At 70.8% G+C, this 111,720-nt stretch carries 109 protein-coding genes; 62 read left to right on the forward strand and 47 right to left on the reverse strand.

All coding sequences use genetic code 11. The features are described from left to right. Window positions 1–451: 451 nt before the first annotated feature. Complete coding sequence (locus tag AC3EO4_RS07835) at window positions 452–1,036, reverse strand: TetR/AcrR family transcriptional regulator (protein ID WP_431894539.1); 585 nt, start codon at window positions 1,034–1,036, stop codon at window positions 452–454. Between the two features lie 106 nt (window positions 1,037–1,142). Between AC3EO4_RS07835 and AC3EO4_RS07840 the strand changes: the two genes are divergently transcribed. From AC3EO4_RS07840 to AC3EO4_RS07855, 4 genes are all read left to right on the forward strand, one after another. Then, window positions 1,143–1,775, forward strand: a complete 633-nt coding sequence (locus AC3EO4_RS07840) for an NAD(P)-dependent oxidoreductase (RefSeq protein ID WP_379573000.1) — start codon at window positions 1,143–1,145, stop codon at window positions 1,773–1,775. Between the two features lie 2 nt (window positions 1,776–1,777). Continuing rightward, window positions 1,778–2,587, forward strand: a complete 810-nt coding sequence (locus AC3EO4_RS07845) for an SGNH/GDSL hydrolase family protein (RefSeq protein ID WP_431894540.1) — start codon at window positions 1,778–1,780, stop codon at window positions 2,585–2,587. 19 nt (window positions 2,588–2,606) lie between these two features. Beyond that, on the forward strand, window positions 2,607–3,425 hold the full coding sequence (locus tag AC3EO4_RS07850) for an SGNH/GDSL hydrolase family protein (protein ID WP_431894541.1): 819 nt from the start codon (window positions 2,607–2,609) through the stop codon (window positions 3,423–3,425). A gap of 140 nt (window positions 3,426–3,565) precedes the next feature. Beyond that, window positions 3,566–4,522, forward strand: a complete 957-nt coding sequence (locus AC3EO4_RS07855) for an ATP-binding cassette domain-containing protein (protein WP_379572997.1) — start codon at window positions 3,566–3,568, stop codon at window positions 4,520–4,522. Here the strand turns inward: AC3EO4_RS07855 and AC3EO4_RS07860 are convergent. Then, window positions 4,509–4,646 carry a hypothetical protein gene (locus AC3EO4_RS07860; protein WP_431894703.1) on the reverse strand — a complete coding sequence of 46 codons (138 nt, stop codon included), beginning with the start codon at window positions 4,644–4,646 and terminating at the stop codon, window positions 4,509–4,511. The genes AC3EO4_RS07855 and AC3EO4_RS07860 overlap by 14 nt on opposite strands. On the opposite strand from AC3EO4_RS07860, the gene AC3EO4_RS07865 reads away from it, so the two are divergent. Beyond that, window positions 4,585–5,280 (forward strand): ABC transporter permease, encoded by a 696-nt coding sequence (locus AC3EO4_RS07865; protein ID WP_431894698.1) that lies wholly within the window; start codon window positions 4,585–4,587, stop codon window positions 5,278–5,280. The genes AC3EO4_RS07860 and AC3EO4_RS07865 overlap by 62 nt on opposite strands. Here the strand turns inward: AC3EO4_RS07865 and AC3EO4_RS07870 are convergent. Continuing rightward, on the reverse strand, window positions 5,264–8,404 hold the full coding sequence (locus tag AC3EO4_RS07870) for an AfsR/SARP family transcriptional regulator (RefSeq protein ID WP_431894543.1): 3,141 nt from the start codon (window positions 8,402–8,404) through the stop codon (window positions 5,264–5,266). The genes AC3EO4_RS07865 and AC3EO4_RS07870 overlap by 17 nt on opposite strands. Before the next feature lie 72 nt (window positions 8,405–8,476). After that, window positions 8,477–9,460 carry a BtrH N-terminal domain-containing protein gene (locus AC3EO4_RS07875; RefSeq protein WP_379572994.1) on the reverse strand — a complete coding sequence of 328 codons (984 nt, stop codon included), beginning with the start codon at window positions 9,458–9,460 and terminating at the stop codon, window positions 8,477–8,479. Window positions 9,461–10,224: 764 nt separating this feature from the next. Between AC3EO4_RS07875 and AC3EO4_RS07880 the strand changes: the two genes are divergently transcribed. The 3 genes from AC3EO4_RS07880 to AC3EO4_RS07890 all read left to right on the forward strand — a co-directional run bounded on the left by AC3EO4_RS07880 (window position 10,225) and on the right by AC3EO4_RS07890 (window position 11,789). Beyond that, window positions 10,225–10,908, forward strand: a complete 684-nt coding sequence (locus AC3EO4_RS07880) for a hypothetical protein (protein ID WP_431894545.1) — start codon at window positions 10,225–10,227, stop codon at window positions 10,906–10,908. Between the two features lie 95 nt (window positions 10,909–11,003). After that, a complete protein-coding gene (locus AC3EO4_RS07885; protein ID WP_379572992.1) occupies window positions 11,004–11,393 on the forward strand; it encodes a hypothetical protein in 390 nt (129 codons plus the stop codon). A gap of 156 nt (window positions 11,394–11,549) precedes the next feature. Further along, the gene (locus AC3EO4_RS07890; RefSeq protein ID WP_431894547.1) at window positions 11,550–11,789 is read left to right on the forward strand and encodes a hypothetical protein; all 240 of its coding nucleotides are present in this window, start codon (window positions 11,550–11,552) and stop codon (window positions 11,787–11,789) included. 74 nt (window positions 11,790–11,863) lie between these two features. Here the strand turns inward: AC3EO4_RS07890 and AC3EO4_RS07895 are convergent, their stop codons facing one another. The 3 genes from AC3EO4_RS07895 to AC3EO4_RS07905 all read right to left on the reverse strand — a co-directional run bounded on the left by AC3EO4_RS07895 (window position 11,864) and on the right by AC3EO4_RS07905 (window position 13,835). Beyond that, window positions 11,864–12,346 (reverse strand): Pycsar system effector family protein, encoded by a 483-nt coding sequence (locus AC3EO4_RS07895; RefSeq protein WP_431894549.1) that lies wholly within the window; start codon window positions 12,344–12,346, stop codon window positions 11,864–11,866. 288 nt (window positions 12,347–12,634) lie between these two features. Continuing rightward, a complete protein-coding gene (locus AC3EO4_RS07900) occupies window positions 12,635–13,534 on the reverse strand; it encodes a zinc-binding dehydrogenase (protein WP_431894551.1) in 900 nt (299 codons plus the stop codon). Window positions 13,535–13,661: 127 nt separating this feature from the next. After that, window positions 13,662–13,835, reverse strand: a complete 174-nt coding sequence (locus AC3EO4_RS07905; RefSeq protein ID WP_431894553.1) for a hypothetical protein — start codon at window positions 13,833–13,835, stop codon at window positions 13,662–13,664. A 522-nt stretch (window positions 13,836–14,357) separates the two neighbouring features. On the opposite strand from AC3EO4_RS07905, the gene AC3EO4_RS07910 reads away from it, so the two are divergent. The 5 genes from AC3EO4_RS07910 (at window position 14,358) to AC3EO4_RS07930 (ending at window position 18,338) form a co-directional block, all read left to right on the forward strand. Further along, window positions 14,358–14,483, forward strand: a complete 126-nt coding sequence (locus AC3EO4_RS07910) for a hypothetical protein (RefSeq protein WP_379572987.1) — start codon at window positions 14,358–14,360, stop codon at window positions 14,481–14,483. Beyond that, window positions 14,480–15,235: a polysaccharide deacetylase family protein gene (locus AC3EO4_RS07915; protein ID WP_431894554.1), complete on the forward strand. Its 756-nt coding sequence runs from the start codon at window positions 14,480–14,482 to the stop codon at window positions 15,233–15,235. Before AC3EO4_RS07910 ends, AC3EO4_RS07915 begins: the two co-directional genes overlap by 4 nt. 152 nt (window positions 15,236–15,387) lie before the next feature. Further along, complete coding sequence (locus AC3EO4_RS07920) at window positions 15,388–16,767, forward strand: glycosyltransferase family 4 protein (protein WP_431894555.1); 1,380 nt, start codon at window positions 15,388–15,390, stop codon at window positions 16,765–16,767. 90 nt (window positions 16,768–16,857) lie between these two features. Then, complete coding sequence (locus AC3EO4_RS07925) at window positions 16,858–17,829, forward strand: DUF4331 family protein (RefSeq protein WP_431894557.1); 972 nt, start codon at window positions 16,858–16,860, stop codon at window positions 17,827–17,829. Further along, window positions 17,826–18,338 carry a potassium channel family protein gene (locus AC3EO4_RS07930; protein ID WP_379572983.1) on the forward strand — a complete coding sequence of 171 codons (513 nt, stop codon included), beginning with the start codon at window positions 17,826–17,828 and terminating at the stop codon, window positions 18,336–18,338. The genes AC3EO4_RS07925 and AC3EO4_RS07930 overlap by 4 nt, the downstream gene beginning before the upstream one ends. Window positions 18,339–18,356: 18 nt before the next feature. Here AC3EO4_RS07930 and AC3EO4_RS07935 read toward each other — a convergent pair whose 3' ends face one another. Continuing rightward, entirely contained in the window at window positions 18,357–18,647 is a 291-nt protein-coding gene (locus AC3EO4_RS07935) for a hypothetical protein (protein WP_379572982.1), read from the reverse strand. Between the two features lie 60 nt (window positions 18,648–18,707). Between AC3EO4_RS07935 and AC3EO4_RS07940 the strand changes: the two genes are divergently transcribed. Next, the gene (locus AC3EO4_RS07940; protein ID WP_379572981.1) at window positions 18,708–19,340 is read left to right on the forward strand and encodes a TetR/AcrR family transcriptional regulator; all 633 of its coding nucleotides are present in this window, start codon (window positions 18,708–18,710) and stop codon (window positions 19,338–19,340) included. 94 nt (window positions 19,341–19,434) lie between these two features. Here AC3EO4_RS07940 and AC3EO4_RS07945 read toward each other — a convergent pair whose 3' ends face one another. Both AC3EO4_RS07945 and AC3EO4_RS07950 read right to left on the reverse strand, forming a co-directional pair. Further along, the gene (locus tag AC3EO4_RS07945; protein ID WP_431894560.1) at window positions 19,435–21,615 is read right to left on the reverse strand and encodes a polysaccharide lyase 8 family protein; all 2,181 of its coding nucleotides are present in this window, start codon (window positions 21,613–21,615) and stop codon (window positions 19,435–19,437) included. 27 nt (window positions 21,616–21,642) lie between these two features. Continuing rightward, entirely contained in the window at window positions 21,643–22,455 is an 813-nt protein-coding gene (locus AC3EO4_RS07950; protein ID WP_379572979.1) for an alpha/beta fold hydrolase, read from the reverse strand. A 91-nt stretch (window positions 22,456–22,546) separates the two neighbouring features. Between AC3EO4_RS07950 and AC3EO4_RS07955 the strand changes: the two genes are divergently transcribed. Then, entirely contained in the window at window positions 22,547–23,176 is a 630-nt protein-coding gene (locus tag AC3EO4_RS07955; protein ID WP_379572978.1) for a TetR/AcrR family transcriptional regulator, read from the forward strand. Here the strand turns inward: AC3EO4_RS07955 and AC3EO4_RS07960 are convergent. Together AC3EO4_RS07960 and AC3EO4_RS07965 are read right to left on the reverse strand one after the other, a co-directional pair. Then, on the reverse strand, window positions 23,132–24,271 hold the full coding sequence (locus tag AC3EO4_RS07960) for an acyltransferase family protein (RefSeq protein WP_379572977.1): 1,140 nt from the start codon (window positions 24,269–24,271) through the stop codon (window positions 23,132–23,134). The two genes, AC3EO4_RS07955 and AC3EO4_RS07960, sit on opposite strands and share 45 nt — an antisense overlap. 18 nt (window positions 24,272–24,289) lie before the next feature. Continuing rightward, window positions 24,290–26,791: an AAA family ATPase gene (locus AC3EO4_RS07965; RefSeq protein ID WP_379572976.1), complete on the reverse strand. Its 2,502-nt coding sequence runs from the start codon at window positions 26,789–26,791 to the stop codon at window positions 24,290–24,292. A gap of 64 nt (window positions 26,792–26,855) precedes the next feature. Here AC3EO4_RS07965 and AC3EO4_RS07970 point away from each other — a divergent pair, with 64 nt between their 5' ends. From AC3EO4_RS07970 to AC3EO4_RS07980, 3 genes are read left to right on the forward strand one after another with little or no spacing between them, the layout of a single operon-like run. Continuing rightward, window positions 26,856–27,572, forward strand: coding sequence for a hypothetical protein (locus tag AC3EO4_RS07970; RefSeq protein ID WP_379572975.1), 717 nt, complete (start codon window positions 26,856–26,858; stop codon window positions 27,570–27,572). Window positions 27,573–27,599: 27 nt separating this feature from the next. Next, window positions 27,600–28,484, forward strand: coding sequence for an ABC transporter ATP-binding protein (locus AC3EO4_RS07975; protein ID WP_379572974.1), 885 nt, complete (start codon window positions 27,600–27,602; stop codon window positions 28,482–28,484). After that, complete coding sequence (locus AC3EO4_RS07980; protein WP_379572973.1) at window positions 28,481–30,034, forward strand: ABC transporter permease; 1,554 nt, start codon at window positions 28,481–28,483, stop codon at window positions 30,032–30,034. Before AC3EO4_RS07975 ends, AC3EO4_RS07980 begins: the two co-directional genes overlap by 4 nt. 88 nt (window positions 30,035–30,122) lie before the next feature. Here AC3EO4_RS07980 and AC3EO4_RS07985 read toward each other — a convergent pair whose 3' ends face one another. After that, window positions 30,123–31,046: a DUF5996 family protein gene (locus AC3EO4_RS07985; protein WP_379572972.1), complete on the reverse strand. Its 924-nt coding sequence runs from the start codon at window positions 31,044–31,046 to the stop codon at window positions 30,123–30,125. Window positions 31,047–31,232: 186 nt separating this feature from the next. On the opposite strand from AC3EO4_RS07985, the gene AC3EO4_RS07990 reads away from it, so the two are divergent. Continuing rightward, complete coding sequence (locus tag AC3EO4_RS07990; RefSeq protein WP_379572971.1) at window positions 31,233–32,156, forward strand: DoxX family protein; 924 nt, start codon at window positions 31,233–31,235, stop codon at window positions 32,154–32,156. Window positions 32,157–32,181: 25 nt separating this feature from the next. On the opposite strand, the gene AC3EO4_RS07995 is transcribed toward AC3EO4_RS07990, so the two are convergent. Next, window positions 32,182–32,751, reverse strand: coding sequence for a TIGR03086 family metal-binding protein (locus tag AC3EO4_RS07995; RefSeq protein ID WP_379572970.1), 570 nt, complete (start codon window positions 32,749–32,751; stop codon window positions 32,182–32,184). A gap of 81 nt (window positions 32,752–32,832) precedes the next feature. Here AC3EO4_RS07995 and AC3EO4_RS08000 point away from each other — a divergent pair, with 81 nt between their 5' ends. Genes AC3EO4_RS08000 through AC3EO4_RS08010 form a run of 3 tightly spaced genes read left to right on the forward strand, consistent with a single transcriptional unit; the run spans window position 32,833 to window position 37,771 of the window. Next, complete coding sequence (locus AC3EO4_RS08000) at window positions 32,833–35,469, forward strand: ATP-binding protein (protein WP_379572969.1); 2,637 nt, start codon at window positions 32,833–32,835, stop codon at window positions 35,467–35,469. A 2-nt stretch (window positions 35,470–35,471) separates the two neighbouring features. After that, window positions 35,472–36,359: an alpha/beta fold hydrolase gene (locus AC3EO4_RS08005; RefSeq protein WP_431894564.1), complete on the forward strand. Its 888-nt coding sequence runs from the start codon at window positions 35,472–35,474 to the stop codon at window positions 36,357–36,359. Next, a complete protein-coding gene (locus tag AC3EO4_RS08010) occupies window positions 36,356–37,771 on the forward strand; it encodes an MFS transporter (RefSeq protein WP_431894566.1) in 1,416 nt (471 codons plus the stop codon). Before AC3EO4_RS08005 ends, AC3EO4_RS08010 begins: the two co-directional genes overlap by 4 nt. On the opposite strand, the gene AC3EO4_RS08015 is transcribed toward AC3EO4_RS08010, so the two are convergent. Together AC3EO4_RS08015 and AC3EO4_RS08020 are read right to left on the reverse strand one after the other, a co-directional pair. Next, entirely contained in the window at window positions 37,753–38,907 is a 1,155-nt protein-coding gene (locus AC3EO4_RS08015) for an MFS transporter (protein ID WP_379572966.1), read from the reverse strand. The two genes, AC3EO4_RS08010 and AC3EO4_RS08015, sit on opposite strands and share 19 nt — an antisense overlap. A 45-nt stretch (window positions 38,908–38,952) precedes the next feature. Further along, on the reverse strand, window positions 38,953–39,123 hold the full coding sequence (locus AC3EO4_RS08020) for a DUF3073 domain-containing protein (RefSeq protein ID WP_379572965.1): 171 nt from the start codon (window positions 39,121–39,123) through the stop codon (window positions 38,953–38,955). Window positions 39,124–39,199: 76 nt separating this feature from the next. Here AC3EO4_RS08020 and AC3EO4_RS08025 point away from each other — a divergent pair, with 76 nt between their 5' ends. Further along, the gene (locus tag AC3EO4_RS08025) at window positions 39,200–39,541 is read left to right on the forward strand and encodes an ArsR/SmtB family transcription factor (RefSeq protein WP_379572964.1); all 342 of its coding nucleotides are present in this window, start codon (window positions 39,200–39,202) and stop codon (window positions 39,539–39,541) included. Here the strand turns inward: AC3EO4_RS08025 and AC3EO4_RS08030 are convergent. Then, window positions 39,538–39,831 (reverse strand): carotenoid oxygenase family protein, encoded by a 294-nt coding sequence (locus tag AC3EO4_RS08030; protein ID WP_431894569.1) that lies wholly within the window; start codon window positions 39,829–39,831, stop codon window positions 39,538–39,540. The genes AC3EO4_RS08025 and AC3EO4_RS08030 overlap by 4 nt on opposite strands. Here AC3EO4_RS08030 and AC3EO4_RS08035 point away from each other — a divergent pair. Genes AC3EO4_RS08035 through AC3EO4_RS08050 form a run of 4 tightly spaced genes read left to right on the forward strand, consistent with a single transcriptional unit; the run spans window position 39,799 to window position 42,407 of the window. Beyond that, entirely contained in the window at window positions 39,799–40,044 is a 246-nt protein-coding gene (locus tag AC3EO4_RS08035; RefSeq protein ID WP_431894571.1) for a virulence activator alpha C-terminal domain-containing protein, read from the forward strand. The genes AC3EO4_RS08030 and AC3EO4_RS08035 overlap by 33 nt on opposite strands. Window positions 40,045–40,055: 11 nt before the next feature. Then, window positions 40,056–40,934 (forward strand): 1,4-dihydroxy-2-naphthoyl-CoA synthase, encoded by an 879-nt coding sequence (locus AC3EO4_RS08040; protein WP_379572961.1) that lies wholly within the window; start codon window positions 40,056–40,058, stop codon window positions 40,932–40,934. Beyond that, entirely contained in the window at window positions 40,934–41,851 is a 918-nt protein-coding gene (locus tag AC3EO4_RS08045; RefSeq protein WP_431894573.1) for an aminoglycoside phosphotransferase family protein, read from the forward strand. The genes AC3EO4_RS08040 and AC3EO4_RS08045 overlap by 1 nt, the downstream gene beginning before the upstream one ends. A gap of 40 nt (window positions 41,852–41,891) precedes the next feature. Next, complete coding sequence (locus tag AC3EO4_RS08050) at window positions 41,892–42,407, forward strand: CGNR zinc finger domain-containing protein (protein WP_379572959.1); 516 nt, start codon at window positions 41,892–41,894, stop codon at window positions 42,405–42,407. 83 nt (window positions 42,408–42,490) lie between these two features. On the opposite strand, the gene AC3EO4_RS08055 is transcribed toward AC3EO4_RS08050, so the two are convergent. Both AC3EO4_RS08055 and AC3EO4_RS08060 read right to left on the reverse strand, forming a co-directional pair. Continuing rightward, window positions 42,491–42,949, reverse strand: a complete 459-nt coding sequence (locus tag AC3EO4_RS08055) for a rhodanese-like domain-containing protein (protein ID WP_379572958.1) — start codon at window positions 42,947–42,949, stop codon at window positions 42,491–42,493. Window positions 42,950–43,265: 316 nt separating this feature from the next. Then, entirely contained in the window at window positions 43,266–44,180 is a 915-nt protein-coding gene (locus AC3EO4_RS08060) for an NADP-dependent oxidoreductase (RefSeq protein ID WP_431894575.1), read from the reverse strand. Between the two features lie 172 nt (window positions 44,181–44,352). Between AC3EO4_RS08060 and AC3EO4_RS08065 the strand changes: the two genes are divergently transcribed. The 5 genes from AC3EO4_RS08065 (at window position 44,353) to AC3EO4_RS08085 (ending at window position 53,828) form a co-directional block, all read left to right on the forward strand. After that, the gene (locus AC3EO4_RS08065) at window positions 44,353–45,531 is read left to right on the forward strand and encodes a sensor histidine kinase (RefSeq protein WP_379573042.1); all 1,179 of its coding nucleotides are present in this window, start codon (window positions 44,353–44,355) and stop codon (window positions 45,529–45,531) included. Further along, complete coding sequence (locus AC3EO4_RS08070; protein WP_379572956.1) at window positions 45,528–46,178, forward strand: response regulator; 651 nt, start codon at window positions 45,528–45,530, stop codon at window positions 46,176–46,178. Before AC3EO4_RS08065 ends, AC3EO4_RS08070 begins: the two co-directional genes overlap by 4 nt. A gap of 75 nt (window positions 46,179–46,253) precedes the next feature. Next, complete coding sequence (locus tag AC3EO4_RS08075) at window positions 46,254–46,799, forward strand: hypothetical protein (RefSeq protein ID WP_379572955.1); 546 nt, start codon at window positions 46,254–46,256, stop codon at window positions 46,797–46,799. Next, window positions 46,796–48,880 carry an SPFH domain-containing protein gene (locus AC3EO4_RS08080; RefSeq protein ID WP_379572954.1) on the forward strand — a complete coding sequence of 695 codons (2,085 nt, stop codon included), beginning with the start codon at window positions 46,796–46,798 and terminating at the stop codon, window positions 48,878–48,880. The genes AC3EO4_RS08075 and AC3EO4_RS08080 overlap by 4 nt, the downstream gene beginning before the upstream one ends. 154 nt (window positions 48,881–49,034) lie before the next feature. Beyond that, entirely contained in the window at window positions 49,035–53,828 is a 4,794-nt protein-coding gene (locus AC3EO4_RS08085) for a DNA repair ATPase (protein ID WP_431894701.1), read from the forward strand. Window positions 53,829–54,439: 611 nt separating this feature from the next. On the opposite strand, the gene AC3EO4_RS08090 is transcribed toward AC3EO4_RS08085, so the two are convergent. Beyond that, window positions 54,440–54,850 (reverse strand): winged helix-turn-helix transcriptional regulator, encoded by a 411-nt coding sequence (locus tag AC3EO4_RS08090; RefSeq protein ID WP_379572953.1) that lies wholly within the window; start codon window positions 54,848–54,850, stop codon window positions 54,440–54,442. A 77-nt stretch (window positions 54,851–54,927) separates the two neighbouring features. Here AC3EO4_RS08090 and AC3EO4_RS08095 point away from each other — a divergent pair, with 77 nt between their 5' ends. Continuing rightward, a complete protein-coding gene (locus tag AC3EO4_RS08095) occupies window positions 54,928–55,737 on the forward strand; it encodes an NAD(P)H-binding protein (protein ID WP_431894579.1) in 810 nt (269 codons plus the stop codon). Between the two features lie 667 nt (window positions 55,738–56,404). Here the strand turns inward: AC3EO4_RS08095 and AC3EO4_RS08100 are convergent. The 3 genes from AC3EO4_RS08100 to AC3EO4_RS08110 all read right to left on the reverse strand — a co-directional run bounded on the left by AC3EO4_RS08100 (window position 56,405) and on the right by AC3EO4_RS08110 (window position 59,908). Further along, window positions 56,405–58,546: an ABC-F family ATP-binding cassette domain-containing protein gene (locus AC3EO4_RS08100; RefSeq protein WP_431894581.1), complete on the reverse strand. Its 2,142-nt coding sequence runs from the start codon at window positions 58,544–58,546 to the stop codon at window positions 56,405–56,407. A gap of 112 nt (window positions 58,547–58,658) precedes the next feature. Continuing rightward, entirely contained in the window at window positions 58,659–59,102 is a 444-nt protein-coding gene (locus AC3EO4_RS08105; protein WP_379572950.1) for a MarR family winged helix-turn-helix transcriptional regulator, read from the reverse strand. Then, window positions 59,099–59,908: a dihydrodipicolinate synthase family protein gene (locus tag AC3EO4_RS08110; protein ID WP_431894583.1), complete on the reverse strand. Its 810-nt coding sequence runs from the start codon at window positions 59,906–59,908 to the stop codon at window positions 59,099–59,101. The genes AC3EO4_RS08105 and AC3EO4_RS08110 overlap by 4 nt, the downstream gene beginning before the upstream one ends. A gap of 72 nt (window positions 59,909–59,980) precedes the next feature. Here AC3EO4_RS08110 and AC3EO4_RS08115 point away from each other — a divergent pair, with 72 nt between their 5' ends. The 4 genes from AC3EO4_RS08115 (at window position 59,981) to AC3EO4_RS08130 (ending at window position 63,143) form a co-directional block, all read left to right on the forward strand. After that, window positions 59,981–60,865, forward strand: a complete 885-nt coding sequence (locus tag AC3EO4_RS08115; RefSeq protein ID WP_379572948.1) for a LysR family transcriptional regulator — start codon at window positions 59,981–59,983, stop codon at window positions 60,863–60,865. After that, window positions 60,858–61,820, forward strand: a complete 963-nt coding sequence (locus tag AC3EO4_RS08120; protein ID WP_431894586.1) for a polyprenyl synthetase family protein — start codon at window positions 60,858–60,860, stop codon at window positions 61,818–61,820. Before AC3EO4_RS08115 ends, AC3EO4_RS08120 begins: the two co-directional genes overlap by 8 nt. 67 nt (window positions 61,821–61,887) lie before the next feature. Then, window positions 61,888–62,541: a hypothetical protein gene (locus AC3EO4_RS08125; protein WP_379572946.1), complete on the forward strand. Its 654-nt coding sequence runs from the start codon at window positions 61,888–61,890 to the stop codon at window positions 62,539–62,541. Between the two features lie 50 nt (window positions 62,542–62,591). Further along, window positions 62,592–63,143: a thymidylate synthase family protein gene (locus AC3EO4_RS08130; protein ID WP_379572945.1), complete on the forward strand. Its 552-nt coding sequence runs from the start codon at window positions 62,592–62,594 to the stop codon at window positions 63,141–63,143. Here AC3EO4_RS08130 and AC3EO4_RS08135 read toward each other — a convergent pair. Together AC3EO4_RS08135 and AC3EO4_RS08140 are read right to left on the reverse strand one after the other, a co-directional pair. Continuing rightward, window positions 63,112–63,366 carry an MFS transporter gene (locus tag AC3EO4_RS08135; RefSeq protein ID WP_379572944.1) on the reverse strand — a complete coding sequence of 85 codons (255 nt, stop codon included), beginning with the start codon at window positions 63,364–63,366 and terminating at the stop codon, window positions 63,112–63,114. The two genes, AC3EO4_RS08130 and AC3EO4_RS08135, sit on opposite strands and share 32 nt — an antisense overlap. Continuing rightward, window positions 63,342–63,572: a hypothetical protein gene (locus AC3EO4_RS08140; protein ID WP_431894588.1), complete on the reverse strand. Its 231-nt coding sequence runs from the start codon at window positions 63,570–63,572 to the stop codon at window positions 63,342–63,344. Before AC3EO4_RS08140 ends, AC3EO4_RS08135 begins: the two co-directional genes overlap by 25 nt. 24 nt (window positions 63,573–63,596) lie before the next feature. On the opposite strand from AC3EO4_RS08140, the gene AC3EO4_RS08145 reads away from it, so the two are divergent. From AC3EO4_RS08145 to AC3EO4_RS08200, 12 genes are all read left to right on the forward strand, one after another. Continuing rightward, complete coding sequence (locus AC3EO4_RS08145) at window positions 63,597–64,553, forward strand: 3-oxoacyl-ACP synthase III family protein (protein ID WP_379572942.1); 957 nt, start codon at window positions 63,597–63,599, stop codon at window positions 64,551–64,553. Continuing rightward, window positions 64,553–65,284 carry a glycosyltransferase gene (locus AC3EO4_RS08150; RefSeq protein ID WP_379572941.1) on the forward strand — a complete coding sequence of 244 codons (732 nt, stop codon included), beginning with the start codon at window positions 64,553–64,555 and terminating at the stop codon, window positions 65,282–65,284. The genes AC3EO4_RS08145 and AC3EO4_RS08150 overlap by 1 nt, the downstream gene beginning before the upstream one ends. Further along, window positions 65,281–66,423 (forward strand): cytochrome P450, encoded by a 1,143-nt coding sequence (locus AC3EO4_RS08155; protein ID WP_379572940.1) that lies wholly within the window; start codon window positions 65,281–65,283, stop codon window positions 66,421–66,423. The genes AC3EO4_RS08150 and AC3EO4_RS08155 overlap by 4 nt, the downstream gene beginning before the upstream one ends. Further along, complete coding sequence (locus AC3EO4_RS08160; protein ID WP_379572939.1) at window positions 66,420–67,880, forward strand: class I adenylate-forming enzyme family protein; 1,461 nt, start codon at window positions 66,420–66,422, stop codon at window positions 67,878–67,880. The genes AC3EO4_RS08155 and AC3EO4_RS08160 overlap by 4 nt, the downstream gene beginning before the upstream one ends. After that, window positions 67,877–68,776 (forward strand): NAD-dependent epimerase/dehydratase family protein, encoded by a 900-nt coding sequence (locus AC3EO4_RS08165; protein WP_431894591.1) that lies wholly within the window; start codon window positions 67,877–67,879, stop codon window positions 68,774–68,776. The genes AC3EO4_RS08160 and AC3EO4_RS08165 overlap by 4 nt, the downstream gene beginning before the upstream one ends. Before the next feature lie 177 nt (window positions 68,777–68,953). Beyond that, window positions 68,954–70,240, forward strand: a complete 1,287-nt coding sequence (locus AC3EO4_RS08170; RefSeq protein WP_379572937.1) for an LCP family protein — start codon at window positions 68,954–68,956, stop codon at window positions 70,238–70,240. Between the two features lie 322 nt (window positions 70,241–70,562). Further along, window positions 70,563–71,594: an ABC transporter substrate-binding protein gene (locus AC3EO4_RS08175; protein ID WP_431894593.1), complete on the forward strand. Its 1,032-nt coding sequence runs from the start codon at window positions 70,563–70,565 to the stop codon at window positions 71,592–71,594. A 1-nt stretch (window position 71,595) separates the two neighbouring features. Further along, window positions 71,596–72,381, forward strand: coding sequence for an ABC transporter ATP-binding protein (locus tag AC3EO4_RS08180; protein WP_379572935.1), 786 nt, complete (start codon window positions 71,596–71,598; stop codon window positions 72,379–72,381). Further along, the gene (locus AC3EO4_RS08185) at window positions 72,378–73,238 is read left to right on the forward strand and encodes an ABC transporter permease (RefSeq protein WP_431894595.1); all 861 of its coding nucleotides are present in this window, start codon (window positions 72,378–72,380) and stop codon (window positions 73,236–73,238) included. Before AC3EO4_RS08180 ends, AC3EO4_RS08185 begins: the two co-directional genes overlap by 4 nt. Next, window positions 73,222–73,596, forward strand: coding sequence for an RrF2 family transcriptional regulator (locus AC3EO4_RS08190; protein WP_379572933.1), 375 nt, complete (start codon window positions 73,222–73,224; stop codon window positions 73,594–73,596). The genes AC3EO4_RS08185 and AC3EO4_RS08190 overlap by 17 nt, the downstream gene beginning before the upstream one ends. 99 nt (window positions 73,597–73,695) lie before the next feature. Continuing rightward, the gene (locus AC3EO4_RS08195; protein WP_431894597.1) at window positions 73,696–74,646 is read left to right on the forward strand and encodes an ATP-binding protein; all 951 of its coding nucleotides are present in this window, start codon (window positions 73,696–73,698) and stop codon (window positions 74,644–74,646) included. A gap of 54 nt (window positions 74,647–74,700) precedes the next feature. Further along, window positions 74,701–75,087: an SCO5389 family protein gene (locus AC3EO4_RS08200; protein WP_379572931.1), complete on the forward strand. Its 387-nt coding sequence runs from the start codon at window positions 74,701–74,703 to the stop codon at window positions 75,085–75,087. Here AC3EO4_RS08200 and AC3EO4_RS08205 read toward each other — a convergent pair. Genes AC3EO4_RS08205 through AC3EO4_RS08215 form a run of 3 tightly spaced genes read right to left on the reverse strand, consistent with a single transcriptional unit; the run spans window position 75,056 to window position 77,697 of the window. Next, window positions 75,056–76,057 carry an LLM class flavin-dependent oxidoreductase gene (locus AC3EO4_RS08205; protein WP_379572930.1) on the reverse strand — a complete coding sequence of 334 codons (1,002 nt, stop codon included), beginning with the start codon at window positions 76,055–76,057 and terminating at the stop codon, window positions 75,056–75,058. The two genes, AC3EO4_RS08200 and AC3EO4_RS08205, sit on opposite strands and share 32 nt — an antisense overlap. A 24-nt stretch (window positions 76,058–76,081) precedes the next feature. Next, on the reverse strand, window positions 76,082–76,750 hold the full coding sequence (rnhB, locus tag AC3EO4_RS08210) for a ribonuclease HII (protein WP_431894600.1): 669 nt from the start codon (window positions 76,748–76,750) through the stop codon (window positions 76,082–76,084). 11 nt (window positions 76,751–76,761) lie between these two features. Then, window positions 76,762–77,697: a LysR family transcriptional regulator gene (locus AC3EO4_RS08215; RefSeq protein ID WP_379572928.1), complete on the reverse strand. Its 936-nt coding sequence runs from the start codon at window positions 77,695–77,697 to the stop codon at window positions 76,762–76,764. A gap of 79 nt (window positions 77,698–77,776) precedes the next feature. Here AC3EO4_RS08215 and AC3EO4_RS08220 point away from each other — a divergent pair, with 79 nt between their 5' ends. The 3 genes from AC3EO4_RS08220 to AC3EO4_RS08230 all read left to right on the forward strand — a co-directional run bounded on the left by AC3EO4_RS08220 (window position 77,777) and on the right by AC3EO4_RS08230 (window position 83,099). Further along, entirely contained in the window at window positions 77,777–79,063 is a 1,287-nt protein-coding gene (locus AC3EO4_RS08220; RefSeq protein WP_379572927.1) for a pyridoxal phosphate-dependent aminotransferase, read from the forward strand. Between the two features lie 152 nt (window positions 79,064–79,215). Next, complete coding sequence (locus AC3EO4_RS08225; protein WP_379572926.1) at window positions 79,216–79,860, forward strand: GNAT family N-acetyltransferase; 645 nt, start codon at window positions 79,216–79,218, stop codon at window positions 79,858–79,860. Between the two features lie 236 nt (window positions 79,861–80,096). Further along, complete coding sequence (locus tag AC3EO4_RS08230; RefSeq protein ID WP_431894603.1) at window positions 80,097–83,099, forward strand: AfsR/SARP family transcriptional regulator; 3,003 nt, start codon at window positions 80,097–80,099, stop codon at window positions 83,097–83,099. Window positions 83,100–83,580: 481 nt separating this feature from the next. Here the strand turns inward: AC3EO4_RS08230 and AC3EO4_RS08235 are convergent, their stop codons facing one another. Then, window positions 83,581–84,978 (reverse strand): DUF7059 domain-containing protein, encoded by a 1,398-nt coding sequence (locus AC3EO4_RS08235; protein ID WP_379572924.1) that lies wholly within the window; start codon window positions 84,976–84,978, stop codon window positions 83,581–83,583. Window positions 84,979–85,070: 92 nt separating this feature from the next. On the opposite strand from AC3EO4_RS08235, the gene AC3EO4_RS08240 reads away from it, so the two are divergent. Continuing rightward, the gene (locus AC3EO4_RS08240; protein ID WP_379572923.1) at window positions 85,071–85,358 is read left to right on the forward strand and encodes a hypothetical protein; all 288 of its coding nucleotides are present in this window, start codon (window positions 85,071–85,073) and stop codon (window positions 85,356–85,358) included. Here the strand turns inward: AC3EO4_RS08240 and AC3EO4_RS08245 are convergent. Genes AC3EO4_RS08245 through AC3EO4_RS08255 form a run of 3 tightly spaced genes read right to left on the reverse strand, consistent with a single transcriptional unit; the run spans window position 85,348 to window position 87,471 of the window. Then, window positions 85,348–86,313, reverse strand: coding sequence for an NAD(P)-dependent oxidoreductase (locus AC3EO4_RS08245; RefSeq protein WP_431894604.1), 966 nt, complete (start codon window positions 86,311–86,313; stop codon window positions 85,348–85,350). The genes AC3EO4_RS08240 and AC3EO4_RS08245 overlap by 11 nt on opposite strands. Window positions 86,314–86,347: 34 nt before the next feature. After that, window positions 86,348–86,962, reverse strand: a complete 615-nt coding sequence (locus AC3EO4_RS08250) for a TetR/AcrR family transcriptional regulator (protein WP_379572921.1) — start codon at window positions 86,960–86,962, stop codon at window positions 86,348–86,350. Next, the gene (locus AC3EO4_RS08255; protein WP_379572920.1) at window positions 86,959–87,471 is read right to left on the reverse strand and encodes a GNAT family N-acetyltransferase; all 513 of its coding nucleotides are present in this window, start codon (window positions 87,469–87,471) and stop codon (window positions 86,959–86,961) included. The genes AC3EO4_RS08250 and AC3EO4_RS08255 overlap by 4 nt, the downstream gene beginning before the upstream one ends. Window positions 87,472–87,541: 70 nt before the next feature. On the opposite strand from AC3EO4_RS08255, the gene AC3EO4_RS08260 reads away from it, so the two are divergent. Then, complete coding sequence (locus tag AC3EO4_RS08260) at window positions 87,542–88,009, forward strand: winged helix-turn-helix transcriptional regulator (RefSeq protein WP_379572919.1); 468 nt, start codon at window positions 87,542–87,544, stop codon at window positions 88,007–88,009. Here AC3EO4_RS08260 and AC3EO4_RS08265 read toward each other — a convergent pair. Then, a complete protein-coding gene (locus AC3EO4_RS08265; protein WP_379572918.1) occupies window positions 87,983–88,657 on the reverse strand; it encodes a VC0807 family protein in 675 nt (224 codons plus the stop codon). The genes AC3EO4_RS08260 and AC3EO4_RS08265 overlap by 27 nt on opposite strands. A gap of 80 nt (window positions 88,658–88,737) precedes the next feature. On the opposite strand from AC3EO4_RS08265, the gene AC3EO4_RS08270 reads away from it, so the two are divergent. Beyond that, a complete protein-coding gene (locus AC3EO4_RS08270; RefSeq protein WP_431894607.1) occupies window positions 88,738–89,574 on the forward strand; it encodes an SURF1 family cytochrome oxidase biogenesis protein in 837 nt (278 codons plus the stop codon). Here the strand turns inward: AC3EO4_RS08270 and AC3EO4_RS08275 are convergent. Continuing rightward, window positions 89,479–90,123: a hypothetical protein gene (locus tag AC3EO4_RS08275; RefSeq protein ID WP_431894610.1), complete on the reverse strand. Its 645-nt coding sequence runs from the start codon at window positions 90,121–90,123 to the stop codon at window positions 89,479–89,481. The genes AC3EO4_RS08270 and AC3EO4_RS08275 overlap by 96 nt on opposite strands. Window positions 90,124–90,146: 23 nt before the next feature. Between AC3EO4_RS08275 and AC3EO4_RS08280 the strand changes: the two genes are divergently transcribed. From AC3EO4_RS08280 to AC3EO4_RS08290, 3 genes are all read left to right on the forward strand, one after another. Further along, window positions 90,147–90,944, forward strand: coding sequence for a tyrosine-protein phosphatase (locus AC3EO4_RS08280; protein ID WP_431894612.1), 798 nt, complete (start codon window positions 90,147–90,149; stop codon window positions 90,942–90,944). A 77-nt stretch (window positions 90,945–91,021) separates the two neighbouring features. Beyond that, complete coding sequence (locus AC3EO4_RS08285) at window positions 91,022–92,218, forward strand: amidohydrolase family protein (RefSeq protein WP_379572914.1); 1,197 nt, start codon at window positions 91,022–91,024, stop codon at window positions 92,216–92,218. Between the two features lie 188 nt (window positions 92,219–92,406). Next, window positions 92,407–93,486, forward strand: coding sequence for a serine hydrolase domain-containing protein (locus tag AC3EO4_RS08290; RefSeq protein ID WP_431894614.1), 1,080 nt, complete (start codon window positions 92,407–92,409; stop codon window positions 93,484–93,486). 108 nt (window positions 93,487–93,594) lie between these two features. Here the strand turns inward: AC3EO4_RS08290 and AC3EO4_RS08295 are convergent, their stop codons facing one another. From AC3EO4_RS08295 to AC3EO4_RS08310, 4 genes are all read right to left on the reverse strand, one after another. Then, entirely contained in the window at window positions 93,595–95,088 is a 1,494-nt protein-coding gene (locus AC3EO4_RS08295; RefSeq protein ID WP_431894616.1) for a multicopper oxidase family protein, read from the reverse strand. A gap of 198 nt (window positions 95,089–95,286) precedes the next feature. Beyond that, window positions 95,287–95,910 (reverse strand): hypothetical protein, encoded by a 624-nt coding sequence (locus tag AC3EO4_RS08300; protein ID WP_379572911.1) that lies wholly within the window; start codon window positions 95,908–95,910, stop codon window positions 95,287–95,289. Then, window positions 95,907–96,458, reverse strand: coding sequence for an RNA polymerase sigma factor (locus AC3EO4_RS08305; protein WP_431894618.1), 552 nt, complete (start codon window positions 96,456–96,458; stop codon window positions 95,907–95,909). Before AC3EO4_RS08305 ends, AC3EO4_RS08300 begins: the two co-directional genes overlap by 4 nt. A gap of 86 nt (window positions 96,459–96,544) precedes the next feature. After that, complete coding sequence (locus tag AC3EO4_RS08310) at window positions 96,545–97,072, reverse strand: TetR/AcrR family transcriptional regulator (protein WP_379572909.1); 528 nt, start codon at window positions 97,070–97,072, stop codon at window positions 96,545–96,547. Window positions 97,073–97,159: 87 nt separating this feature from the next. Between AC3EO4_RS08310 and AC3EO4_RS08315 the strand changes: the two genes are divergently transcribed. Both AC3EO4_RS08315 and AC3EO4_RS08320 read left to right on the forward strand, forming a co-directional pair. Next, window positions 97,160–98,329 (forward strand): alpha/beta hydrolase family protein, encoded by a 1,170-nt coding sequence (locus AC3EO4_RS08315; protein ID WP_431894620.1) that lies wholly within the window; start codon window positions 97,160–97,162, stop codon window positions 98,327–98,329. Continuing rightward, on the forward strand, window positions 98,329–98,934 hold the full coding sequence (locus AC3EO4_RS08320) for a VC0807 family protein (RefSeq protein WP_431894622.1): 606 nt from the start codon (window positions 98,329–98,331) through the stop codon (window positions 98,932–98,934). The genes AC3EO4_RS08315 and AC3EO4_RS08320 overlap by 1 nt, the downstream gene beginning before the upstream one ends. Here AC3EO4_RS08320 and AC3EO4_RS08325 read toward each other — a convergent pair. The 3 genes from AC3EO4_RS08325 to AC3EO4_RS08335 all read right to left on the reverse strand — a co-directional run bounded on the left by AC3EO4_RS08325 (window position 98,909) and on the right by AC3EO4_RS08335 (window position 102,076). Further along, window positions 98,909–99,253 (reverse strand): YkvA family protein, encoded by a 345-nt coding sequence (locus AC3EO4_RS08325; protein WP_379572906.1) that lies wholly within the window; start codon window positions 99,251–99,253, stop codon window positions 98,909–98,911. The genes AC3EO4_RS08320 and AC3EO4_RS08325 overlap by 26 nt on opposite strands. A gap of 50 nt (window positions 99,254–99,303) precedes the next feature. Then, on the reverse strand, window positions 99,304–100,719 hold the full coding sequence (locus tag AC3EO4_RS08330) for an amidase (RefSeq protein ID WP_431894623.1): 1,416 nt from the start codon (window positions 100,717–100,719) through the stop codon (window positions 99,304–99,306). Between the two features lie 406 nt (window positions 100,720–101,125). After that, window positions 101,126–102,076, reverse strand: a complete 951-nt coding sequence (locus AC3EO4_RS08335) for an LLM class F420-dependent oxidoreductase (RefSeq protein WP_431894625.1) — start codon at window positions 102,074–102,076, stop codon at window positions 101,126–101,128. Between the two features lie 2,129 nt (window positions 102,077–104,205). On the opposite strand from AC3EO4_RS08335, the gene AC3EO4_RS08340 reads away from it, so the two are divergent. After that, on the forward strand, window positions 104,206–104,439 hold the full coding sequence (locus AC3EO4_RS08340; RefSeq protein ID WP_379572903.1) for a hypothetical protein: 234 nt from the start codon (window positions 104,206–104,208) through the stop codon (window positions 104,437–104,439). Between the two features lie 1,174 nt (window positions 104,440–105,613). Here the strand turns inward: AC3EO4_RS08340 and AC3EO4_RS08345 are convergent. Then, entirely contained in the window at window positions 105,614–106,282 is a 669-nt protein-coding gene (locus AC3EO4_RS08345) for a TetR/AcrR family transcriptional regulator (protein ID WP_431894627.1), read from the reverse strand. A 114-nt stretch (window positions 106,283–106,396) separates the two neighbouring features. Between AC3EO4_RS08345 and AC3EO4_RS08350 the strand changes: the two genes are divergently transcribed. Then, window positions 106,397–107,086 carry a hypothetical protein gene (locus tag AC3EO4_RS08350; RefSeq protein WP_431894629.1) on the forward strand — a complete coding sequence of 230 codons (690 nt, stop codon included), beginning with the start codon at window positions 106,397–106,399 and terminating at the stop codon, window positions 107,084–107,086. A gap of 657 nt (window positions 107,087–107,743) precedes the next feature. Here AC3EO4_RS08350 and AC3EO4_RS08355 read toward each other — a convergent pair. The 5 genes from AC3EO4_RS08355 to AC3EO4_RS08375 form a co-directional block, all read right to left on the reverse strand. After that, entirely contained in the window at window positions 107,744–108,802 is a 1,059-nt protein-coding gene (locus tag AC3EO4_RS08355) for an aspartate-semialdehyde dehydrogenase (protein WP_431894631.1), read from the reverse strand. Then, window positions 108,799–110,073 carry an aspartate kinase gene (locus AC3EO4_RS08360; RefSeq protein ID WP_379572900.1) on the reverse strand — a complete coding sequence of 425 codons (1,275 nt, stop codon included), beginning with the start codon at window positions 110,071–110,073 and terminating at the stop codon, window positions 108,799–108,801. Before AC3EO4_RS08360 ends, AC3EO4_RS08355 begins: the two co-directional genes overlap by 4 nt. Window positions 110,074–110,157: 84 nt before the next feature. Further along, entirely contained in the window at window positions 110,158–110,688 is a 531-nt protein-coding gene (locus AC3EO4_RS08365) for a DUF5063 domain-containing protein (RefSeq protein ID WP_358132987.1), read from the reverse strand. Next, entirely contained in the window at window positions 110,681–111,280 is a 600-nt protein-coding gene (recR, locus tag AC3EO4_RS08370) for a recombination mediator RecR (protein WP_379572899.1), read from the reverse strand. The genes AC3EO4_RS08365 and recR overlap by 8 nt, the downstream gene beginning before the upstream one ends. A gap of 3 nt (window positions 111,281–111,283) precedes the next feature. After that, on the reverse strand, window positions 111,284–111,634 hold the full coding sequence (locus AC3EO4_RS08375) for a YbaB/EbfC family nucleoid-associated protein (protein ID WP_379572898.1): 351 nt from the start codon (window positions 111,632–111,634) through the stop codon (window positions 111,284–111,286). Between the last annotated feature and the right edge of the window lie 86 nt (window positions 111,635–111,720).

Below are 111,720 nucleotides of genomic sequence, written 5' to 3' on the forward strand. Positions count from 1 at the left end.
CTCACTACGCCCCTCGGACACAAGATCTACCCCGAGGTCATCGGCTCGGGGTATCTGCATTTCTGCCTCCAGAACGAGCCGCGACACTGCGCTGATACTTGCGGGTTCGGACTATCGGGGTCGCGAACCCAGCTGCCGGGCATGACGTGAGGATTCGTCAGGACGGGCGCACGATCAGGAAGACCACCACCGAAGGGCGGATCCCGGCCGTGCGGATGGGCGTGTCCCGCCGCGTTCCGGTCGCCTGGCTGCGCGACCAGGCCCTGGTCAGCGCTCCAGCAACCGGACAGAGGTCACGATCAGTGCAGCCTGACGGAGGAGGCGCCCCTCGCCGCAAGGGGAGCCCGAAAGCCCAGCAGCCTTCAAAGCCGCCCTGGGACACGACGCAGGCCCAGCGGAACTCGGGGGCCGGGTTTCGACGCCGCCATGGTCCCCCGGAGGGCGGAGCCCGTCAGGGAACCAACGGTGCGAGGAGCGCGTGGGCGAACTCCCTTGCGGCTTCGCCGTCGTCGCGGAGGTCGGGTGTGGACATGTGATCCAGGAGGGCGTGCTGGAAGCAGGCGCCGAGCAGCAGTCCGGCGGCGGCCTGCACGTCAGCGTCCGGCCGTAGCCGGCCGGTTGCCTGTTCGGCGCGCAGGTAGACGGCGAGTGCTTCGTTGGCCTTGTGCGGGCCGGCGTCCTGGCGTCGTAGCTCCTCCTTGTGTGTGGCCAGGGTGGCGGGGTCGGCGAACATCGAGGCGAACATCGGAAAGCCGTCGCGGTAGAAGGCGATCGCGGTCTGGGCGATGGCGGTGAGGTTGTCCGCCAGGTCGCCCGTGCCCGGTCCTATCTGAAGCGCCTGCGCCAGCCGGGTCATGCCGGGCGAGCGCTCCCGCACCACCGCCACGATCAGGTCGGCCTTGTTGGTGAAGTGCTTGTACAGGGCCGCCTCGGTGAACCCGGCGGCCTGCGCGATCTGGCGGGTTGTCATGTTGGCCAGTCCCCGCTCGGCCATCACCTTGGCCGCCGCGTCGAGGATCACGTCCCTGGTGCCCATCTGAGTCCCTTCTTGGTCGGATCACGCTTGACGTGGTTAGTAAACACTCGCTAACCTCTCGCCTCGAAAGCGGCTAACGAGCGTTTACTAACCACTGGGAGTGTAGATGAAACTCACCGTCTTCGGCGCCACCGGCGGCACCGGACAGCACCTCGTCAGCCAGGCTCTGGACGCGGGCCACCACGTCACCGCGGTCGTTCGCGAACCGGCCCGGCTCCACCAGGCACCGCACCCTCGGCTGGAGCCGGTCGTCGCCGATGTGATGGACCCCGACGCGATCCGCGCCAGCCTCACCGGCCGAGACGCCGTCGTCTCCGCCCTGGGACCTCGTGCGAAGGCGGAGGCGACGGTATGCGCCGACGGCGCCCGCTCGATCATCACCGCGATGCGCGCCGCCGGAACCCGCCGCCTGATCGTCGTCACCGCCAGCGGGCACATCGTCGACGGCGGTGACGGGCCACTCAACCGCTTCCTGGTCAAGCCGCTACTGCGGCGACTCCTCCGCACCGGGTTCACCGACTTCGCCCACACCGACCAAGCCGTCCGCACCAGCGGCCTGGACTGGACGATCATGCGGCCTCCACGCCTGACCGACGGCGCGCACCGCCCCTACCGCACCGCCCTGGATGAGAACGTACGCGGCGGCATCACCATCGCCCGCGCCGATCTGGCCCACGCCATCCTCGCCGCGCTGGCCGACCCGGCCACCATCTGCCACAGCCTCGCCCTGGGATACTGACCATGAAGAAAAAGATCATCATCGGCCTGTGCCTGTTACTCGCCGTCGCGCTCGCCGGCACCGGCATGGTCGGCTACCTCACCTTCCTCCGCCCGGCTGAGCAGGCCCCGGCCGAAGTCTGCGCCCACGGACACAGGCCGGACGCCCGCCCCCGCGTGGTCGCCGCCGGCGCCAGCATGACCCAGGGCACACTCGGCACGGACTGGGTCGGCTCGCTGCGCGCCCAGCCCGAACACCAGGAATACGCGTTCATCAACGCGGGAATCAACGGCAACACCAGCGCCGACCTGCGCCGGCGGGTCGAGGCCGACATCGTGGCCTGCCACCCGGCCGCGGTCGCGATCCTGATCGGCACCAACGACGTCCGCAACGGCGTCCCGCTGGATCAGTATCGAGACAATCTCGGCGCGATCATCGACCATCTCAAGTCCCGCACCACGGCCAGGATCGCGCTGATGTCCCTGCCGCCCCTCGGCGAGGACCTGGACACAGCGATCAACCGAAGGCTCGCCGGATACAACGCCGCGATCAAGGAAATCGCGCACCGGACGCAGGTCGACTACCTGCCTGTGCACGAGCGCCTGGCCGACCGCCTACGGCCGCAAGGCGGGCGGCAGCCGTACGCCTTCAGCTTCCCGCTCGCCTTCGCCGTCGCCGCCCAGCACTACCTGCTACGGCGCAGCTGGGACGAGATCGCCCGCGCCGGCGGACGCGAGTTCCTCATCGACCACGTCCACCTCAGCGAGCGCGGCGCAGCAGTCATCACCGGCCTCACCTCTCACTGGCTGTCACCAGCAGCCAACACCCGCTGAAACTCCACCGGAGATCACCATGACCGTCGCCATCACCCTGATCCTGTTCCTCATCGGCGGCCTGGGTGCCCTGATGTACCTGGCCTTCCGCCGCCCGCCCGCCAACCCGCCCAAGAAGTTCCGCACCCGTGGGCCCAGGCCCGGCACCCACACCGTCACGGTCGCCTTCGGTGACAGCCTCACCCACGCCAGCCTCAGCGCGGACTGGGTGGGTGCGCTGCGCGAGCGGCTCGGCCCTGGCGGGCACGAGTTCGTCAACGCGGGGATCAACGGCCACACCACCGCCGACCTGCTGGACCGCATGGAGGAGGTCGTGGCCTGCCGGCCGGACGCCGTCACCATCCTCATCGGCACCAACGACGCCCGCAACGGCATCCCCGTGACCCGCTTCCGAACCAACCTGGAACAGATCGTCAACCAGTTGCAGGCCCGTACCACCGCCCACATCGCCCTGCTGTCGGCGCCCCCGCTCGGCGAGGACCTCGACGGCCCGGCCAACCGGGAACTCGCCCCCTACAACGCCGCCATCGAGCAGGCCGCCACCCGTGCGGACATCACCTACCTGCCGACATATGAGCGCATCTCCGAGCACATCCGCTCGAACAGCACCGCGCCCCGCTTCGCCTTCAGCTTCGGCCTGGCGCTGCGCGTCGCCCTGCAGCACTATCTCCTGCGCCGCTCCTTGGACGACATCGCCACAGGCAATGGCCTGACCATGCTCACCGACCACATCCACCTCAACGATCGAGCCGGCACCCTGATCGCCGACCTCGTCACCGAGTGGCTGTCCCGCACCCTGCACGTTGATCGCCGCCATCGGCGGGCCGCTGCGGTGTGAGATGGATGAGGGCGCGTTCCGCCGGGAGTGGAGAGTTTCGCGCCCGCCTGGCAGAGGTCCCGGCGGCGATCCGGTCTGCCGCGGTGTCGTGTCAGCGGCCGCGTCAGGACGGCGACGGCCCGGTATCAGCGCGGTCGGCGATGGTGGACGCCATGAACGGTTCAGCCATTGCGGCCTCGGGGCTGCGGAAGGCGTACAAAGACAAGGCCGTGCTCGACGGCATCGACCTGAACGTCCGGGCCGGCACGATCTTCGCCCTGCTCGGGCCCAACGGCGCCGGGAAGACCACGACGGTGAACGTGTTGACCACGCTGCTGACCCCCGACGCCGGGAAGGTGGTCGTCGCCGGGCACGACGTGGCCACGGCTGCCAAGGCGGTGCGCGCGGCGATCGGGGTCACCGGGCAGTTCGCCTCGGTGGACAACCTGCTCACCGGCAAGGAGAACCTGCTGATGATGGCGGATCTCCTGCACCTGCCCAAGGCGGAGGGCAAACGAATCGCCGACAGGCTGCTCGACCGGTTCGATCTGGTCGAAGCGGCGGGCAAGCAGGCGGCGTCCTACTCCGGCGGCATGCGCCGCAAGCTGGACCTCGCCATGACGCTGGTCGGCGAGCCGCAGATCATTTTCCTGGACGAGCCCACGACGGGACTCGATCCGCGCAGCCGCCGCACCATGTGGGAGATCATCCGGGGCCTGGTCGCCGACGGTAGGACCATCTTCCTCACCACCCAGTATCTCGAGGAGGCCGACCAACTCGCCGACCGCATCGCCGTACTCGATCAGGGCCGGCTGGTCGCCGAGGGCACCGCCGACGAGCTCAAGCGCCGGGTTCCCGGCAGCCATGTCCGGCTACGGTTCACCAACCAGCACGAGCTCGACGTCGCGGCGCGGGCCCTGCCCGGGTCCACCAGGGACGACGAAGAGCTGGCCTTGCGTGTGCCCGGCGATGGCGGGGTGCGGTCATTGCGCGCGCTGCTCGATCGGCTCGATGCGCAATCCATCGAAGTCGAGGAACTGTCGGTGCACACACCGGACCTGGATGACGTCTTCCTCGCCCTCACCGGTCACGGAAACACGGAGGTCAACGCACGATGAACGCCATCTCAGCTTCCCTCGCGGATTCCGCGACCATGATGCGGCGCAACTTCCGGCACACGATGCGGAATCCGCTGACACTGCTCAACGCCATCATCATGCCGATCTTCCTGTTGTTCCTCATGGTCTACGTGCTCGGCGGCGGATTCAGCGTCGGCAGCGACTACGTCGACTACGCGACGCCAGGGTTGATCATCATGACCGTCGGCTACGGGATCGGCCCCACTGCGACCGGGGTGAACTCCGACATGACGACCGGATTCATCAACCGGCTTCGCGTCATGGACGTGTCACGGGCCGCGGTGTTGAACGCGCACGTGGTCGCGACCATGCTGCGGACCCTGGTGGCCATCACGCTCGTCGTCGGGGTCGCGTTCCTGATGGGATTCAGCCCGTCGGCGAGCTTCCCGGAGTGGCTCGGCGCGATCGGCATCGTCGTGCTGACGGTACTGGCGATCAGCTGGCTGACCATCGCGGCCGGTCTCGCGGCGAAGTCGCCGGAAAGCGCGGGCATCCTCGGCGTCCCGCTGATGCTGCTTCCCTTCTTGAGCAGCGCATTCGTGCCGGCCGACAAGATGGGGCCGGGCGTGCGGGAATTCGCGGAGTACCAGCCGTTCACCCCCATCATCGAAACCCTGCGCGGGTTCCTGACCGGCACGCCGTCGACGGGCACGGCCATCACAGCGATCGCCTGGTGCGTGGGACTCACGCTGATCGGCTACCTGTGGGCGCGCAAGTCGTTCACGAAGCGAGCGTGATCTCGGCCAGCTCCCGCCAATCCCGCTGCTGCCCGACACGGGTCGCCTCGGCGAACACAGTTTCGCCGAGGCGATTCCGCGCGTCCGCGGCGATCCTGGAAGCGTCCGGCTGCGAGCGATCGGGCGTACCGCGCACGGCGTCGCTCGCCGCGAGCAATCGCACGGCCTGCTCGTACTGCCCCTGGCGCAGCGCGAGATCCGCGATCCCGATCAACGCCCCGGCGATCAGCGGCGGGTACGTCGTCTCCACGGCCGCGCGGAACGCCTCGCTCCGATACGCGCGGGCCTTCTCGAGATCCTCCGTGAGGTAGCCGTTCACGTCCTGGGCCATGGCACGGAAGTACCCCCATGCTTCCCCGTCGTCCGTCAATGCCAGCATCGTGGTCAGGTGCTGGTGTGCCTTGTCCGGCTCGCCGCGCAAGCGCGCCAGCTGCGCCTCCGCGATCGCCAGCTCGGCGATCGTGTCCGGCCAGGTGATCCCGTCCGCGCACCGCCGCGCTTCCGCCATGGCGGACGTGCTGGATCGCTCATCGCCGAGCAGCCAGTACAGCTGAGCCTGCCGCGCCCGTATGCCGACCACGTCCTCGGTCGAGCCCATCTCGGTCAGTGCCGCGACCGCCTCTTCGTAGTGCTCACACGCGCGTGCGAACTCGCCGCGCATGGCGAGCCGATCGCCCAGGAAGGTCAGCGCCAACGAGATCCCCAACCGTTCACCCAGCATGCGGAACTCGGCGAGGGCGACTTCCATGTCGTTGTCCACGTCGGTCTCGTCGCCGCCGAGTGTGAGCCGGAATCGGCCACGAGTGAGCCTGGCCTGCGCGCGCACCCACGGATCGTCGTCGGCGATGAGCGGCTCGAACGCGGGGAGGAACCCCGTCGGCTCCTGCAGCATCCGCTCCCAGAGGGCGACGAACCCGAGCAGCGGGTTGCGGTAGTCGCTGCGCTGGGTGAACCGGTGCGCCTGCAGGATCCACTCCCGCGCCTGGTACTGATCGCGCCCGGGCCCGGAGGTCACGAACATCGTCACGATGGCGCACGCCATCGCCCGCACCTCGTCGGTCACCTCACCGGGCAGCGAGGCCGCCGCGATGCTCAACTCGGTGCCCTCGGTCCTGTGCCCGCTGAGGAAGTAGTACCAGCCCACGGCCCCGGCCAGCCGCATCGCCTCCTGCGCCCATCCCTCGGTGATCGCCCCGCGCAGTGCCGCGCTGATGTTGTCGTGCTCGGCCTCGAGCGTGGCCAGCCATTCCAGCTGCTCGGCCCGACGCAGGTACGGCTCGGCCGTCTCGGCCAGCTCGGTGAAGTAGGCGAGGTGCGCCCGGCGCGCCGACTCGGTCTCCCCTGCCTCGGCGAGCCGGTGCGCGGCGTATTCCCTGATGGTGTTGAGCATCCGGTAGCGCGTGCCCTCGCCGTCGGCAAGCAGCAGCGACTTCTCGATCAACGCGGTCAGCAGGTCGAGTACCTGCTCCCCGGCGAACGCCTCATCTCCGCACACCCGTTCGGCCGCTTCCAGGCTCGCCCCGCCGGAGAACACCGAAAGCCGCCGCAGCACGCCACGTTCGGCCTCGCTCAACAGATCCCAGCTCCAGTCCACGACCGCGCGCAGCGTCTTGTGCCGGGAAAGCGCCGTACGGCTGCCGCCGGTCAACAGCCGGAATCGGTCATCGAGCCGGCGGGCCAGCTGATCGATGGACATGGTGCGCAGCCGTGCCGCGGCCAGTTCGATCGCCAGCGGCATCCCGTCGAGCGCCCGGCAGATCCGCGCCATGGCCGACAAGGTGTGCGCGTCGGAGCCGATGTCCTTACGCACCAGATCCGCACGGTCCCGCAGCAGCCGCACCGCGGGCGAGGACCCGACCTCTGCGGGGTCCGCGCCCTTCGCGGGCAGCGCGAGTGGCTCGACCTGCCACAGCACCTCCCCGGTGATACCGAGCGGTTCCCTGCTCGTGGCCAGAATCCGCAGCCTCCGGCACTCCCCCAGCAGCCGATCCGCGAAAGCCGCGGCCTCCTCGATCATGTGCTCGCAGTTGTCCAGGATGAGCAACATCGCGCGCTCCCGGACCGCGGCGATGAGCCGATCCATCGGGTCCCCTGCCCGCGCATCGCCGAGCAGCGCCTGGTCACGCAGGCCGATCGCGGTAAGGGCGGCCTGCGCCAGCTCACCGCCTGCCTGCACCGAGGCCAACTCGACCAGCCACGCCCCGTCCGGCAGCTCGGCGAGCATCGTCCGCGCGGTCTCCGTGGCCAGTCTTGTCTTGCCGGCGCCACCCGCGCCCGTCAAGGTGACCAGCCGGTGCCCTATGGCCACAACGGCGATCGCGGAGATGTCATCGTCCTTGCCGACGAAACTCGTCAGCTCGGCGCGCAGGTTCGTCCTGCGGTTCTCCGCCCGCTCGCCCAGTTCGCCGCGCAGCAACGCGGTGTGCAGCGCGGAGAGCTCAGCCGATGGATCGGCGCCCAACTCCTCAGCGAGCCGTTCGCGCGTCCGCTGGAACACGGTCAACGCCTCATTCGCACGCCCCGCCTCGGCGAGCGCTCGCATCAAGGCCGCCACGAACCCTTCCCGCAGCGGATACCTGGCAACCAGCTCGGTCAGCTCGGAGAGCAACTCCGAGCCACGGCCGAGGCGAATATCCGCATCCACCCGATCCCCGAGCGCGGCGACATAGAGATCGTCCAGACGCGCTACCGCGGCGTCGAACGCGTCGCTCTCTTGCAGCGCGATGTCGGCCATGGCCGTGCCGCGCCACAATGCCAAGGCCGAGCGCAGCAGATCCGCCCGCGCCGCAGGCTCGGCGGCACGGGCCTGGACGACCAGGTGCTCGAACCTGCACACGTCCACGGCATCAGGAGCCACGGCCAGCCGGTACCCGCCGGAATCCGCCTCGACCACACCGTCCGGCAACACCTTGCGCAGCCTGGACACCAACGCCTGCACGGCATTCACTTCGTCCGCGGGCGGCCGTTCCCCCCAGATCCAGTCCACCAGCCTCGCACGCGTGACGATCCGGCCAGGTTCGAGGGCGAGCACTGCCAGCAGTGCGCGCAGCCGAACCCCAGGGACCTCCACCACGGCCCCGTCACGGTTCCTGACCTCGAACGGTCCCAGCAATCCGACTCTCACATCGGCAATTGTGCCGAATTGTGACGACGACCGGCTACGCCGCCACCTGATCGGCCGAGGTATGACCTTGAGCTACACCTGACGCAGCATCTGCATGGCATTCCTCTCGATGCACGAAAGATCGCGGAGAATGACGCGGGCCTGCTCGAGATGCTCCACGTCGCCGCTCTCGCCGGCCTTCGTGATCAAGCCGGCCACGTCCGTCCACAGGGTGGCGGCCTCGGCGTACAACCTATGACCTGCGCGGAGGTTGCCGTCGTCGATCAGCTGGATGCACTCGCCGAGGAAGTCACGATAGAGGGCGCGAAACAAGGCACCGCCGGTGCCGCCCTTCTCCATGAGGAGGGCGGCCTGCGGTAGGTCCTGCTGCGGGTTGCCGGTGCGCAGCAGCCATGTGGGCACCTTTTCGGCGGCTTTCTCGATGCCGCGGTGGCCCAGGTTCGCGATGGGAGCGGCGAGGAAGGCGTCGGCGCAGTCCCTGATGGCGGGGATGATCTGGTCCTGCCAGCAAGGCGAGTGCTCCGGCAGGGTGATGGTGAATGATCGGTTCCTGGCGGTCATCGGGCCGCGTTCGGTCCGCGCCATGGCCAGGCTGCCCCTGCTGGTGCGCACCGCTCCTCCTTGCTGGTCGGTGTCCACGAGGTGGACGTCGTGCTCGTCGTAGCCGTACATGGCGACGACATGGCCGCCGAAGTGCACCTTGGACCGGAAGTACTCCAGGTGATAGCAGTCGAGCTGGAGGCCGACCGGCTGACCTGCGTCGATGGGGGCGGCCACGTTCTCCCACGCCTTGCGCGGCGAGGTGGTCTCCTCGACCAGCAAGGTCAGCCCGAGCCTGGCGGTCAGGTTCCTGGTGAGCTCGAAGGGCTTGACGCGGCCTCCGAGAAAGGGGAACGCCATGCCCTTGCTGTCCCAATAGACGAAGGACAGGCCCGAGCCCAGTCCGAACAGCATGGGCTCGGACAGATCGAGTCCTTCATGCCGCAGCAGCACCCCCAGCGCCGTCGTCTCGCAGTGGTGCATGCCGCGGGCCTCGATGTCCTTCACGATGGTCATACGTCGCTCTCCTCAACAACTGGGCGATCAGCGTGCACGTGGCCACTGTCCGTGCCGACGCGCGCCGGCTCGCCGAGTTCCGGCTCCGGTCGCCCCGCTACTTCCTTGACCGGCTACCAGGATCGTCAGGAGTAGCATGCGGCCTCCCACGGGGGGAGAGTCCAGCCGAGATCAACGCACGTGGGATCACAGTCGGCGATCCGCCGCCGCGCCGCCACTGCCGCAAGGTCCTCTCGCAGGTGGTCGCCGAAGCGGATGGCGTACGCGGGTCGGGCGTGCCACTCGGGCCGCATGAAAGAAGGCAGCGGCGCCTCCAGCGAGGATCACTGCGGCGAGCGTTGCGTGAGCCACCATTCATCGAAAATGGTCGTCGAACCACAAGACATGCGAATGACATATTCACCACCGCGCACCCAATGAATTTCGTCGATGAGAATTCAATTGCGCGTATGCGAAGGCGGAAGAATTCCGCGGCCATCGAGCCCTTTCCGGCCTGTCGTCGCGGCCGGGGACGGATGAGCGGTCGAGCGCCGCCCGTCGATCGGCCGCGATGATCGAGCCGGATCCTCCCTGAGGCCGGAGCCGGCCGAGGTCGATCATGCTCGCGGACAAGCAGGAAGCAGATCGAACAGGTCTATTTAGATATTCGACCAGTTTTTCTTGGGTATTTCTTTATGAATATATATCGAAGGCGTCGGGTATCGGGACGATGTATCCCCATCACGAACCTGGTGTGCTTATCCCAGCGCTTGAAAGGACATGCCATGACCGCCACCGCAGAGGCCGCCGAGCGTACCGAGACCGCCGAGCGCGAGGGTGAAGGGCGATCCCTGGAAGCCCTCCTGCTTGCCGCGCTTGCGGCTCGCCGCGGCGAAGGTGAGGAGACCGGCATCGAGCACCCGCTCCTCATGGCCGCGCTGATGCGCCGCCGCAGGGGAGGCGAGGAAAGCGGTATCGACCACCCGCTCCTGCTCGCCATGCTCATGCGCCGCCGCGGAGAAGGCGGAGAGGAGAGCGGCATCGAGCACCCGCTTCTGCTCGCCGCGCTCATGCGCCGCCGCAGGGGAGGCGAGGAAAGCGGTATCGACCACCCGCTCCTGCTCGCCATGCTCATGCGCCGCCGCGGAGAAGGCGGAGAGGAGAGCGGCATCGAGCACCCGCTGCTGCTCGCCGCGCTCATGCGCCGCCGCAGGGGAGGCGAGGAAAGCGGTATCGACCACCCGCTCCTGCTCAGCATGCTCATGCGCCGCCGCGGAGAAGGCGGAGAGGAGAGCGGCATCGAGCACCCGCTGCTGCTCGCCATGCTCATGCGCCGCCGCAGGGGAGGCGAAGAAGGCGGTATCGACCACCCACTCCTGCTCAGCATGCTCATGCGCCGCCGCGGAGAAGGCGGAGAAGAGGGCGGCATCGAGCACCCGCTGCTGCTCGCCGCGCTCGCGAACCGGTAGTGGCGCTACTCCCGATCGCAGGCAGAAAGGAAGTCCCACAGCCGGCCTGAATCGGCAGCCAGGGACAGGACACATCGACCGCAGAGGAGCAACTCATGGCGTCAGAGGAAGCCGCCGAACCAACCGAGCATGACCCGGTGGATTCGCTGATCGACGACGTCATTCGCGACATCCTCAATGAGGCCAGCCAGTCCACCAAAGTTCTTGCCCGCGGTGGGGACTCCATGGCCGCCCTGATCGAAACAGCCCTCACAGCAGCGCCGCGCGCGATGCTGAAGGCATCGACAATCGAAAGGCTCCTGCTCGCACAGGTTCTGGCCGACGCCCTGGCCGAGGCTCTCGCGCCCGCGCTGGCAGAGGCTCTGACTCCCGAGATCATGAAGGTCCTGGAGCAGTACACCACCCCCACTACCAAGGTGGCCGGTGGCGCGAAGCCTACGAGGACCACCAGCACAACCAGGGGAACCACCAGAAAGAAGACGTGAGACATCGGAGGCGCCTAGCCAGGCAGGTGACGGAACCGAGCCGCCGACCGTGCTGATCTGATCGTCAGCACTGTTGTCGTGGCCATGAGTCGGCTCCTTGCCTGCCAGCGCCCGAACGGAGCAGCCTGAGTCATGGGCGCCGGTCATCCGGCGCCCATGACGCGTGTCGCTTCGAGCGTTCGTGGCAGCGGCCAGATCCTCTTCCTGTCCGGCCGGCGCCGGGCGCCGCGCGCGTCGGTGCGCAACGTGGGACCTCCGCTGGCCGCTGTCGGGATCGCCTTCGGCGACGAACAGGCCGTTCTGGGGGCGCTTGCCGCGGTGCTGGTCAGCGGTCTGGCGGCGGCCCTGCCGATCGCCGCTGTACTCGGCCGTGATCGAGACGGCGGCACCGGCTGAGATGCGCGGTGCCGCCGAGGTGACGACCGCGACGAGGCGAGCCGTTCGAGACGAACAACCGATCCTGGACCGTGTCAGAGCAGGCGCTCCAGGAAGACCATGACCGTCATGACCGAGATGCCGGTGACGATCAGATTGACGGCCCAGCGCAGATTGCGGTGTTTGGTGCGCGCGATCCGCGCGATCCGCAGGGCGTCGGTGGCCAGGAACAGCTCGTAGTTCCTTGTGTCGGCGTTCATCCGCTCGATCAGGGCTTGGGGCGTGGGCTCCTCGGCGTAGACGAGGATTCTCTGCCCGCCCTGTTTGGGCGACGGAGGGCGGATGGTGATCAGGATCAGCAGGACCGCCGCGGACAGCAGGACCAGCGCCAGGATGACACCGAAGCGCCCGACTCCCGGGAAGCGGGCCGGGCCGGTGAGGATGAGGGTGACCATCACGCCGTACGCGACGCCCGCCCAGGACAGCAGGAGGCCGGCTCTCTTCTCGCTGGCGCTGATCAGCTCGGCCCGGGCCGCGGCGGTGGCGGCATCGAGCCGATCCCTGAGGAACGGGGACATGGACGCGTGCTGCGTGCCGCTGTCTTCTCCGGAGTGGCCGCCGGATGTAGCTGGATCGTGGTTCATGGTGGCGGGTCCTTTCCGTCGGGATCGTGGGCCGATGGAGCCGGCCGGCGGCGCGGTGGATGTGGAGGCAACCGACGCTTGAGACGTGCGTTCGATCACCTTCGACTGTAGGCGCGCAGCCAGGACAGGACCCTCCAGGACCAGCGTGCGCCGGCCTCGACCGGAGTCGCGGGCGGATCCACCCGGCCGGCCGGGAAGACGCGCCCGGTGACGCGCCGCGCGTCACAGGTCGAGGACCGCCTTTCCGTGCACGCGGCGGGCGAGCAGGGCGTCGGCCGCCTCCATCGCCTTGTCCCACGGCCCGCGCCACCCGACCTGCGCGTCCAGCTCGCCCTCCGCCAGCAGTCCGACGAGGTGGGCGAGGTCGTCGCCGAACGGCGTGCTCACGTTGAAGTTCTCGATCCGGCCCCGCGCCGAGCGCGTGCCCGCCAGCTCGAAGTCGATGACCGTGGCCTCGCGGGCCGCCCGCCCGATGGCCATGACCACGCCGTCGTCCTCCAGCCGGTAGAACGCGTCGGCGAGTTGCCTCCCGCCCACGTTGTCCAGCACGCCGTACACCCGGCCCCGCAGGTTCTCGGGGCCGATGACGATCTCGGCGGCGCCCAGCTCGCGCAGGCCCTCCGCGCGGGTGAGGCCTCCGACGGAGGCGACGACGTGCGCGCCAGCGCGCGCGGCGAGCTGTACGGCGTAGCGGCCGACACCGCCGGACGCCCCGGTGACCAGGACCCGGCGGCCGGTCAGCGGGCCGAGCCGCCGTACCGCCTGCAGCGCGGCCACGCCGGCGACCGGGAGCGCACCGGCCAACCCCAGGTCGACGCTGTCGGGCACGACGGCCAGTTCGGCGGTGTCCACGGCGCGCAGCTCCGCCCATGCCCCCGACCAGCCGAAGGTGACCACGCGGGTGCCCACGGCGGGGCCGGAGCCGTCGGCGGCGGCCTGGACGACCACTCCGGCGGCGTCCCATCCGGGGACGTACCCGGGCTTGACGTCCGCGCTTCTGTAGGCGATCTCGCCGAAGTTGAGCGAGACGGCGGCCACCTCGACCAGCGCCTGGGAGGGTGCGGGCACCGGGTCGGGCACGACGCCGAAAGTGAGGTCGGAGTTGAAGATCAGGGCTCGCATCGTTACTCCTCGATGAGTGGTGACGAGGACGACCCTGACGGACCGCGCGCACGATCGGCTGACGGTCAGCGCACGCTGCTCCAGGGTGATCGGCTGGATCGGTGCGGGCACGGCCACCTCCGCCGGGTCAGGCGGGTCGTTCACCGTCCGGGGCGGCGTGGCCGACGCGGCGGGGGTTGCTCGTACCGCAGGCCAGGCACACCACCCAGTCGCGCAGCTCACCGTCCTGCTCCCAGACGTCGGAGGCGACGTTGGTCTGCTCTTCGCCGCAGAAGAAGCAGTCCGCCTCGTCGCCCTCCATGCGCCGCATCGGTCTCGGGCGCTCGCCCTCACGGTTCTGGCAGCCCAGCCAGCCGCACCGTGTGCACGTCCACCACCGTTCGGGCCTCGGCCTTGGTCCCCGCCCGGCCCAGCCGTGCCGGCGCAGCATGACCTCGAAGGCTTTCAGCTCTCCCTGGCATTGTGGGCATGCGGGGGTCATGGGTCCTCCCTCGGCCGGCGGGCTTGGCGGGCACCTCACGGTAGACCCTGGAGAGCCGGTGGGGCGCGGGCCCTGGTCAGATGTCGGACGCGATGTTCGAGAGGTTCACGCCCCGCTGATCGGGCGCGATCGCGTCGGCGGGCTCGGCCAGGCCTCTGACCGGCGAGAAGACGACCCAGAGCGGGGCGAGGGGCGAAGGCGGCCCGCCACTACCGCCGGAGCAGGCCGCGCGGCGAGGGATGACGCGACACCGGGCCGGGCTGGCATCCCTTGGGATTTCACGGACGCGGGGTTGACTCCGGGCTGCCCGCGCGCTGCCGATGCCTTCCTAGGCTGTGCCGCATGCGACTGGCCTGGGTGATGAGCATGCTGGGTGCGGCGGCCATGGCCGCGGTTTCTCGCGGCGCGCCGCCGGAGGTGACCGCCCGCGGGCGCTACTCCCTCGGGCGCACGGGGGCTTCCCGTTGATCGACCGCCGCGGCTTTCTGACGATCGGCGGGGTGGCCGCGCTCTCCGCCTGCTCACCGTCCGCCGCCCTCCCGAAGGAGGACGGATGGGACATCGCGGGGCCGCAGACGGCCTCCGGAGCGTGGGACAGGACCGCTCTCTCACCGCTCCTGCCCGGCGAGGTGACGAACGGTCCACGGGACCGCCCGCTGGTCGCGCTCACCTTCCACGGGGCGGGGACACCCGCGCTCGCCGAGAAGGTCCTGGCGGCGATCGAGCGGGAGCACGCCCGTGCCACCGTCCTCGCCGTCGGCACCTGGCTGGACAGGGCGATCGCCGACCGGATCGTCGGCGCGGGCCACGACCTCGGCAACCACACCATGCACCACCTGGACATCTCCGCGCTCTCCGAGGACCAGGCCCGCAGGGAGATCGAGGAGTGCGCGGAACGGCTGCACGACCTGACCGGGTCCGTCGGCTCGTGGTTCCGCCAGTCCGCCACGCAGCACGCCACCCCTGTGATCCAGGACCTGGCCCGCCGAACCGGCTACCGGACATGCCTGTCCTACGACGTGGACGCGGGCGACAACCTGAACCCCGGCCGGGGGGCGATCACGAGCAACGTTTTGGACGCGGTGCGGCCCGGCAGCATCGTCAGCATGCATCTGGGCCATCCGCAGACGCTCGCCGCGCTCCCCCGCATCCTCGACGGGCTGCACCAACGCGACCTGCGGGCCGTCACCGTCACCGAACTGCTCGCCCGCGGCGGCTGAGCGGGAGGCCGCGCAGAGACCTTTCAGCCTTCGGCGCGTGCCCGGCCATGCGGCGGGCGTCTGCTTTCACGCGGGCGCGACCCGCTCGAAGGCAAACGCTCGCTTACCATTCGCTCAGCGGGTGCTGACCTGCCCTTTCCTACCGTGGAAGGGTGAGGCTACGGCCCGCCCCCGCGGCGATCGTGCGGTCGAGCCGGTCCGCCTGGGCCGGTGGCGCCCGCTCGATCATCACCACCTGCCTGAAGCCGGCCCTGCGACGCGTGCGGCCGCTGGGCCTGCTCGCGCTGCGGGCGGCCAACCGCCGCAGGGCGCGCAGGGCAGGCCCGCCCGACGCCCGGCAGGTGAAGATCCTCCTGCTGCACGCCTACGGCATGGGCGGCACCATCCGCACCGTCCTCGGCCTCGCGGGCCGGCTGGCCGCCGATCACGACGTCGAGATCGTGAGCGTCGTGAGGACCAGGCAGGAGCCGTTCTTCCCCGTGCCGCCGGGCGTTCGCGTCACCTTCCTCGACGACCGCGTGGGCCGCCGTCCTGCCCGCTTCCCCTCGTTCGAGCGGCTGCGCCGCAGCCGGCTCATCCCCTGTCAGGAGGCGGCCTACGCGACCTTCGACCTGCGCACCGACCTGCGGCTGGCGTGCTTCCTTCGCTCCCTGCGCACCGGCGTGCTGATCACCACCAGGCCCGGGCTCAACCTGGCCGCCGCCCTCCTGGCGCCACCCGGCGTGATCACCATCGGTCAGGAGCACGTCGGCCTGGGCACGCACAAGCCGGCCCTCCGAAAACTGATCATCCGCAGGTACGGCAGGCTCGGCGCGCTGGTCACCCTGACCGAGGCCGACCTGCGCGCCTACCGCGAGGCTCTGGGCGAGCGCGCCCCCCGCCACCTGCTGCGGATCCCCAACGCCGTCTCGCCCGTGCCCGGCGGCCCGTCCCCGCTGAACGCGAAGACCGTCCTCGCGATGGGCCGCCTCACCAGGGTCAAGGGCTTCGACCTGCTCCTGCGGTCGTGGGAGCAGGTCATCGCCGCCCACCCCGGCTGGACGCTGCGCATCGTCGGATCGGGACCGGAACGCGCCCGCCTCCTCGCCGCCGTGAAGGAGCGCGGCCTGACCGGTTCGGTCGACCTGCCGGGCGCCGCTCGCGACATCGGCGCCCAGTTCGACCAGGCCTCCGTCTTCGTGCTCAGCTCCCGCCACGAGGGGTTCCCCATGACCGTCCTGGAGGCGCTCGCCAAGGGGGTGCCGGTGGTCGCCTTCGACTGCCCCCACGGCCCGCGGGAGATGCTCACCCATGGGGGCGACGGGTTCCTCGTGCCGCCCGGCGACACCGAAGCGCTGGCCGCGGCGATCGGCCGCCTCATCCGGGATGACGCGACGCGCCAGCGGATGGGCGCCCGCGCGCTGCGGACGGCCCTGCGCTACGACGGCGCGACGATCGCGGCCCGGTGGGCGAGGCTGCTGTCCGACCTGGCCGCGCCGGGTACAGAGGGCGCGATGTCCGGACACACCGAGGGGGTGCGCGCGCACTCTTAGCCCGTGCCGGGTTAGCCTCGACCTTGGGCATCCGGCGTCTCCCCCGGTCAGGTGGCCCTGACAGCGGAAACACCTCGATCGGAGACGGCCATGTCCCACCATCTCAGCGGCCCGAACCTGCGCCCGCCGTCCGGCGACGCGCGCCTCGACCTCACCGACGTGTTCGCCTTCGAGTCGCCGACCACCCCGCAGAGCACCGTGCTCATCATGAACGTGAACTCGTTCGCGTTCGACCCCACCCACGGCCCGCATCCGCATCCCGATGCGGTGTACCGGCTCAACATCGACAACGACGGCGACGCGCGCGCCGACGTCGCGTTCAGCTTCGTTTTCTCCGCGCCCAGGGACGGCCGCCAGACGGTCACCGTCTTCCACGGCACCGACGACGAGGCCAGGTCGTGGGAGGCCGCGGGCGAGGAGGTCCTCACCGACGTCCCCGTGAGCTTCGGGCCCGAGCCCGAGATCGCCGAGACGGGCTGGCTCAGGTTCTCCGCGGGCCTGCGCAGCGACCCGTTCTTCGCCGATCTGGACGGCATCGGCAAGGGCTTCGAGTGGACCGGGATCGACACCATGGCGGACAAGAACGTCATCGGCATCGTCCTCGAGGTGCCCGACTGGGTTCTGGGCTCCGCGCCGCGGATCGGCGTGTGGGCCAGGGTCTGCCTGCGCGAGGGGGACGGACTCGTCTCGGTGGATCGCGGCGCCCACCCGTCGCTGACGGCCTACTTCAACGCCGAGGACGCCAAGGACGCCTACAACCGCGGCGAACCGGCCGACGACGTGGCCACCTACCTGGACTCGTGGGTCGCGGCGCTGCGGCACTCGGGCGACTACGACGCCGAGGCCGCCAGGGACCGGCTGGCCGCCGTCCTGCCGGACATCCTGCGCTTCGACCGGTCCGAGCCCGCCGCCTACCCCAACGGCCGCAGGCTCGACGACGACGTCACCGACGTCCGCATCGGGATGGTCACCAACGGCAGGGTCCCGGACGACGGCATCGGCCCCCACGCCGACCTGCTGCCCTCCTTCCCCTATCTGGGCTCCCCGCATCCCACGACGTGAGACCGACATACGCGTGGGCGACGGCGAGGAACGCCGCCCTCATCGTGGGGCTCTACTACCTCCTGCCGGTGGAGGAGACCAGGGACGGCCGGCTCGCCTTGGTACGGCTGGGCGGGTTCGTCCTGGGTACCGCGCTGCTGGTCTGGGGCGTGGCGAGGGAGGCGAGGCGGCAGGCGGAGGCCGACAGGGGGACCCTTCCGCTGAGCGGCCTGATCCTGCTCACGATCTCGGGCGTGACGTTGTTCGCGCTGGCGGACTTCGCCGTCGCCACGTGGACGACGGGGCAGTTCGCCGACCTCAGGACCAAGACCGACGCCCTGTACTTCGCGGTGGCCACGCTCGCCACCGTCGGCTACGGCGACATCCATGCCGAGGGCCAGCTGGCCAGAGGACTGCTCATCGTCCAGATGGCGTTCAACCTGGTCGTGCTCGCCTCGGCCGCCTCGCTCATGTCCCTGCGCATCAAGGACAGGGTCATCAGGTCGAGGCACGAGAAGCCTGACGAGTGACGCGGCCGCACGAGAGGGTCATCGCTCGTCGACGATCTCCGCGTTGTCGGCGGTCGCGTCCACGGTGAGCGCGAACGCCGGTCCCGCCTCCGGCAGCGTCGGCGCGGCGGCGAGCGCCGTCCGCATGTTCTCGGCGCTGTCCCATCGCCATGCGTCGACGAAGGTACCGTCCTCCAGCCGGGCCAGCCTGGTCTCGGTGAGGCCCTGGTATCCGGCCCTCACCGCGGAGATGAGGGTGGCGCGCCTGGTGAGCAGCTCCTCGACGTTGGCCGGGTCGACCTGGAAGCGGGTGGTACGGACGACTGCCATGGCTAAACCTTCTCTCTAGAGTTGACATCTAGTAACTGAATATAGAGATAGACTCTAGCCATGGGAGTTGTCAAGCCGGTGTCCAAGCGGGCGGCGAAAGCTCGGGAGACGCGCCGGCGCATCGTGGCCGCCGCCTACGACCTGTTCGTCGAGAACGGTTACGGGGCGACCAACCTGCAGGAGATCGCCGACCAGGCGGGCGTGGCCGTCCAGACCATCTATTTCGTCTTCGGCAACAAGCGCACCCTGCTGAAGGAGCTGGTCGACCTCACGATCGCGGGCGACGACGAGCCCGTGGCGACCATGGACAGGGCCTGGTTCCGCGACGCCATGGCCGCACCGACGGCGGGCGAGCACCTGCGCGCGCACGTCGAGGGGGTCCGGGCGATCCTGGAGCGGGTCGCGCCCATCACCAGGGTCATCGACACGGCCACGGCGATGGACCCCGAGGTCGCCGCCCTGTGGCCGCAGGGGCTCGACCCGCGCTACACCGTCCAGCTCACCGCCGCCAAGGCGCTGGTCGGCAAGGCGGGCGCGCGCGCGGACGTCACCGACGAGCAGGCCGCCGACCTGCTGTACGGCATGCTCAGCCCCGAGCTCTACCTGCTGATGGTCCGCGATCGCGGCTGGTCGCCCGAGCGCTGGCAACGGTGGGCCCTCGACACCCTGCACTCCCAGCTCTGCACGCCCTGAAAGCCCGCCGCACGAGAAGTCACGCACGGCTCGCACCCGGCCGACGAGAAGTCACGCACGGCTCGCACCCGGCCGCACGAGAAACCACGCGCGATCAGCGGCCGAGCCGTACGGTCACCGTCTGCGAGCCGCCGCCCGCGCCTGCCAGCCGCCCCCAGACGAGCGTGAGCCTCGGGCCCGTGGTGGCGGCCGACAGCAGCGGGTGTCCGGCGAGCACCTCGGTCACCGGCCTGTCCCAGGTGACGGTCAGCTCGTCCAGATCCCTGCGCGGGTCCGCCACCGTCACCGTGGCGGTGCCGTCGCCCCTCTCCTTGACGAGGACCGCGCAGGGAGCGGAGGCGGACAGGGCGCCCGCGGCCCCCGCGTTCCAGAAGTTGACGGCGGTGATCCCCAGCGAGGGGATGTGGACGCCCTGCTGCCTGGAGGTGTTGGCCAGCACGCGCGCCCATGCGGGGTCGGCGGCGCGCGCCATGGTCGCGTCCGCGCCGGCTCCGGGCATGAGCAGGTAGAGGTACCCGGCCGAGCCGGGGTCGACGCCGTGGTCGATCCAGAGCGTCACGTAATCTCGCGTCGCCGCGCCGCCGGTGCGCCGCTCGCGCGAGGTGCGCAGCCGGACGCAGGGCAGGACGTAGCCGCCATGCCCTTCCAGGTGCGCCCAGCCGGCCACGCGGTCGACGGTGAGGCGTGCGTCGGTCCTGCGGTTGTCCACGACGGTCTCGACGGGGACGCCGTCTCCGCCGCTGATGCCCGCGCCCATGCAGACCACCGCGTCGTCGAGGAAGACCCATGACTTGAAGGCCTCCATCGTGCTCTCGAGGCCGTTGAGGTGCTGGCCGACGGTGGCGTACATGCCGTCGGTGGCGCCGCCGACCCAGCGGCCCTGCGGGCACGTGTCACCCCATGCGCCGCCCGCCCCGTCGGGCAGCCGCAGGGTGGAGACCGTCGTGCCGGGCAGGCGGTAGGGGTCGACGGTCTGCCAGAAGGAGTCGGAGTACTGCTCGCCGTGGCCGTCAGCCCACCAGTAGAGCAGGCCGGAGCCGGTGTGCCAGCCGCGCAGGTTCTCGCCGTTGCCGTGCTCGTAGTGGCCGATCGTGGAGGAGGCCATGCTGAGCGCCGCGCACCAGCCGGGCCTGCGGTGGACGGCGCGGGCGCTCATCGCCTGCAGCCGGTGCCCGGCGGGTTCGGCGAGCGCGGGGATCGCGTCGTCGTCCATGATCGCGGACAGTCGGGCGCGCTCGGCCGGGTCGAGCGGGGGCCGGTGGGCGGCACGCCGTACCCATCCCTTGACCATCCCCTGCCAGCGGGCGCGCTCGGCGGCGGAGGCCGACTCGCCTAACAGCAGGATCGCGGCGGCGAGCTCGTGTCCTCGCCGGTGGTCGCCGTACGGTCGCCTGCCGATCCCCCTGCCGCTGACGAGGTCCATGCAGAAGCCGTCGTGGACGAACGGCGCGAACGACCGCTCGACCGCGTCGAAGACGTTCTGGTCGGTGACCTCCCACGGCGTTCCGCGCAGCACCGCGAACAGCGTCGCCAGGCCCGACAGCAGCACCACTCCGTATCCGCCCTGGTAGGGCACCGTCGTGTGCTGGATGAAGGACCCGTCCCTGTAGATCCCGTCGCCTTCGTCGACGTAGGGGAAGACGGGCGCGAGCGCGGAGGCGGCCAGCGCGGCCTTGTCGCGGTCGGCGCCGAGGACGGCGCGCAGCAGCATGACCGTGCACTGGTCCACCCTGTTGGCGCCCGTGCTGGTGCCGCTGTAGTCACCGAGAACGCATGCCGGCAGGAAGTGGTCGACGGAGTCGCGCAGCGGAGCGCTCCGCCGTTCCGTGAGGTGCGGGCCGATCAGGACGGCCGCGTCGAGGAGCCGCCTGGGAGTGCCGATCCGCCAGTTCCACCAGTTGCCCGCCGGGGCCGCGCCCGCGGCGTACACGTGGCGCCGGTAGTGGTCGATGCCCGTCGCGACCGCCTCGGCCAGGCTCGCGTCGCCCTCCGCCGCGTAGGCGCGGGCCATGGCCTGCAGCCGCGCGGGCGTCTCGGTGAAGGAGGGGAACGCCAGATCCGGCCAGAGCGACCCGTCGCGCGGGGCCATGGTGTCGCGGTACCGGGCCGCCGTCGCAGCCCGTTCGGTCCTGTACGGCCCGCCCGCGCCTGGCTCGGGCCCCACGGTCACCTCGCGCCATCGGCGGCGCAGCAGGTCGAACGGGTCCTCTCCCTGGTAGGGGATCGCGGCCACCGCGCCGAGCCGCAGGAATGATCGCCGGGAGAGACCGCGCACGCCTCGATTATCGGGTCCGCCCGAACGCTAGGCGAAGAATCGACCGAGCGGGGGCGCGATCGCGGCGGCTGCGACCTGGTGGTCCTGGCCTTCGAGGGAGTCGAGGCGCGCGCCGGGGACGACCTCGGCCAGCGCCCGGGCGGCCGAAGCGATCCACGGCTCGGTGTTGCCGCCGTAGAGCACGAGCGTGGGCACCTGGACGGCGGCGAACCGCTCGAGCTCCTTCACCTCGCCCGACATGGTGGACCCCATCACGGCCGCGTCGTAGGCGAGGGTGTGGGCGATCTCCTCCATGGCCGCCCAGTGCGGGCCCTGGCGCATGCCGTCCACGTACTCGGAGGGGATGCCGACCGCGCGCGCGAGGAACATCGCGGCCGCGTCGCCGCGGCGTCCCTCCGCGAGAGCGGCCTGGAGCTGCGGGCGGTAGTCGGCGGGCAGCGGGGCTCGGTCGTCGGTCACGACGAACGGCGGCTCGTAGAGCGCGAGGTGCGAGATCGACGAGCCGGCGAGCGCCGCTTCCAGGGCGAGCACCGAGCCGGAGGAGAAACCGCACAGGGCGGCGCTGCCGCCGGCTTCGGCGATCAGCGCGTCGATGTCGGCGATCTCGGCGGCGACGGCGAGGGCCGCGGTGACGTCGGCGGCGGCGTCACCGCTCTGCCCGCGGCCTCTGCGGTCGTAGGTGTAGACGGTGAACGAGGGCGACAGCAGCGCGGCGAGCTCGCCCGCCGTGGGGTTGACGGCGCGATGGGCGGTGGCGCCGTCGACGAGGATCACCGCGGGGCCCGAGCCGACCCGGTCGTAGGAGATCGCGGTGCCGTCGGCGGAGTGAACGGTGGCCATGGGAGTGCCTGCTTTCTTCGAGAAGCTGCGGTACTAGACGGTACAGTACCCACTCAGTACGGTACTGTCTAGTACTGGGAGGAGAACTGAATTGACCGACTTGACCCCGCGGTCCGCCGCGAAACGTCAGCAGATCATGGATGCCGCCCTGACCGTGTTCCTGGAGAACGGATACGTGGGCGCGAGCATGGACCAGGTGGCCGCGATCGCCGCGGTCTCGAAGCAGACGGTCTACAAGCAGTTCAAGGACAAGGAGCATCTGTTTCGGTCGATCATCGAGGACATCGGCGACCGGGTGGGCGATCCCTTCGTCGAGATCTCGGAGCGGGTCGCGGAGACCGACGACGTGGAGCGGGCGATCCACACGCTCGCGGGCACGTTCGTCACGACGATCATGGATCCGCGCGTGCAGCAGACCAGGCGGCTGGTCATCGGCGAGGCGGCCCGCTTCCCCGCCCTCGGCACGGCCTACTGGGAAGGCGGCTTCGGCCGCGCCCTGACGACCGTCGCCGGGTGCTTCGCCCGGCTCCACGAGCGCGGGCTGCTGAAGGTCGAGGACCCGGCGACGGCCGCCAACCACTTCGCAGGGCTGCTGCTGTGGATCCCCAGCAACCGGGTGATGTTCCACGGCAGGACGGACGCCGTCTCGGCCGAGGAGCTCGCGGCCTTCGCCGCGTCAGGGGCGCGCGCCTTCCTCGCCGCGTACGGCACGCACCCCTGAGCCGGCCAGGGCCAGCCGCTTGGTCAGGCGCTGCGCGGGCAGCTCGACGAACCGCTGCGTCACGTACGCCGACGGCAGCAGCACGAGGACGTACAGCCACACGGACGGCAGCGCCCGCAGCAGCAGCGGATGCAGCAGGTAGGTCGAGTAGCTGATCACCCCGAGATGGGTCAGCCACCGAGGAAAGGACAGACGCCGCAGCGCGAAGAACGCCGCGAAGCAGGCCCCCGCCGCCAGGATCGCGGGGGCCCAGCCCGGGTCGTCCTTGGCGAAGAGCGCGCACACCGGCACGACCGTCAGCGCCGCCACCGCCGTGCTCCGGCGGATCTGGCCGCGCTCGGCCCTGTACACGGCCGTGCCCGCGAACATCACCGCGAGGATGATCAGGCCCTGCCATGCCCCGATCCTGCTGCCGAGGGCCACCAGCGTCAGCGCCAGCACGCCGCCCGCCACGGCCGCCGCGGTACGCGTCCTGCCTGTCCCCCACACGGTCAGGGCGATGGCCGCGAGCACCGGCAGCCCGAGGAGCGCGAGCCACCCGCCGATCACCGGTCCCGGCAGCACCAGCCCCGCCGGTACGGCGAGCAGCGCCAGACCGGCGGCGACAGGGGCGGATCTGTGGGCGTGGCCCGTGCGGAAGAGCGCGACGGCGATGAGGTAGAACGCCATCTCGTACGAGAGCGTCCACATCACGCCGATGACGGCGGGCACACCGAGCAGTTCCTGCAACATCGTCCCGTTCCCCAGGACGACGAGGAACAGGGGTTTGGCGGCCAGGCCCTGGTGGAGCTCGTAGACACCGCCATACGCGAGCAGCAGGGCGAGCGCGACGGCCACCAGCAGCAGCGGCAGCAGCCTCAGTCCCCTGCCGATCCAGAAGGACCGCACGTCGCCGTGGCGTTCCAGAGAGGCGGGGATGATGTAGCCGCTGACCAGGAAGAACACGAAGACGCCCCAGGTGCCGACGTCGATCCTGCGATCCACCTCCGCCCACAGGTCAGGGAAATAGGTCCAGCCCGCGTGATGCAGGACCACGGCCAGCGCGGCAGGCCCTCTGAGGGCGTCGAGCCAACCCAAACGGGAGGGGGAGGACATTCGCCCGACTATATGGGCTTATGTGAGATGCAGGCTGGCCAGTTCCGTCCTGTTGGAGACACCGAGCTTGGGGAAGGCCCGGTAGAGGTGGTGGCCGACGGTCTTCGGGCTGAGGAAGAGCTGGGCGCCGATCTCCTTGTTCGTCGCCCCAGTGGCCGCGAGCCTGACGATCTGGAGCTCCTGCGGGGTGAGCTCGGACAGCGAGCCGTCCGCCGGGCGCGCGACGACGGCCTCGCCGGCCGCCCTGAGCTCGGCCCTGCAGTGGTCGGCCCACAGGACGGCCCCCGCCTGTTCGAAGGCCTCCATGGCCGCCCTGAGCTGGATCCTCGCCTCGCTCTTCCGCCGGGACCTGCGCAGCCACTCGCCGTAGTGCAGTCTGCTCCTGGCCTGCTGGAGAGGGAGGTCGGGGCACGAGACGGCCTGCTCGTAGTGCTCCTCGGGCTCGTCGGCGAGCATGGCGAGACAGCGCTGCCGCACGGCCAGCGCCCACGGCAGGCCGGACGCCAGCGCCCAGCTCTCGTACCTGCCAAGCGCCCCTTCGGCAGGACGGCCCGCGCGGACGGCCGCCTCGACCTGGTCGGCGGCGAAGCACACGCCGTGCGGCCGATGGGCCAGGCGGCCGAGCCGGTCGAGCGCGGACTCCCACCTACCGGAGAGCAGGTCGTAGACGGCGCGGGCCCGCTCGGCCCAGTCGCCGTCCAGCTCGCCGCCCGGCTGTTCGCCGCGCAGCGCTGCGGCGTGGGCCAGCAGCCCGCGGGCAACGACCGCGTGCCTGCGCTGTCCGGTGTCCTCGGCGATGCGCACGGCCTCGCCCGCCGTCGCCTCGGCCGCCCTGGTGAAGCCCAGCAGCGTCTCGGTCTCCGCCAGGACGGCGAGCACGCCGGGCAGCCAGCCGATCGCGCCGCGGAAGCGCAGGTCGGCGGCCAGCGCCCGCAGGTGGTCGCGGGCGGTGGCGAAGTCGCCGGACAGCAGGGCGAAGGAGGTGGGGTTGAGGTCCAGGCCGTCCCTGCGTTCAGGCGCCTCGCCGAGGTGCCGCCTGATCAGGTCGAGGCCCGTTCCCGGGTCGGCCCCGAGCAGTTCCACGGCCCCGCCGACCAGGCCCGCACGGCCCTCGCCCATGCGGTCCCTGACGGCGCGCAGCCCCTCGACGTCGCCGACCGACCAGGCCACGCGGGCCGCCTCGACGAGCAGATCCTGTCCCGCGTCGAGGAGGAGCCGCCAGGCGGACTCGGGTGAGCCGTGCTCGAACTCGATGCGGGCGCGCAGCCGTACGAGTTCCTGCGAGGACCCCGCGAGGTGGGCCGACTGGTCGAGCAGGACGCGGGCCCGCTCGCCCTGCCCCGAGTCGGCGGCGAGCGCGGCGGCGGCGGTGAGCCTGCGGGCCCGCTCGCCGGTGTCGGGGGTGAGACGGGCGGCGCGTTCGAGCGCGGCGGCGGCCTCGCCGTAACCGGAGACCTCGCGGGCCGTCGCGGCCGCGGCCTCCAGCGCGGCGGCCACCTCCTCGTCCGGGCCGGTGGCAGCGGCGGCCAGGTGCCTGGCGCGGCGCTCGTCCGACGTGACGTCGGCCAGGGCGCGATGGACGGCGACGCGTTCGCCGAACGAGGCGCTCTGGTAGGCGGCGGCGCGCACGAGCGGATGCCGGAAGTCCGCGCCCGCGACCAGGCCCGCCGACTCGGCGGGGGCCAGCGCGGCGATGGACAGTCCCGTCGCCTGGAGCGCGGCGGAGAGCTCGCCCTCGGCCGCCAGAGCGAGCAGCAACGTGCGGGTGTCGGGCGGCAGGGCGGCGACGCGGTCCTGGTAGGCCTCCTGGAGGCGGTGCGGGATCGGCAGCGGCCCCGCGGCCAGCGAGTCGACGTCCATGCGGGGCAGCTCGATCAGGGCGAGCGGATTGCCGCCCGACTCGGCGACGACACGGTCCCTCGTGGCCGGCGGCAGCCCGGGGGCCCGCTCGGCCAGTACCTCCAGCGCGGCGGCCCGCTCCAGACCCTCCAGGCGCAGCTCAGGCAGCCCTGCCGTGGTGAAGAGGTCGCGCTCCACGCACCTGGTCGCGAAGACCAGCACGACACCATCGGCCTCCAGCCGCCTGGCGGCGAACAGCAGCGCGTCCAGCGAGGCGCGGTCGATCCAGTGGGCGTCGTCCAGCAGGCACAGCAGCGGGCCATGCTCGGCCAGCAGCGTCAGCGTGGCCAGTCCCGTCAGGAACCTGTCATGACCCCCGGGGCCCGCGGCCAGCCCCAGCACCCCGCGCAGCGCGTCGGCCTGCGGCTCCGGCAGCGCGTCGAGCCCCCCGAGCAGCGGGCGCAGGATGAGGTGGAGCGCCGCGAACGGCAGCTCCGCCTCCGTCTCCACTCCCTCCACGCGCAGCACGCGGATGCCCGCGTCGTGCGCGGCGGCGCCGAGCAGAGCGGTCTTACCCGTTCCCGGTTCGGCACGGATCACGAGGGCGGCGCTGTGCCCCTGCCTCGCGTCGGCGACGAGCCCGCGGAGACGGTCCAGCTCCTTCTGACGGCCATGCAACATGGCAGGCAACATATCGGGCGAATGCCTGATACCTGGATTCTCATCCGGTTCCTACCGTCGGCCCATGTTCTCCCTTGACGAGCGGGACCGCCGCTGGGCCCTCATGCGCGACCTCATGGACGGCGAGAACGTCGAGGCGGTGCTCGCCTACGACGGCTCCTACCTGACCGACGCCGCGGACACCACCGCGATCGTGCCCAGGCACGGCGCCCCCGTCTGCCTGGGAGCGCGCTCCCCGTGGATGGGCGGGGCGCGCGCCGCCAGGCACGCCTACGGCATCGCCGAGGCCGCGAAGGACCTGGGGCTCGACTACGCGCGGGTCGGGGTGGTGGGGCTGGACGGCGTGCCGTACCCGGTGTGGGACAGCGTGCTCCGCCAGCTCCCGCAGGTCACGTTCCTGTCGGTGTGGCCAGGCTTCCTCCGGCGCACGATGCCGCAGTCGGACGAGGAGCTCGCGGTGATCACGAAGGGCGCGGCCATGAGCGCGGCCATGGCCGCGGCCTCCGGCGCCGAGGTCTCCCTCCTGTACGGCTTCCGCGAGACCGTCCACCGGCCAGGTCCCGTCGAGTACCCCACGCTCCGGCCTGGGACGCTGTTCGGCGAGGTGAAGCTGGGTGAGGACCAGTCGCTGCACGGCCTCAACCCGCGCGGTGCGCTCCACACGGCGAGCGGCGAGATCGTCGGCTACGACCTGGAGCTCGTCGAGGGGATGACGTTCGCGCTGCGCACGCCCGGCGGGATCCGCACGCTCATCATTGGGCACCTGCCCGATACCGGCTGATCTCAGGATTTTCTAGGTTTTCGAGCCATGAACACCGCGATCTCCGTCCGCGAGCTCCGCAAGAGCTTCGGCAAGGCCCACGCGCTCGACGGCCTGAACCTTGAGGTGAACACGGGCGAGGTGCACGGCTTCCTCGGCCCGAACGGCGCAGGCAAGTCCACCACGATCCGCGTCCTGCTCGGCCTCATGCGAGCCGACTCAGGCACCGCCGTCCTGCTCGGCGGCGACCCGTGGAAGGACGCCACGGAGCTGCACAGGCGGCTCGCCTACGTGCCCGGCGACGTGAACCTGTGGCCTTCACTGACCGGCGGCGAGGTGATCGACCTGCTCGGCAGGCTGCGCGGCGGTCTCAACGCCGCCCGGCGCGCCGAGCTGATGGACCGCTTCGAGCTCGACCCGCGCAAGAGGGCCAAGACCTACTCCAAGGGCAACAGGCAGAAGGTCGCGCTGGTCGCGGCGTTCGCCTCCGAGGCGGACCTGCTCATCCTCGACGAGCCGACGTCGGGGCTCGACCCACTCATGGAGGCCGTCTTCCAGCAGTGCGTGCTGGAGGAGCGGCGGCGCGGCAGGACGGTGCTGCTGTCGAGCCACATCCTGTCGGAGGTCGAGACGCTCTGCGACCGGGTGAGCATCATCCGCGCCGGTCGCACTGTCGAGTCGGGCACCCTGGCCGAGCTGCGGCACCTCACCATGACGAGCATCACCGCCACGCTGTCGGGGCCGGTCCCCGACCTGCCGTGGGCGCGCGGCCTGGCGGTCGAGGGCGGGCGGATCACCTTCCAGGTGGACGACGAGGACCTCGACAAGGTGATGCGCCGGCTGGCCGAGGCGGGGATCACCGGCCTCGTCAGCCGGCCGCCGTCGCTCGAGGACCTGTTCATGCGGCACTACTCGGAGAAGAGCGACCGATGAAGACTCTCGTCAAGCTGATCCTGCGCCGCGAACGGCTGATCGCGCCGGCGTGGATGGCGCTGCCTGCCGTCCTGGCGGCGGGACAGGCCAACAGGTACGCGACCTCCATCCCCTCGATCGGCGACTTCGCCAGGGAGATGGCCGCCAACAAGGCGCTGACGGCGTTCGCGGGCGAGGTCCACTCGTCCACCGTGGCCGGGATGGCGGTGTGGAAGAACGCCGACGCGATCTACACGATCATCGCCCTGCTCGCGGTGCTCATGGTGGTCAGGCACACCCGCGCCGAGGAGGAGTCGGGCAGGGCCGAGCTGGTGGGCGCGGGCGTGGTCGGCAGGCTCGCGCCGCTCACCGCGGCGCTGACGGTGACCGCCGCCGCGACGACACTGTCGGGCCTGCTGGCCGGCCTGTCGATGGCCGCGATGGGCTACGACCTGGGGGGCTCACTGGCCTTCGGCGCCGCGATCGCCGCGGTCGGGCTCGTCTTCACCGGTGTCGGCGCGCTGGCCGCGCAGCTGACCGAGGGGGCGCGCACCGCGATCGGGCTCGCCGCCCTCGGGATCGGCGTCAGCTACCTGCTGCGATTCATCGCCGACGGCAGCGGCCTGACCGCGCTCAAGTGGCTGTCACCGCAGGGATGGAGCCATCTGGTCAGGCCGTACGGTGACGACAACTGGGCGGCCCTGCTCCCCAGCGTCGCGCTGACCGCGCTGACCGTGGCCGTCGCCTACCGGCTGGCGGCGCGCCGCGACGTCGGCCACGGCGTCATCCCGCAGCGGCCCGGCCCTGCCGGTTCCGCCTCGCTGCGGGGCCCGCTGGCCCTGGCATGGCGGCTGCAGCGGGGCCTGCTGGCCGGTTGGACCATCGGGTACACGATCGCGGGCCTGGTTCTGGGCGCGCTGGCGCTGTCGATTCCCGAGGTCTCCAGGCAGGGCGCCGCGGTCGAGGAGTTCCTGCGCCGCTACACCGCGGGCGAAGGGGTCGGCATGACGGACGCCTACCTGTGGCTGATCGCGCTCAGCCTCGGCTACGTCGCCGCGCTCTACCCGCTGCTCGCCCTGCTCCGCCTGCGCAACGAGGAGGTCGCGGGACGCGCCGAACTGGTCCTGGCCACCCCCGTCGGCCGTCTGCGCTGGGCGTGGAGCCATCTGGTGTTCGCCCTCGGTGGCAGCGTGGTGATCCTGGTGGCGTCCGGACTCGCGATGGGGCTGGCCGTCGGCGACCCGCTGGGCGTCCTTCCCGGCACGCTGGTCCAGGTGCCCGCCGTGTGGGTGCTGTCGGGGGTCGGCGTGCTCGCCTTCGGCCTGCTGCCCAAGGCCGCGGCGGGCATCAGCTGGGCGGCCTTCCTGTTCGTCAACCTCTTCGGCGAGGTGCTTGGCCCGATCATGGGCATCGACTACTGGATCGCCAAGTACGTCGTGCCCTTCCCCAACCTGCCGATGGTGCTCTCCGGCGAGGAGTTCGCCCTCGCGCCCGTGGCCGTCATGGGAGCGCTGACGCTGGCGCTCACCGCCGCGGGCCTGGCCGCGCTGAGGCGCAGGGCGCTCCTCTGAACCCCCGGGATCGCCGGTCCCGCCGTGCTCGCAGCACTGCCGGCCCCGCCGTGTTCACGGCGGGGCCGGTCGTGTGCTCATCGCCTGGTCAGGTCGATTCCAGGTAGGGATCGGTGACGCCGTCCACGCTGGCCAGCCTGGCCGCGTCGCAGCCGGTCAGCTTGGCGCCCGCCTGGTAGGCGCTGGCCAGGAAGCCGAGCACGGTGGTGACCGGGTCGTCGCTCTGCCTGGCGTCGTCGTACTTCAGCACCGCCAGATGACTGCCTCTCGACGGGATCCAGGCCGCCCAGTCGGGCCACAGCGGCTGCTCGTGCAGGCCGTTCGGCTCGGGCGCGGTGTAGGAGTAGAAGGCGGGCCACGGCCGTTCCTCGTCGCCGAACCAGAAGCCCGCGCTGATCACCTCCCAGCTGTAGGCCTCCCTGGCCACGGCGTCGCTTCCGGGCGCCGCGCCGACGACCCTGCCGGTGAACCGGGTGACGGCGATGTCGAAGGTGTGCCAGAAGTGGTGCACGGGACTGGTCTTGCCGCAGAAGTCGGCGGCGAAGCGCTCGAGGACCTGGGCGACCTGCGACAGGACCGTCCAGTAGCGGTTGACGAGCACGGGATCGTAGGCCGCGTGCCTGGTGTCCTGGGCGAACGGGGTCCCGTCCGCCATGTCGTACGGCACCGCCTGGATCTCCACGTCGATCCCGAAGTCGTCGAGGATCTCGAAGAGCCTGGCGTAGAACCCGGCGACCGACTGGCCGACCAGCGAGAACTCCGCGCTGCGCCCGTCCACCCTGTCGACGATCAGGCGGTGGCCGACCAGGTCGAAGTCGATGCTGAACGGGTTGGGCAGGCCCATCGGCCTGGTGGTGAGGCCGCGGCCGGTCAGGTGGAAGGGCACGTTCCACCAGTGGTTGCGACGTGGGCTCGCGGCCAGCCGCACCTTCCCGACGATCTGCGCGAACCTGTGGAAGGTGTCCTTGGTCTCGAGCCATTCCTCGTACGGCATCGCGGGAAAGAGCTCCATCGACACATGCTGCCCGGCAGATAAGCCGACAGAACACCCATTCAGGCGATTTTCCGGTCACTCCTCGTTAATCGCCTCGCATGGGATCCCTGACATGCATAGCGCAGGTCAAACCTCTCCTCACAAATTCCGACATACAACGCTTTCGTCGTACAGGAGGGAAGAAAGGGAACTGGGGGGATCTTCATGACAAAGAGAATCGGCAGCGACCTCGCACTGCTCGTCGCCCGTGTGATGGTCGGCATCATCTTCATCGCCCACGGCCTGCAGAAGTGGCACGCGGGGATGGACAGCACCACCGCTGACTTCACCCAGCTCGGAGTGCCGAGCCCACAGCTCGCCGCCCTGTTCGCGACCGGTGCCGAGATCATCGGCGGGGCGATGCTCGTCGCCGGCCTCGGGGTGCGGATCGCGGCGTTCGCGCTGCTGATCGACATGGCCGGAGCGGGGATCTTCGTCGAGGCGCGCAACGGCATCTTCAACGGCGCACCGCGCTGGGAGCTCGTGGTGGCGCTCGCGGCCGCCTGCCTGATGCTGCTGACGCTCGGCGGAGGCCGTCTCGGTGTCGACGGCGTGCTCAGCCGGTGGACCGCCACGCGGGACGAACGCATCGACAACGAGGAGGCGCCCGTCTCGCCCCCGGTTCCGACAGGGGCGGTCATCCTCTCCAGGGCGTCCGAGGATCCTTCCACCGCCCGCGCCTTCATGATGGAGAGACCCCTTTCCCGGTACTCCCCCGCGGGCGCCACCCGCTCCCGCCCCACCCCTGGCCCCGACCCCGCCCACGACCTCCCCTCTGGCCCGGTCGCGCCGCCGCGTCCGGTCGCACCCTCCGGTCCCGCCACGCCCTCGGGTCCGGCCGTCGCCCCGGGGTCTGCCGCGCCTTCGGGCCCCGTCGCCGCCTCGGGTCCCGCAGCGCACGGGACCGCCAGCGGTCCCGCGGCCGCCCAGGACGCGGGCAGGCACGCGGTACCCCGGCAGGCGGGCGCGAGCGAGCCCCAGGGCGAGACGGAGAACACCGATCTGCACGACCTGCGCTCGGAGGTCGACAGGCTCAAGGGCGAGCTGGCCGCGGTCAGGCGCAGGCTCGGCGTCGGCGGGCAGGGGTGAGCGGCCCGCCGTTCCGAGGCGGGACTCAGGCGGTCCAGTGGGGATCGCGGCCGAGGTAGCGCAGCAGGACGGCCACGTCGTCGTCGCCCTCCGCGCGGTCGAGGACGGCGGCGTAGACGCCGTACGTCCTGAGCGGCTCGATGTGCTGCTCGGCGATCGAAAGCAGCTCGCGGGCCATGGCCGGGGTGAGCGGCGAGGGCTGACCCGTCGCCTTCGCGATGTCCCAGGCGTGGACGGCGGCGTCGAGCGCGCACGCCCCGATGCCGAGCGTGTAGGTCATCGTGTTCGGCGGCACGGGGACCGGGACCTCCTGGGCGTCGGGTGACACGGTCGCCCACGCGTCGGCCGAGGCCTTCATCGCCCGCTCCGCCACCTCTTCGGGTGCGTCGGCCAGCTTGCCCGAGGGGGCGAAGGGGTTCTCCTCGGGCATCGGCCCGCCGGTGATGAACGCGGCGTAGCCGATCTGGTCGCCGGCGGCGTGCTGGAGCACCTGGGTGACGTTCCACTCGGCGCAGGGGGTGGGCAGGTCCCAGCCGTCGGCGGGAACGTTGCGGATGACGGTGCGGAGGGCTTCGTGCGCCTCGGTGAGGATCATGTCTCCACTATAGCAGAACGGAACACTCCATTCCAATACCCTGTGCACGATTGACGGGCGGCGGCTCGTAGGCTCAAGCGGGTGCGTGAGAAAGACGTTCTGTACGGCAGAGCCGCCGAGCAAGCCGCCATCACCGCCGTCCTGGCCGCCGCGGACAAGGGCCACGGCCAGGCCCTCGTCGTCCGCGGCGACGCCGGGATCGGCAAGTCGGCCCTCGTCGAACACGCGGCCGGGCAGGCCGGCCCGCTGAGGGTGCTCAGGGCCACGGGCACCGAGAGCGAGGCGGGGCTGGCGTTCGCGGCGCTCCACCAGCTCCTCCGCCCCGTCACGGCCGAGCTCGACGCCCTCCCCGAGCCGCAGCGTGACGCGGTGGCCGGGGCGCTCGGCCTGGCCGCCGCCCGCAGCGACGACCGGTTCCTCGTCGCCGCGGGCGTCCTGTCCCTCCTGATCGAAGCCGCCGAGCCCGGGGGCCTGCTGGTCGTGGTCGACGACTTCCAGTGGATCGACCAGGCGTCGGCGGACGCTCTGCTGTTCGCGGCCAGGCGGCTGGGCAGCGAGCGGATCGCGATGCTGCTGGCCGTCCGCGGGGAGGCGCGCACGCCGGGGTTGCCCGAGTTGCCGCTCAGGGGGCTCGACCAGGACAGCGCCGTCACCCTCCTCGCCGAGCGGGCCGAACCCGCGCGAGAGGTGGTCGCGCGCCTGGTCGAGCTGACCGGGGGGAACCCGCTGGCCCTGCACGAGACGGTGGAGCTGCTGACCCCGGCGCAGCTGGCCGGCACGGCACCGCTGCCCGAGCCGCTGCCGGTGGGCGCGGGGATCTTCGGCGAGCAGGTGCGGCGCCTGCCCGAGGACACCCGGCACCTGCTCCTGGTGGCCGCGCTCGAAGGCAGGGGCGACCTCGACGTGGTGCTGAAGGCCGCGGACACAGCCGAGCCCGCGCTCAGGCCCGCGGAGTCGGCCGGCCTGATCAGCGTCGACTCGGCGATCAGGTTCAGGCACCCGCTGGTCAGGTCGGCCGTCTGCGCCGAGTCCAGCGCCATGCGACGGCGTGAGGTGCACCGGGCGCTCGCCGTACAGGTGGCGGACCCCGACCGGCGGGCGTGGCACAGGGCGGCGGCGACGGTGGGCCAGGACGAGGAGGTCGCGGCCGAGCTGGGCGCGTCCGCCGAGCGGGCGAAGGCGCGCGGCGGCTACGCCGACGCGGCCACCGCGCTCGTGCGGGCGGCGGAGCTGACGCCTGACAGGGAGCGGCGCGCGGTACGGCTGGCCGCGGCGGCCACCTCGGCCTGGCTCGGAGGGCGCCCGGGGCAGGCGGAGAGCTGCCTGGCCGAGGCCAGGTCGCTCGCCGACCGGCCGGAGTTCGCGCAGCTCAGAGGCAGGTTCGAGCTCAACTCCGGTGACGCGGCCGAGGCACTGCGCATCCTGTCCTCGGGCGACACGCTGGAGATGCTGGCCGACGCCTCGGAAGCGGCGTCCTACGTGGGCGACGTCGAGGCGCTCGTGGCGATCGGCCGCCGTGCCGAGGCCTTTCCCCCGAGCTTCCTGCGCGACGCGGTGGCGGGCATCGGGGCGATGCTCGGCGGCGAGCGGGACAAGGGAGCGCTGCTGCTGCGCGGGGCGCTGGGCCGTACCGGCGAGCTCCATGACGCCGCCCAGTTCCTGTGGGCCTCGGCCGCGGCCAGCTACCTGGGCGAGGCCGACGTCTCCGTCGAGCTGGTCGCCAGGGCGGGCCGCGCGGCCAGGGTCTCCGGCATGGTGGGGCAGCTACCCGTGGTGCTGGAGTTCGTGGCGACGGCCGAGCGGATCGAGGGAAGATTCGCCCACAGCGCGGCGATCGCCGAGGAGGGGCTCGAGCTGGCCCGCGAGGCCGGCTACACCAACTCGGTCGCCGCGCACCTGGCCAATCTGGCAGCGGTCGCGGCGCTCCAGGGGCGCGAGGACGACTGCGCCCGCTTCGCCAACGAGGCGCTGGCGATCGCGATCCCGCACCGTGTCGGACTGCGCGCCAGCACGGCACGCTACGCGCTGGGCCTGCTCGACCTGGGGATGGGACGCCACGCGGCGGCCCACGACCGGTTCACGGCGCTGGCCGCGACAGGGCATCCCACCGCCGTGTGGCGCTCGACGCCCGACCGGGTGGAGGCCGCGGTGCGCTGCGGCGAGCTGGACGCGGCCCGCGCCGCCTTCGCCGCCTACGAGCGCTGGTCGGCCGACGCCCGCACGCAGGAGGCGAGGGCGCTGCTGGCCAGGTGCAGGGCGCTGACCGGCGATGACGCCGCTTTCGACGAGGCCATGAACCTGCATCCCGAGGGCTTCGAGCGGGCCAGGACCGCCCTCCTGTACGGCGAGCGCCTGCGCAGGCTGCACCGTCCAGGCGACGCCCGCCCGCACCTGCGCTACGCGATGGAGACGTTCGAGCGGGCGGGCGCGGGCCCATGGGCGCGCAGGGCCGGCGACGAGCTGCGCGCGGCGGGAGAGGCGCGGGCCAGGCCGGAGCGTGACGTGCTCGGCGCGCTCACCCCGCAGGAGCTGCGCATCGCCAAGCTGGTGGCGGCGGGCGCGTCCAGCAAGGAGGTGGCCGCCCAGCTGTTCCTCAGCCCGCGCACGGTGGAGTACCACCTCTACAAGATCTATCCGAAACTCGGCGTCGGCTCCCGTACCGAACTGGCACTAGTAGTCCTACAGATGGCAGGCGACTCTCATCACGAGATGCTCTAGTCATGCAAAACACGATCTTCACCGAAGAGTTCGGCGACACCGCCCACCCGCCCGTCCTCCTCATCGCAGGCTCCATGTCACAGGGCCCCGCGAGCTGGCCCGACGCCTTCGTCGGCCGCCTCGCGGCGGGAGGACGCAGGGTGATCCGCTACGACCACCGCGACACCGGCCGTTCCAAGACGATCGACTTTGCGGCCGACCCGTACACCTGGCACGACATCAAGAACGACGCGCTGGCCGTGCTCGACGCCCACGGGATCGAGTCGGCGCACCTGGTCGGCCACTCGGCCGGCGGCGTGCTCGCCCAGTGGATCGCGGTCGAGCACCCCGAGCGGGTGTCGACGCTGACGGCCATCGGCTCCTCGCCCCTGGGCCGCCAGGAGGGGATGACCATCATGCGCGCGCTCATGGGCGAGGAGCAGCCTGAGGGCAGCCTGCCCCCTCCCACGCCCGCGTTCGTGGACTTCTACCGCAAGATGATCACCTCTCCCCCGCCCGTGACCAGGCGGGAGCAGATCGACTTCCAGCTCGCCGAAGCGAGGGTGCTGGCAGGCGGCGGGTTCCCGTTCGACGAGGACGAGGAGCGCCGCCAGGCCGAGCGGCTGCACGAGCGGGCCCTCGACCTGTCCGCGTCGGCCAACCACCGGCTCGCGGCGGCGGCCGACATGGCGTTCGAACCCGTGGGCGTGCTGCACACGGTGAAGGCGCCCACGCTCGTCATCGAGGGCACGCACGAGCCCGCCAAGCCGGGGCACGGCGCGCTCATCGCCGAGGCCATCCCCGGGGCGGAGCTGCTGATGGTGGAGGGCATGGGCCACATGCTCGCGCCGCAGGTGCACGAGACCCTGGCCGCGGCCATCCTGAGGCACACGGTTACCGTACAAAGGTGACCTATCGCCGCAGGATACTGGTGCTGGCGATCTGCTGCATGAGCCTGCTGATCGTCAGCCTCGACAGTACGGTCCTCAACGTGGCGTTGCCGTCCATGCAACGGGAGTTCGACGCTCCCGTCTCCGCCCTGCAGTGGACGATCGACGCCTACACCCTCGTGCTGGCCTCACTGCTCATGCTGTCGGGCTCCACCGCCGACAGGTACGGCCGGCGCAGGGTGTTCCAGCTCGGGCTGCTGCTCTTCACGCTCGGCTCGCTGCTGTGCAGCCTCGCTCCCGGCATGGGCTGGCTGGTCGTCTTCCGGATGATCCAGGCGGTGGGCGGGTCGATGCTCAACCCCGTCGCCATGTCGATCATCACCAACGTCTTCACCGACCCGCGCGAGAGGGCCAGGGCCATCGGCGTCTGGGGCGGCGTGGTGGGCATCAGCATGGCGGCGGGACCGCTGGCGGGCGGCCTGCTGGTGGACACGCTGGGCTGGCGCTCGATCTTCTGGCTCAACCTGCCGCTCGGCGTCGCCGCGCTGGTCCTGACCGCGCTGTTCGTGCCGGAGTCCAAGGCCCCGAGAGCGCGCAGGTTCGACCCCGTGGGACAGCTGCTGGTGATCACGCTGCTGGGCTCGCTGACGTTCGGCATCATCGAGGCGCCTGCGAGGGGCTGGTCCTCGCCGCTCATCCTCGGCTGCTTCGCCCTGGCGGCGCTCTCGCTGGCGGGGCTGCTGATCTACGAGCCGCGCAGGCCCGAACCGCTCATCGACATGCGCTTCTTCCGCAGCGTGCCGTTCAGCGGGGCGACCGCGCTGGCGGTCAGCGCGTTCGCGGCGCTGGGCGGCTTCCTGTTCATCAACACGCTGTACCTGCAGCAGGTGCGCGGCCTCGACGCGCTCCACGCGGGTCTCTACATGCTCCCCATGGCCTCGATGACGCTGCTCTTCGCGCCGCTGTCGGGGCGGATCGTCGGCGCCCGCGGTCCCAGGCTGCCGACGCTGCTGGCGGGCCTGGCCATGGCGGCCAGCGGCGTGCTGTTCGCCGCGTTCGGCGCCTGGCGGTCGGACGCGCTCATGTTCACCGCCTACGTCCTGTTCGGCGTCGGCTTCGGGATGGTCAACGCGCCGATCACGAACACCGCGGTGTCCGGCATGCCCCGCGAGCAGGCAGGGGTCGCCGCGAGCATCGCCTCCACCAGCCGCCAGATCGGCATCTCCCTCGGAGTCGCCGTCATCGGCTCGGTGATCGCCGCCACCGGACCCGCCTCACCCGCGGGCACCACCGCGTGGTGGATCATCGCGGGCTGCGGAGCCGCGGTACTGGCCGTCGGCGGCCTCACGACCGGCGCGTGGGCCGCGGCGACCGCCGACCGTACGGCGGAGCTCATGGCGGGCGAGAACCGGATTCACGCCGCCCGCTCGTAGCCGACCAGGCACGACGCGGCGGCCAGGCAGGCCGCGCACACTCCCGCCATCACGGCGGGATACCCGATGACCTGCGCGCCGGCGGCGGCCGCCAGCGGGGCCACCGCCTTCGAGACGGTGATGGGCAGGGCGAGCGCGCCGCTGAGCGTGGCGTAGACGGCCGTGTCGTAGCGGTCGGCCAGCAGCGCGGGGCGCGCCAGGGTGCCGACGCCGAAGCCGAGGCCGAACAGGGTGACGGCGCCGATCGCGCCCGCCACCGTGTGACCGACCAGGGGAAGCAGCGCCGCGGCGAGACCCTGCAGCGCGAACACCGCGGCGGCGACGAGCGCGGTCGGCCGGCGGGCCTGCAGCCCCGTCGTGACCAGGCGGCCCGTGACCGACAGCACCCCGAGCAGTCCCGCGACGGTGGCGGCGAACAGCGGGGCATGTCCGAGCGCGATCAGGTACGTCACCAGCAGCACGCCGATGACCGCGACCGCGCCGGTCTGGCTCAGGAACGCGGCGGCCAGCAGCCAGAAGGGCCGTTCCCGCAGCGCGCTCCTGACGTAGCCGGGCTCCGGCGCGACCGAGGTCCTGTCACGCAAGGTCAGCCAGTGCAGGGGGACGGCGACCAGGCCGTAGCCGACGCCGAGCGCCACCAGGGCGGAGCGCCAGCCGTACCGGTCGACGAGCAGGCCCGTGAGCGGCATGAAGACGCTGGAGGCGAACCCCGCCACGATCGTGACCGCGAGCAGCGCCCGCGCCCTGCGGGCCGCGTCGTACCAGGCCACGACCACGGCGAAAGCGGCCTCGTAGAGGACCATCGCCGACGACAGGCCGACGGCCGCGAGCACCAGATAGAGCTGGGCCAGCGACCCGACCCGCGACCACGCCAGCAGCGCGAGCGCGCCCAGCAACGAGCCTGCTGTCATCAGGGTCCTGCCGCCCCTGGCGTCGAGCACCCGCCCGACCAGCGGCGCGACCAGGCCCGACACCAGGACGGCGAGCGTCAGCGCGCCCGCCACCTGGGTGATGCTCGCCCGCAGCTCCACCCGCATCGGCTGGAGAAAGACCGAGAAGGCGTAGTACAGCACGCCGTAGCCTGCGGTCTGGGTGACGGCCAGCGCGGCGACCATCTGCCCGTTTCGGGCGATCACGCCAGGTCAATGCCCAGCTGATCGCCCGTCATGCCGTGATAAAGGTCACCCGGAGGACGTCGCGGAGTCGCGCGACTGCTCCGTGGTCCCCGTGTCGTCCCTCGACGAGTCGGCGCCGAGCTCTTCGCGCAGGCGCTCGTAGTCGATGTGGTGGTTGGTGTACTTCAGCTCGCGAGCGACCTTCGTCTGCTTCGCCTTGGCTCTGCCTCGCCCCATGGCTCCACTCCCTCGATGCCCGCCATCATCCTATCAAGTTGAAGAATTGTGCAACTCGCTATATTACGATAGTTGCATGCCCGTTCCGCTGTACCAGGCCAAGGCAGATTTCTTCCGCACGCTCGGGCATCCCGTGCGCATCCAGGTGCTAGAACTCCTCAGGCAGGGTCCCAGACCGGTCCGCGATCTCCTCACCGAGATCGACGTCGAGGCCTCGAGCCTCTCCCAGCAGCTCGCGGTCCTTCGCAGAGCGGGAATCGTGAGCGCCACCCGTGACGGGGCGACCGTCGTCTACGAACTCTCCAGTCCAGACGTGGCCCATCTGCTCATCGACGCGCGGCGGATCCTGACGGACATGCTCGCCGACCAGGGCGAACTGCTCGCGGAGCTGAGGGCCGAAGGCCGCGCGGTGGGCTAGCTAGCGCCGGCGCCGGCCTTCGGCACGAAGACCGCCTCGCCCGCGTGCCCGTCGACCGGCGTCCCCGTGCTGGTTCCGCGTTCGGTGTCGTACTTGACGACCTCGCCGCCGGTGACCGCGTAGAGGTAGCGGCTGGCGCGGCCGAGGCGGTCCTCGTTGAACGTGGGGAACTCCACGCCCCGGTCGTCCAGCTGCTCCTCCTTCACCGTGCCGAGGGAGAGGTCGAGTGTCCAGCGGTGCAGGACGGCCGCGCCCGCGTGCGGCGTCGGGTCGCTCGTGCCGCCGATCACCTTCCACGTCCTGTCGAAGAAGTCGCGCGAGGCCTGCGCGACCAGGCCGCCGTCGCCGCCTCCCGGCACGAGGCGCTGGAGGGGATCAGGGCGGCGGTCGAGGAGGGCGACGACAACCTGTCGGTCTACGGCAGGATCGTGCTGGAATGGGGCCTGCGCTTCACCACGGCCCAGCGGGAATGGGCCGAATGGGCCGAGGAGCAGATCCGTTAGGCTCTTGAACCATGGTCTCCGAGCTGTTCGATCCCAAGGCCTGGCAGGTCGTCGAGGGTTTCGACTTCACCGACATCACCTACCACCGCGCCGTCGACCAGGGCACGGTCCGCATCGCCTTCAACCGGCCCGAGGTGCGCAACGCCTTCAGGCCGCAGACGGTCGACGAGCTCTACCGCGCGTTCGATCACGCCAGGCAGGCCACCGACGTCGGCTGCGTGCTGCTCACCGGCAACGGCCCCTCACCCAAGGACGGCGGCTGGGCCTTCTGCTCGGGCGGCGACCAGCGGATCAGGGGCAAGGACGGCTACCAGTACGCCGACGGCACCCCCTCGACCGGCCGCCTGCACATCCTCGAGGTGCAGCGGCTCATCCGCTTCATGCCGAAGATCGTCATCTGCGTGGTCCCCGGCTGGGCGGCCGGTGGCGGCCACAGCCTCCACGTCGTGTCCGACCTGACGCTCGCCAGCGCCGAGCACGCGCGCTTCAAGCAGACCGACGCCGACGTGGCCAGCTTCGACGGCGGCTTCGGCTCGGCCTACCTGGCCCGCCAGGTAGGCCAGAAGTTCGCCCGCGAGATCTTCTTCCTCGGCGACACCTACACCGCGGCCGACGCCCACAGGATGGGCATGGTCAACGCCGTCGTCCCGCACGAGGAGCTGGAGTCCACCGCGCTCGAATGGGCTCGGAAGGTCAACGGCAAGTCGCCCACCGCGCAGCGGATGCTGAAGTACTCCTTCAACCTCATCGACGACGGCCTGGTCGGCCAGCAGCTCTTCGCCGGCGAGGCCACCCGCCTCGCCTACATGACCGACGAGGCCGCCGAGGGCCGCGACTCCTTCCTGCAGAAGCGCGACCCCGACTGGTCGCCGTTCCCCTGGCACTTCTGATGATCGAAGTCCCCGAGGAGCTCGCGGCACACCACCTGGTGTACGCCGACGACGCGGGCCCCTCGTGGACGGCCGACCTGCCAGGCCTGGCCGAGCACTTCCTCGACCGCTGGGACCTGCGCCCCGACGGCGCGGTGCTGCACGGGATGGTGTCGCTCGTCATCCCCGTACGGCGGGCCGACGGCACCCTCGCCGCGCTCAAGCTCCAGCCCGCGACCGGCGAGAGCATCGGCGAGGGCCCCGGCCTTCGCGCGTGGGCGGGTGACGGGATCGTCCACCTCCTCGACGAGGCGACCGTCCCGTCGCCGACCTCGCCGCACCGGGCCAACGCCCTCCTGCTCGAACGCCTCGACGGCGACCGCTCGCTCGAGGCCATGCCCGACTGCGAGCGAGCGCTCGAGATCCTCACCGACCTGCTCGCCCGCCTGGTCACGCACCCGGGGCCCGAGGGCATGCGGACCCTCGGCGACATCGCCTCCGGCATGCTGGAGGAGGCGCCCGAGCTGCTGCCCCAGGCCCACCCCGACGACAGGGTGTGGCTGGAGCGGAGCGCGGCCGCCGTACGCGAGTTGGCCGGCGAGGCAGGAGACCGGCTGCTCCACTGGGACCTGCACTACAGCAACGTGCTGGCAGGGGCGCGCGAACCATGGCTCGCCATCGACCCCAAGCCGCTGGTGGGCGACCCCGGGTTCGAGCTGATGCCCGCGCTGCGCAACCGCCGGCCGTCCACGGACGTACGCGGGACGGTGCTCAGGCGGTTCGACCTGATGGTCGAAAGGCTGGGGCTGGATCGGGAGCGGGCCGTCGGATGGACGCTGGGCCGCCTGCTGCAGGACGGGCTGTGGGACCTGGAGGACGGCGAAGCCAGGATCAACCAGGACGAGATCGCCATCGCCGAGGCCCTGTTGAGCCGCTGACCACGCCCATCCATTAACCGGTCAAGCTAAGATTGATGGTGTGAACAGGCCATTGCTGGGTGAGCCCCTTCCGCTCGACCTCGTCGACACCCACTGGGTCGAGCGGGACGCGTGGGTCGACTTCCTCGACGATCCTGCCGACGTGCGACGCTGGCTGGAGGGGCACGGCCTGCCTGCCGAGGACGAGACGGCGCGGGAACGGCTCGTGGAGGTGCGGGCGGCGATGCGAGCCGTCCTCGAAGAGAGCGACGCGTCGCGGCTCAACGCCGTCCTCGACCACGGCGCGCGGCGGCCCAGGTTGCGCGGGGCGGAGCCGTACGAGGAACTGGTGCTCGACGACCCCTCGTTTCACGCGGCGTGGGTGGTCGCCGAGTCCTTCGTGAACCTGCTGCGCGAACGGCCCGAACGGGTGCGCAAGTGCGCCAATCCCGCGTGCGTCCTGTGGTTCGCCGACGTGAGCAAGAACGGCAGGCGGCGGTGGTGCTCGATGGAGGGCTGCGGCAATCGCGCCAAGGTCGGGCGCTTCAACCAGCGGGCACGTGATCTCCGTGATTGACGCACGCTGGACGGGGTAGAACATGATCGCCCCCGGCCGCCGCGTTACAGCCGGGGGCGCCAACCGGCCCCTGTCCGCGGGCGTCAGCAGGCGCAGGCGATGCCGGACACGGGGGCGGTGAGCGGGTCGACCGGGTTCCTGGTCACACCGCCCGCGGTCTCGACGGGAAAGCCCTCGCGCGCCCAGTACTCGAAGCCGCCGAGCATCTCCTTGACCCGGTAGCCGAGCTTGGCGAACTCCAGCGCGGCCCTGGTGGCGCCGTTGCACCCCGGGCCCCAGCAGTAGGTCACCACGGTCACGTCCGCGGGTACCAGATCGGCCGCCCTGGCGGCGATCTCGGCGGTGGGCAGGTGGATGGCGCCCTCGATGTGGCCCTGGTTCCAGCTCTCCAGGCTCCGCGAGTCGATCACCACGACGCCGGGGACCTTGCCGGCCAGGTCCGACGCGACGTCGGACACATCGGTCTCGAACGCGAGCCGCGCCGCGAAGTGGGCGAGAGCGGCGGTGTTGTCGGCGGCCGGCGTGGAGGTGACAGCGGACATCGGGGCTTCCCTTCTCTGACCCGTTGGTTACGCCCCCATGGTGGCCGGGAGGGGGACGCCCGAGACAGTGGCGGAAAAGCCGCCTATCGCTAAGATCCCGCCAACCGACCTCCATCCCGGCGCCCGCGAGCGCGGACGAACATCACCGCGCCCCCAGGCCACCGAAGAATCCCGACCTGCGCCACCGCGAGCGAGGGCTGGGGTCTTCGGCCGGACCGGCGCACCGATCCGAAAGCCCGACCCGCACCCCATGCCGTCAGTCCGAGATCAGCGGTGGGGGCGGGTCCTCGTTCAGGCCCAGGTGACCGGCGGCGGGTCAGGGGATCTCGATGACCAGCTTGCCCCGTCCGTGGCCCGTCTCGATCTCCCTGTGCGCGTCGGCGGCGCGGTCGAGGGGGAACGTGCGGCGGACCAGCCACGTGAACCCGCCCTTCGCGATCAGGTCCGCGTACCTGCCGAGCCGCTCTGCCGTACGGCCCGCCTGCACCAGCCGCACTCCCAGCTCGGCCGCCCTGCCGTGCTCCACCAGCGTGACGATCTTCGCCGGGTCCTTCACCAGCTCCAGCGACACCTCGAGCGCCTGCCCTCCCGCGCCGTCGAGCGCAGCGTCCACCTGGCCGAGCGCCCTGACCCTCTCGGCCAGCCCGTCCCCGTAGGCGACGGGGATCGCGCCGAGCGATCGGAGATAGTCGTGGTTCTCCTCCCTGGCGGTCCCGATCACCGTGGCGCCGAGCCTGCGGGCGATCTGCACCGCCGCCGTCCCCACGGAGCCCGACGCCCCGTGCACCAGCAGCGTCTCGCCCTCCCTCAGGCCGATCGTCGTCAAGGCGAGCTCCGCCGTCTGCACCCCGGCGGTCAGGCCGCCCGCCACCGCCCACGGCACCTCCGGGGGCTTGGGCGCCACCTGGTCGGCGCCGACCACGATGTACTCGGCATAGGCGTTCAACTGGCTGAAACCGAGCACCTCGTCGCCCTCGGCGAATCCGGTGACGCCTGCGCCCACCTGGTCGACCACGCCGGCGAACTCGTTGCCGGGGATACGCGGCAGCCCACCCGTCACGCCGGGCGGGGTCCATCCGGCCCGCACCGCCGCGTCGTACGGCTGCACCCCGGCCGCCTTGACCCGCACTCTCACCTGGCCGGGACCCGCCTGCGGGGTCTCGATCTCCATCACCTGAAGCACGTCGGGCCCACCGGGGGTCGCGAACGCCGCAGCCTTCATCTCGATCATCTCCTCGTGTCAGTCACCCCACTCTGCAACCTCAACCAAACCTGAGGTCAACCTCGCGTGCCGGATCCCTCTTGAGAGCGAGCACAGACCGCTCCCACCGGCGATCCGCGAACCCCGTCCGGTCGCCGACCATGGCATGGAGCGCCCTGAGAAAGGAGGAAGATTGGACGCTGTGTCGGATCTGCCGCAAATCGCCCGCCTCAAGGAGCGCTTCCGCGCGCTCCCGCCGCTGCAGGTGGACCTCGCGCTGACCGCTCTGGTGCTGGTCGTCCAGATCTGGCCGTTCGTCGGCGAGAGTTCCTCGGGCGAGCCATGGCACTGGTGGGGCTACGCGGTCGTGGTCGCGTCCGCGCTTCCCCTGATCTGGCGGCGTAAGGCTCCCGTGCGCAGCATGCTGGCGACGGCCTGCGCGCTCTCCCTCTACGACCTGGCCGACTCGGTGCCCGCTCAGCCGGTCTGGTACGCCAGCCTGATCAGCATGTACACCGTCGCCGCCTACTCGCGCGGGTGGCAGAGGGTGGCGGTGCTGATCGTCACGGTGGGCGGCGGCCTGCTGCTGGTCGGCTCGTCGGAGACCGCCGTGCGCGGCACCGTGGGCGCCGTCGCCGCCTACGCCGTCGGCATGGCCACCGCCACCTCACGCGCGTACGCCGCCGCGCTGGAGGAGCGTGCCGTACAGCTGGAGAAGGAGCGGGAAGTGGAAGCCGAGCGCGCCGCCGAGCGCGAAAGGGCGAGGATCGCCCGTGACATGCACGACATCCTCGCGCACGCGGTCAGCCTGATGGTCGTGCAGGCCGAGGCGGGACCCGTGGTCGTCAGGAGCAACCCCGCCCGCGCCGAGGCGGCCTTCGACGCCATCGCCGCCGCGGGCCGCGACGCGATGGTCCAGCTGCGCCACATGCTCGGCGTGCTCAAGGAGGAGCAGGGGCCGCGCGCGCCGCAGCCCACGGTCGCCGACCTGCCGGCGCTGACGTCCCAGCTGCCGCTGCCGGTCGCCTTCCAGGTGCACGGAACGGCCCGCCCCCTGCGGCCCGACGTCGAGGTGGCGGTGTACCGGATCGCGCAGGAGTCGCTGACCAACGTCGTCAAGCACGCCGGAGCCTCCCGCGCCGACCTGGTCCTCCGCTGGAGCGACGAGGCCCTGTCGATCGACGTCACCGACGACGGCGCAGGCTCGGGCATCGCGCTGCCCTCGGGCGGCAACGGCCTCATCGGCATCCGCGAACGCGCCGCCGCCTGCGGCGGCACCGCGACCGCCGGTCCCCGACCCGACGGCCAGGGCTTCCAGGTCTCGGTACGGCTGCCGCTCACCCCCGAGCGGGACCACGTGGAACAAGGAGCGAATCGATGAGCATCAGGGTGGTCGTCGCCGACGATCAGGAGCTCGTGCGCGGCGGGTTCAGCATGATCCTCGACGCGCAGCCCGACATCGACGTGGTCGCCGAGGCGGGCGACGGCATCGAGGCCGTCGCGCTGGTCCGGGAGCACCGGCCCGACGTCCTGCTGCTCGACATCCGCATGCCCAGGATGGACGGCATCGAGGCGGCCAGGCTGGTGGGGCGGGAGACCAAGGTCCTCATGCTCACCACGTTCGACCTCGACGACTACGTCTACGACGCCCTGCGGGCGGGGGCCAGCGGGTTCCTGCTGAAGGACGTGCGCAGGGACGAGCTGGTCAACGCGGTCCGGGTGGTCGCCGCGGGGGAATCCCTCCTCGCGCCCACCGTCACCAGCCGGCTGATCGCCGAGTTCACCTCCCGCCCTGCGGCGGCGTCGGTGTCGGCGGAGCGGCTGTCGGTCCTCACGGCGAGGGAGCAGGAGACGCTCGCGCTGATCGCCCGCGGGCTGTCGAACGCCGAGATCGCCACGGAGATGGTCGTCAGCGAGCACACCGTGAAGACGCACGTGAGCAACGTGCTCGCCAAACTCGGCCTGCGCGACAGGGTGCAGGCGGTCATCGTCGCCTACGAGACGGGGCTGGCCGTACCGGGGCATTAAGCGTTTTTCAAGCGGGCTGCAACCCGCCCACGGAAATATTCACCTCATATCGGGGGCTTTTATCCGAGGGAGCCGATGCCCGCATTCGTTGACGCCGCGCTGGCCTTCCCAGCTGCGCTCTTCAGCTTCCTACTCGTCGTGGTCGTCGGCTACTGGCTCGTGGTCATGTTCGTGGGCGGCGACATCGACCTGGACGGCGCACAGCTCCCGCTCGGCCTCGGCGGCATCCCCGCGGCCGTCGCCTTCTCGCTGTTCGTCGCCCTTTCGTGGTTCGTGAGCCTGGCAGGCGTGGTGCTCCTCGGCGGCGGGCCGCTGGTGCTCGCCGCGGCGCTCGCCGCCGGATGGACGGGCACGAAACTGCTGATCATCCCCATGCGCAGGCTCTTTCCCGACAAGAAGGAGCCCTCCCGCCACGACTTCGTCGGCCGGCGGTGCGTGGTGCGCACCGGCCGAGCCGACGCGACCTTCGGCCAGGCCGAGGTCACCGCCTCCGACGGCTCGTCTGCCGTCGTCCAGGTCAGGACGACAGGCGGCGACCTGCTCTCCCGCGGCCAGACCGCGTTGATCTTCGACTACGACGCAGAGGGCGAGTTCTTCTACGTCATGGAGGACCGCATATGAGTGTGATCTCAACCGGTTTCGGCATTCTGCTGGCCGTCATCCTGATCGTCGTCATCGGCCTGCTCTTCGCGATCAGCCGGCTGTTCAGAAAAGTCGAACAGGGCAAGGCGCTCATCGTCTCCAAGGTTCGCAGGGTGGACGTGACCTTCACCGGCGCCGTCGTGTTGCCCGTCCTGCACAAGGCCGAGGTCATGGACATCTCGGTGAAGACCATCGAGATCGCCCGAACCGGAGCCGAAGGGCTGATCTGCCGCGACAACATCAGGGCCGACATCCGCATCACGTTCTTCGTGAGGGTGAACAAGACCATCGAGGACGTCATCAAGGTGGCCCAGGCCATCGGCACCGAGCGAGCCAGCGACGAGACCACGCTGCAGGCGCTGTTCAACGCGAAGTTCTCCGAGGCGCTCAAGACCGTCGGCAAGCAGCTCGACTTCGTCGACCTCTACACCAAGCGTGACGAGTTCCGCGACCAGATCATCCAGGTCATCGGCACCGACCTCAACGGCTACAGCCTCGAGGACGCGGCGATCGACTACCTGGAGCAGACGCCGATGGCCAAACTCGACCCGGCCAACATCCTCGACGCCCAGGGCATCCGCAAGATCACCGAGCTGACCGCCAACGAGAACGTTCGCACCAACGAGTTCAGGCGCAGCGAGGAGAAGGAGATCACCCGCCAGAACGTCGACGCCGCCGAGGCCATCCTCGAGCTGAAGCGCCGCCAGGCGGACGCGGAGATCAAGCAGAAGCGCGAGATCGAGACGATGAAGGCGCGCGAGGAGGCGGAGATCGCCCGCGTGCAGGCCGAGGAGCGGCTCAAGGCGCAGGCCGCGCACATCAAGACCGACGAGCAGCTCGGCGTCCAGACCGAGAACCGCAACCGCGAGATCGCCGTCGCCGAGAAGAACCGCGAGCGGGTCATCGCCATCGAGAGCGAGCGGATCGAGAAGGACCGCATGCTGGAGGTCATCTCCCGCGAGCGGGAGACCGAGCTGTCGCGCATCGCCAAGGACAAGGAGGTCGAGACCGAGAAGCGGTCGATCGCCGAGGTCGTGCGCGAGCGGATCGCGGTGGAGAAGACGGTCGCCGAGCAGGAAGAGAACATCAAGAAGCTGCGCGCCATCGAGGAGGCCGAGCGGCTGCGCCAGACCACGATCATCCAGGCCGAGGCGGAGGCCCAGGAGAGCCTGGTCAAGGACATCAAGGCGGCGGAGGCGGCCGAGGCGGCGGCCAAGCACAAGGCGCGCGAGGAACTCACGCTGGCCGAGGCCAGGCAGCAGGCGGCCGAGCTGGACGCGCGGGCCAAGATCAGGCTCGCCGAGGGACTTCAGGCGGAGGCCGCCGCCAAGGGCCTGGCCGACGTCCAGGTGCAGGAACGCGGCGCCGACGCCATCGAGAAGGTCGGCCGCGCCGAGGCGATGGCGACCGCGGAGAAGCTGAAGGCCGAGGCCGAAGGCGCGAAGGCGATGGCGCTGGTCGAAGGCGAGCGGCTCAAGGCGCAGGCCGAGGGCGAGCAGGCGATGGCGCTGGTCACGGGCGACAGGCTCAAGGCGGAGGCCGAGGGTCTGATCGAGAAGGCCAAGGCCATGGCCGCCATGGACGAGGCGACCAGGACGCACGAGGAGTACCGCCTGCGTCTCGAAGCCGACAAGGAGATCAGGCTCAAGCACATCGACGTGCAGCGGCAGGTCGCCGAGTCGCAGGCGAGCGTCGTGGCGGCGGGCCTGTCCAAGGCCAACATCGACATCGTCGGCGGCGACAGCATGTTCTTCGACAAGGTCGTCGGCTCGATCACCGCGGCGAAGGCCGTCGACGGATTCGTCGAGCACTCGTCGGTCACGCGGACGCTGGCCGAGCCGTACCTCAACGGGTCGGCGAACCTGACCGAGGACCTCGCGAGGCTGGTCGGCGGGATCGGCACCGAGGACGTGAAGAACCTGTCGGTGTCGGCGCTGCTCATGCAGCTCATCTCGCACGGCGGGCCCGAGACGGCGAAGCTGCACGAGCTCCTGGAGAGCGCGCGCAGGCTCGGCGTGGCCGAGTCGTCGGTGGCGGCGCTCACGGCGGTGAAGGGCTGACGTGACGACCGCCCACGAGGGGGCCGCCGGTTCCGGCGGCCCCGGTCCGCTTTCCCCCGGTACGGCCTCGCCTTCGCCGGGCGCTCCCGCCTCTTCGCCCGGCACGCCCTCCCCCTCGTCGGGTGCGGGGTCTCTTTCGTCGGGGGCGGGCGCGTTGGAGGCCGGCACCTACGAGGTGTTGCGCAACCGGCTGTCCGGCCAGGTCAAGGAGCTGGCGAGGGCCGCGGAGGCGCTCAACGAGGAGCGGCTGAAGGTCTTCGGCGGCGCCGAACTCCGCCTGATCGGCACCGAGCGGATCCGCACGGAGAACAACTGCGTCCCCCGCGACATCGTCTCGGTCGGCGACCTGATGCTCTTCGGCTACAACGTCTTCATCGGCCTGAAGCCGGAGACGGCTGTGGATGACGTGTTCTCCGTCCACAGGTTCAGCCGCGACGGCGACGCGTTCAGGTTCGATGCGGAACAGTTGGGCGCGCTCAGCGACCCGGCGTTCCGGAAGGACTTCGCGGAGTTGTACCGCTACTACAAGGAGACCAGGCTTCTCCAGCTTCGGCGCCTCGAAGGCAAGCTGCTGGCCGTCTTCCAGACGGGGCCGACCGACCTGCGGGTCCTGCGGTGGGCCGTCGACATCCACGGGGAGACGACCTACCAGGACAACCGGGGGGAGCGCGACCACGTCTTCCCTCCCTCGCACGACTTCGAGTGGACGCCGACCACACGCGACGACCACGTCCTCGGCAGGCACCCCCACATCTCGATCTACGACGAGGTGTTCGTCGAGACGGTCGGCGGCGACCTCACCATCAAGATCGAGAACAACACGGAGTCCGGCGAGGGCATCTACCAGGAGCCCGTCGCCGAACCGCTGCAGTCGCTGGCCGACGCCGAGGTCGACCACGCCAGGATCGGGCCGCTCATCCTGCTGCGCGTCAAGCCGTACAAGGAGACCGAGTGGCGGCACCTGGTCTTCAACACCCGCACCAAGTCCGTCACCAGGCTCGACGGCATCGCGCTCGCCTGCCAGCGGCTTCCCGAGGACCAGGGCATCATCTTCCCCGGCGGCTACTACCTGTCCACCGGGGTGTCCAAGACCTTCGACACCCAGGTGGCCGACCTGGAGTTCGAGCGGGTGATCCGCTCGCCCAACGGCGAGGACGTCCTCTACGTCTTCCACGCGCGGGCCGACGGCCGGTCGCTGCTGCTGCCGTACAACGTGATCAGGAAGGAGGTCGCCAACCCGCTTCCGTGCCACGGCTACTCCCTGTTCGACGACGGCACGCTGGTGGTCTTCAGGGCGACCTCGGAGGAGCCGACCCGCGTCCATCCGATGCAGGTGTGGCAGACGCCGTACGTCTCCGACACCTACGCGGCCGGACAGCCCACCGGCACCGGGCCGCTGGAGCGCATCGGCAACGCCGAGCTGGTCCGCGGCATCTCCGACTGCCTGTCGGTGGCGCGCATGGTCGAGGAGATGGCGCCCTCCGAGGCGACCTTCGAGGCGCTGATCGCCGCCTGCACCAGGGCATTCGACCACTACCACTGGCTGGGCGACCAGGGGCTCCGCGGCCCGCTCGGCGACGTCCGCGCCACCGCCGAGCAGGTCCTCGACGAGTACGAGAACGTCGCCCAGCTCACCCTCCAGGCCGTCGCCACGTTGGAGAGCGCCGCCGCCGACACCACGGCCCTGGTACGGCAGGCCCGCGGCGAGACGCTGACCTCCGCCGACGCCTGGGTCTCCCGCCTGGCCGAGCTGCGCCGCGCCCAGGGGCGGCTGGTGACGTTGCGCGAGGTCCGCTACATCGACCTGGCCGCTCTCGACGCCCTCGTCGCCACGCTGGCCGACGAGCTGACGTCGGTGGGCAGGAGGGCGGTGTCGTTCCTCGAGGGCGCCGACGCGTTCACCGGCTACCACGCCGCGGTCTCGCGACTGGAGGCCGACGCGGCCGCCATCGCCACCGTCGCCGCCGCGGCCCCCGTCGCCGAACGGCTCGTCGCCCAGGCCGAAGGGCTCGAGGTCGTCACCGAGGTGGTCGGCTCGCTCGACATCGCCGACGCGACCGTCCGCACCTCCATCCTCGAACGCATCGGCGAGGTCCTCGGCGGCGTCAACCGCGCCCGCGCCGTCCTCGAAGGCCGCCGCAGGCAGTTGCTCGCCAGCGAGGGAAGGGCCGCGTTCGCCGCCGAGTTCGCCCTGCTCGGCCAGGCCGTCACGGGCGCGCTGGCGATGGCCGACACCCCCGAACGCTGCGACGAGCAGCTCGGCCGCCTCATGCTCCAGCTCGAAACGCTGGAGTCCCGCTTCGGCGAGTTCGACGACTTCGCCGCCCAGCTCACGGCCAAGCGCGAAGACGTCTACGAGGCCTTCTCCGCGCGCAAGCAGACCCAGCTCGACGACAGGGCCAGGCGCGCCGACCGCGTCGCCGCCTCCACCGACCGCATCCTCGCGAGCGTGACCCGGCGCGTGTCGACGCTGGCCTCCCTCGACGAGATCAACACCTACTTCGCGACCGATCCCATGGTCGCCAAGCTCCGCTCGTCCGCGGGCGAGCTGCGCGACCTCGGCGCCTCCGTGCGCGCCGAGGAGCTCGAAGGCCGGGTCAAGGCCGCCCAGCAGGAGGCCGGCAGAGCGCTACGCGACCGCCTCGACCTGTTCTCCGCCGACGGCGAGACGCTCAGGCTCGGCCGCCACGCCTTCGCCGTCAACACCCAGCCGATCGACCTGACCCTGGTGCCGCACGACGGCGCCATGCACTTCGCGATCACCGGCACCGACTACCGCTCCCCCGTGCCCGACTCCTTCGCCGAGACCCGGCCCTTCTGGTCCCAGCTGCTGGTCTCCGAAACGCCGGACGTCTACCGCGCCGAGCACCTGGCCGCCTCGCTGCTGCCTGCCGTCCCCGCCGGCGCCGACCTCGCGGCCCTGGTACGGCTGGCCGCGGAGGAACGCTACGACGAGGGTTACGAGCGCGGCGTCCACGACCACGACGCGACCGCGATCCTCGCTGCGCTGCAGCGGCTCCAGGACGGCGCGGGCCTGCTCCGCTACCCTCCGGCGGCTCGCGCGGCGGCGCAGCTCTATTGGACATTCGGTCTCCAGGATGTTTCACGTAAAACATTGACCACACGGGCCGCATCGCTGGTGCGGGCTCGGGACGCCTTCGGCCAGGTCGAGGCGCTCGACACGCTCGCGGCCGAGCTGTCCGCCGCCGTCTCCGTCTTCCTCGCTCCGCACGCCTTCGGCGCGGACCCCGCCGTGGTCGCGCTCGCCGGCGAATACCTCGTCGAGGAGCTCGCGGGCAAGCCCGAGGGCTTCGTCACCAGCGCCGCGGCCAGGAACATCCTCGACAGGTTCCGGCAGGCGCTCGGCCCCACCCGCACCCGCGAGTTCGAGGAGGACCTTCGCGCGCTCGCCCTGCCCGACCGCATCCAGCTCGCCAAGGCGTGGCTGAGCGCCTTCGACCGGTCGGACGAGCTTCCCGAGGCGCTGGCCGTACAGCTGTGCGAGCTGCCGCGGCACGACTCCAGCGCCGCGCTCACCGCCACCGTCGACGGCCTGCTCGGCACCCACGCGCGCATCACCGAGCGGAGCCTCACGCTGCGCCTCGACGAGACGCTGGCCAGGACGCGCGCGTTCCGCGCCGAACGTGTCCCCGCCTACCGCGCCTACCAGAAGCGCCGCGGCGAACTCGTCGCCCAGGAGCGGGACCGGCTCAGGCTGGAGGAGTACAAGCCCAAGGTCATGAGCGCCTTCGTCCGCAACCGGCTCCTCGACGAGGTCTACCTGCCGCTGATCGGCGACAACCTCGCCAAACAGCTCGGCGCTGCGGGCGCGGGCAAGCGCACCGACCAGATGGGCCTGCTGCTGCTCATCTCCCCTCCCGGGTACGGCAAGACGACGCTCATGGAGTACGTCGCCAGCCGCCTCGGGCTGCTCTTCGTCAAGGTCAACGGGCCCGCGCTCGGCCACGAGGTCACCTCGCTCGACCCCGCCGACGCGCCCGACGCCACCGCCAGGCAGGAGGTCGAAAAGATCTCCTTCGCCCTGGAGTCGGGCAACAACACCCTGCTCTACCTCGACGACATCCAGCACACCTCGCCCGAACTGCTGCAGAAGTTCATCTCGCTGTGCGACGCCCAGCGGCGCATCGAAGGCGTCTGGAACGGCCGTACCCGCACCTACGACCTGCGCGGCAAGCGGTTCGCCGTGTGCATGGCGGGCAACCCGTACACCGAGTCGGGGCAGCGCTTCCGCATCCCCGACATGCTGGCCAACCGTGCCGACGTCTGGAACCTCGGCGACGTGCTCTCCGGCAAGGACGACCTGTTCGCGCTCAGCTACATCGACAACGCCCTCACCTCCAACCCGGTCCTCGCCCCGCTGTCCACCCGCGACAGAGGCGACGTCGAACTGCTGGTGCGCATCGCGCGCGGCGAGGAGGGCGTGCGCACCGACCAGCTCAGCCACCCGTACACCAAGGTCGAGCTCGACCAGATCCTCAGCGTGCTGCGCAAACTGATCAGGGTGCAGGAGGTGGTGCTGGCCAACAACCAGGCCTACATCGCCTCGGCCGCCCAGTCCGACGACTCGCGGACCGAGCCGCCGTTCCGGCTCCAGGGCTCCTACCGCAACATGAACAAGCTGGCCGAACGCATCGTGCCCGTGATGAACGAGGTGGAGCTGGAGCAGGTCATCGACGACCACTATCTGGGCGAGGCGCAGACCCTCACCACCGGAGCGGAGGCGAACCTGCTGAAGCTGGCCGAGCTGCGCGGGCGGCTCAGCCCTGAGCAGGCGGCGAGGTGGAACGACATCAAGGCGGCGTACCTGCGGACCAAGGCGCTGGGCGGGGCGGAAGACGACCCGATGACCCGCGCCGTCGGCGCCATCGGCCTCCTGGCGGACCGCGTCGGCGACATCGGCCAAGCCCTCCGCCACCCCGACCACTGACCCTCAATCGTCAACGCACCCGTCCCCGCCCCGGAAGACCACCACCTCCAACCACCGCCCCGCCCCCACCGCTCCACACTCCCTCCGACCACCGCCCCACACTCTTTCCGACCAGCGCCCCACCGCCCCACACTCTTTCCGACCAGCGCCCCTACGACCACGAGTCACTGACCCATCGTCTCCGCCGAGTCACTGCCCCACCGCCTCCCCGAGTCACCGTCTCCTCCGAGTGACCGCCCCGCCGCCTCCTCCGACTGCCGACTCATTCCCTCACGGTCAACCCCGAGCGCCGACTCACCGTCGCCTACGGATACCCGACCGCCGATCCGCGGGCCGGAACCCATCGGCTCATCGGCTCACCGGGGGCCGTCCATCCACCGATCTCCCGAACCCGGGGGCTCACCGCTCCTCTCGGAGCAACCACCCCTCCACCCCATCCACCAGCCGATCCCGAACCCGAGGCGGTCAGTCCCATCGGGTTCACCCGCACCCCCGGGCACCCGCACCGGCCACTGTCCTCGAGCCCCGGAACCTGAACCCACCGCTCCATCAGCCCTCCGATCACCCTGGCCCCCCAGGCCAGCCCCCGGCGAAGCCCCCAACCCGCCAGGTCAGCGGATGTCGGAGTCCGGGTGTTCGGCGTCCCAGCGGCGGCGGGACTCGGCGATGGCCTCGCGGTGCGCTGCCGACCATTCGGTCATCGCCTGGAGCAGGTGGGTGAGGCTGTGGCCCAGCTCGGTCAGCTTGTACTCCACCTGCGGCGGCACGGTCGGATACACCGTTCGGGATACCAGCCCGTCCCGCTCCAGCCGTCGCACGGTGAGCGTGAGCATGCGCTGGGAGATCCCGTCCACCGCGCGCTGCAGTTCCCTGAAACGCCGCACGCCGTGCGCCAGCTCCACCACGACCAGCACCGACCACTTGTCGCCGATCCTGTCGAGCACCTCCCTGATCCCGCAGTCGTCGGCGCAGGAGACGATCGGCTCCCCTGGAGTGGTTACCCCGGTGTGCGTGGCTGACATGAATGTGCCTCCTTATGGGCGACGGCCGTCCTCACCATAGTGGTTACCCAAGAGAACCACCTGTGAGGGGATTTTTCATGATTCTGGTTACCGGCGCATCAGGAGCACTCGGCCGGCTGATCGTCAAGGGCCTGGCCGACCGGGACGACGTGGTCATCGGCAGCCGCACCCCCGAGCACGGCCGGCGACGCATCGACTTCGACGACCCTGCCACGCTCCTGGAGGGCTTCCGCGGTATCGACATCCTGCTGCTGATCTCCGCCGGATATGGCGAGGACGACGTCGTCATCGCCCGTCACGAGGCTGCCATCAGCGCCGCGGAGAAGGCCGGCGTCGGCCACATCGTCTACACGAGCCTGAGCAGGGACGGCGACCACCTGACCTACGCGCTGCCCCACCGCTGGACCGAACGCAGGCTCCAGCGCGGCACCACCGCGTGGACGATCCTGCGCAACGGCCTGTACGCCGAGTTCTTCGGCGGCCTGACCATCCCCGACGCCGACGGCACGATCACCGCCCCGCTCGGTGACGGCCGCCTGTCGGCCGTCTGCAGGGAGGACCTCGCCGACGTCGCGGTGAAGGTCACGCTCGAGGCGGCCGCGCATGCCGGCCGTACGTATGAGCTGGTGGGCGAGGAGGCGATCGGCGGCGCCGACGTGGCGGCGGCCCTGGGCGCGACCTACGAGCCCGTCACCCTCGCGGAGGCGCGGGCGGCGATCGCGGGCCTGGGGCTGGAGCCGTTCCAGGAGCCGATGATCATGAGCACGTACTCGTCGATCGCCGGGGGTTTCATGTCGGGTACGGCCGGCGACCTGCGCACCCTTCTCGGTGGCGAACCGCGCAACGCCCTGGACGTGATCGCCCCGAACCGGCCGACCCGCTCCTGACCGAGCCGCGCGATCCTGGCGCACCGACAGAGGCAGGCATGAGCCCGCGAGCATGGGGCCCGGTACGTGAGATACCGCACGTGGGACCGAAGCGCGGGCTCCCGATCGCGGAGTCCGGGGCGGGCGGGGTCCCACCCTGATGAGGATTCCTGGCGTTGAAGTCCCGGGCAGGGTGTGGGTCCCGCCCGAGGCGTTGGGCCACGCCGAGGGGGTCCCGCCGGAACGTCGAGCCCCGAGCGGGCAGGGGCCCACCCCGATGAGGATCCCGGGCATCGAAGTCCCGGGCAGGGGTGGGGCCCGCTCGGACATCAGGTCACGCCGAGATGCGGGCCCCGCAGGAGCATTGAGCCCCGGACGGACGGGGTCCCACCCCGATGAGGATTCCGAGCATCGAGCCCCAGACAGGAAGGGTGGACCCCACCCAGACGTCGGGTCACGCCGAGATGCAGGTCCCGCCGGAGTCGAGCCCCGGACGGACGGGGTCCCACCCCGATGAGGATTCCGAGCATCGAGCCCCAGACAGGAGGGTGGACCCCGCCCGGACATCAGGTCACGCCGAAATGCGGGCCCCGCGGCATTGAGCCCCGGGCGGGCGAAAGTCCCGCTCAGGCGTTGGGGCCCGGGCGGTGTGGGATCCGAGCGGTGTGGGATCCGGGCGGGGGTGGTGTCAGAGGGATGAGGGTGCGGTGATGGTGCCGTTGTCCAGGGCCAGGTGGGTGCCGGTGTGCGAGGCGCGGAGGCGGCGGTCGTGGGTGACGAGGACCACGGAGCCCGCGTACCCCGCCAGTGCCTCCTCCAGTTCCTCGACGAGCATCGGGGACAGGTGGTTGGTGGGTTCGTCGAGGAGCAGCAGGTCGGCGGGGTCGCTGACCAGGCGGGCAAGTTCGACCCGCCGACGCTGGCCGACCGACAGCTCGCCCACCTTCGTGCGCAGGTCGGCGGGACGGAACAGGCCGAGGGCCAGCAGCGCGTCGGCGTGCTCGTCGAGGGTGCCCGGTCGTCCTGCCGCGTAGGCCCTGAGCAGGCTGAAGCGTGGGTTGGCGGTGGTCTCCTCCTGACGGAGGTGGCCGATCCTGGCGGGGCGCCGTACCGAACCTGAATCCGGGGTGACCAGACCTGCCAGCACGCGCAGGAGGGTGGTCTTGCCCGCGCCGTTCGGGCCGGTGACGAGGAGCCGCTCGCCTGGCTGGATGCGCAGGGAGGGGATCCGGAGCCGCTCGCCGACACGGACGTCGATGAGCTCCGCCAGCGCCTCAACCCGCCCCTCGGCCGCGAGCGGTTCCGAGATAGACGGTTCGCCGACCGCCAGGTTGACGGCAGGTGGGTTGAGGGTCGGTGGGTTGACAGCCGGTGGGTTGACGGCCGGTGGGTTGACGGCCGGTGGGTTGACGGCCGACGGGTTGACGGAGGGCCCGGCGGCCGCCACGGGTGAGGCGGCAGTGGCCGACCCTATGGTGGGAGCCGCTCCCGCGACGGTGATCGATTCCGCGGCGGGTGCCGAGCCCGTCGCCGACACCGATCCCGAGGCAGGAACGGCTCCTGGGGCGGAAGCCGAATCCGTCGCCGCCACCGATCCTGAGGCGGAGGCCAATCCCGTGGTGGGAGCCGAACCCGTCGCCGACACCGATCCCGAGGCAGGGGCCGATCCCGGGGCGGAAGCCGAACCCGTCGCCGACACCGATCCCGAGGCAGGAACGGGCCCCATGGCGGAAACCGAATCCGACACCGTTCCTGGGGCGGAGGCCGAACCCGACGCCGATCCCAGGGCGGAGGCCGATCCCGGGGTGGGGGGTGCTGTGGTGGTGGTGGGTGGGGTGGTGGCGAAGCGGAGCGGTTCGGGCGGCGGGGGGACGGGGTTGGCGCGCAGCCACTCCATCCGCTGCAGTGACTGCCGGATCCGGCCGGCCGCTCCATGCGTGCGGGATCGGGCTCGCCACTGGCCGGTCCCCATCCCCGCCTTCACCATTTTGCGGGGGATGGCGGCCATCCGGCCGGCGTTCGCCTCCACCAGCCCGGCGTGCCGGGCCAGCTCCTCCTTCCACTCCTCGTGCGCCAGCGCCCACGCCGCCCGTTCGGCCGCCTTGGCCGCGAGGTAGCCGGCGTACCCGTTGCCGTACCTGCGCACCTGGTTCAGGTCGACCTCCAGGATCGTCGAGGTGATCCGGTCGAGGAACACCCTGTCGTGGGTGATGGCGACGACCGTGCCCCGGTGCGCGCGCAGGTGGTCTTCGAGCCAGGCGACCGCCGAGTCGTCGAGGTCGTTGGTCGGCTCGTCGAGCAGCAGCAGTTCGGGAGAGGACGCCAGCGTCGCCGCCAGCGCGAGCCGCGACCGTTCGCCGCCCGACAGCGAGCCGAGCGTGCGCGACCGGGGCAGGGACGGCAGCCCGAGCCCGTGCAGTGCGACGTCGACTCTGGCGTCTGCGGTGTATCCGCCGCGCGCCTCGTAGCGGGCGATCAGCGCCGCGTACTCGTCGAACTGGGAGGGTGTGAGGGTGTCCTCCATCGCGCGCATCTCGGCGGCGAGTGCGCGGATGTCGGCCAGCGCCAGGTCGACCGCGTCCTGGACGGTGGCGGTCGGCGGCAGTTCGAGCGTCTGCGGCAGGTATCCGACCCCGCCGGGCGCCGACACGGTGATGCTGCCGTTGGTGGGGGTCGCGCGTCCTGCGAGCAGCTTGAGCAGCGTCGACTTGCCCGAGCCGTTGTCGCCGATGACCCCGACCTTCTCGCCGGGCTTGACGGTGAACGAGACCTGGTCGAGGACGACCCGGTCGGCGTAACGCATGGAAACGTGAGATAGGGCTAGTTGCATGAAAGAACCTGGATTCTCGGGAGGCGGGCATGACGGCGCTCAACGCGTCGCGAGAATCACAGGGAACCCATGCCGGGGACGTTAGTGGATCAAAGTCCGATATGTCCATCCATTATTCGAGTCTCGCCAGGACCGTCCTCGAGACCTGGGCGAGCGTTCGCAGCTCCTCTTCGGTGAGCAGGTCGATGAAGTGCCTGCGTACCGAGGCCACGTGCCCGGGCGCGGCCTCCTTGATCGTGCTCAGCCCCTTGGACGTGAGCACGATGGACGCGCCCCGGGCGTCGTGGGCTACCTCTTCCCTGCAGACCAGCCCGCGCTCGGACATGCGGGTGATGTGGTGGGAGAGCCTGCTCTTCGACCACCGCATGTGTACGGCCAGCTCGGTCAGCCGCATCCGGTGCCCTGAGGCCTCCGACAGGTTCGACAGCACGTCGTAGTCGGGCTCGGACAGCCCCGACTCGCGCATCAGGTCGCGCTGGATCTCCAGGTCCAGGAGCAGCCGCATCCGCCGATAGCCGATCCAGGCGGCGTACTCCGTCTCGCTCAGCCAGTTCACGCGCCCCAATCTAGGGCTCGGGCGACCGATTCCGCCGTCGCGGGTACCAGCGGAAGCCGTACGTCAGGCGTCGGGATGAGGCCGTGCGCGTGCAGCACCCCCTTGATCACGGTCGGGTTCGGCTCGGCGAACAGCAGCGCCGACATGGCGGCGAGCCGGTGTCCGAGCGCCCTGTCCCACGAGGCGGCCATGGACACGAAGGAGTGGGTGTGCAGGTGTGCGGAGGCGAGGATGCCGCCGGTGGCACCGAGCGCGAGCATGGGCGACAGGTAGGTGTCGTCTCCCGCCAGCACGGAGAAGTCCGGTGGCAGGTCGCCGAGCAGCGCGATCGCGTCCTGGTCGACGGCGCCCGTGGCGTACTTGACTCCGGCGATCATGGGATGTTCGCCGAGCCGCCGGAGGGTGGCGGCGGTCAGCGCCTGCCCTGTCCTGTAGGGGATGTGGTAGATCACCAGCGGCACCGGCGTCCGCCCGGCGAGCTGCTCGAAGTGCGCGATGACGCCGCGTTCGCCCGGCCTGACGAACGCGGGAACGGTCACGAGCGCGGCCGTGGCCCCGTCGGTGAGCTCCAGGTCGCCGACGATCAGCTGCGTGCCGTACGAGGCGGTCACGTCGCGGCAGATCCTGACCACCTCTCGCCGTTCGGCGGGCGTGAGCGTGGAAGGCTCGCCCGTCGTCCCCAGGGCGACCAGCCCCGCCGCGCCCTGGTCGAGCGCGCGGGCGGCCAGCTTCTCCAGCGCGTCGAACGCCACCTCTCCCGAGGCGGCGAAGGGCGTGATCAACGGCACGTAGATTCCGGAAAGCATGCTTCTCACCCTGACGGACACCCGACCATCAACACCAGTTCACGTTTCTGCGGTGCACCGTAAGCTCGCCTTATGCTCGATCCGAGGAAGCTCCGCCTCCTGCGCGAACTGTCGAGAAGGGGCACGATCGCCGCCGTCGCCGACGCGCTGACTTTCACGGCCTCGGCCGTCTCCCAGCAGCTCAGCGCGCTCGAACGGGAGGCGGGCCTGCCGCTGCTGGAGAGGACGGGCCGCACGGTCGTCCTCACGCCTGCGGGGCGCGTGCTCGTCGAGCACGCGGAAGCCGTACTCGAAAGTCTGGAGCGGGCCGAGGCCGCGCTGGCCGCCACGCGCACGGGCCCGACGGGACCGCTGCGGATCGGCGCGTTCCCGACGGCGGCCCGCGCCCTGCTGCCGCGCACGCTGGCGGCCCTGCGGCGCGACCACCCTGGCCTCGAGCCGATGATCTCCGAGATCGATCCCGCCGACGTCTCCGCCGCCCTGCGCGCCGGCGAGCTGGACGTCGCGCTGGTCCACGAGTACGACTTCGTGCCGCCCGTCGTCGACGAGGGCGTCGAGACCGTGCCGCTGCTCACCGAACCGATGTACCTGACCACCAGGAGGACGCTCGACGAGGCTCGTGACGACCCGTGGATCGTCAGCACGCCCGGCACGCTCTGCCACACCATGGCCGTCCGCGCCTGCCACGCCGCCGGGTTCGAACCGCGTGTCGTTCATCACATCGACGACTTCGACACCGTCCTGTTGATGGCCGCCGCGGGCCACGGCGTGGCCCTGGTCCCGCTGCTCGCGGCCGCGAACCCGCCGGTAGGGGTCACGCTGACCGCGCTGCCGATCGAGCGCCGCACATTGATCGCCTTCAGAAGGGGGTACGGCGCGCACCCCGCGCTGAGCCCGCTCACAGCCGCTCTCAGGGAATCCACAGCGGCGGCGACCCAGGCTGGAGGGCATGGATGAGTTGCTCAACACCCCCGCGATCGCCCACGGCCTGCGCAAGGTGGAGACCAGGATCCGACGGCTCGCCGGCTCCTCCGCCCTTCCTGGCATCAACGCGGGCGCCGACCGGATCATCACCGCGGGCGGCAAGCGCCTGCGTCCCGCGCTGACCCTCGCCACGTCGCTGGCGTTCGGCAGGACGCCCGACCGGCGGGTGATCACCGCGGCGGCGTGCGTGGAGCTGATCCACGCAGGCTCACTCGTCCACGACGACCTCATGGACCACGCGATGCAGCGCAGGGGCGCCCGCACGCTCAACGCCGAGCTGGGCGAGGGCAAGGCGCTGGTGATCGGCGACTTCATGCTCGCCAGAGCCGGTCTCGCCGCGATCACCGCGGTGTCCCGCCCGGTCGCCGAGGTGCTGGCCGCGACAGTGGTGGAGCTGGCCGAGGGCCAGTTCATGGAGACGGCCGACCAGTTCGACAGGGGGCGGACCGTCGAGAGCGCGCTGCGCTCGATCACCGGCAAGACCGCCGCGCTGTTTCGCGCCTCCTGCCTGGTCGCGGCCATCTGCGCGCGCGCCTCCGCCGAGGACAGGGCCCGGATGGCGCTGTACGGCGAGCGGTTCGGCCTGATCTTCCAGATCCTCGACGACCTGCTCGACCTCACCGCGCCCGCCGAGCGGCTGGGCAAACCCGCGGGCAACGATCTCCGCCAGGGCGTCTACACGCTTCCCGTGCTGTGGGCCGCCGCCAAGGACCCCTCGGTGCTGCACGACGACGTGGACGCCACCCTCGCGGCGCTCAGGGAGACCACGATGGTGCGCGACACGCTCGAGCACTGCCGCGGTCTGGCCTCCGACGCGCTGTCCGCGCTCCCCGTCGTCCACGACAGGGACATGGCCGCGATCTTGTACGCCCTGCCCACCGCCTACATCGACCACGTGGAGCGCCAAACTTTGACCAGAGCAAGTTGAGATTTGTTGGTACAAAACTCAGAGCGCCGCTCATACTGGGGGTAGCTGGCATTCCAGGAGCACGCTCATGCGGAAACCCCCGACGCAGCTCGAAGCGACGCAGTTCCTCCAACTGGCCGCTGTTGACTTCAGCGGCATCTACGCGGTCCACCTGGCCGCCAAGGACGAGCGGCTGAAGATGACGCGGCTCGCGATGAGCCTGCTCTCCGCGCCCTTCGCCGCCGCGATCGCGCTGACCAGCACCAAGGTGGTCAATCCGGCCAGTCTGACCAGGTGGGACACCGTGCCGTGGTACCTCTACGCCCTGGTGGCCGCCTTCGGCCTGCTGAGCGTGCTGCCGTTCCTGCGCCTCATCGAGGCCGTCAACGCGCACGCCAGGACCGCCAGGGCGCTCAACAACTTCAGGCTGCTCTACGTCAGCCGCCTGAAAGACGAGTTCGACTGGTCGCCCAACCTGCCCGTCGACCCGCGATATCCGGAGACCTACGCGCCGCTGGCGTGGCCGGGCATCAACGTCATGATGCTCGCCCTGGTGAACTCCGCCTACCTGACGGTCGGCGTCACCGGGCTGAGCAAGGCCGAGCCCAACCTGCCGCTGCTGCTGCTCAGCATCCTGCTGGTGGCGCTCGTGCACTACTCGGTCTACTACGTGCGCTGCAATGTGACCAGGCGGCGGCGCCTTCCCCACAATCCGTACAACTTCCCGAACGTGGAGACCTGATGGCACAGCCCACGAGGTGGGCGTCTTGTGGGGAGGCGTGGATATGGCTCATGCGGCACGTGCAGGCGTCCGGCGCGCCCGCGGACGACGACCGCGGCCCGGTGATCGAGGGCGAGGCGGCCCTGTTCGAGATCACCGACGTGCGGTGGGACGACGACCCGATACTCCTGCGGTACGGCGACGCCGCCAAGCACGCCCTCTACACGCGTAAGTTCACCGAGGCCGACATCATCCCGCCCTTCAAGTACAGCTACGGGCAGCGCCTGACGCCGCAGCTCGAGTGGGCGACCACGCTGCTGCGGGCCAAGCCGTACAGCAAGAGCGCGTGGGTGTCGCTGACCAGGCCGGGCGAGCCGTACGACGCGGTGCCGTGCCTGGCCGCGGTGGCGGTCAGGATCAGGGAGGGCGCGCTGATGATGACGGCCTCCTTCCGCTCGCAGAACGCCTATACCTGCTACCTGAACTACGTGCCGCTCAGGGACGTCCAGGCCGGGATCGCGCGGGATCTCGGCCTGGACTGCGGCCCGCTGCGGGTGTTCGTGGACGTGCCGCACCTCTACCTGGCCGACCTCACACAGGTCGAGCGGATCGCACGGCACTGAGCGGCGTCGCGACGAGGTTGGCGAAGATCAGCGGTCCCGCGATGCCACCGGCCGCGGTGCCGACGGCGAAGAAGAACGCGATGGCCATGGCCCTGGTCTCCATCGGGAAGATCTCGCTCACCGTCAGGTAGGCCGACGACGCGCCGGCCGAGGCGACGAACAGCACCGCGCACCGGCAGGCGGTCAGCGTGACCGCGGTCAGCGCCCCTGCGCGAACAGCCACGCGGTGACGAACAGCAGCCCGCCGGAGCCGATGCAGGTGGCCGAGATCATCGGCACCCTGCCCACGGTGTCGAACAGCGGGCCGAGCAGCAGCGGGCCGAAGAAGTTGCCGAGAGCGATCACCGCGAAGTAGTAGCCGGTGTGGGTGTCACGATGCCTGTTTCGACGTGGCTCGTACCCGTCCCTGCCCCGACAACTGTTCTGCAAGCTCGGGTGGCTAGCGTGCTCTGGGTGAAGGCGCGCATCGTGGACATAGCGACGTATCTCCCCGGCCTGATACGGACCAGTGGTGACGTCGAGGAGCGGATCGAGGGGTTCAGGGCACCCAAAGGGCTCATCGAACGTCTGACGGGCATCAGGCGCAGGCATGTGGCGGCCGACGGCCAGCAGGCCTCCGACCTGGCGGTCGAGGCTGCCAGGCAGCTCGACCACGACGTGGATCTGCTCATCTTCGCCTCGGCGTCGCAGGACATGGTCGAGCCGGCGACCGCGCACATCGTGGCGGCCAAGCTGGGCCTGTCGTGCCCCGTCTTCGACGTGAAGAACGCCTGCAACAGCCTGCTCAACGGGATCCAGGTCGCCGAGGCGCTGATCCTGTCCGGCGCCCACCGCAGGGTGCTGGTGTGCACCGGCGAGACACCGAGCAGGGCGATCAGGTGGCAGGTGAAGGACCGCGAGCAGTTCGTCGACTCCTTCGCCGGCTACACCCTGTCCGACGCGGGGGCCGCGGTGCTGCTCGCGGCCGACCCGCGGCGCGGCATCTTCTACCGCGACTTCTCCGCCGACAGCACCGCCTGGGACATCGGCACGCTGCCCGGGGGCGGCTCCGCTCACCCGCGCGACCACGAGTACTCCTACTTCAGGGGCGACGGCCGCCGCCTGAAGGAGGCGTTCGAGAAGGCAGGGCCCGACATCTTCGTCACCGCGCTGAAGCGGACGGGCCTGTCCTGGGACGACTTCGCCATCGTGGCCGTGCACCAGGTGGCGCTGCCGTACCTGCGCTTCCTGGCCGACACGCTGGGCATCCCCGAGGACAGGCTGGTCGTCAGCCTGCCCGAGCACGGCAACTGCGCGTCGGCGACGCTGCCGCTGCAACTCCAGCTCGGCGGCTGGGCGCCGGGTGACAGGGTGGCGTTGCTCGGCCTCGGCGGAGGCATCAGCATGGGCGTGATGCTGGCGGAGATGTGATGAGGCTCTGGGTCGTCGTGCCCGCCTACAACGAGGCGGCGAGTATCGGGGCGACGCTGCGCGCCCTGCGGGAGCAGCGCGACCGCGACTTCACGGTGCTGGTCGTGGACAACGCCAGCACCGACGGCACCGCCGAGGTGGCCCGCGCGTTCGGCGCCGAGGTCGTGCACGAGGCCCGCAAGGGCACGGGCGCCGCCTCCGACACCGGCATGCGCCACGCGATCGCCAACGGCGCCACCCACCTGGCCAGGACCGACGCCGACTGCCTTCCGCGCGCCGACTGGACCGCGAACATCCGCCGCGCCTTCGACGACGGCCTGGAACTCGTCGGCGGCAAGCTCAGGGCGCGCACCGACGAGTTCCCGCTGAAGCTCTGGGAGCGCCGTCTCATCCCCGCCGTGGTCGAGACCGCCGCCTTCTTCGGCAAGGTACGGCCGAGCAACCGCTCCCCCGACTACCGCGGGCCGTACGTCATGATGCCCGGCGCCACCATCGCGATCACCGCGGACCTCTACGAGCGCTCCGGCGGCTTCCCCCGCACGGCGATCGAGGAGCAGCACGAGGACCGCGAGCTGGTCAACCGCGTACGCAGGCTCACCGGCGCGTACGGCTCCCGCCGCGACGTCGTGGTGTTCGGCTCGGTCCGCCGCCTGCGCGCCTACGGCCTGATCCGCACCCTCGCCTGGTACATCGACCACCACTACAAGCCAGAGACGATCGACATCAGATGAGCCACGAGACCAGGCTCTACCTGGCCGCGCACCCCTTCGCCTATCCCCTGGTCCGCCTGCTGGCGCGCATGGGTCCTGTGGTGCGCGTCCCCGGGCTGGGCGTGGTGGTCAACGACGCCGCCACGGCCCGCCGCGTGCTCATGGACCCGCGTTTCCGCAAGGACGGCCCCGGCTCGCCGGGCGAGCTGTGGACGCCGGTGCTCGGCCCTTCGGTGCTGCTCAACATGGAGGGCGCCGCGCACGCGGCGTTGCGCGCCAAGCTGGCCCCGCTCTTCACCCCTTCCCAGGTCTCGGCGCTGGTCGCCGACGTGCTCGACCGGCCGTTGAGGGAGCTCTCCGCCCGGCTGGACGGCGGCGAGCGCGTGGACCTGGTCGACGCGATGCGGCTGATGGCGGGCTCGGTGATCTGCCGGGTGATCGGACTCGGCGAGGTGCCCGCCGAGCGGGCACGGGCACTGTTCGCCGAAGGGGAGCGCGTGGCGGCCATGGTGTCGCTGCGGACGCGCCGGCTGTCGGCCCGCCAGGTGGTGGCCGCCCGCGAGGTCCTCGACCGGATCGGCGACATCGCCTCCGCCGCCTACCTCGCCGAGGACCCCTCCACGGTCATGGGCAGGATGCGCTCGCTCGGGCTCTCGGAGGCCGAGGCCAGGGGCGCGGCGGGGGCGTTCTTCCTCACCGGCACGGAGACCGTGGCCACGTTCGTCCCGCGCCTCGTCGCGCTGCTGCACGACCACGGGCACCTCGGCAGGGACCGTCCCGTCGCCGGCGGCGACCTCGACCGCGCCATCGAGGAGGCCATGCGGGTGACCACCCCCACCCCCGTGATGCTGCGCTCGGTCGCCGAGCCCGCCACGGTCGGCAGGGTCGCGGTACGGCCGGGCGACCGCGTGCTCGTCGCCACCCACAACTGCGCCCGCGCCCACGGCCCCTTCGACCCTTCCCGCCCGCATCCGCCCGAGCTGCGCAGGCTGTGGTTCGGCGCCGGGCCGCACTTCTGCATCGGCTACCCCCTCGCGCTGGCCGAGATCCGCGCCGTCGCCGCCACCCTGCTCCAGCACGACCTGCGGGTCGTCGGCAGGAGGGCGGCCCGCGGCGTGCTGATCCCGACCTACGCCCACCTCTGGGTCAGGAAGGCATGATCGACATCATCTCCGGCGTGCTCGCCACCGCGGGCGGCGCCCCGGACAGGACCGCCCTGATCGCGCCCGACGGGACCCCCGTCTCCTACGGTGAGCTCAAGGCGCGCCTGCTCACGATCGCGCACGCCCTGCGCGGCGACGACGACTTCGGCGTCCTGTTCGCCGTCCGGCCAGGTCCCGACGCCGTCGCGCTGGCGCTCGGCGCGGTCGCGGCAGGAGGGACGCTGGTGCTGGCCGACCCCGGGCTCGCGCCCGAGGTGTTCGCCGGGCGGATGACGCTCGCCCGGCCCAGGTGGGTGATCGCAGAGTCGGCGCTCTACCTGCTCAGCGGCCCGTTGAAGCGGGTGGCCAGGCGCCGGGGGCTGCTCCTGCCGAACCTGCGCGAGCCGTTTCCCGGAGCGCGCCACCTCTACACGGGACCGTGGCTGCCGGGCGTCCCGCCGGGGGCGCTGCGGGCCGGGCGGCTGCCTGCCGTACAGGCGGCGCCGGTCACGCGGGACCACGCGGCCGTCGTCGCCTTCACCTCGGGGACGACCGAGCAGCCCAAGGGGGTCGTCCACACCAGGCGGTCGCTGGCCGAGGGTCTGCGCATGTTCGTCGAAGCGGTGCCGATGGAGCCGGGCGACGTGGTCCACACCGACCAGTTCATCCTGGGGCTTCCTGCGCTCATCGCCGGTGCCACCTGGTCGATGCCGGGACGCGGTGACCAGGCCGAGGAGCTGGCCCGGCGCGGTGCCACCCACGCCTTCTCCGTTCCTGTGAAGCTGCACGGGCTGCTGGAGCGCACCCCCCGGCTGCCGGGCGGCCTGCGCTGTCTCCTGCTCGGGGCCGCTCCCGCGCCGCCTGCCGTCCTCAGAAGGGCGAGGGAGGCGGCGCCCAAGGCGGACATCCTGTCGGTGTACGCGCTGACCGAGGCGTTGCCGATCGCGATCGCCTCCGCCGAGGACAAGCTCGCCGCCACGGGCGGCGACCTGCTCGGCGCCCCGCTGCCGGGCGTGCGCGTCCGCGTCGCGGACGACGGCGAGTTGTTCGTCGGCGGGCCGCATCTCGCCCGCGGCTACCTCGGCGACGCGCCGCTCACCGAACTGGCCACCGGCGACCTCGTCAGGCTCGACGCCGAGGGCAGGCTGGTGCTGCTCGGCAGGAAGAAGGACATGATCCTGAGGGACGGCGTGAACATCTATCCCGGCGTCTACGAACCCGCCATCGCCGCGCTGCCCGGCGTCGGCGAGGCGGCCGTCGTCGGCCTGCCCGACCCTGACACGGGCGACGAGGAGGTCGTCCTCGCCCTGACCACGACGGCAGGCTACGACGAGAGGCTGCTGCGGAAGGCGCTGCCCGATCTCATGGACGCGTCCGCGTTCCCCGACCGGATCGTCACGCTCGCCGCGCTACCCCGCAAGGGCCGCAGCGACAAGCTCGACAGGGACGCGATCAGGCGGCTGGTCGGCTCATGAGGGTCGCGGTCACCGGCGCGTCGGGCTTCGTGGGCGGCGCCGTGTGCAGGGCCGCCGCCGCGCGGGGATGGGAGGTGCTGGCGTACGGTCGGCGCCCGCACGCCGACCTGGGCGCCCTGCCGTACACCTCGTGGGACCTGGTCCACGGCGAGCCGCCGGCCGAGCGGGTCGACGCGGTGATCCACTGCGCGGGCAGCGTCACCGACTGGGGCCCGCCGCGGGAGATCTGGCGGGCCAACGTCACCGGCACCCACAACGCCATGGCCGCCTTCCCCGGCGCCAGGTTCGTCCACGTCAGCACGGCCAGCGTCTACGACCCCTTCCGTCCGACCGTCATGGCGACCGAGGACGAGGCCCCCGTCAGGCGCTACGTCAACGCCTACGGCGCGTCCAAGGCCGCCGCGGAGAACGCCGTCATGGGCGCGGCCGTCGTCCTGCGCCCGCACGCGATCTACGGCAAGGGCGACACCACGCTGCTGCCCCGCCTGCTCCGCTCGATCAGGGCGGGCAGGCTGCTCGCCGTCGGCAGCGGCGCGACCAGGCTCAGCCTCACCTCGGTGGACAACCTCGCGCAGGCCTGCCTGCTCGGCGTCACGGCCCCGCCCGGTGCCTACAACGTGACCGACAGCCATCCCGTCACGCTGGACGCCGCGCTGCGTGAGCTCCTGCGCGAGCGCCGCCTCGCCGTACGGCCGCTCTACATCGGCGAGAGCGCCGCCATGCGGATGGCCGCGCTCGCCGAGATCATCTCCGCCTTCACCCGCCGCCCGCCTCGGCTGACCAGGTACGCCGTGGGCCACCTCGCCGTCGAACGCACGCTCGACATCACGAAGGCGGGTGAGCTGCTGGGCTACGTTCCCGCGCCCACCTCGTTCGCCGGAGCGGCCCTTTGGTGAAAGCTTGGACCGACGCGGTCCTCAGCATCGCCTATTCAACCGCAAACCGTTACTAACCTGTGATGGATCTGCTGATAACGAGGTTGGGGCGGGATGACTGGCAAAGGTCGCGAATTCGGCCCGGGCTTGGCCGTGTGTCTGACGATCGGCTCGGCACTGCTGTGGGGAGTGGCCCACGTGGCCACCGGACGGTACCGCACCGGCTTCGGCCTCATGACGGTCTACCTGGTGCTCGTCGGGCTGATCGTCACGATGGCCACCGCCTTCAGAGGCGCGCTGCTGTCGCTCGCCGTCCAGCCCTCGTGGCTCGAGGCGCTCACCGTCTCCATCGCGACGGTCGCCCTCATCTGGTCCATCGTGATCCTCTGGTCCTTCTGGCTCGTACGGCCCAGCGGCGCCGGCCACAACCTGAACCTCGCCGTCGCCGGCGCCCTCTGCGTCCTGGTCATCGCGCCGAGCGCCTACGCCGCCCGCGTCGCCTACCTCTCCCACGACGTCGTGACCAGCGTGTTCTCCGCCACGAGCACCACACCCGTGATCGCCCAGGACCCGTGGAAAGGCGCGAGCCGCGTCAACATCCTGCTCGCCGGAGCCGACGCCGCCCCCAACAGGGTCGGCGTCCGCACCGACAGCGTGACCGTCGCCAGCATCGACACCGCCACCGGCGCGACCACGCTCTTCGGCCTGCCGCGCAACCTGCAGCGGATCATGCTGCCCGAAGGGCCGGCCCGCGACCGCTTCCCCTACGGCTTCACCGGCGAGCCGCCCGCGACGCCCGGCCTCCTCAACGAGATCTACCAGTACGCCGAGGACTATCCCGAGATGGTGCCGGGCGTGAAGGCAGGCGAGCGCGGCGCCACCCTGCTCAAGCAGACGATCAGTGACATCCTCGGCATCCGCGTCAGCTACTACGCCATGGTCGACATGGCGGGCTTCGCCGAGATCATCGACGCCATGGGCGGCGTCAGGATCACCATCAAGGAGCCGATCACCTACGGCAGGTACGGCGAGGGCCTCCTGCCCGCCGGCACGCGCAAGCTGTCCGGCGAGGACGCTTTGTGGTTCGGGCGTTCCCGCACCAACAGCGACGACTACGTGCGCATGAGCCGCCAGAAGTGCCTGCTCAACGCCGTCGCCCAGCAGGCCGACCCGGTGACGCTGCTGAACAGCTTCGAGAACCTCGCCACCGCCACCAAGCGCGCCATCTCCACCGACATCCCCGCCGACCTGCTGCCCGCGCTGGTCGACCTCGGGCAGAAGGTGAAGGGCACCCACATCAAGAGCCTGCAGTTCGTGCCGCCGCTGATCAACACGGCCTATCCCGACTGGCACCTGATCAAGAGGAAGGTATCGGAAGCGCTCGAGGCCAAGCCCGCCGTCACCAGGCGCACGGCCAGCCGTCCGCTGACGACCCCCTCCCCTTCGCCCTCGGACAACGCGATCTCCCTGGACGAGGTCTGCTAGCACCCTGTGCCTTCGGACGATCCCATGGCCGCCACGCGGGCCTCCCCACGGTGAGGCCGAGTCGGCGACAAGGGCGACGTCGAGCGGAGTGAAGGGCGGTCGCGTGCCCGCGCGCTGCGGCGGGCGGCGGGCTCGCGACCTCGGAGACGCCGCGAGAGCGGCATGCTCCGCCACACCTCACACGCTGCGCGTGCGGATGCCGGTCCGCGCGGCTTACAGATCATGCTGACAGACGGTCTTGTAATTCCGACTTGACGAGAAGGAAATAAGGGGATTTCATGTACACATAGCCGACTGATTAAGTAGGAAATAGGGAGTTGCGATGAAGAGGCTCGCCGCCGCCGTCGCCGTACTGGCCATGACCTCGCTCGCGGCCGCCTGTGGGTCCTCCTCGCCGAGCGCTCCCGCGGCCGCGGCCAAGGAGGTGCGCCTCGGCTACTTCCCGAACATCACGCACTCCACCGCCCTCTACGGCATCGAGAAGGGCATCTACGCCAAGTCGCTGGGCGTCCCGCTGAAGACCAGCACGTTCAACGCGGGACCCGCCGCCATCGAGGCCGTCTTCTCCGGCGCCATCGACGCGACCTACATCGGCCCGAACCCGGCCATCAACGCCTGGGAGAAGTCCAAGGGCAAGGCCATCAACATCGTCGCCGGCGCGGCCTCGGGCGGCGTCTACCTCGTCGTCAAGCCCGAGATCAACTCGGTCGAGGACCTCAAGGGCAAGAAGATCGCCACCCCGCAGCTCGGCAACACGCAGGACGTCGCCCTGCGCTACTGGCTGCAGGAGAAGGGCCTCAAGACCGACACCAAGGGCGGCGGCGACGTCAGCATCGTGCCGCAGGAGAACTCGCAGACCCTGCAGACGTTCGCCACGGGCGACATCGACGGCGCGTGGGTGCCCGAGCCGTTCGCCAGCAGGCTCGTCATCGAGAGCAAGGGCAAGATCCTTCAGGACGAGCGCGAGCTCTGGCCGAACAAGCAGTTCGTGATCACCCACCTGATCGTCAGGCAGGAGTGGGCCAAGGCCAACCCCGACCTGCTCAAGAAGCTGATCGAGGCGCACGCCCAGTCGACGGAGGAGATCAACGCCGACCCTGACGCCGCGGCTCAGGTGGTCAACGCCTCGGTCGAGAAGCTGACGGGCAAGCCGCTCAAGCCCGAGGTGCTGGCCAGCGCGTTCAAGAACATCACGTTCACGAACGACCCGATCGCGGCGTCGCTGACGGGCAGCGCCGACCACGCCGTCAAGGTCGGCCTGCTCAAGCCGGTGGACCTCAACGGCATCTACGACCTGAAGATCCTCAACGAGGTCCTCGCAGCCAAGGGCCAGCAGTCGATCAAGGACAAGTGACATGACCGTCCAGGTGGACCGCCAGGAATCGGTCCGGCTCGAAGGGGTCTCCAAGCTCTACGGCGACCTGCTGGCGCTCGACAAGGTCTCGCTCAGCGTGGCACCGGGCGAGTTCGTCTGCCTCCTCGGCGCCTCGGGATGCGGGAAGAGCACGCTGCTGTCGCTGGTGGCGGGGCTCGACCAGCCCTCCGGCGGAGCGATCTCCACGGCCGGGCGCAGGGTCGCGATGATGTTCCAGGAGCCTGCGCTGTTCCCCTGGCTCACCGTCCGCGCCAACGTCGAGATGGCCATGCGCGCGCTGCCCAGGCGGGAACGGCGCGCGAAGGCCGAGGAGTTCCTCGAGATGGTCCACCTGGGCGGCTTCGGCCCCAAGCGGCCGCACCAGCTGTCGGGCGGCATGCGTCAGCGTGTGGCGCTGGCCCGCTCACTGGCCCAGGACGCCGACGTCCTGCTCATGGACGAGCCGTTCGGCGCGCTCGACGCCATGACCCGCGACCTGCTCCACGACGAGCTGGAGCGGATCTGGCGGGAGCGGAAGCTGTCGGTCCTGTTCGTCACCCACAACGTCCGCGAAGCCGTACGGCTCGGCGACCGGGTCGTGCTGCTGAGCAGCAGGCCCGGCAAGGTCGTCGAGGAGTTCCCCGTGGAGCTGGCGCGGCCGCGCCGTACGGACTCCGCCGAGGTGGCGACGCTGGCGGCGCGCATCACCGACCAGCTCAAGCGTGAGGTCGCCCGCCACGGGGACGTCGCGCACAAGACCGCTGCCGCACAGGAGGTGCGCTCGTGAGCACCGACACCCACGCCGCGCAGATCGCCGGCCTCGACGCCCTCGAGATCGCCGAGAAGCGGCGCGGCGCGCTGGCCGGCCGCCTCTGGGCCCGCGTCTGGCCGATCACGCTGGCCGTCGGCATCGTGCTGGCCATCTGGCAGGGCGTGGTCTGGGCGGGATTCTGGGAGCCGTGGGTCTTCGCCGGCCCTTCCGAGGTATTCCCCGTCCTGTTCGAACGGCTGGGCACCGGCGAGTTCTGGCAGGCCGTCGGCGTGACGATGCGCCGCGCGGTGACCGGCTTCGCCGCCGCCATGCTGATCGGCCTGATCGTCGGCGCGCTCGTCTCCAGGGTCAAGGTGCTGAGGGCCGCCTTCGGCTCGCTGATCACCGGCCTGCAGACCATGCCCTCGATCGCCTGGTTCCCGCTGGCGATCCTGCTGTTCAAGCTGAGTGAGAGCGCCATCACCTTCGTGGTGATCCTCGGTGCGGCGCCGTCCATCGCCAACGGTCTGATCACCGGTGTCGACTACACGCCGCCGCTGCTGCTGCGGGCGGGGCACGTGCTCGGTTTCCGCAGGATCCAGCTGTACTGGCACGTGATCCTGCCCGCCTCGCTCCCCTCGTTCCTCGCGGGACTCAAGCAGGGGTGGGCCTTCGCATGGCGGTCGCTGATGGCGGGCGAGATCGTGGTCATCATCGCCAACCAGCCCTCGCTCGGCGAGCAGCTCCACTACGCCCGCGAGCTGGCCGACTCGGCGGGCCTGCTCGCCACCATGATCGTGGTCCTGATGATCGGCATCGTCATCGACCTGCTCTTCGAGGCCGGTGACAACGCCCTTCGCCGCCGCTGGGGCCTCCGTGCGGATCTCCGCTAGGACGCAGTACGCGCTGCGGGCGGTCACCGAGCTGGCCGCGGCGCCGGAGGGCCCGGTGTCGGCCGAGCGGATCGCGGCGGCGCAGGGCATTCCCCGCAGGTTCCTGGACAACATCCTGCTGCAGCTGCGCAGGGCCGGGCTGATCCGCAGCCAGCGCGGCCCCGACGGCGGCTACTGGCTGGCCCGCGACGCGTCGGCGATCACGCTCGCCGACGTGATCGCGGTCGTGGAGGGCTGGCCCTCGCCCGACGAGTACCCGGGGGTGGCCCAGCCGCTGGCCGACGTGTGGGCCACCATCCGCAGGCACGAGGAGAGGTTGCTCACCGAGATCACCTTCGCCCAGATCGTGTCGGCTTAGCCGCGGCTCTCCAGGGTTTCGGCGAAATCCCGCTCTCCGGCGTCCCGCTGTGTCATGCTGAATCGGAAACGGTTTTCATACTCAGATGGGGTCGTCAGCGTGAGAGTGGCGTTCGTTGGCAAGGGCGGCAGCGGCAAGACCACCGTGTCCGCACTGTTCTCGAGATTCGTGGCGAGTCAGGGCGACCCTGTGGTGGCCGTCGACGCCGACATCAACCAGCACCTGGCGCTGGTCCTCGGCCTGGAGGAGACGCCCGAGCCGCTCGGCGCGCGCCTCACCGAGATCAAGGAGCTCCTGCGCGGCTCCAACCCCCTCATCCCCTCCGCCGCGGCGATGGTCAAGACCACCCCGCCGGGGCGCGGCTCGCGGATCCTGCGCTTCGACGACCTGCCGTACACGATGCGGACGCCCGAAGGGCCGCGGCTCATGGTCACGGGGCCCTTCAGCGAGGACGACCTCGGCGTCGCCTGCTACCACTCCAAGGTCGGCGCGGTCGAGCTGCTGCTCAACCACCTGGTCGACCGCCACGGCGAGTACGTCGTGGTGGACATGACGGCGGGCGCCGACTCCTTCGCCTCGGGCCTGTTCACCAGGTTCGACATGACGTTCCTGGTGGCCGAGCCGACCCGGCAGGGCGTGAGCGTCTACAAGCAGTACAAGGACTACGCCGCCGACTACGACGTATCCGTCGCGGTGGTGGGCAACAAGGTCCACGGCCCCGGTGACGTGGAGTTCCTGCGCGAGCACGTCGGCGACGACCTGCTGACCTGGCTGGAGCACTCCGCCGCGGTCCGCGCCATGGAGCAGGGCCGCCCCTTCGCCCTCGACGACCTGGAACCGGCCAACGCCGAGGCCCTGTCGGTGCTGGTCAAGCACGCCGACGCGCAGGAGAAGGACTGGGCGAGGTTCGGCCGTCAGGCGGTGGAGTTCCACCTGCGCAACGCCCGTGCGTGGGCCAACGAGCGCACCGGGCTCGACCTCGCCGATCAGATCGACACCGGCTTCGTGTACGGCCCCGCGTCACTCGACTGTCGCCTTCAGGCCATCTAGAGCACGTCCACGACCCCACCTAGCGTCAAGTAGTTCCCTTGGAGAGGAGACAGCATGTCGCTGACCGTTCCGAATGATCTTCTCGAGCGGGCCAGACAGGGAGAGATCGACGACGCGGCGTTCGTCGCCTGCGTCCGCGACTCCCTGCCCTACGCCTGGTCGATGATCAGCGAGCTGGTCAAGCAGCGTGAGCACTCAGGAGCCGAGTTCGCCGACAACCAGACCCCGCCGCCCGACGAGGAGGCCCGCGGACAGCTCCTGCGCTGCCTGGCGAGCGACTCGATGCGCGGCGCCCTCGAGCGTCACTTCGGGGTGCGGCTGGCCTTCCAGAACTGCCACAGGGTCGCGGTGTTCGACCCGGCCGCGACCGACGCGCTGCGCGACTTCGTGACCCCGCGGGCGCAGATCCTCAACCAGAAGCCCGAGCTCGTCGACTGCTGAGCCTGGGCAGCACTTCGGCGCCGAGGCGCCTGATGTTCTCGAGGGTGCGGGAGCTTTCGCCCGCGCCCTCGACCATCAGGATCAGGTGCTCGATCCCCGTCGCCGCCCGCGTGCGCTCGATGGTCGCCACACAGTGGTCGGCGTCGCCCACCGGGTGCGTGCCGGTCAGGAAGTCCACGTAGCGCCCGATGTCGCGCGAGGGGCGAGCCCGCCCGTCCACGGGCACGTAGCCCGCCAGACCCGGCTCCAGCCAGCGCGGCATGGCCTTCGTGAGCGTCTGGACGGCCTCGCCTGTCGTGTCGGCCACCTGGCCGACCGCGGCCGCCACGTGCCGCGCCCTCGGGCCTCCCGCCGCCTCGTAGGCCGCGACGGCAGCCGCCTTCTCCTCGTCTCCGACGTGCATCCCCAGCAGCATCGGCAGGCCCCTGTCCGCCGCCAGGCGCGTGGTCTCCGCCGAGGTGCAGGCGACGACGGGCGTCATCCGCGCCGGCGGCACCATCGCCACCTCGCGGAAGGAGAAGAACTCTCCCTCGGCGCCGATCCTGTCGCGCGACAGCGCCGAGCACAGCACGTCGAGCGACTCGGCGAACCCTCTCTCGAACCGGGGCAGGCCCGTCCCGAACACCTCCAGGTCCACCCACGGCCCTCCCCTGCCCACCCCCAGCGTGAAGCGCCCGCCCGACAGGTGGTGGAGCATCGCCGCCTCCTCGGCAAGCGCCACGGGGTGGCGCGTGGACAGCACGCTCACCGCGGTGCCGACGCCGATCCGCCTGGTCCTGCCCAGTGCCATCGCCGCGAACGCGACGGCGGAGGGGCACACGCCGTACGACATGAAATGGTGCTCGGCGATCCACACGTCGTCGAAGCCCGCCTCCTCCGCGGCCTCGACGGCCTGAAGCGCCTCGCCCAGCACCCGGGCGGGCTCTTGCCCCTCGAAGGCCGCCGCGATGAGGAACACACCCATCCGCATCCCCCGATTGTGGGCCGATGGGGCTCAGCCGAACAGGGAGATCTGTCCCTCGCCTGCCGCCGCGTCCCTGTGCTTCTTGAGGTGCCGCCATCGTGGCAGGTCGTCCAGATAGGACCAGGACAGGCGGTGGTGCGGGGTGGGGCCGAGCTCGGCCAGCGCCGCCTGGTGGACGGGTGAGGGATAGCCCGCGTTCTCCGCGAAGCCGTACTCGTCGCAGCCGAGGGTGGCCATGTGGGCGTCGCGCCTGACCTTGGCCAGCACGGACGCGGCCGCCACCGAGATGCTCGCCTGGTCGCCCTTGACCTCCAGGCGGACGGGCCATGGCGAGCCGATGTAGTCGTGGGAGCCGTCGAGGATCACCACGTCGGGCCGCCGCGGAAGGGCGTCGAGGGCCTGCCGTGCCGCCCTGCGCAGCGCCTCCGTCATGCCGAGCGCGTCGATCTCCTCGTGGGAGGCCTCGCCGTAGGCGATCCCCTTCGCCCACCGCTCCAGCTCGGGCACGAGCGCGGTCCTGCGGGCGGCGGACAGCTGTTTGGAGTCGGTCAGCCCGCCGGGCGGCTCGGACAGGTCGGTGACGACCGCGCACACCAGGACGGGGCCGGCCCACGCGCCGCGGCCGACCTCGTCGATGCCCGCGACGATCTTTCCGCGCGCGCCCGCGAGCAGGGTCTCGATCTCGTACGTCGGAGCCACGGCACCGAAGGCTACCGGTGCGCCAGCCTGACGGGTTCCAGATCCGCCGCGAGATAGCGGGAGGCGACGTGGATCGCCCGCAGCGTCACCGACACCGAGGGCCGGTGGACGCTGGAGCCCCTGGCGACGGCGAGCACGTCCCTGCCCACGGGAGAGCCGGGGAACTCGCGCACCGCGATGCCCCGAACCCCCGCGGCCAGCGCGAGCGCCGGCACGGCGGCGATGCCGATGCCCTTGGCCACGAGGGAGAGGATCGTGCCGAGGCCCTCGAACTCCCACGGCGTGCGCCGCGCGCCCCCGACGTCGGCGAAGAGCCGGTCCACCGCCAGGCGGGACGGCTCGCCGTCCGGCGTGGCCATCCACGGCTCGTCGCGCAGCTCCCGCAGGTCGATCGGCACGTCGGTGTCGGCCAGGCGGTGCTTGCGCGGCACGACGAGCACCAGCGGGTCCTGGAGCAGGGGGAAGACACGCAGGGACTCGCTGTCGCGCGCTCTGCCGTACCAGTCGTCGATGAGCGCGATGTCGACCTCGCCGGACTGCACCTCGCGCATGCCCCGGCCCGAGCGCGACTGCCCGAGCCTGATGGTCAGCCCGGTGTGGCGCCGCAGCGTCCGCGCCAGCACGGGCGCGAAGGCGACCGCGGCCGTGGGGAAGGCCGTGAGCACCACGCGGCCCGCCGGCGTGCCCGCCTGGGCGGACAGGTCGGACTCCGCCTCCTCGACCATCGTCAGGATGCGCTCGGCGTGCGCCACCAGCCGGCGGCCCGCGTCGGTCAGCTCGGCGCTGCGCGCGGTGCGGTCGAGGAGCGCGGTGCCCGCCTCACGTTCCAGCGCGGCCAGTTGCTGCGACACCGCCGAAGGGCTGTAACCGAGCGACTCGGCCGTCGCGGCGATGCTGCCCCTGCGCGCGAACTCGCAGATCAAAGTAAGACGTCGCAAATCGAGCATCGGACTTCCTTACGCCTACCCATGAAAAGCCTCGCTTGTGCTGATGCCTTCATACAACCAGGCTGGGAACGTGACAAACATGAACGTGACACTGTCCGCCACCCTGGCGGCCAACGAAGACATCGAGCGAAGACGGCGCGCCGGGGAACGCGTGCTGCACCTGGCCTTCGGTGAGGCAGGTCTGCCCGTGCACCCGGCGCTGCGGCACAAGCTGGTCGCCGCCTCGGACCGCAACGGCTACGGGCCGGTCGCGGGGGCTGCGGAGCTACGCGAAGCGGCGGCGGGTTACTGGACTCGACGGGGGCTCATCACCGAACCCGACCGCGTCGTCTGCGGTCCCGGCAGCAAGCCCCTGCTGTACGGCCTGCTGCTCGCCATCGGCGGCGACATCGTGCTGCCGATGCCGAGCTGGGTCAGCTACGCCGCGCAGGCCGACCTCGTCGGCTCGCGGCCGATCCTGGTCCCGTCGCCCCCCGGCGAGGGAGGGGCGCCCGACCCCGATCGCGTCGTCTCCGCCGTTCTGCACGCCAGGGCGCAGGGCAGGACGGTCCGCTCCGTGCTTGTCACGCTTCCCGACAACCCCACGGGAAGGCTCGCCTCGCCGCGGACCATCGGCCGCCTGGTAGAGGTCGCGCGCGAACTCGACCTCGTGATCATCTCCGACGAGATCTACCGCGACCTCGTCCACGACGTCACGACCCCGTTCCTGTCGCCGGCCGACCTGGCGCCCGAACGCACCGTCATCACCACCGGGCTGAGCAAGAGCCTGGCGCTCGGCGGCTGGCGCATCGGCGTCGCGAGGCTCCCCGAGGGCGCACGCGGCCTGCTCGACAAGGTGCTCGCGATCGCCAGCGAGATCTGGTCGGCGCCCGCCGCCCCCGTTCAGCAGGCGGCCACCTACGCCTTCAGCGAGCCGGCCGAGCTGGTCGAGCGCGTGGCGCAGAGCAGGCGGCTGCACGGCGTGGTCGTGAACGCGGTCCACGCCGTGTTCGTCGAGGCCGGAGCCAGCGTCCCCGCCCCGCAGGGCGGTTTCTACCTCTACCCCGACTTCGGCTATCTGGGGGTCGGCGGCTCGGCAGAAGTCGCCAAGCTGCTGATCGAGGATCACGGCATCGGCGTCCTGCCGGGGCACGCCTTCGGCGACGATCTGTCGGCCGCCAGGGTGCGCGTGGCCACCAGCCTCATGTACGGCGAGAGCCAGGAGGAGCGCATGGCCGCGCTGACCTCCCCCGATCCTCTTTCACTGCCGTGGATCGCGGCCAACATGGAGCATCTTTCGAGGGGTTTGCACGACCTGTCGGCCCAGCGCAAAACGGCAGGGAGAACCCCACGCCGCGCCCTGGTCGCAACGCCCGCGCACAGCTAGGCATCGGTTTGGCAAACTTTGCCCCTCAGGGCCCGCGCAGAGCCCCACGATCACCCCTCTGACCTGGGAAAACGCGGTCATTGCAGAAACCTGCAAAAGATAGCGCGTGAGTCCTGGTATCTCCGGCGGCGCGCAAGCCCCATCATGTGCTCATGCCCGCTTTTGTCACCCTGTCCGGGCGCGTCGTGCGCCTGGAACCTCTCAGCCTCGCGGCGGTCGATGACCTCGTCGCCGCGGCGAGTGAAGACCGCTCCACGTATGCCTTCACTCGTGTTCCCGATGGGCGGGAAGAGATGGTCTCCTATGTGGAGGCCGCTATGGCTGAGCAGGCGGAAGGCCGGACGATGCCTTTCGCCATCCGGTGGCTTCACACCGACCGCGTGGTCGGTGCCACCCGTCTCATGCACCTGGAGTATTGGCAGGGCCCCATGCCCTGGCCTCCGGGCACGCGTGGCGCGGTGGGCGAGATCCCTTCCGTGGCCGACATCGGCTACACCTGGCTCTCCGCTTCGGCGCAGGGCACAGGTGTGAACAGGGAGAGCAAGTTCCTGATGCTCTCCCTGGCCTTCGACACCTGGGGCGTCCACCGCATCACCCTCAAAGCAGACGTACGTAATACGCGATCCCGGGCCGCCATCGAGGCTCTCGGCGCGCACCTGGACGGTGTGCGACGGGCAGACAGCCGAGGCGCCGACGATACGGTCCGAGATACCGCGTACTACTCGATCCTGGGCTCGGAATGGCCGATGGTTCGAGAACGGATGGCTCAGAGACTCGGTCTCGTCGAAGCCGCCTAAGCACGTTCCTACGAAAAATCCGGACACGAAGGCCCTGCCCGCAATGTCGGGCAGGGCCTGGTGTTCTTATCGACCGGAAAGGCATGGCCGCCCCCGTTGAACTGGGCCATGCCCTTGTGAGGTTCAGCATCCCGCGACACGCTTAACGCCGGATCAAAGCGCAATCAATGAAACAGCCACCTCTGGGCAACTAGTATTTGGTAGCAAAATGTCCCATTGCGTTGGAGACTGAGAGCATGGCTGGTGAGGGGCTGCGGTTCGCCGTGCTCGGTCCCGTCCGCGCGTGGCGCGATGGTGACGAACTCGATCTGGGAACACCGCTTCAGCGTTCGATCCTCGCGATGCTCCTCCTCAGGGAAGGCCGCGCGATCACGCCCACCGAGATGATCGACGCGGTGTGGGGCGAGGAGGCCCCGCCGAGAGCGCTCGGCGCGCTGCGCACCTACGTCTCCCGCCTGCGCACGGTGCTGGAGCCCGACCGCTCGCCCCGCTCGCGCCCCGAACTGCTCACCTCGGTCGGCAAGGGCTACGCCCTTCGCACCGCCTCCCTCGACCTGAGCCTCTTCGAGCGAGGCGCGCAGGAGGCCGAGACGCTGCGCAAGAAGGGCGACATCGGCCAGGCCGCCGAGAGTCTGCGCGCCGCGCTGGCGCTGTGGGAGGGCGAGCCCCTGGCCGGAGCCGTCGGCCCCTACGCCGAGCACCAGCGCGACCGGCTGGTCGAGCGGCGCATCACCGCCCTCGAACTGCTCATGGATCTCGACCTGGAGCTCGGCAGGCACGCCACGATCGTCTCCGAGCTGATCGCGCTCACCGCCGACCACCCGCTGCGCGAACGGCTACGCGCCCAGCTCATGCTGGCCTACTACCGATGCGGACGGCAGGGCGACGCGCTGGCCGTCTTCACCGACACCCGCGAGGCGCTCATCGAGGAGCTCGGCATCGAGCCGGGGCCCGAGCTGTCCGCGCTGCACCACAAGATCCTCGCCGCCGACCCCAGCCTGATGGCGCCGCCCAGCCCGGCCCCCGACCCCGTAGCCGACGGATCGCCGAGCGCGGCCGACGCGGCCGACGGCGCCGACGAGCACGAACTCCCCCGCCCCGCGCAGCTGCCCGCCGCCGTCAACGACTTCACCGGCCGCCGCCCGCTCGTCGCCAGGCTGCGCACGCTGCTGTCCGCGCAGACCGCGGCCGAGGGCGTGCCCGTCGCCGCCATCTGCGGTATAGGCGGTGTCGGCAAGACCGCGCTCGCCGTCCACGTCGCGCACACCTGCGACGACCTGTTCCCCGACGGGCAGCTCTACGCCGACCTGCGCGGCTTCACCGACGAGGCCATCGCTCCCGAGTCCGCGTTAGGAGCGTTCCTACGCGCGCTCGGCATACCCCCTGACGTCATTCCCGAGGGGCTGCCCGAGCGGGCCGCGCTCTACCGGTCGTTGCTGGCCGAGCGGCGCATCCTGGTGCTGCTGGACAACGCGCGCGACACCCGCCAGGTCAGCGAGCTGCTGCCGGGCGCGCCCGGCTGCGCCGCGATCGTCACCAGCAGGGTGAAGCTGGCCGACCTGCCGTCGGCCAAGCTCATCGACCTCGACGTGATGGAGCCCGACGAGGCCCTGTCGCTGTTCACCGCCGTCGCGGGGGCCGAGCGGGTGGCCGCCGAGCGCGGCGCGGCGATGGACGTGGTGGCGGCGTGCGGGTTCCTGCCGCTGGCCGTACGGATCGTGGCGGCACGGCTGGCGGCGCGGCCCTCGTGGACCGTCGCCTCACTGGTGCCGCGGCTCGCCGACGAGCAGCGCCGGCTCGACGAGCTGCGGGTCGGGGACCTGGCCGTGGAGGCCACCTTCGCCCTCGGGTACGGCCAGCTCGACGCCGCCCAGGCGAGGGCGTTCAGGCTGCTGAGCCTGCCGAACGGCCCCGACATCTCCGTCGGGGCGGCGGCCGCCGTCCTGTCGTCGCCGACGCTGGAGACGGAGGACCTGCTGGAGTCGCTCGTGGACGCCAGCCTCCTGGAGGCGCCCGCGCCCGGGCGCTACCGCTTCCACGACCTGCTCAAGCTCTTCGCGCGGCGCATCCTCGACAAGACCGAGCGCCCGCAGGCCAGGACGCTGGCGCTGCGCAGGCTCCTCGGCTTCTACCTGGCCTCCGCGCAGTCGGCGCACCGGCTCGCCTACGAGGGCAGCATGATCCCCGACAACCTCGTCGTGGTGGGCAGCGGGCGCACGTTCGCCTCGGCCGACGACGCCGTCGCCTGGCTCATCTCCGAGGGGGACTCGCTGTTCGCGGTGATCGGCCAGGCGGCCGAATCGTGCCGCACGGCCGAGCAGCTGCTGCCCGCGGGTGACCTCCTCGTCGCCATGGAGCCGCTGCTGGAGTCGGGGACGCACGCCCGCGAGTTCGACCTGGCGACCGGGGCCGTGCTGGCCACCGCGCTGAAGATCGACGACGCGGCGAGCGAGCTGCGCGCCCGCTACGTCCTCGGCCGGGTGCTGTTCGGCGCCAACCGGCTGCCCGAGTCGGAGGAGCAGTTCAGGATCGTTCTCGAGCTGTCGACCGGCCGCAACGAGCGCGTCGTCATGGGCGAGGTGCTCAACGCCCTCGCCGTCGTCTCAGGACGCCTGCGCCGCCACCACGAGGCGCTCGGCTGGTTCGACTCGGCCACCACGTTCTACAGGGAGAACGGCGTGCCTGCCGGGGAGGCGCTGGTGCTCAGCTACTCCGCCCGCGACCATCTCGGCCTCGGCAACCCCGACGACGCCATCGTCGCGGCCGAGAAGGGTCTGGCCATCTTCACCGAGATCGGCAGCGGCGCGGGCACCGCCCGCGCGCGCTACCACCTCGGCATCGTGCTGTCCCGCGTCGGACGCCTCAACGAGGCCGTCCATCACCACGCCGAGTGCCTGGCCTACTTCAGGGCGAGCAAGCAGCGGGTGTGGGAACAGCGGGTGTGCGCCAGGCTGGCGGAGACGTTCATCGCCGCAGGGCGCTTCTCCGACGCGGTGCGTCACGCGGAGCAGGCCCTGGCGGTCAGCCGCGAGATCGGCCACCCGTACGGTGAGGGGCTCTCGCTCGCGGTCCTGGGCAAGGCGCTGCACGGCTTGGGCAACGTCCCCAGGAGCCTGGACTGTCTACGCGAGGCCTTCGACATCTTCACCAGGCTCGGTGCCCCCGAGGCCGGTGACCTCAAGACCATCCTCGCCGGTGCCGGCGTCGCCTCCGCCTCCGTCTCCGTCGTCGAGTCCTAAGTACAGCTCGTCGTCCAGACGTGTCATCCACACATGGTTGATCAAGGCTGGTCTCTTTTCGGGTGCGGTGTGTGTGGGCCCGACCGGCCGTCTGACCGTCACGCTTCGCTAGGGGGCCCGGTTATCCGGATGCTCCACGTGACAGCTAGCCGCCTCACGATGACGGCCGGTCGGGCGACACGCCCCGTTTCTTTCGAACCCCCCGGGGCGTGTCCACGCTCCGAGGGTGCGGGGTCACGCATGCAAACCAATCAACGCCGGATCAACCGGCCTGCCACCAGCGGCGAGCCTCGCCCCCCTACGGGATCCGCTCCAGGGGCATCGCGCGGGGCCCCTGCGGGGGCACGTGATCGGCTGTGGCCTGCCGGATGCCGGGCTCGCCCGGCATCGTGCTGCGCTCGGTGAGCATGGCGGGCCTCCTCGGCGACCGCGGGCGGCTGGACAGGCTCGGCCTCGGGTGACCGGCGGCTGACCCTGCCGCCTACAGGTGGAAGTAGCCCTCGGCGATCAGGGGGCGGAGGGCGTCGGCGAGCAGCTGCTCGCCGTCGCCCACCAGCTCGGCGATCACGTTGAGCAGCGGGCCGAGAGCCAGCTCGCCGTCGCACACGCCGGCCAGCGCCGCCTCCACCGTGCCGACGTCGGTGCTGCGGAGCAGGCCGCGGGTCTGGCGCAGCACGATCCGCGAAGGATCCTCGGCGCCCGGAGCGCCGATGCGCTCGTCGAGGAGGCCCTCGGCCACCCGCAGCCTCGCCGTGTCCAGGTCGTGGGTCCTGTGGGCGGCGGCGATCGAGTCGAGGACCTCCTCGACGTAGTCGCCGACGGGCAGGGAGACCTGGTGGGTCAGCCGCTCCACTCTGACGACGGGGTCGAGGGCGCCCGAGTTGCGCAGGGTGATCCAGCCGAAGCCGACTCCCTCCACCTTGTTGGCCTCGAACCACGACAGCCACTCGTCGTAGCGGCCGGCGTAGGCGGGGCTGCCCTGCACGGCCGCGTCGCGCAGCCACAGCTCGACGTACTCGGCCGGATCCTGCACGTCGCGTTCGACCACCCAGCCGTCGCAGCCGGTCTCGCCGACCCACCCGCCGACGCGGTCGCGCCAGTCCTCCCCCTCGACGTGCAACCAGTTGGCCAGGAACTGGGCGTGGCCGTCATGGGCGAGATGGCGGGGTGCCCGCATGACGAGGTCGCGGCAGAAGTCGTCGCCCTCGGCGCCGGTCTCCCTGTAGGTCAGCCTGCCGCCAGGAGAGATGACGAAGGGCGGGTTGGAGACCACGAGGTCGAACAGCTCGCCCTCCACGGGCTCGAACATCGAGCCGACGCGGGCGTCGACGTCGCCGACGCCGGACAGCCGCCAGCTCAGGCGGGCCAGCTCGACCGCGCGTGGGTTGAGGTCCGTGGCGACGATCTGGGAGGCGCGCTCGGCCAGATGCAGCACCTGGACGCCGCAGCCGGTGCCGAGGTCGAGCGCCCGCTCGACGGGCCTGCGGGTGACGAGCTGGGCGAGGTTGGCCGACGCGCCTCCGGCGCCGACGACGTGGTCGGGACGCAACGCGGGATCGCCAGGGCGCACCTTGCGGTCGGAGACGACGTAACCGTGCTCGTGCCACGGCTGGAGGTGGACGGTGGCGCGGGCGCTGTCGCCGTCGAACTCGACCAGGCCCGACTCCATCACCTCGAAGGGCAGCGCGGCCGCCTCGACGGGAACGCCGAGCCACCACAGGCGGATCATCGTGTCCAGCGGGTCGCCGCTCCTGGTCGCCCGCAGGGCCGGGACCAGCTCCTCCCTGGCGAGCGCCGAGGCCGCCATGTCGCCGAGCCGCTCGCGAACGCCGTCGATCGTGTAGCCGGTCTTCAGGAGATGGTCGCGCAGTCGTTCCACTCGCCCATCCTAGATCCGAAACTCACGGTAATCGTACAGTTACGTCTGCCATACTCCTTCTGCCCACCACTGCGCCAAGAGGAACGGAACCGATGCTGCTTCCCTGCCTCGCCTGTGAGTCCCGGTTCAAGCCAGAGGAGTACTTCAGCGCCTGCTCCGACTACGACCGCGGTCTCGACCGCGTCACTTGGACATGTCCCATCTGCGGGAACCGCGATGACCTGCGCGTCTTCACGGGGGAGCTCTGTTTCGGCGCGGCAGGGAAGGGCCGCTTCGACGTCCACGACCGGGTCCGCGTGCCAGGGTTACGTCGTCACCGGCACGAGGTGGCGCTCGACATCTCCCTCGACAGGCGCCACTGGCACGTTCCTATGCGATGATCCGCGCCCCGGCCGGCGTGCGGGCATGCGCGGGCTGCTCCCCGCGCACGAGCCTGACGATGTCCTCCACGATCGACTCCGCGCGTTCCTCGGCCGTCTCCCCCGTGGCCTGGCCGAGACGCGGCGTGAGCACCACGTTGGGCAGCCTGGTCAGCGGGTGCGAGCGGTCGATCCACTCGCCCTCGAAATGGTCGAGCCCCGCCCCGCCGAGCCGCCCCCAGCGCAACGCCTCGACCAGGGAGGTCAGGTCGTGGAGGGCGCCGCGCGAGGTGTTGAGGTAGATCGCGTCCTCCTTCATGCATCCCAGCTCGGCGTCGCCGATGAACCCCCGCGTCTCGGAGGTCAGCGGCACGTGCAGCGAGACCACGTCCGCCTCGGCGAGAAGGAGGGGCAGGGTGTGGGTGGCCTCGGAAACGTAGGGGTCGCAGGCGATCACCCGCATGCCGAGCCCCTGCGCCCGCCACTGCACGGCCTTGCCCACCCGGCCCAGCCCGACGATGCCGAACGTGCGGCCCGACAGCCTCGAGCCCCTGTACCGCTCGGCGGCGGGCACGCGCTTGCGGCTGCCCCGCCGTACCTCGCGGTCGGCGGCGACGATGTTCCTGCTGACCGCGAACAGCAGCGCCAGCGTGAGCTCGGCGACCGCGTCGGCGTCCTGGGCGCCGTCGTGGAGCACGGTGACCCCGCGCTCGGCGGCCAGGTCCAGGTCGATGGTGGTGAGGGCGCCGGTGCAGGCGACGACGTCCAGGGGAAGGTCGAGGACCGACGTGCGGACCTGGTCGTGGTCGGTGACGAGCACGCCGGCACCCGTCTCGATGAGCAGGTCGGCCAGCTGATCGTCGGAGAACCCGAGAGGCGGCCGGTCGGCCACCTCGACGACGTCGGCCACCTCACGGAGCCGCGCGAGGGCGTGCTCCGGCAAGCCGGTCAGTAGGAGCGCGCGCGGTCGTCTCACATTCGCGACAATAACACCACAGAGGGTGCCTGGATCATCGCTCCCCGTCGCTCTGCCGCAGGCTCTGCCAGGCGGCCTGCCCCAGCCCCTTGATCTCGTCGTCGGTGGGGGTGTGGGCGCCGGCGAACCACAGGCGGCACATCTCCTGGGCCGGCCCGAGCCACAGCACGTAGCACATGGTCGGAGCGACCGGCTGGAGCAGGCCGTTCTTCATGTGGGGCCGCCACCACTCGGCGACCTGGCGGAAGAAGGCGCGGCGCGACTCGGCGGCCTCGGGGCCGCCGGGTTCGTTCTTGCGTGGCGGGCGCTCGCTGACGAGGATCCTGGCCCGCTCGGGGTGCTCACCCGCCCAGCGCATGTGGAAGGCGACGACCGCCTCGATGCCCGCGCGGGCGTCGTCGTGGCTGACGAGTTCGGCGACGAACGCCTGCTGGTAGGCGTTGAGGATCTCCGCGTAGAGCACGCCGAAGACGTGTTCCTTGCTGGCGAAGTGGTGGTAGAAACTGCCGACGCTGACGCCGCTCTCCTCGCGCAGGCTGGCCAGCGTGGTGGCTGAGACCCCGTCCTGACTGAAGCGGCGAAGGGCGCCTTCGATGATGCGGGTACGGCCGTCGCGTCCGTTCTTGGCACCACTCGCGTGCGTCTTCATGACGTCAATGGTGGTCCAACAGAACCTTGTTCCGCAAATACCCCTGCCGACTGGATCATAGCGGTCACTTCGACGGAGCCGGAAGAGACCTTCATCGTGGCGTCCGGCCACATCCTCCTGATGATGCGCAGAACCCGCCTGTTGTCGCCCAGAACGTCCATGCCGACCGTGGTGGCGCCCCTGCTGAGCGCCCTGGCGAGCAACGCGCCGATCAGCCTCCTGCCCAGGCCGCGGCCCTGCCAAGCGTCGGTGACCACGATCGCGATCTCCACGTCGGCGACGCCGCCCCTGTAGCTCATCGCGTGGCCGATGATCTCGCCTTCGTGCTCGGCGACGATCGCGTCGCGCCGGCCGTCGACCGCCAGGAGCGTCCTGATCAGACCGGCCTTGGGCGAAGGGATCCCGCTGAAGAACCGCAGGGTCTGCGTGTGGAGCGACAGACCTGCCAGGAAACGCCTGATCCGCTCTTCGTCGTACGGCCCGGCGGGGCGGATCTGAGTTCCAATCATAGACTCAGCATTCCGTCCCCTGCTGAGTCTGTCAATTGGACTCAGGCATCTCTGGAAGTACTCTTCAGCTATGAACGTGCCTTTCCGGGTGGAGAACTGCTCGATCGAGCGGACCCTGGACGTCGTCGGGGAGAAGTGGACCTTCCTGGTGCTACGCGAGGCGTTCAGCGGTGTGCGGCGCTTCGCCGACATGCAGGCGATCACCGGCGCGCCGCGACAGGTGCTGAGCGCGCGACTGAACCGGCTGGTGGACGAGGGCCTGATGCGCAAGGAGCCCTACCGCGAGCCAGGCCAGCGCCAGCGCGACGAGTACCGCCTCACACAGAAGGGCCTGGACCTCTATCCGATCCTCGTCGCGCTGATGCACTGGGGCGACAGGTACATGGCCGACGAGGAGGGCCCGCCCGTCATGCTCACCCACCGCGGCTGCGGAGCCGCGCTCGAACAGCACTTCAGGTGCGCGGACGGGCACGAGGTGGCCGGTCCCCGCGAGGTCACGGCCGTGGAGGGGTCAGGCGCGAAGCTGAAGAGCGCCTAGGGTCCTGCGGAAGTCGAGCACCGAGGCGAGCGCCGTGCCGCCCAGCAGGACGGCGACCCCCGCGGTGCGGACCACCAGGAAGGTCGCCAGCGCCTCGTGGAGGAGCATCCACAGGGTGAAGGCGCCGTTGGCCAGCTGCGCGCACCCCCAGGCGAGCGACTGCCGGACGAAGAACCGCCGCATCAGCGGATGCAGCTCCACCTGCTCCGGCATCGGGACCAGGTCGACGGTCACCCGCTGCGCCATGGGCCTGCGCGCCCCGACGGTGCACAGGAAGGCCGCGCTCGCGCAGAAGACGCCCATCGTGGGGATGAGGAAGAACCACCTCGGATCGTCGAACGCCACCGCGAGCACGACCCGCACAGTGATCATCACCGCGGCCAGGAGCACCGACCCCGGCACCTCCGTCCGCCGCCACAACCGCCACGCGGCGCCGCCGTAGACCCACGCGACCGCCGCTGTGAGCCCTCCAGGGATCCCCGCGACGATCATACCCAGGTAGAAGGTGGCCACCGGCATGATCATGGCTTCGAGGACGCGTGGAGCTGCGTGGCGGAGGATCGCCGACATGCGCGGCATGACGACCGCGGGGGGCACGGCGAGGAGGGTCATGGAGAGGTGCAGCTCCTGGAGGGGGAAAGGCGACAAATCACGACCGTAGACGATGACCAGGCGACCTGTCCCGGGTTCGGTGCGGGACCGGTGCGGGCAGTGCCTAACCTAAAGACGTGTACCGGTTCCTCCTCACGCCCAGGTGGCTGGCGCTCCACGTCGTGGTGCTGCTGGTCATTCCCGCCTTCGTCTTCCTGGGTCAATGGCAGTTCGGGCGGTACGAGGAGCGCTCCTCCAACAGCGACGTCGTCACCAGGAACCTGGAGGCCAAGCCCGTCCCCATCGCCGAGCTCGTGCGCCCTGGCGAGTCCGTCGACGAGAGCACCCGCTACAGGACCGTCACCGTTCAGGGCTCCTACGACCCCGCCCATGCGCTCCTGGTCCGCAGGCGGACGCAGAACAGCAGCCTCGGCTTCTACGTCCTGACCCCGCTCGTCACGGGTCAGGGACAGGCGGTCCTCGTCAACAGGGGCTGGGTCAAGGCCGGCGCGACCGCCGACGCGCTGCCCGAGGTGCCGCCCGCCCCTTCGGGTCAGGTAACTGTCACCGGGAGGCTACGTCCCAGCGAGACCGAGGAGTCGAGCGGCATCAGGAACCGCGGCGCCCTCCCCTCCGGGCAGGTGCTGCTCATCGACAGCGACGCCATCGGGAAGGGCGTGCCGTACCGGCTGGTGGGCGGGTACGTGTCGCTGACCGAGCAGCGGCCGCAGACCTCGCCCGCGCCCGAGCCGGTGCCGCCGCCCGACGTCGGCGCGGGCGGCGGCCTCAACTTCGCGTACGGCGTGCAGTGGTGGCTGTTCATCGGCGTGGCCGTCGGCGGGTGGCTCCTGATGATCAGGCGCGAGGTGAAGGACAGGTCAGCCGAACAGCGCCATGACACCGAAGACGGCGAGGCCGCTGACGATGGCCAGCGCGATGGACGCCAGACATCCGCTGAGGCCGTCGAGCCGTGAGTCCAGGGGCGCCAACGGCTCGTCCAGCGCCATCCAGATCGGCTGCGGCTCCATGAGCAGGTACAGCGGCGCGCCGACGCCGCCGACGGCGAACAGCCAGAACCAGCCGAGGCGGGAGGCGTAGCGCGGCCTGGACCTCCCCAGCATCGCCAGAAGGGTGATGAACCAGGCAGCGGGCACCAGCAGGCCGTAGCGGGAGGGAACCTCCTCGAACCAGTGGGGCGGCCAGCGGTCCCCGTCCTCGCGGACGACCGTGACCCCGCGCACCTCGGCCGCGTCGAGCTCGGCGGCCCATTCGTCTGGATCCGCCGTGGCCAGCCGCCGCCATCCGGTGGGCGCCCGCGACCAGCTCAGCTCGTCCGAGTCCTTGACCAGCACCACGGTGTCACTCCGGCGCAGCGCGGCCCTCAGCTCCTCCTCCGTGCCGTCGGTGGCGCGGTCGCCCAGCGCCACCAGGATGCCGCCCCACAGCAGCGTGACCAGGAGCAGCACCCTGGCGACGAGGGCGGCGACCCGCCATGGCGTCCTGACCTCTAAGTGGTCCCCCATGTCTCCCAACGTAAGGTAAGGGCGTGACGCGTCACCTGGACTTCCTGCGGCTCCACAACTTTCGCGACATCGGTGGATATGTCGCTCGTGATGGACAGGTCGTGCGATGGAAACGCTTCTACCGCGCGGACTCGCTCGGTTGGCTAACGGGTGACGATCTCGACCGGTTCCACGCGCTCGCCGTACGCGCGGTGATCGACCTGCGCCACCCCGACGAGGTCGAGCGCTCGGGCCGCGTCCCCGACTCCGACGGGCTCGTCTACCACAACCTGCCCATCGAGGGCCGGCGGTGGGACGTCACCGCCTTCGACCCGGCCACGGGCGTCGGCAGGTTCCTCGCCGACCGCTACCTCGAGGTCAGCGAGGACGGCGTCGACCGGCTCAAGCTCGCCGTCGAGACCATCGCCGACGCCGGCAACTCCCCCGTCGTCGTGCACTGCGCGGCGGGCAAGGACCGCACCGGCGTCCTCACCGCGCTCGTCCTTTCCCTGATCGGCGTCGCTCAGGACGACATCGTCGCCGACTACGCGCTGACCGGCCTGGCCACCGAGCGCTTCGTCGCCGACTGGAGGACCAGGCACCCCGACGCCCCGATGTGGCCCGGTTTCGGCCAGGCACCCGCCGAGGCCATGCGGCTGTTCCTCCACGACCTCGCCGCGCGGCACGGCTCCGTCGAGGACTACTGCGCCGACGTGCTCGATGTCGATCAATCCATGATCGGACGACTGCGTGCCGTCCTGCTGGGTAGTGCGGCGGAGGGTTCGCCCACGGCACCCTCATCGGGTGAGCCCGCGCCCGGGATCACCGGCCCCTCCCAGTGATCCCGGGTGAGGGCCCGATACCAACCGGTGACCGGCCAGCTTGTTCGACGTGATGCGCACGTCGTACCGTTGCCTGCGTGACTACGCCGCTCCTTCCCGACCCCGAGCCGAGGCGGCGCGACTATGTGGTCATCTCCGCCGATGATCACCTGATCGAGCCTCCAGACCTGTTCGAGGACCGAGTCGCGGCGAAATATGCCGACTTGGCGCCCAAGGTGGTCGAAACCGAGGCTGGTCACCAGGTCTGGCGGTACGGCGGGGCCACCTACCCGTGCGCCGGGCTCGACGTCGGCGCCGGCCTGCCCCGCGAGCAGTGGACGCTCGACCCCGTCAGGTTCGAGGACATGCGGCCCGGCTGCTACGACATCGAGGCCCGCATCCAGGACATGGACGTCGCCGGCATCTGGGCGGCCCTCTGCTTCCCCGGCATGCTCGCCGGGCAGTCCGGCATGCCGTTCGCCAGGACCCGCGACCAGGAGCTCGGCCTCGCCCTGGTCAAGGCGTGGAACGACTGGCACATCGACGTCTGGGCGGGCACCTACCCCGAACGCGTCATCGGCCTGCAGCTGCCGTGGCTGCCCGACCCCGAGACGGCCGCCAAGGAGATCCGCGCCAACGCCGCCCGCGGCTTCAAGGCCGTCGTCTTCCCCGAGTTCCCGACCAGGCTGCGGCTGCCTTCGATCCACACCCGCCACTGGGACCCGTTCTTCGCCGCCTGCGAGGAGACCGGCACCGTCGTGTGCCTGCACACCGGCGCCTCCTCCTGGTCGCCCGTGCCCTCACCCGACACGCCCATCGAGGCGATCACCACGCTCATGCCCGCCAGCGCCATGTTCGCCTGCGCCGACTGGCTGTGGTCGGGCATTCCGCTGCGCTTCCCCAACCTGCGCATCCTCATCGTCGAAGGCGCCGTCGGCTGGCTTCCCATGCTCGCCGAACGCGCCGACTACGCCCTCGACCACCCGGTCGGCACCGAGGCGCTGTGGGAAGGCGGGCTGAAGCCGAGCGAGGTCCTGCGGCGCAACTTCTACTTCGGCACGCTCGACGACCACGCCCTCTCGGGAGTACGGCTGGCCGTCGGCCTCGACCACGTCCTGCTGGAGAGCGGGTACCCGCACTCCGACTCGACCTGGCCCGACACCCAGAAGGCGGTCGCCCGCAACCTGGGCACGCTGCCGCCGGCCGACATCGCCAGAGTCGCCTACGGCAACGCCGCCCGCCTCTTCGGCCACCCTCTGCCCTCGCGTGCCTGGCTGAGAATGGAACAGCTCTGACGGCAGGCGCTCCCACGCGCGAGCCGGCGCGGCCGCCCGTCGGGGACATCGCACTTGCGGGTCATCTCACTTGCGGGTCATCGCCTCGCGGGTCGGGGTCACGGCCCTGGGCGACAGGGGGTCAGCCCTACCCCGCAGGGGGTGCTCGCATGACTGTGCCGCGGCGATGATCGCGAGAGGGTTCTCGCATGAAGAAGATCTCCCTCGCCACGAGGTTGCTCGCCGCGGCCACCGCTGCCGCCGTCATCGCGGGCACGCTCGCGCTGCCCGCGGCGGCGGCCACCGCCAAGCCTTCCGTTCAGGCGAACCTCGACAGGCTGACCAGGGCGGACGGGTTCGTCGGCGCGGTGCTGCAGGTGCGGGACGCGAGGGGAAGGTCGCGGACGTACACCTCGGGCGCGGCGGCGCGGGGGACGGGCAGGCCGATGGTGGGCGGCGACGCCCGGATGCGCGCGGCCAGCATGACCAAGCCGGTGGTCGCCGCGGCGGTGCTCGACCAGGTGGCGCGGGGAAGGCTCGACCTCGACGAGAAGGTGGGGACCTACCTGCCGGGCCTGCTCGGCGGGCGCGAGGTGACCGTACGGCAGCTTCTGCAGCACACCAGCGGCCTGCCCGAGTACCTCGACACGATCGACTGGGCGAAGCCCGTCACGCCGCGCGAGCAGTTGCGGCCGGTCCTCGCCAAGGAGCCGCTCGGGAAGCCAGGCGAGAAGTGGGCCTACTCCAACACCAACTACCTCGTCGCGGGGATGCTCCTCGGCGACGATTTCAGGAAGGTCGTCGAGTCGCGGATCCTCCGCCCTTACGGCATGCGGCGGACCTACTGGCCGGCCGAGGGTGAGATGACGATCCGCGGCGAGCACGCCCGCAACTACGGCGTGAGCCCCGTCGACCCCGAGGGCGGCGTCGCCGACCTGCCGGGCCACGCCTTCGGAGCCGCGGGCGGCCTGGTCTCGACTCCCGCGGATCTCAACACGTTCTGGCAGCGGCTGCCGGCCTCGACGTTGAAGACGATGGCCGGCGGGACGGTTCCCGCCGGCGCGCCGTACGGACGGTACGGCCTGGGGGTCGCGAGGGTGACCACGAGCTGCGGCGGGACGGTCTGGATGCACGATGGCGGGCTGCCAGGGGTGAGCGTGCTCAGCGGGCGTGACGGCGCAGGACGGGCGGCCACCGTCTACGTCACGGGGGCCGCCGACACCCCTGCCGAGAACGCTCACCTGCTCGCGGCGTTCGACAGCGCGTTCTGCCGGCACTCCGGGGGCTGATGGAGCCGGCGGGCCCTGGGCGCTCGACGGCCGGCGTTTCCCGCTGACCGGCGAGATCCCACGCTCCGGACCTGAACACCGCCGAAGGAGTCCCACGGGCCCGGAGCCTCATCCGTGGGAGTGGGACATCGGCAGCACGCCGGGCCTTTGGCCGGGGCCGAGCACGACGAACTGACCCATCATGCCCTGGTCCTCGTGCCAGAGAACGTGGCAGTGATACATGTACGGCATGTCTGGATCGGTGTAGTCGGCGAAGCGCAGCGCGATCCGCGCCCTCGTCCCCGGCTTCACGTAGAAGGTGTCCTTCCAGCCGGTCGACTCCGGCCGTGGCGGACCGCCGTCGATCGACAGGATCAGAAACTGGACGTCGTGTACGTGGAAGTTGTGCGGCATCTGGTCGAGATTGGCGACCTCCCAGATCTCGGTGGTGTCCTTGGCGACCCCGACGTCGATGCGACCAGGATTCATGGCCAAGCCGTTGATCTTGAAGTCGGCCAGCTCGAACGTCCGCCGCGCGGCAGGCGAGGACACGTCGAGCCGCGGGCGTTCGGCCAGCGTGGCGGGCAGCGGCGGCGAGGGGTCGAGCTCCGAGGCGGCGCGCAGCTCAAGGATGTCCAGAATGTCGCCGCCACCGGCGAAGCGCTGGTCCCCGATGTTGATCCCCAGGTCGCTGCGGTAGCTGCGGAGCACCACCCGCTCGCCGGGACGCAGGCACACCACGATCTCGGCGCGCTCCCCCGGCGACAGCTGGACGCGGTGCGTGTCGATCGGCGCGGCCAGCAGCCCGCCGTCCGTGCCCACGAGCGCGAACGACCGGTCGTCGGCCATCCCGAAGTTGTAGAACCGGGAGTTGGAGGCGTTGAGCAGGCGCAGCCGCACCCGTTTGGACCGCACGTCGAGGTAGGGCGCGACCGTTCCGTTGACGGTGATGAGGTCGCCCAGGACGCCGATCCCGCCGATCGTGGGGATCTCCTCGTTGAGCTGGTTGTCGTCGTTGAGTCGCTTGTCCTGGACGATGACGGGGATGTCGTCGACGCCGTAGCGGCGCGGCAGGGCGAGCGCTTCGAGTTCGTCGATGATGAACATCCCGGCGAGCCCATGGTGGACGTGGCGGGAGGTCCTGCCGTGCGGGTGCGGGTGGTACCAGAGCGTGGCGGCCTGCTGCCTGATCGTCCAGGTCGGCGACCACGTCGTCCCTGGGGCGATGATCTGGTGCGGGCCGCCGTCCATCACTGCGGGCACGTGCATGCCGTGCCAGTGAAGGGTCGTCTCCTCTGGCAGGTCGTTGCGCACGTTGACGAGCACGGTCTCGTCCCGCCGCGCGCGCAGCGTCGGCCCGAGGTAGGGGCCGTTGATCCCCCACGTCTCGGTCGGCGCCCCCGGCCTGAACTGCATGGTGCCCGCCGCCGCGCGCAGGTCGAAGACGCGGCGGCCCTGCCTGTCCCGGCGCGAGCGGGCGAGCGGCGGGATGGCCAGCCTGTTGGTGAACGCCGCCTGTTCCACCGTGTGGCGCGTGGCCCACATGCCGCCCACAGCTCCGGCTGCAGCGATCGCAGGCACCCCGGCGAATCCGTACATGAGCACTGATCTGCGTGAAACCATGGCCACCACTCTGGGCCCGACCTGGCGTTATGCCGGAGAATCACCCCCAATGACCCGGCCATGAGATGTTCATGATGCGATCACGAACGCCACACTGGTCGACTGCGCAGGCAGATGAGGAGGGCCCCGCTCTCCGTCCGGTCGGCGACCTCGTGTGAACCGGCGGGGGCGGGCATGCGCGCCCCCGCCCTTGGCCGATCAGCTCCCTGCCGGAGGCCGGGCTTCGGGGCCGCCGAGGTCGTTCCATGCCGGGTCGTCGACGATGACGCACGGCTTGACCGCGCCGGTGACGACTACTCCCTTGAACTGCCACAGCGGCCGGGGATTCTCGGGCCCTGAGGTCTGGTCCTCGTTCTCGGTGAACTCCATCACCAGGGTGGTGCCCTTGGCGACGTACCTGGGGTCGATGTCCACGCCCGCCTCACGTGGGCGGACGGCCTTGCCCGAGACCGACTTCGCGAAGTCCTTGAACGTGGGCCACTCGTCACCTCCGACGATCTCGCCCCTGCCCTCGGCGCACCGCTTGCCGGGCTTGACGTAGTCGACCTCGGCGTCGACGCCCATCGCCTGGAGATCCTTCTCCAGCTTGTCGGCCTCCCTGAACTCGTTGATCTTGACCCTGATCGTGCCGTCGGCGTTCCTCGTCACCGCGTACGCCCGGGTCTCCGATCCCGTCAGCAGGGGCAGGGCGATCGCCGCCGCCGCCGCGAGCCCGGCCACCGCCGCCCCCGCGACCAGGCGGCGCCCGTTCCTGCGACGTCGTTCCCCACGCGCGACGATCTCGGCTTTCAGTTCCATCAGCAGGTGCTCCTCGAACGTCATCCCGGTGTTCCTTCCATGACGAAGGGCGTCCCCCGCAGCGTTCGGCGCGCTCGGTGCAAGCGCACCTTGGCGGTCCCCGGGCGGATGCCGAGCGCGGCGGCCGCCTCCGTGACCGTCAGCTGGTCGATAACGACCAGTTCGAGTACGGCTCGCTCGCCTTCTGGCAGCACGGCCATGGCGGCGAAGGCCCGTCTGGCCGGGCCTTCCGCGTCGATCCGCTCTTCGAGCCTGGCGACGTCGTCGGTGTCCAGCGGCCTGCGCCCGCTCACGCGCTCCGTGAGCCGCGACTGCCTGAACAGCCGCCGCCGCTCCGCGGCGAGCGTGTTGCGCGCCACGCCGTACAGCCACGCGATCTCGCTGCCCAGCCCTGGCCGGTAGGTGTGGGCGGAGTCGAGAACCCCCATGAACACCTCGGCCACCAGGTCGGCGACCGTGTGCGGGTCGTCGACGCGGCGGGCGAGGAAGCGGGTGACCGCATCGACGTGCCGCCGGTAGAAGGCTTCGAAGGCCACGGGATCCGTGGCGATCTCCGCCTGTTTGCGACGCACCGGCCATGCTCCCTTCGTCGATCTACACCCCTGCTTGGTCAGATCCATCCAAAGGGTTACAAGGCGGCGTGACCTGCCGTCGCGGGTCAGGGCCTGCGCAGGGACAGCAGGCGGTCGACCAGGGCCTTGGCCTGCTCCGGTCCCAAGGGCGCGTTGAACACCAGCGCGTGGAAGTAGATCGGCGCCTGGACGATCTCCATCAACTCGATCAGCGTGGGCGCGTTCTCGTGGCGGTCGAGCATCCCCTGGATCTGGACCCCGCGCTCCAGCAGGTAGATCTGGTCGTCCGCGTTCTCCGAACCCACGAGCGCGGCCCGCAGGAACAGCTTCCCGAACGGCCCCGCGAGGTCTCGCGCCATCTGGACCGCGTAGGCGTCGAGGTCACCGCGCAGCGTGCCGGTGTCGGGCACAGGCGACTGCTGCAGCACCTCGATGACCACGTCGTTGACCAGCCCGGCGATCGTGCCCCATCGGCGGTAGATCGTCGCCTGGTGGACGCCCGAGCGCTCGGCGACCTCCGCGACGCTCACGTCGACGCCTTCCCGCAACAGCTCGACCACCGCCTGGTGGACGGCTGAGCGGACCCGTGCGGAACGACCTCCTGGACGCTGCATGCGTTCCATCCTAACGCGAAGACTCTTGCGTTAAGGGCGAACCCAGGCCTATCTTAATCGCGAGAGATTTCGCGTTAAGGGGGCAGCATGGAACCGTTCGTCTTCGAGAACGACGCGGCGTTCTGGTACGAGACGCTGCGGGCGTTCGGCCACATCGCCTACGGAGGCGCCGACTTCGGCGAGGTGCTCGCGACCGCGCGGCGCATCACCGAGGGCGACTACGACAGCTGGCACGACGAGTGGCGGGCCACCGCCGACCGGGTGGCCGCGGAGGCCGAGCGCAGCACGCGGCCCATCAGCAGGAGAGACGGCTTCCTGCGCGCGTCGAACTACTACAGGACCGCCGAGTTCTTCCTGCACGGCACCCCCTCCGACCCGCGCGTCGCCGGTGCCCGCCGCCTGGCCGTGGAGTGCTTCAGAAGGGCACTGCCGCACGTCGAGCCGGTGGAGATCCCCTACGAGGGCACCACGCTCCCCGGCTACTTCTACGACGCGGGCGCCGGCCGTACCGTCGTGATGCACAACGGGTTCGACGGCAGCGCGGAGGAGATGCACTTCTTCGGCGCGGCGGCCATGCACGAGCGCGGCTTCAACGTCCTGACCTTCGACGGGCCCGGGCAGCCAGGGCCGATGCACCGCGAAGGGCTGGTGTTCAGACCCGACTGGGAGAACGTCGTCGGCCCCGTGCTCGACTTCCTGGCCACGCGCGTCGACTCGGACCGGGTGGCGCTGCTCGGCACCAGCATGGGCGGCGTGCTCGCGCCCAGAGCGGCCGCCTTCGAGCCGAGGATCAAGGCCCTGGTTGCGTTCGACGGCGTCTACGACATGGGCGAGAAGAGCGTCGCGGGCTTCGACGGCGACAGGGAGCAGGCCGTCAAGCTGCTCAACGCGCCCGAATCACCCGAGGTCGACCTGGTCTTCGAGCACCTCATGGCCACCGACCCGATCATGCGCTGGGCCTGCACCCACGGCATGTGGGTGACGGGCACCGCAAGCCCCCGCGAGTACGCCGCCGCACTCCTCGACTACACCGTGCGCGACGGGATCGCCGAACGGATCACCTGCCCCACGCTCGTCTGCTCGGCCCAGGGCGACTTCGCCCTCCAGGGTCAGCCCGAGCAGCTCTACGACCACCTGACCTGCGAGAAGACCTTCCTCGAATTCACCGAGGAGGAAGGCGGCGACGCGCACTGCCAGTCCGGAGCGCAGCGCCTGGCGATGGCCCGCATCGGTGACTGGCTGGAGGAGACGCTCTGATGAAGGACCTGCTGCTCTGGGACGTGCTGCCGTCCGTCGCCACCTACTACCTCTGCAGGGCGTTCGGCGTGCCCGAGTACGCCGCGCTCATCGCCGCCGTCAGCGTCGGCTTCCTGCGGGTCGTGTACGTCGCGGTCAAGAAGCGCACCTTCGATGGCTTCGCCGCGTTCACCGCGTTCGTGTTCGCGATGGGCCTGCTGCTCTCGCTGCTGTCGGGCGACGAGAAGTTCCTCCTGGCCATCAAGTCCCTGACCACCGCCGCCGCCGGGCTGATCCTGCTCGGCACGTGCGTGACGGGCCGTCCCGCCGCCTTCGCCATGGCCAAGCGGTTCGGCGCCGAGGACGAGGCGACCGTCCAGCGGTGGGACGCCCTCTACACCGCCGAGCCCGCCTTCCGCAGGATCTACGTGGTCATGACCATCGTGTGGGGCACGGCGCTCCTGCTGGAGTCCGCCGTGCGCCTGCCACTGGTCTACCTGCTGCCCACCGACGTCATGGCGGGCCTGTCATGGGTACTGCTCATCGGCACCGTCGCGCTGCTCGGGGCGTGGAGCGCCTGGTACGGCAAGCGGGGCGAGGCTAGGGCTGCTCGACTCGCCCGATAAGGCGCTTGCGCTCCCACTCGACGTAACGCCCGCTCTCGCCGAGCATCGAGGCCATCAGCCAGAGGAACACGCCGAAGTCGTCGGCGACACCGATGAGCACCAGGAAGTCGGGGACGATGTCGACCGGCGAGACGATGTAGACCAGGCCGAGCGCCATCATGGCGAGCTTGCCCTTGCCCATGCCTGCGTACTCGCCGCGCATCACGCCGCCGATAAGGCGGGGAATCGCCCTGACCCTGGTCATCAGGCCAGGGGTGCCGGGCTTGCTGACCTCGCGATACGTCTTCCAGGCCGCTGCGGCCCTCGATGCCTTCGCCATACGAGCACCTCCTCTTCGCGATATAACGCAATACCCGCCGCCGTGGTTCCCTAACGTAGCGCCGAGTGCACGAACGGGTGCGCCCGCTCGACCTGGGCGGCCAGCCGTACCAGGAGATCCTCCCTGCCGGCGGCGGCCACCAGTTGGACGCCGACGGGCAGCCCCTCGGCCGTCCTGTACAGCGGCAGCGAGATGGCAGGCTGCCCCGTCGCGTTGAACGGCGAGGTGAAGGCGACGGCGGGCCCCGTCCGCCCGAACGAGGTGCTCAGGTCGTCAGGAGGGAACCAGCCGAGCGGGTACGGCGGGATGCCGAGCGTGGGGGCCAGCAGCACGTCGTGGCCGCTCCACCAGGAGGCCATCCTGCGGCGGTAGCCGTCGATCCACTGCAGCGCGAGGATGTGGTCGACCGCGGTGCGCCTGCGCCCTGCCTCGGCCATCGCCTGGTTGCGCGGCTCCAGCTCCGACAGCTCCACCGGCTTGCCGCGCCACCTGCCGATGCTCTCCAGCTCGGCGGCCACGTTGGCGGACACGATCGCACCGAAGAACGTCGCGAAGTCCGATTCGCCGAGCGCCGCCGGCCAGCTCTCCTCGACCTCGTGCCCCAGCCTTTCGAGCAGCGCCGCCGCGCCCGTGACGGCGGCGGCGGGCTCCGGCTCGAAGGGCACGTCCTCTCGGGGATGCTCGCGCACGAACCCGATCCGCAGCCTGCCCGGCTCGGCCCGCACCTCGCGCGCGAGCGGCCCCGGCAACGCGGGCGCGGCGTAGGGGTCGCCGTGCACGTAGCCCGTGATCAGGTCGAGCACCGCGGCGGTGTCCCTGACGGTACGGCTGACCAGGCCGAGCGTTGACATGCCGCTCCACCCCTCACCTTGGGCGGGACCGTGGCTGGAACGGCCCCTCGTCGGCTTGAGGCCCACGAGCCCGCACGCGCCGGCGGGGATCCTGATCGAGCCGCCGCCGTCGCTGGCCGTCGCCACCGCCACCATGCCCGCCGCGACGGCCGCCGCCGACCCGCCGCTGGAGCCGCCCGCCGAGTAGGCGAGATCGTACGGGTTGCGGGTGGGCCCGTGCACCGCCGGCTCGGTCGTGATCGTGGTGCCGAACTCGGGCGTGTTCGTCCGGCCCAGGATCACGAAACCCGCCTCCCGCAGCCGGGTCACCGCGTGCGCGTCATCGGACACCTCCACGCCGTCGAGCGTGCTCGATCCCGCGCCGTACGGCTCGCCCGCCTGCGCCCAGCCGAGGTCCTTCACCAGGATCGGCACCCCGCGGAACGGCGTGCCGTCCTGAAGGTCGTCCAGCTCGGCAAGCGCCCGCTCGAACCTCGGGTGCACGACCGTGTTGAGCTCGGCGTCGTGCGCGCTGATCTTCGCGATGGCGGCCTCGACCAGCTCCCGGGGACTGACCCGGCCCTCCCGCACGGCCTGCGCCTGCCCGACCGCGTCCAGCCTCAGGACCTCGTCCACACGCGTCTCCTTCCTGCCGCGAACCTCGCCGACCCCACCCTCTCCCGGCCGCCGCCCGCGCGGAACCCCGCGTTCCCGTGGAGATCGCGACCGGTGCGCGGGTCAGGGCGCACTCAGCCGCCCGCCTGGGACGGCCTCCCCCGGCTGCGACGAACCTCATGCCCGCACCGGCCCACCCCGCCGTCCCGGGCAGACCCTCCGCCGCGACCCGCCCGACCGGGCTCTTGGAAGACCCTCTGATGCGACCCGCACGCGCGGCCCGTGGGACCTTCCTGCGCGGCCCACACCCACGGCCCGTGGAAGACCTACCTGCGCGGCCCACACCCACGGCCCGTGGAAGACGCCCCTGTGTGGAACGGCCGGCAGGCCCGGCCTGCGCGTGTGGCGGACCTTCCGGCGTGCCGGATCACGGTGCCAGGGCGCGAACGGCCTCGGGGACGGGCAGCTCGCCGGGGATGGGGGCCAGGATCGGCGTGTCGAGCCCGTTGTCCACGTACTCCCGCACGCGCGCCTTGCACGTCGCCGCGTCACCGTGGACGATCAGCGCGTCCACGACCTCATCGGGGATGGCCTTCAACGCCGCCTGCCGATCTCCGGCCGCCCACGCCTCGTGCATCGGCCGCAGCACCTCCGCCCTGCCCAGCCAGTCGTGGAAGGCCGCATACGCGGGGACGGTCAGGTAGCTGGCCAGCATCCACCTGCCCATCTCGCGAACCTTGTCTGCGTCCTCGCTCACGCACACGAAGATCCGGGCGATCAGCTCGGTCGAGGAGCCGATCTCGGCCCGCACCCGCCGTACGTCCTCGGGGGACAGCCAGTTGGTGATCGCGCCGTCCGCCTCGGCGGCGGCCAGGTGGAGCATCCTCGGCCGCAGCGCCGCCAGCACGATCTTCGGCGCCTCCTTGGGCGCCCGCTCCAGTTTGAAGCCCTTCACCTCGAAGGTCTCGTACCGTTCCGACACCTTCTCGCCCGCCAGAGCCTTCCTCAGGAAACGCAGAGTGTCGCGCGTCCTCGCGTACGGCTTGCCGAACTCGACGGCGTTCCACCGCTCCACGATCGCCGGAGACGAGGACCCGATGCCGAGCACGAACCGGCCGGGCGCCAGGTCGGCCAGCGTCGCCGCCGACTGGGCCAGCAGACCCGGCCCGCGGGTGAACACCGGCACGATGGCGGTGCCCAGCCTGGCCCCCCGCGCCCACTCGGCCGCGAGCGCCAGCGGCACGAACGCGTCGGTGCCGTTGACCTCGGCCGACCAGATGTCGGTGTATCCGAGATCCGGCAGGCCGGCGATCACATCCTTGGACTCGGCGAGGGAGCGGTCGAAGAAGGGGATCGTCATGCCCCAGTTCTGGGTCATCGCTGGTCTCCCTGCGGGGATCGGGGTCACTACACAGGACCATACCAACCAGACGGTATGCCGCCACGCGGATCTTCAGGTTCCCGACATTGAGGCTTTGACGTGCTAGAACAGGCACGGTGAGACGACGAGGGCTTTTGGCTTTCGCAGTGGTGGCGGGGCTCAGCATGCCCCTGGTCACCGTGGGCACGTGGGCCGCCGCGGCCCCTCCGCCGCTTCCTGAGCGGGTGTGCCCCACTGCCGCCATCTTGATCGGCATGGGCGCGCACGAATGTGACGCCGACATCTCCATCGACCTGACGCAGCTCGGCATCTCGCTGCCCAGGATCGAGACGAGCGCATGGCCGTACTCCTGCGAGGACGGCGAGTGCACCATCGCGGGCGGGGTCGTCTGCGGCGTCCTGTCCACGCTCGGCCTGGCCACGTGCGAGACGCCGCCACCGGCACGGCCGGCGGTGAACACCAGACCCAGGCCGCCGTTCCCTCCCGGGCTCACCTCCGTACCGCCGCCCAGGCCCGCGTTCGCCCGCCCGGCCGAGCAGGTCCCGGCTCTCGCTCCCGTCGCGGCTCCTGTTCCGGCTTCCTTCGCGGCTCTCGCACCAGCGGCCCTGGTCTCTGCCGTCGCGCCCCCACCGGCCCAGGCTCCCGCCCCGGCGGTCCAGTCGGCGACCCAGGCTCCCACCCCGGCCGCCCCACCGGCAGCCCCGGCTTCCGATCCGGCGGCCCCAGCTCCCGATCCAGCCGTTCGACCCGTAGCCCCGGCTCCCGCCCCGGCCGTTCGACCAGCGGATCCGGCACCCGCTCCAGCGGTCCAACCGGCGGCCCAGGCACCCGCCGCACCTGTCCAGCCCGCTCCCGCCCCAGCCGTCCAGCCAGTGCCCCCGGCACCCGCTCCGGCCGTTCGACCAGCGGATCCGGCACCCGCTCCGGCCGTTCGACCAGCGGATCCGGCACCCGCTCCAGCGGTCCAACCGGCGGCCCAGGCACCCGCCGCACCTGTCCAACCCGCTCCCGCCCCAGCCGTCCAGCCAGCGCCCCCGGCACCCGCCCCGGCCGCCCAACCAGCGGCCCCGGCACCCGCCCCGGCGGTCCAACCGGCGGCCCAGGCGCCCGCTCCTGCTCCGGCTCCTGCCGCGGCGCTCCCACCGGCTGTTCCCACACCCTCCGGGATGCTCCAGCCGACGGCCCCGAACCGGCCCACCGTCGCGCTCCAGCCGGCGATCCCGCCGCGTCCTGTCGGCACCAACCCGCTGACGCTCTTCCCACCGTTCGCTCCGCCTCGCCCGATGGTCGTGATGCCCCTCGCCGTCCATCCGAGCACACCGGCCTCCATGCCGGCGGGAGCGGAGGCCCCGGCACCTGACCAGCCCCGCGCCACCGGACCCGTCACAGCCCTCGTCACCGCATTCGTCACCGGCGGCCCGAACACGCCGGCCACGACAACATCGACGGGCACGGCACCCATGGGCACGACGTCCACCGACACGACAGCCACCGGCACGGGTGTGGCAGCCACCGGCACGAGCACGACAACCACCGGCACGGGCGCGGCATCCACAGGCACGGCCCCCTCCGCAGGCGCGGTCGCCTCCACGGGGACAGTCCCATCCACAGGCACGGCCCCATCCACGGGGACAGTCCCATCCACAGGCACGGTCGCCTCCACGGGGACAGTCCCATCCACAGGCACGGCCCCATCCACAGGGACAGCACCTTCCACGGGGACGACTCTTTCCATGGGGACAGCCCCATCCATAGGCACGGCCGCGGCCGCGGGAACGGTCATACCCGCCCAAGCCTCGGCCCCGGCGGCGACCGGTGCGACCGCACCCGCCGCCGCGCCGATGTCCCCACCCGCCCCGACGCGGGCGGCCGACCCGGTATGGCTCCAGCAAGCGGCACCTCAGCAGGCGGCACCTCAACAAGCAGCATGGCCACAGCAGGCGGCGCCTCAACCAGCGGCATGGCCACAGCAGGCGCTACCTCAGCAAGCAGCGTGGCCACAGCAGCCGGCCCCGGAGGCGCGGTCAGCCATCGTCCAGCCGCCCGTGCAGGACGTCGACAGCCAAGCGCCGGTTCCACAAGCCAGGCCACAGCAGTCCCCAGAACCGGCCCCAGCCGTCCGGACCGTGGTGCAAGCCGATGCCTCGACACCGGACGAGCCGGCGGAGGGCAGGAGAGAGCATTCCTCGGTCACCGGTTGGTTCGCGGCCCGGAGTGAGGGCCTCGACCAGACCCCGATGGTCGTGGTGGTCCTCGTCGGAGCGGCGGTGGTGGGCGTGGTCTCGTTCCTGAGCGGCCGCCGCAGCGTGGGCGCCCGCGGCCGCGCACGCAGGCGCGACGCACGTCAGACCAACCTGTGACCTCTCCGCAAGCAGACGCCACGCAGGTCACGCTCACCCTGGGAAGCGCTTCGCAGGCTGACACCACGCACGTGAGGTCGGCCTCCGAGGCGTTCCACAGGCACGCTCGACGCGGATCAGGTCATTCTCTGACCCGCTCCGCAGGCAGACACCACGCGGGTCAGCCCAGCCTCTGACCCGCTCGGTGGATCGGCGCGACGCCAGCCAGCTCGACATGTGACGCGCGCAAAACGCAAAGACGACAGCATGCGACACATTCAGCACTCAGGGGCGACGGCATGCGACACGCTCAGCGCTCAGGGGCGCGACGCGCGTCACGCTGGCATATCGCGCGCTCAGCAGGCAAGGGCGACGCGCGTCAGGCTGGCATATGGCGCGCGCTCAGCAGGCAGAGGCGACGCGCGTCAGATCGGCATGTGACGCGCTCCATGGACAGGCGCGACACGGATCGAGTCGGCATGCGGGGCGCTTCGTTGAACCCTGCCCGGGGGTCAGTCGGCCCCTGGGCTCCGGGTGGCCTCAGCACCCCTCCGTCATGCCGTCGGCGCGCAGCCGACGTCCGCACCAGGCATGGCGCGTGACAGAGACGACCGCCGCCATCCTGTGGTCCCCTTCCGCTTGGACGACCCGCGAACGGACCGGCCGCCAACCCATGGCTCCTCAGACGCCCTCCAGAACCGGACCCAGCCGCCGCATGGCCTGGTGAACGACCCAAGCCGGCCAGTGGCTCCTCAGACGCCCCCAGACAGGACCAGCCACAGCCGATACGTCGCTTCTCAGACGACCCCAGAACCGGCCCCAGCCGCCGAGCGGCCTCGTGAACGCCCCAGACCGGCCCCAGCCGCCGTGCGGCCTCGTGGACGGCCCCAAGACCGGCTGCCATCGACCCGCGGCTCCTCAGACGGCCTCAGGGGGCCGGCTACGCCATCTGCGGCTCCTCAAGACGCCTCAGGACCGGCTCCGCCACCCCGTGCCACGGGCGGGGCCGCTTCACCGACGTGGCGACACCTGACGGGCATCTCGGCCGGGGTACCGGTCGGCAGGTGCGAGGCACGGCCCGCTGCTCCAACGACGTGTCCTGGGCACCGCGGCACGACCGGCACGAGGCCGCCACCAGCGCCATCCACTCCGTGCTCGCCACAGCCCCAGCGGCTACGTGGAGTAGTCCGTCCGATCAGGCCCTGAGCTCGTGGACCGCCGCGATGAAGTCCTTGGTGATGCCGCGCAGGCCGGGCAGGTGGGACATGCCGACGAGCCGGTCGACGAGCGGCACGCTCACCTCGATGAGCCGGTAGGTGCGCTCGCACCCGGGAGAGGTGTCGTGCACCCAGTACAGGACGATCCCCATGGACATCAGCCACAGCAGCTCGGGCAGTTCCTCGCGCAGTTCGGCGTCCATGCGGTCACGCGAGCCTTCGACCACCTGCCGGTAGATGGCGATGGACGCCTCGCGGGCGGGCGTCGACTGGGCGCTGAACGGGCTGAGCGGGTTGGTGGGCTCGGCGGCGTGCTTGAAGAACTTCACCGCGAACTCGTGGTACGGCTCCGACACCCGTACCCACTCCCTGAGCACGCCCGTCAGCCTGGCCGCGAACGAGCGCTCGGTGGCCAGCAGCTCGCGGCAGGCCTCCTCGTGCGCGATCTGGGCACGGTCGTAGTACGCCTGCACCAGCTCGTCCTTGGAGGCGAAGTAGTAGTAGGCGTTACCTACGGAGACCCCCGCCTCCGTCGCGATGGCCCGCATCGTGGTGGCATCGAAGCCGCGTTCCCTGAACAGGCGCAGGGCCGTCTCGACGATGAGCTCTCGGGTGCTCTCCGATCCTCGGGTTCGGGGTTCGGACACGCTCGTCACTTTACGTTAGTCAGCGGCGTGAGGTCATGGAGCCGCACGGTGATCACCGCCACACGGTAAAGATCGCTTCGGAGGAGGGATCATCCGGGCTGAAGTGTGGCATTGATGATTCGGGCGGAAGGGCAACTCCGCGAAAAAGGCCATCACATGTGGATACGTTGGTTGGTGCGGCTCTCAATCGCCGCGCTCATCGCCATACAGACCTGCATCATCGCGCTGTCGGCTGCGGCTTCGGCGGCTCCAGTGCGGCCTGCCTCGACCCTTGAGGAGGACGTCGTCGAGGCGCGACCGCCGATCGTCAGAACATATGAGCTACAAGGCGTCATCCGGGTCGCCCGCTGGTACACAGGGGCGGCCGAGCAACCGAAGGTCGACCTGTCGCGCGCCATGCCACGTGGGGCGGCGCGCGTCTCGCACACGTTCGCCATGGACAGACTGTCCTCGGCGGGCCTGCGCTGGAAGTCCAGCGGCGGCTGCATCGACAAGGGCAACCGCGTGTGCACATCGCTGCAGGCGGTCAGATCCTCCACGGTCACGGGGGCGATCGACCTGAAGCTGAACAGCGGCTGCAAGATCACGGTCACTGGTGGCACGGAGGCGGGGCACGCGCCCGGCCGCTACAGTCACGGGGCGGGCTACAAGCTGGACATCCGCCACAACCGGTGCATCGACGACTACATCACCAGCACCTATGACCGGGCGGGCGTGCGCTCCGACGGGTCGGCGCTGTACCGCTCGGACACGGGCACCGTCTTCGCCAGTGAGTCCGACCACTGGGACATCCTGTTCCGCTGACGTGCCGCTCTGACCAGCGGCGCTCTCCGCGCGGCCCTCTCATCCGGCAGACCCTCTCATTCGAGGGGCCTCTCCGCCGGTCCTCTCAGCCGAGGGTCCACACGTCCGGACCTCCCTGCGGGCCTTCTCGTCGGGCGAGCCTCTGTCCGGCAGGCCTCCGTTACGGCAAGCCGGTCTCGCGCCTCCGCAGGCGCGTGGTCCCGTCCGTCGAAGGCGCGCCGCCCAGCAGGACTCCGGTTCCCGCCGCGACGGCGCCCGTCACCAGGAATCCCGCAACAGGGGTCCCTGGGCAGAGGGCCCTGGGCAGAGATCCTCGGCGAGGCCCCTCGGCAGCGACCCACGACGGGGTCCCTCAACGGGGTCCGTCGCGGCGGGTGGGGCGGCGCACGGGAAGCGTCCCCTGGACGGGCACCGGCCGGTGACCACGTAGGCGCGTGGCACGGCTTGCCGTACAGGAGAGAAAGCCCCGGGCCGCCGTACAGGAGAAAGCCCCGGGCCGGACAGGCACGGGCGCGGCGGGCTGCGGGAGAGGACCCGCCCGGGAGCCCGGCAGGCCACGCAGGACATGTACGAACCGGAAGGACGTGGAGGAAAGCGAAGGACCCCCGGCCGGTCGGCCGGGGGTCCTTCAGAGAGCCGATCGTGCGCCGGACGGGGTCAGAGCTCCGTGGCCACCAGTTCGGCGATCTCCGCCGCGTTCAGGGCCGCGCCCTTGCGCAGGTTGTCGCCGCACACGAACATGTCGAGCGTGTTCGGGAAGTCGACCGCCTGGCGGATCCGCCCGATGTAGGTCGGGTCGGTACCCACCACGTCCACCGGCGTGGGCCACACGCCGTTGGCCGGGTCGTCCATGAGGACCACGGTCGGCGCCGCCTCCAGGATGCGGTGCGCGTCGGCCACGGTGATCTCGCGCTCGAACCTGGCGTGGACGGCCAGCGAGTGCGTCGTGATGACGGGCACCCGCACGCAGGTCGCCGACACCTTCAGGTCGGGGATGCCGAGGATCTTGCGCGACTCGTTGCGCAGCTTCAGCTCTTCGGAGGCCCAGCCGCCGTCCTTGAAGGAACCCGCCCACGGCACCACGTTGAACGCGATCGGCGCGGGGAACGGCGAGTCGGCGTCGAGCTTGTTGGCCAGCGCCTTGCGCACGTCACCGGCCGCCTGGCCGACGGAGCGGTCGCCCGCCAGCGCCTCGATCTCGTCGTACAGGCGCGCGGGACCGGCCACGCCTGCGCCCGACACCGCCTGGTAGGAGGCGACGACGAGCTCCTTGAGCGTGTACTCGGCGTGCAGGGCGCCGATGGCGGCCATCATCGACAGCGTGGTGCAGTTGGGCGTCGAGATGATGTTGCGCGGCCTGTCGCGGGCGTCGAGCGGGTTCACCTCGGGGACGACCAGCGGGACGTCGGGCTCCATCCGGAACGTGCCGGACTTGTCGATGGCGATCGCGCCCCGCTCGGCGGCGATCGGCACCCACTCGGCCGACACCTCGTCGGGGACGTCGAAGATGGCGATGTCGACGCCGTCGAACACCTCGGGCGCGAGCGCCTGGACGACGACGTCCTCGCCGCGGACCTGGAGGACCTTGCCCGCGCTGCGGGCGGAGGCGACGAGGCGGATCTCGCCCCAGATGTCCTCCCTGGTCGACACCAGCTCTCGCATCACGGTGCCCACGGCACCTGTCGCCCCGATCAGGGCAAGGGTGGGCCTGCTCATCGTCCGCTACCTCCGTACACCACTGCTTCAACCTGGTCCGAGTCGAGGTCGAAGGCGCGGTGCGCCGCGGCGACCGCCGCGTCGACGCCGTCCTGACCCACGATCACCGAGATGCGGATCTCCGAGGTGGAGATCATCTCGATGTTGACCCCCGCGTCCGCGATGGCGGCGAAGAAGGTCGCGGTGACACCCGGGTGCGAGCGCATGCCCGCGCCGACCAGCGACACCTTGCCGATCTGGTCGTCGTACTGCAGCGATTCGAAACCGACCTGGTCCTGGATGCGCTTGAGCGAGGCCAGCGCCGTCTGGCTGTCCGTCGCGGGAAGCGTGAAGGAGATGTCGGTACGGCCGGTCGCGGCAGCCGAGACGTTCTGCACGATCATGTCGATGTTGATCTCGGCTTCGGACAGCGTTTTGAAGATGGCGGCAGCCTCTCCGACCTTGTCGGGGACACCGACAACGGTGATCTTGGCCTCGCTCCGGTCGTGCGCGACGCCGGAGATGATCGGCTGCTCCATCTCGGTTCCTTCGGTGTAAGGGTCGGCCACGACCCACGTGCCTTCCTTGGTGCTGAAAGAGCTGCGCACGTGGATCGGCAGGTTGAACCTGCGAGCGTACTCGACACAGCGCAGGTGCAGGATTTTCGCCCCGCAGGCCGCCATCTCCATCATCTCCTCGTAGGAGATCCTGGGGATCTGCTGCGCCTGCGGCACGATGCGCGGGTCGGCGGTGTAGATGCCGTCGACGTCGGTGTAGATCTCGCAGACGTCGGCCGACAGGGCCGCCGCCAGCGCCACCGCGGTGGTGTCGGAACCACCGCGGCCGAGCGTCGTGATGTCCTTGGTGTCCTGCGAGACGCCCTGGAATCCGGCCACGATCGCGATCTGGCCTTCGTCGAGCGCCTCACGGATACGGCTCGGCGTCACGTCGATGATGCGCGCCTTGCCGTGCGTGGAGTCGGTGATCACGCCCGCCTGGGAGCCGGTGAACGAGCGCGCTTCGTGGCCCAGGTTGGCGATCGCCATCGCCAGCAGGGCCATCGAGATGCGCTCTCCCGCGGTCAGCAGCATGTCGAGTTCGCGGCCCGGAGGCAGCGGCGACACCTGCTCTGCCAGATCGAGCAGTTCGTCCGTCGTGTCACCCATCGCGGAGACGATGACGACGACCTCGTTGCCGGCTTTTTTCGTCGCGACGATCCGCTGCGCGACCCGCTTGATGCAGGACGCGTCGGCGACGGATGAACCACCGTACTTTTGCACAACGAGCGCCACGAGAGTCTCCCAGTCTGGACTGTGAGCTGCCAGTCTACTGGCGGCCTCTCATGGACCCGGAGGTTCAGCCCACTATGTGGACATTCAGGTGGAGAGCGCCTCTTCCGCCACATCCAGGCGGGTGTGCGCGGCGAGCGCCTGAAGTGCGCGCATGGCGGCGCCCGCGTGATTGCCCCACGTGTTGAAGTAGGAGTACTGCCACCACCACAACGCCTCGTGCGGCCGTCCCGCGTGATAGTGACGCAGACCGTGGATGAGGTCGGCGGCCACGGCCGTCAGGTCGTCGGACAGCCGGTACGGCGTGACCGCGGTGTCCTTGTAAGGGTCGAAGACCTCGGCGTAGTCGTCCACCGCCTCCAGGCGTTCGGCCAGTGCCGTACGGACCCCGTCGACGTCGGGATCCTCGCTCAGCGGCGGCTCCCAGTTGCCGGAGAGGATGACGTCCTGGCTGGCACCGAGCTGGGCGCCGGCCAGGCTCACCTGCGCGACCTCGACAAGCAGCAACGACCAGATGGCGTCGCCGCCCTCACCGCCCGCCACCCTGCTCAGGCCGTCAAGATAGTTCTGCGCGTGCCCTGCGATCTCGTCGGCGAGAACGCTCCACTGATCAGACATCCAGCAGCCTCCGTCCTTCGAACGCGCGGCCAAGGGTGACCTCGTCGGCGTATTCGAGATCACCACCAACAGGCAGGCCGCTGGCCAGTCGTGTCACTTTCACGCCCATCGGCTTCACCAGGCGGGCGAGATAGGTCGCCGTCGCCTCCCCCTCGAGATTGGGGTCGGTGGCGAGGATGAGCTCGGTCACCCGGCCGTCGGCCAGCCGGGTCATCAGCTCACGAATACGCAGGTCGTCGGGGCCGACGCCGTCGATCGGGCTGATCGCCCCGCCGAGCACGTGGTAGGTGCCGCGGAACTCGCGCGTCTTCTCGATCGCGACGACGTCCTTCGACTCCTCCACCACGCAGATCACGTGGGGGTCGCGCCGCGCGTCGCGGCAGATCCGGCACTCCTCCTCCGAGGCGACGTTGCCGCAGACGCGGCAGAACCGGACCTTCTCCTTGACCTCGAGCAGAGCGTGGGCCAGCCGCTTGACGTCGACGGGATCGGCCGCGAGCAGGTGGAAGGCGATCCGCTGCGCGCTCTTGGGACCGACGCCCGGCAGCATGCCCAGCTCGTCGATCAGGTTCTGTACGACCCCTTCGTACATGGCCTAGAACCCTGGAAGCTGGCCGAGACCGCCGCCGCCGAGCCCCTGGGCCAGCGGGCCGAGCTTCTCCTGCTGCAGGTCGGCCGCCGCGCGCACGGCGTCGCGAACGGCCGCGATGACCAGGTCGGCGATCGTGTCGGCGGTGTCCTGCGGGTCGTCGGCGTCGACGACACTCGGATTGATCTTCAGCTCGAGCAGCTCGCCGGATCCGTTGACGACGGCCGTGACAAGGCCGCCCCCGGCCGAGCCCTCGATCTGCGCGTCGTTGAGCTCCTGCTGGGCGCTCACGAGCTGCTGCTGCATGAGCTGAGCCTGCTCCAGCAGCTGCTGCAGGTTGACATCCCCTGGGTTCACCTTCGTGCGCTCCTCGTCGGCTCCGCGTCCGTAACTGTCACGAGCCTACGGTGTCTGAGCGCCGACATGTACTGGCAGGCACATGC

The organism is Nonomuraea sp. bgisy101 (genome assembly GCF_057708945.1).

Bases quoted from the DNA above. Each gene is read 5' to 3' on its own strand.
- AC3EO4_RS07970 (WP_379572975.1), top strand. From the start codon at position 26,856: ATGTTCTCCCTTGACGAGCGGGACCGCCGCTGGGCCCTCATGCGCGAC.
- AC3EO4_RS07960 (WP_379572977.1), bottom strand. From the start codon at position 24,271: ATGTCCTCCCCCTCCCGTTTGGGTTGGCTCGACGCCCTCAGAGGGCCT.
- AC3EO4_RS07885 (WP_379572992.1), top strand. From the start codon at position 11,004: ATGGCGTCAGAGGAAGCCGCCGAACCAACCGAGCATGACCCGGTGGAT.
- AC3EO4_RS08115 (WP_379572948.1), top strand. From the start codon at position 59,981: ATGCTCGATCCGAGGAAGCTCCGCCTCCTGCGCGAACTGTCGAGAAGG.
- AC3EO4_RS07900 (WP_431894551.1), bottom strand. From the start codon at position 13,534: ATGCGAGCCCTGATCTTCAACTCCGACCTCACTTTCGGCGTCGTGCCC.
- AC3EO4_RS07845 (WP_431894540.1), top strand. From the start codon at position 1,778: ATGAAGAAAAAGATCATCATCGGCCTGTGCCTGTTACTCGCCGTCGCG.
- AC3EO4_RS07910 (WP_379572987.1), top strand. From the start codon at position 14,358: ATGCGACTGGCCTGGGTGATGAGCATGCTGGGTGCGGCGGCCATGGCC.
- recR (WP_379572899.1), bottom strand. From the start codon at position 111,280: ATGTACGAAGGGGTCGTACAGAACCTGATCGACGAGCTGGGCATGCTG.
- AC3EO4_RS07835 (WP_431894539.1), bottom strand. From the start codon at position 1,036: ATGGGCACCAGGGACGTGATCCTCGACGCGGCGGCCAAGGTGATGGCC.
- AC3EO4_RS07890 (WP_431894547.1), top strand. From the start codon at position 11,550: ATGACGCGTGTCGCTTCGAGCGTTCGTGGCAGCGGCCAGATCCTCTTC.
- AC3EO4_RS08090 (WP_379572953.1), bottom strand. From the start codon at position 54,850: ATGTCAGCCACGCACACCGGGGTAACCACTCCAGGGGAGCCGATCGTC.
- AC3EO4_RS07895 (WP_431894549.1), bottom strand. From the start codon at position 12,346: ATGTCCCCGTTCCTCAGGGATCGGCTCGATGCCGCCACCGCCGCGGCC.
- AC3EO4_RS08080 (WP_379572954.1), top strand. From the start codon at position 46,796: ATGAGTGTGATCTCAACCGGTTTCGGCATTCTGCTGGCCGTCATCCTG.
- AC3EO4_RS08200 (WP_379572931.1), top strand. From the start codon at position 74,701: ATGTCGCTGACCGTTCCGAATGATCTTCTCGAGCGGGCCAGACAGGGA.
- AC3EO4_RS08150 (WP_379572941.1), top strand. From the start codon at position 64,553: ATGAGGCTCTGGGTCGTCGTGCCCGCCTACAACGAGGCGGCGAGTATC.
- AC3EO4_RS08005 (WP_431894564.1), top strand. From the start codon at position 35,472: ATGCAAAACACGATCTTCACCGAAGAGTTCGGCGACACCGCCCACCCG.
- AC3EO4_RS07840 (WP_379573000.1), top strand. From the start codon at position 1,143: ATGAAACTCACCGTCTTCGGCGCCACCGGCGGCACCGGACAGCACCTC.
- AC3EO4_RS07875 (WP_379572994.1), bottom strand. From the start codon at position 9,460: ATGACCATCGTGAAGGACATCGAGGCCCGCGGCATGCACCACTGCGAG.
- AC3EO4_RS07855 (WP_379572997.1), top strand. From the start codon at position 3,566: ATGGTGGACGCCATGAACGGTTCAGCCATTGCGGCCTCGGGGCTGCGG.
- AC3EO4_RS08020 (WP_379572965.1), bottom strand. From the start codon at position 39,123: ATGGGGCGAGGCAGAGCCAAGGCGAAGCAGACGAAGGTCGCTCGCGAG.
- AC3EO4_RS08155 (WP_379572940.1), top strand. From the start codon at position 65,281: ATGAGCCACGAGACCAGGCTCTACCTGGCCGCGCACCCCTTCGCCTAT.
- AC3EO4_RS08070 (WP_379572956.1), top strand. From the start codon at position 45,528: ATGAGCATCAGGGTGGTCGTCGCCGACGATCAGGAGCTCGTGCGCGGC.
- AC3EO4_RS07995 (WP_379572970.1), bottom strand. From the start codon at position 32,751: ATGATCCTCACCGAGGCGCACGAAGCCCTCCGCACCGTCATCCGCAAC.
- AC3EO4_RS08060 (WP_431894575.1), bottom strand. From the start codon at position 44,180: ATGATCGAGATGAAGGCTGCGGCGTTCGCGACCCCCGGTGGGCCCGAC.
- AC3EO4_RS08095 (WP_431894579.1), top strand. From the start codon at position 54,928: ATGATTCTGGTTACCGGCGCATCAGGAGCACTCGGCCGGCTGATCGTC.
- AC3EO4_RS08230 (WP_431894603.1), top strand. From the start codon at position 80,097: ATGGCTGGTGAGGGGCTGCGGTTCGCCGTGCTCGGTCCCGTCCGCGCG.
- AC3EO4_RS08250 (WP_379572921.1), bottom strand. From the start codon at position 86,962: ATGAAGACGCACGCGAGTGGTGCCAAGAACGGACGCGACGGCCGTACC.
- AC3EO4_RS07965 (WP_379572976.1), bottom strand. From the start codon at position 26,791: ATGTTGCATGGCCGTCAGAAGGAGCTGGACCGTCTCCGCGGGCTCGTC.
- AC3EO4_RS08125 (WP_379572946.1), top strand. From the start codon at position 61,888: ATGCGGAAACCCCCGACGCAGCTCGAAGCGACGCAGTTCCTCCAACTG.
- AC3EO4_RS07975 (WP_379572974.1), top strand. From the start codon at position 27,600: ATGAACACCGCGATCTCCGTCCGCGAGCTCCGCAAGAGCTTCGGCAAG.
- AC3EO4_RS07985 (WP_379572972.1), bottom strand. From the start codon at position 31,046: ATGGAGCTCTTTCCCGCGATGCCGTACGAGGAATGGCTCGAGACCAAG.
- AC3EO4_RS07935 (WP_379572982.1), bottom strand. From the start codon at position 18,647: ATGGCAGTCGTCCGTACCACCCGCTTCCAGGTCGACCCGGCCAACGTC.
- AC3EO4_RS08120 (WP_431894586.1), top strand. From the start codon at position 60,858: ATGGATGAGTTGCTCAACACCCCCGCGATCGCCCACGGCCTGCGCAAG.
- AC3EO4_RS08045 (WP_431894573.1), top strand. From the start codon at position 40,934: ATGATCGAAGTCCCCGAGGAGCTCGCGGCACACCACCTGGTGTACGCC.
- AC3EO4_RS08290 (WP_431894614.1), top strand. From the start codon at position 92,407: ATGAAGAAGATCTCCCTCGCCACGAGGTTGCTCGCCGCGGCCACCGCT.
- AC3EO4_RS07990 (WP_379572971.1), top strand. From the start codon at position 31,233: ATGACAAAGAGAATCGGCAGCGACCTCGCACTGCTCGTCGCCCGTGTG.
- AC3EO4_RS08055 (WP_379572958.1), bottom strand. From the start codon at position 42,949: ATGTCCGCTGTCACCTCCACGCCGGCCGCCGACAACACCGCCGCTCTC.
- AC3EO4_RS08220 (WP_379572927.1), top strand. From the start codon at position 77,777: ATGAACGTGACACTGTCCGCCACCCTGGCGGCCAACGAAGACATCGAG.
- AC3EO4_RS08025 (WP_379572964.1), top strand. From the start codon at position 39,200: ATGCCCGTTCCGCTGTACCAGGCCAAGGCAGATTTCTTCCGCACGCTC.
- AC3EO4_RS08175 (WP_431894593.1), top strand. From the start codon at position 70,563: ATGAAGAGGCTCGCCGCCGCCGTCGCCGTACTGGCCATGACCTCGCTC.
- AC3EO4_RS08355 (WP_431894631.1), bottom strand. From the start codon at position 108,802: ATGAGCAGGCCCACCCTTGCCCTGATCGGGGCGACAGGTGCCGTGGGC.
- AC3EO4_RS07940 (WP_379572981.1), top strand. From the start codon at position 18,708: ATGGGAGTTGTCAAGCCGGTGTCCAAGCGGGCGGCGAAAGCTCGGGAG.
- AC3EO4_RS08300 (WP_379572911.1), bottom strand. From the start codon at position 95,910: ATGACGTTCGAGGAGCACCTGCTGATGGAACTGAAAGCCGAGATCGTC.
- AC3EO4_RS08275 (WP_431894610.1), bottom strand. From the start codon at position 90,123: ATGGGGGACCACTTAGAGGTCAGGACGCCATGGCGGGTCGCCGCCCTC.
- AC3EO4_RS08310 (WP_379572909.1), bottom strand. From the start codon at position 97,072: ATGCAGCGTCCAGGAGGTCGTTCCGCACGGGTCCGCTCAGCCGTCCAC.
- AC3EO4_RS08325 (WP_379572906.1), bottom strand. From the start codon at position 99,253: ATGGCGAAGGCATCGAGGGCCGCAGCGGCCTGGAAGACGTATCGCGAG.
- AC3EO4_RS08130 (WP_379572945.1), top strand. From the start codon at position 62,592: ATGCGGCACGTGCAGGCGTCCGGCGCGCCCGCGGACGACGACCGCGGC.
- AC3EO4_RS08160 (WP_379572939.1), top strand. From the start codon at position 66,420: ATGATCGACATCATCTCCGGCGTGCTCGCCACCGCGGGCGGCGCCCCG.
- AC3EO4_RS08315 (WP_431894620.1), top strand. From the start codon at position 97,160: ATGGAACCGTTCGTCTTCGAGAACGACGCGGCGTTCTGGTACGAGACG.
- AC3EO4_RS07865 (WP_431894698.1), top strand. From the start codon at position 4,585: ATGCGGAATCCGCTGACACTGCTCAACGCCATCATCATGCCGATCTTC.
- AC3EO4_RS08260 (WP_379572919.1), top strand. From the start codon at position 87,542: ATGAACGTGCCTTTCCGGGTGGAGAACTGCTCGATCGAGCGGACCCTG.
- AC3EO4_RS08205 (WP_379572930.1), bottom strand. From the start codon at position 76,057: ATGCGGATGGGTGTGTTCCTCATCGCGGCGGCCTTCGAGGGGCAAGAG.
- AC3EO4_RS07880 (WP_431894545.1), top strand. From the start codon at position 10,225: ATGACCGCCACCGCAGAGGCCGCCGAGCGTACCGAGACCGCCGAGCGC.
- AC3EO4_RS08215 (WP_379572928.1), bottom strand. From the start codon at position 77,697: ATGCTCGATTTGCGACGTCTTACTTTGATCTGCGAGTTCGCGCGCAGG.
- AC3EO4_RS08075 (WP_379572955.1), top strand. From the start codon at position 46,254: ATGCCCGCATTCGTTGACGCCGCGCTGGCCTTCCCAGCTGCGCTCTTC.
- AC3EO4_RS08110 (WP_431894583.1), bottom strand. From the start codon at position 59,908: ATGCTTTCCGGAATCTACGTGCCGTTGATCACGCCCTTCGCCGCCTCG.
- AC3EO4_RS07980 (WP_379572973.1), top strand. From the start codon at position 28,481: ATGAAGACTCTCGTCAAGCTGATCCTGCGCCGCGAACGGCTGATCGCG.
- AC3EO4_RS07905 (WP_431894553.1), bottom strand. From the start codon at position 13,835: ATGGAGGGCGACGAGGCGGACTGCTTCTTCTGCGGCGAAGAGCAGACC.
- AC3EO4_RS08335 (WP_431894625.1), bottom strand. From the start codon at position 102,076: ATGACCCAGAACTGGGGCATGACGATCCCCTTCTTCGACCGCTCCCTC.
- AC3EO4_RS08350 (WP_431894629.1), top strand. From the start codon at position 106,397: ATGATTCGGGCGGAAGGGCAACTCCGCGAAAAAGGCCATCACATGTGG.
- AC3EO4_RS08180 (WP_379572935.1), top strand. From the start codon at position 71,596: ATGACCGTCCAGGTGGACCGCCAGGAATCGGTCCGGCTCGAAGGGGTC.
- AC3EO4_RS07925 (WP_431894557.1), top strand. From the start codon at position 16,858: ATGTCCCACCATCTCAGCGGCCCGAACCTGCGCCCGCCGTCCGGCGAC.
- AC3EO4_RS08320 (WP_431894622.1), top strand. From the start codon at position 98,329: ATGAAGGACCTGCTGCTCTGGGACGTGCTGCCGTCCGTCGCCACCTAC.
- AC3EO4_RS08295 (WP_431894616.1), bottom strand. From the start codon at position 95,088: ATGGTTTCACGCAGATCAGTGCTCATGTACGGATTCGCCGGGGTGCCT.
- AC3EO4_RS07860 (WP_431894703.1), bottom strand. From the start codon at position 4,646: ATGAGGAACAACAGGAAGATCGGCATGATGATGGCGTTGAGCAGTGTC.
- AC3EO4_RS08365 (WP_358132987.1), bottom strand. From the start codon at position 110,688: ATGTCTGATCAGTGGAGCGTTCTCGCCGACGAGATCGCAGGGCACGCG.
- AC3EO4_RS08165 (WP_431894591.1), top strand. From the start codon at position 67,877: ATGAGGGTCGCGGTCACCGGCGCGTCGGGCTTCGTGGGCGGCGCCGTG.
- AC3EO4_RS08040 (WP_379572961.1), top strand. From the start codon at position 40,056: ATGGTCTCCGAGCTGTTCGATCCCAAGGCCTGGCAGGTCGTCGAGGGT.
- AC3EO4_RS08240 (WP_379572923.1), top strand. From the start codon at position 85,071: ATGCTGCTTCCCTGCCTCGCCTGTGAGTCCCGGTTCAAGCCAGAGGAG.
- AC3EO4_RS07950 (WP_379572979.1), bottom strand. From the start codon at position 22,455: ATGGCCACCGTTCACTCCGCCGACGGCACCGCGATCTCCTACGACCGG.
- AC3EO4_RS07850 (WP_431894541.1), top strand. From the start codon at position 2,607: ATGACCGTCGCCATCACCCTGATCCTGTTCCTCATCGGCGGCCTGGGT.
- AC3EO4_RS08225 (WP_379572926.1), top strand. From the start codon at position 79,216: ATGCCCGCTTTTGTCACCCTGTCCGGGCGCGTCGTGCGCCTGGAACCT.
- AC3EO4_RS08255 (WP_379572920.1), bottom strand. From the start codon at position 87,471: ATGATTGGAACTCAGATCCGCCCCGCCGGGCCGTACGACGAAGAGCGG.
- AC3EO4_RS08100 (WP_431894581.1), bottom strand. From the start codon at position 58,546: ATGCAACTAGCCCTATCTCACGTTTCCATGCGTTACGCCGACCGGGTC.